The 113,891-nt window shown below is 65.9% G+C and carries 104 protein-coding genes, 2 tRNA genes and 1 riboswitch (1 of these 107 running past the window's edge); of the genes, 42 read left to right on the top strand and 64 right to left on the bottom strand.

The annotated features are described in order from the left end of the window. The 15 genes from FFS08_RS15060 to FFS08_RS14990 form a co-directional block, all read right to left on the bottom strand. On the bottom strand, positions 1 to 261 hold the start of the coding sequence (locus FFS08_RS15060; protein WP_137862432.1) for an NUDIX hydrolase. Its footprint begins 483 nt before the window's first position; the window shows 261 of its 744 coding nt (coding positions 1-261); the start codon lies at positions 259 to 261; the stop codon falls past the left edge of the window. 349 nt (positions 262 to 610) lie between these two features. Then, the gene (locus tag FFS08_RS15055; RefSeq protein ID WP_137862431.1) at positions 611 to 1,627 is read right to left on the bottom strand and encodes an SMP-30/gluconolactonase/LRE family protein; all 1,017 of its coding nucleotides are present in this window, start codon (positions 1,625 to 1,627) and stop codon (positions 611 to 613) included. An 11-nt stretch (positions 1,628 to 1,638) separates the two neighbouring features. Further along, positions 1,639 to 2,742, bottom strand: a complete 1,104-nt coding sequence (locus FFS08_RS15050; RefSeq protein ID WP_137862430.1) for a Gfo/Idh/MocA family protein — start codon at positions 2,740 to 2,742, stop codon at positions 1,639 to 1,641. A gap of 377 nt (positions 2,743 to 3,119) precedes the next feature. Further along, on the bottom strand, positions 3,120 to 4,145 hold the full coding sequence (locus FFS08_RS15045) for a sulfotransferase (RefSeq protein ID WP_137862429.1): 1,026 nt from the start codon (positions 4,143 to 4,145) through the stop codon (positions 3,120 to 3,122). After that, positions 4,129 to 4,503, bottom strand: a complete 375-nt coding sequence (locus tag FFS08_RS15040) for a hypothetical protein (RefSeq protein WP_137862428.1) — start codon at positions 4,501 to 4,503, stop codon at positions 4,129 to 4,131. The genes FFS08_RS15045 and FFS08_RS15040 overlap by 17 nt, the downstream gene beginning before the upstream one ends. Then, positions 4,500 to 4,682, bottom strand: a complete 183-nt coding sequence (locus tag FFS08_RS15035; protein WP_212742023.1) for a hypothetical protein — start codon at positions 4,680 to 4,682, stop codon at positions 4,500 to 4,502. Before FFS08_RS15035 ends, FFS08_RS15040 begins: the two co-directional genes overlap by 4 nt. 14 nt (positions 4,683 to 4,696) lie before the next feature. Then, positions 4,697 to 6,061 (bottom strand): arylsulfotransferase family protein, encoded by a 1,365-nt coding sequence (locus tag FFS08_RS15030; protein WP_137862426.1) that lies wholly within the window; start codon positions 6,059 to 6,061, stop codon positions 4,697 to 4,699. A 90-nt stretch (positions 6,062 to 6,151) separates the two neighbouring features. Further along, positions 6,152 to 7,453 carry a sensor histidine kinase gene (locus FFS08_RS15025; RefSeq protein WP_249341062.1) on the bottom strand — a complete coding sequence of 434 codons (1,302 nt, stop codon included), beginning with the start codon at positions 7,451 to 7,453 and terminating at the stop codon, positions 6,152 to 6,154. Positions 7,454 to 7,482: 29 nt separating this feature from the next. Beyond that, the gene (locus FFS08_RS15020) at positions 7,483 to 8,208 is read right to left on the bottom strand and encodes a response regulator (RefSeq protein WP_137862425.1); all 726 of its coding nucleotides are present in this window, start codon (positions 8,206 to 8,208) and stop codon (positions 7,483 to 7,485) included. Between the two features lie 57 nt (positions 8,209 to 8,265). Beyond that, positions 8,266 to 8,652 carry an OsmC family protein gene (locus tag FFS08_RS15015; RefSeq protein ID WP_137862424.1) on the bottom strand — a complete coding sequence of 129 codons (387 nt, stop codon included), beginning with the start codon at positions 8,650 to 8,652 and terminating at the stop codon, positions 8,266 to 8,268. Positions 8,653 to 8,783: 131 nt separating this feature from the next. Next, entirely contained in the window at positions 8,784 to 10,190 is a 1,407-nt protein-coding gene (locus tag FFS08_RS15010) for a TolC family protein (RefSeq protein WP_137862423.1), read from the bottom strand. Between the two features lie 99 nt (positions 10,191 to 10,289). After that, entirely contained in the window at positions 10,290 to 13,481 is a 3,192-nt protein-coding gene (locus tag FFS08_RS15005; protein ID WP_137862422.1) for an efflux RND transporter permease subunit, read from the bottom strand. Between the two features lie 79 nt (positions 13,482 to 13,560). Further along, the gene (locus FFS08_RS15000) at positions 13,561 to 14,835 is read right to left on the bottom strand and encodes an efflux RND transporter periplasmic adaptor subunit (protein WP_137862421.1); all 1,275 of its coding nucleotides are present in this window, start codon (positions 14,833 to 14,835) and stop codon (positions 13,561 to 13,563) included. Beyond that, the gene (locus FFS08_RS14995; RefSeq protein ID WP_137862420.1) at positions 14,832 to 15,221 is read right to left on the bottom strand and encodes a hypothetical protein; all 390 of its coding nucleotides are present in this window, start codon (positions 15,219 to 15,221) and stop codon (positions 14,832 to 14,834) included. The genes FFS08_RS15000 and FFS08_RS14995 overlap by 4 nt, the downstream gene beginning before the upstream one ends. A gap of 375 nt (positions 15,222 to 15,596) precedes the next feature. Next, entirely contained in the window at positions 15,597 to 16,208 is a 612-nt protein-coding gene (locus tag FFS08_RS14990) for a TetR/AcrR family transcriptional regulator (RefSeq protein WP_137862419.1), read from the bottom strand. Positions 16,209 to 16,576: 368 nt separating this feature from the next. Here FFS08_RS14990 and FFS08_RS14985 point away from each other — a divergent pair, with 368 nt between their 5' ends. Beyond that, positions 16,577 to 17,191, top strand: a complete 615-nt coding sequence (locus FFS08_RS14985) for a response regulator transcription factor (protein ID WP_137862418.1) — start codon at positions 16,577 to 16,579, stop codon at positions 17,189 to 17,191. A gap of 4 nt (positions 17,192 to 17,195) precedes the next feature. Here the strand turns inward: FFS08_RS14985 and FFS08_RS14980 are convergent, their stop codons facing one another. After that, positions 17,196 to 17,765 (bottom strand): TMEM165/GDT1 family protein, encoded by a 570-nt coding sequence (locus tag FFS08_RS14980; protein ID WP_137862417.1) that lies wholly within the window; start codon positions 17,763 to 17,765, stop codon positions 17,196 to 17,198. 12 nt (positions 17,766 to 17,777) lie between these two features. After that, positions 17,778 to 17,960, bottom strand: a riboswitch (yybP-ykoY riboswitch). A 63-nt stretch (positions 17,961 to 18,023) separates the two neighbouring features. Then, a complete protein-coding gene (locus FFS08_RS14975; protein WP_137862416.1) occupies positions 18,024 to 18,548 on the bottom strand; it encodes an alpha/beta hydrolase in 525 nt (174 codons plus the stop codon). Between the two features lie 230 nt (positions 18,549 to 18,778). Here FFS08_RS14975 and FFS08_RS14970 point away from each other — a divergent pair, with 230 nt between their 5' ends. The 5 genes from FFS08_RS14970 to FFS08_RS14950 all read left to right on the top strand — a co-directional run bounded on the left by FFS08_RS14970 (position 18,779) and on the right by FFS08_RS14950 (position 24,768). Continuing rightward, positions 18,779 to 19,054 (top strand): hypothetical protein, encoded by a 276-nt coding sequence (locus FFS08_RS14970; protein WP_137862415.1) that lies wholly within the window; start codon positions 18,779 to 18,781, stop codon positions 19,052 to 19,054. Positions 19,055 to 19,437: 383 nt separating this feature from the next. Next, positions 19,438 to 22,461, top strand: coding sequence for a TonB-dependent receptor plug domain-containing protein (locus FFS08_RS14965; protein WP_171012625.1), 3,024 nt, complete (start codon positions 19,438 to 19,440; stop codon positions 22,459 to 22,461). Positions 22,462 to 22,679: 218 nt separating this feature from the next. Then, on the top strand, positions 22,680 to 22,982 hold the full coding sequence (locus tag FFS08_RS14960) for a DUF3649 domain-containing protein (RefSeq protein ID WP_249341060.1): 303 nt from the start codon (positions 22,680 to 22,682) through the stop codon (positions 22,980 to 22,982). Beyond that, positions 22,979 to 24,448 carry a PepSY-associated TM helix domain-containing protein gene (locus tag FFS08_RS14955; RefSeq protein WP_137862413.1) on the top strand — a complete coding sequence of 490 codons (1,470 nt, stop codon included), beginning with the start codon at positions 22,979 to 22,981 and terminating at the stop codon, positions 24,446 to 24,448. Before FFS08_RS14960 ends, FFS08_RS14955 begins: the two co-directional genes overlap by 4 nt. Further along, positions 24,445 to 24,768, top strand: coding sequence for a DUF3325 family protein (locus FFS08_RS14950; protein WP_137862412.1), 324 nt, complete (start codon positions 24,445 to 24,447; stop codon positions 24,766 to 24,768). Before FFS08_RS14955 ends, FFS08_RS14950 begins: the two co-directional genes overlap by 4 nt. On the opposite strand, the gene FFS08_RS14945 is transcribed toward FFS08_RS14950, so the two are convergent. The 4 genes from FFS08_RS14945 to FFS08_RS14930 all read right to left on the bottom strand — a co-directional run bounded on the left by FFS08_RS14945 (position 24,765) and on the right by FFS08_RS14930 (position 32,261). Beyond that, positions 24,765 to 26,585, bottom strand: a complete 1,821-nt coding sequence (locus tag FFS08_RS14945) for a response regulator (protein ID WP_137862411.1) — start codon at positions 26,583 to 26,585, stop codon at positions 24,765 to 24,767. The genes FFS08_RS14950 and FFS08_RS14945 overlap by 4 nt on opposite strands. Further along, positions 26,572 to 27,438, bottom strand: a complete 867-nt coding sequence (locus tag FFS08_RS14940; protein WP_171012624.1) for a CheR family methyltransferase — start codon at positions 27,436 to 27,438, stop codon at positions 26,572 to 26,574. Before FFS08_RS14940 ends, FFS08_RS14945 begins: the two co-directional genes overlap by 14 nt. Further along, positions 27,435 to 30,533, bottom strand: coding sequence for a response regulator (locus tag FFS08_RS14935; RefSeq protein ID WP_502702040.1), 3,099 nt, complete (start codon positions 30,531 to 30,533; stop codon positions 27,435 to 27,437). Before FFS08_RS14935 ends, FFS08_RS14940 begins: the two co-directional genes overlap by 4 nt. A 201-nt stretch (positions 30,534 to 30,734) precedes the next feature. Continuing rightward, positions 30,735 to 32,261 (bottom strand): ArnT family glycosyltransferase, encoded by a 1,527-nt coding sequence (locus FFS08_RS14930; protein ID WP_171012623.1) that lies wholly within the window; start codon positions 32,259 to 32,261, stop codon positions 30,735 to 30,737. A gap of 467 nt (positions 32,262 to 32,728) precedes the next feature. Between FFS08_RS14930 and FFS08_RS24325 the strand changes: the two genes are divergently transcribed. Next, positions 32,729 to 33,091, top strand: a complete 363-nt coding sequence (locus FFS08_RS24325; RefSeq protein ID WP_502702039.1) for an integrase core domain-containing protein — start codon at positions 32,729 to 32,731, stop codon at positions 33,089 to 33,091. Here FFS08_RS24325 and FFS08_RS23545 read toward each other — a convergent pair. From FFS08_RS23545 to FFS08_RS14845, 17 genes are all read right to left on the bottom strand, one after another. Next, positions 33,039 to 33,482, bottom strand: coding sequence for a hypothetical protein (locus FFS08_RS23545; RefSeq protein WP_171015316.1), 444 nt, complete (start codon positions 33,480 to 33,482; stop codon positions 33,039 to 33,041). The two genes, FFS08_RS24325 and FFS08_RS23545, sit on opposite strands and share 53 nt — an antisense overlap. A 56-nt stretch (positions 33,483 to 33,538) precedes the next feature. Then, positions 33,539 to 34,816 (bottom strand): hypothetical protein, encoded by a 1,278-nt coding sequence (locus FFS08_RS14920; protein WP_137862408.1) that lies wholly within the window; start codon positions 34,814 to 34,816, stop codon positions 33,539 to 33,541. 8 nt (positions 34,817 to 34,824) lie between these two features. Further along, positions 34,825 to 37,026: a GumC family protein gene (locus tag FFS08_RS14915; RefSeq protein WP_249341059.1), complete on the bottom strand. Its 2,202-nt coding sequence runs from the start codon at positions 37,024 to 37,026 to the stop codon at positions 34,825 to 34,827. Between the two features lie 11 nt (positions 37,027 to 37,037). Continuing rightward, complete coding sequence (locus FFS08_RS14910; RefSeq protein WP_249341058.1) at positions 37,038 to 37,613, bottom strand: polysaccharide biosynthesis/export family protein; 576 nt, start codon at positions 37,611 to 37,613, stop codon at positions 37,038 to 37,040. Positions 37,614 to 37,786: 173 nt separating this feature from the next. Further along, the gene (locus FFS08_RS14905; RefSeq protein ID WP_137862406.1) at positions 37,787 to 39,157 is read right to left on the bottom strand and encodes an O-antigen ligase family protein; all 1,371 of its coding nucleotides are present in this window, start codon (positions 39,155 to 39,157) and stop codon (positions 37,787 to 37,789) included. A 38-nt stretch (positions 39,158 to 39,195) separates the two neighbouring features. Further along, complete coding sequence (locus tag FFS08_RS14900) at positions 39,196 to 40,395, bottom strand: hypothetical protein (protein WP_137862405.1); 1,200 nt, start codon at positions 40,393 to 40,395, stop codon at positions 39,196 to 39,198. Positions 40,396 to 40,444: 49 nt separating this feature from the next. Then, on the bottom strand, positions 40,445 to 41,755 hold the full coding sequence (locus FFS08_RS14895; RefSeq protein WP_171015317.1) for an MATE family efflux transporter: 1,311 nt from the start codon (positions 41,753 to 41,755) through the stop codon (positions 40,445 to 40,447). Positions 41,756 to 41,882: 127 nt separating this feature from the next. Continuing rightward, positions 41,883 to 43,181, bottom strand: a complete 1,299-nt coding sequence (locus tag FFS08_RS14890; protein WP_212742022.1) for an exopolysaccharide biosynthesis polyprenyl glycosylphosphotransferase — start codon at positions 43,179 to 43,181, stop codon at positions 41,883 to 41,885. A 180-nt stretch (positions 43,182 to 43,361) separates the two neighbouring features. Further along, entirely contained in the window at positions 43,362 to 44,840 is a 1,479-nt protein-coding gene (locus FFS08_RS14885; protein WP_249341329.1) for a glycosyl hydrolase family 28-related protein, read from the bottom strand. A gap of 204 nt (positions 44,841 to 45,044) precedes the next feature. Next, a complete protein-coding gene (locus FFS08_RS14880; protein WP_137862402.1) occupies positions 45,045 to 46,037 on the bottom strand; it encodes a glycosyltransferase in 993 nt (330 codons plus the stop codon). 3 nt (positions 46,038 to 46,040) lie between these two features. After that, complete coding sequence (locus FFS08_RS14875; RefSeq protein ID WP_137862401.1) at positions 46,041 to 46,982, bottom strand: transketolase family protein; 942 nt, start codon at positions 46,980 to 46,982, stop codon at positions 46,041 to 46,043. Beyond that, complete coding sequence (locus FFS08_RS14870) at positions 46,979 to 47,788, bottom strand: transketolase (protein ID WP_137862400.1); 810 nt, start codon at positions 47,786 to 47,788, stop codon at positions 46,979 to 46,981. The genes FFS08_RS14875 and FFS08_RS14870 overlap by 4 nt, the downstream gene beginning before the upstream one ends. A 4-nt stretch (positions 47,789 to 47,792) precedes the next feature. Further along, the gene (locus FFS08_RS14865) at positions 47,793 to 48,893 is read right to left on the bottom strand and encodes a methyltransferase domain-containing protein (protein WP_249341056.1); all 1,101 of its coding nucleotides are present in this window, start codon (positions 48,891 to 48,893) and stop codon (positions 47,793 to 47,795) included. Between the two features lie 60 nt (positions 48,894 to 48,953). After that, the gene (locus FFS08_RS14860; RefSeq protein WP_137862398.1) at positions 48,954 to 49,880 is read right to left on the bottom strand and encodes an NAD-dependent epimerase/dehydratase family protein; all 927 of its coding nucleotides are present in this window, start codon (positions 49,878 to 49,880) and stop codon (positions 48,954 to 48,956) included. Beyond that, on the bottom strand, positions 49,877 to 50,953 hold the full coding sequence (gene rfbG, locus FFS08_RS14855) for a CDP-glucose 4,6-dehydratase (RefSeq protein WP_171012622.1): 1,077 nt from the start codon (positions 50,951 to 50,953) through the stop codon (positions 49,877 to 49,879). Before rfbG ends, FFS08_RS14860 begins: the two co-directional genes overlap by 4 nt. Further along, positions 50,950 to 51,720, bottom strand: a complete 771-nt coding sequence (rfbF, locus tag FFS08_RS14850) for a glucose-1-phosphate cytidylyltransferase (protein WP_137862397.1) — start codon at positions 51,718 to 51,720, stop codon at positions 50,950 to 50,952. The genes rfbG and rfbF overlap by 4 nt, the downstream gene beginning before the upstream one ends. An 80-nt stretch (positions 51,721 to 51,800) precedes the next feature. After that, a complete protein-coding gene (locus tag FFS08_RS14845) occupies positions 51,801 to 53,093 on the bottom strand; it encodes an alkaline phosphatase family protein (RefSeq protein WP_171012621.1) in 1,293 nt (430 codons plus the stop codon). 214 nt (positions 53,094 to 53,307) lie between these two features. On the opposite strand from FFS08_RS14845, the gene FFS08_RS14840 reads away from it, so the two are divergent. Next, positions 53,308 to 54,141, top strand: a complete 834-nt coding sequence (locus tag FFS08_RS14840; RefSeq protein ID WP_137862395.1) for a glycosyltransferase — start codon at positions 53,308 to 53,310, stop codon at positions 54,139 to 54,141. A gap of 166 nt (positions 54,142 to 54,307) precedes the next feature. On the opposite strand, the gene FFS08_RS14835 is transcribed toward FFS08_RS14840, so the two are convergent. Continuing rightward, positions 54,308 to 54,383: transfer RNA gene (locus FFS08_RS14835), tRNA-Ala, on the bottom strand. A gap of 206 nt (positions 54,384 to 54,589) precedes the next feature. Between FFS08_RS14835 and FFS08_RS14830 the strand changes: the two genes are divergently transcribed. Continuing rightward, positions 54,590 to 55,447 (top strand): DUF2171 domain-containing protein, encoded by an 858-nt coding sequence (locus FFS08_RS14830; protein WP_212742021.1) that lies wholly within the window; start codon positions 54,590 to 54,592, stop codon positions 55,445 to 55,447. A 72-nt stretch (positions 55,448 to 55,519) separates the two neighbouring features. On the opposite strand, the gene FFS08_RS14825 is transcribed toward FFS08_RS14830, so the two are convergent. The 4 genes from FFS08_RS14825 to FFS08_RS14810 form a co-directional block, all read right to left on the bottom strand. Beyond that, the gene (locus FFS08_RS14825) at positions 55,520 to 56,431 is read right to left on the bottom strand and encodes an alpha/beta fold hydrolase (RefSeq protein WP_249341055.1); all 912 of its coding nucleotides are present in this window, start codon (positions 56,429 to 56,431) and stop codon (positions 55,520 to 55,522) included. A 5-nt stretch (positions 56,432 to 56,436) separates the two neighbouring features. Then, a complete protein-coding gene (locus FFS08_RS14820; protein ID WP_137862394.1) occupies positions 56,437 to 56,640 on the bottom strand; it encodes a helix-turn-helix transcriptional regulator in 204 nt (67 codons plus the stop codon). Then, positions 56,637 to 57,047, bottom strand: a complete 411-nt coding sequence (locus FFS08_RS14815) for a hypothetical protein (RefSeq protein ID WP_137862393.1) — start codon at positions 57,045 to 57,047, stop codon at positions 56,637 to 56,639. Before FFS08_RS14815 ends, FFS08_RS14820 begins: the two co-directional genes overlap by 4 nt. Before the next feature lie 364 nt (positions 57,048 to 57,411). Then, complete coding sequence (locus tag FFS08_RS14810; RefSeq protein WP_137862392.1) at positions 57,412 to 58,809, bottom strand: glutamate ligase domain-containing protein; 1,398 nt, start codon at positions 58,807 to 58,809, stop codon at positions 57,412 to 57,414. A gap of 40 nt (positions 58,810 to 58,849) precedes the next feature. On the opposite strand from FFS08_RS14810, the gene FFS08_RS14805 reads away from it, so the two are divergent. After that, the gene (locus FFS08_RS14805; protein WP_137862391.1) at positions 58,850 to 59,683 is read left to right on the top strand and encodes an LD-carboxypeptidase; all 834 of its coding nucleotides are present in this window, start codon (positions 58,850 to 58,852) and stop codon (positions 59,681 to 59,683) included. A gap of 192 nt (positions 59,684 to 59,875) precedes the next feature. Here FFS08_RS14805 and FFS08_RS14800 read toward each other — a convergent pair whose 3' ends face one another. Together FFS08_RS14800 and FFS08_RS14795 are read right to left on the bottom strand one after the other, a co-directional pair. After that, entirely contained in the window at positions 59,876 to 61,270 is a 1,395-nt protein-coding gene (locus FFS08_RS14800) for a class I SAM-dependent methyltransferase (protein ID WP_137862390.1), read from the bottom strand. Continuing rightward, positions 61,260 to 61,613, bottom strand: a complete 354-nt coding sequence (locus FFS08_RS14795; protein ID WP_137862389.1) for a VOC family protein — start codon at positions 61,611 to 61,613, stop codon at positions 61,260 to 61,262. Before FFS08_RS14795 ends, FFS08_RS14800 begins: the two co-directional genes overlap by 11 nt. Positions 61,614 to 61,892: 279 nt before the next feature. On the opposite strand from FFS08_RS14795, the gene thrS reads away from it, so the two are divergent. From thrS to FFS08_RS14765, 6 genes are all read left to right on the top strand, one after another. Next, positions 61,893 to 63,884: a threonine--tRNA ligase gene (gene thrS, locus FFS08_RS14790; RefSeq protein ID WP_171012628.1), complete on the top strand. Its 1,992-nt coding sequence runs from the start codon at positions 61,893 to 61,895 to the stop codon at positions 63,882 to 63,884. Positions 63,885 to 63,916: 32 nt separating this feature from the next. Next, entirely contained in the window at positions 63,917 to 64,201 is a 285-nt protein-coding gene (locus FFS08_RS14785) for a hypothetical protein (RefSeq protein ID WP_137862387.1), read from the top strand. Further along, complete coding sequence (locus tag FFS08_RS14780) at positions 64,198 to 64,524, top strand: YnfA family protein (protein WP_137862386.1); 327 nt, start codon at positions 64,198 to 64,200, stop codon at positions 64,522 to 64,524. The genes FFS08_RS14785 and FFS08_RS14780 overlap by 4 nt, the downstream gene beginning before the upstream one ends. Beyond that, positions 64,524 to 64,964 (top strand): acetyltransferase, encoded by a 441-nt coding sequence (locus FFS08_RS14775; protein WP_137862385.1) that lies wholly within the window; start codon positions 64,524 to 64,526, stop codon positions 64,962 to 64,964. Before FFS08_RS14780 ends, FFS08_RS14775 begins: the two co-directional genes overlap by 1 nt. A gap of 149 nt (positions 64,965 to 65,113) precedes the next feature. Further along, the gene (gene infC / locus FFS08_RS14770) at positions 65,114 to 65,647 is read left to right on the top strand and encodes a translation initiation factor IF-3 (RefSeq protein ID WP_137862384.1); all 534 of its coding nucleotides are present in this window, start codon (positions 65,114 to 65,116) and stop codon (positions 65,645 to 65,647) included. Beyond that, positions 65,644 to 66,507, top strand: coding sequence for a glycoside hydrolase family 16 protein (locus FFS08_RS14765; protein ID WP_249341054.1), 864 nt, complete (start codon positions 65,644 to 65,646; stop codon positions 66,505 to 66,507). Before infC ends, FFS08_RS14765 begins: the two co-directional genes overlap by 4 nt. Before the next feature lie 143 nt (positions 66,508 to 66,650). Here the strand turns inward: FFS08_RS14765 and FFS08_RS14760 are convergent, their stop codons facing one another. From FFS08_RS14760 to FFS08_RS14745, 4 genes are all read right to left on the bottom strand, one after another. Beyond that, positions 66,651 to 67,034, bottom strand: coding sequence for a VOC family protein (locus tag FFS08_RS14760; protein WP_137862383.1), 384 nt, complete (start codon positions 67,032 to 67,034; stop codon positions 66,651 to 66,653). 16 nt (positions 67,035 to 67,050) lie between these two features. Continuing rightward, a complete protein-coding gene (locus FFS08_RS14755; protein ID WP_137862382.1) occupies positions 67,051 to 69,801 on the bottom strand; it encodes a [protein-PII] uridylyltransferase in 2,751 nt (916 codons plus the stop codon). 63 nt (positions 69,802 to 69,864) lie between these two features. Further along, positions 69,865 to 70,674, bottom strand: coding sequence for a ferredoxin--NADP reductase (locus tag FFS08_RS14750; RefSeq protein WP_137862474.1), 810 nt, complete (start codon positions 70,672 to 70,674; stop codon positions 69,865 to 69,867). Between the two features lie 53 nt (positions 70,675 to 70,727). Further along, positions 70,728 to 71,162, bottom strand: coding sequence for a hypothetical protein (locus FFS08_RS14745; protein WP_137862381.1), 435 nt, complete (start codon positions 71,160 to 71,162; stop codon positions 70,728 to 70,730). A gap of 318 nt (positions 71,163 to 71,480) precedes the next feature. Between FFS08_RS14745 and FFS08_RS14740 the strand changes: the two genes are divergently transcribed. The 4 genes from FFS08_RS14740 to FFS08_RS14730 all read left to right on the top strand — a co-directional run bounded on the left by FFS08_RS14740 (position 71,481) and on the right by FFS08_RS14730 (position 73,471). Then, positions 71,481 to 71,996, top strand: a complete 516-nt coding sequence (locus FFS08_RS14740; RefSeq protein WP_137862380.1) for a helix-turn-helix domain-containing protein — start codon at positions 71,481 to 71,483, stop codon at positions 71,994 to 71,996. Positions 71,997 to 72,060: 64 nt separating this feature from the next. Then, complete coding sequence (locus tag FFS08_RS14735; RefSeq protein WP_137862379.1) at positions 72,061 to 72,417, top strand: hypothetical protein; 357 nt, start codon at positions 72,061 to 72,063, stop codon at positions 72,415 to 72,417. A 17-nt stretch (positions 72,418 to 72,434) separates the two neighbouring features. Continuing rightward, the gene (locus FFS08_RS23540; RefSeq protein WP_171012620.1) at positions 72,435 to 72,947 is read left to right on the top strand and encodes a hypothetical protein; all 513 of its coding nucleotides are present in this window, start codon (positions 72,435 to 72,437) and stop codon (positions 72,945 to 72,947) included. Further along, positions 72,887 to 73,471, top strand: a complete 585-nt coding sequence (locus FFS08_RS14730) for a JAB domain-containing protein (RefSeq protein ID WP_171012619.1) — start codon at positions 72,887 to 72,889, stop codon at positions 73,469 to 73,471. The genes FFS08_RS23540 and FFS08_RS14730 overlap by 61 nt, the downstream gene beginning before the upstream one ends. Here FFS08_RS14730 and FFS08_RS14725 read toward each other — a convergent pair. The 4 genes from FFS08_RS14725 to FFS08_RS14710 all read right to left on the bottom strand — a co-directional run bounded on the left by FFS08_RS14725 (position 73,418) and on the right by FFS08_RS14710 (position 75,904). After that, positions 73,418 to 73,636, bottom strand: a complete 219-nt coding sequence (locus FFS08_RS14725; protein ID WP_137862377.1) for a hypothetical protein — start codon at positions 73,634 to 73,636, stop codon at positions 73,418 to 73,420. The two genes, FFS08_RS14730 and FFS08_RS14725, sit on opposite strands and share 54 nt — an antisense overlap. Positions 73,637 to 73,713: 77 nt before the next feature. After that, entirely contained in the window at positions 73,714 to 74,268 is a 555-nt protein-coding gene (grpE, locus tag FFS08_RS14720; protein WP_137862376.1) for a nucleotide exchange factor GrpE, read from the bottom strand. 10 nt (positions 74,269 to 74,278) lie between these two features. Beyond that, the gene (gene hrcA / locus FFS08_RS14715; RefSeq protein WP_137862375.1) at positions 74,279 to 75,319 is read right to left on the bottom strand and encodes a heat-inducible transcriptional repressor HrcA; all 1,041 of its coding nucleotides are present in this window, start codon (positions 75,317 to 75,319) and stop codon (positions 74,279 to 74,281) included. An 81-nt stretch (positions 75,320 to 75,400) separates the two neighbouring features. Further along, entirely contained in the window at positions 75,401 to 75,904 is a 504-nt protein-coding gene (locus FFS08_RS14710; RefSeq protein WP_137862374.1) for a DUF6438 domain-containing protein, read from the bottom strand. A 93-nt stretch (positions 75,905 to 75,997) separates the two neighbouring features. Between FFS08_RS14710 and rph the strand changes: the two genes are divergently transcribed. From rph to FFS08_RS23535, 3 genes are all read left to right on the top strand, one after another. Beyond that, positions 75,998 to 76,711: a ribonuclease PH gene (gene rph / locus FFS08_RS14705; protein ID WP_137862373.1), complete on the top strand. Its 714-nt coding sequence runs from the start codon at positions 75,998 to 76,000 to the stop codon at positions 76,709 to 76,711. After that, positions 76,708 to 77,364 (top strand): RdgB/HAM1 family non-canonical purine NTP pyrophosphatase, encoded by a 657-nt coding sequence (gene rdgB, locus FFS08_RS14700; protein ID WP_137862372.1) that lies wholly within the window; start codon positions 76,708 to 76,710, stop codon positions 77,362 to 77,364. The genes rph and rdgB overlap by 4 nt, the downstream gene beginning before the upstream one ends. A gap of 91 nt (positions 77,365 to 77,455) precedes the next feature. Next, on the top strand, positions 77,456 to 77,614 hold the full coding sequence (locus FFS08_RS23535) for a hypothetical protein (protein WP_171012618.1): 159 nt from the start codon (positions 77,456 to 77,458) through the stop codon (positions 77,612 to 77,614). A 79-nt stretch (positions 77,615 to 77,693) separates the two neighbouring features. Here the strand turns inward: FFS08_RS23535 and FFS08_RS14695 are convergent. Further along, positions 77,694 to 77,779, bottom strand: a tRNA-Tyr gene (locus FFS08_RS14695). 123 nt (positions 77,780 to 77,902) lie between these two features. Between FFS08_RS14695 and FFS08_RS14690 the strand changes: the two genes are divergently transcribed. The 3 genes from FFS08_RS14690 to FFS08_RS14680 are packed head-to-tail and all read left to right on the top strand — an operon-like array spanning position 77,903 to position 81,049. After that, the gene (locus FFS08_RS14690; protein ID WP_137862371.1) at positions 77,903 to 79,528 is read left to right on the top strand and encodes a M20/M25/M40 family metallo-hydrolase; all 1,626 of its coding nucleotides are present in this window, start codon (positions 77,903 to 77,905) and stop codon (positions 79,526 to 79,528) included. After that, on the top strand, positions 79,528 to 80,277 hold the full coding sequence (gene rlmB, locus FFS08_RS14685) for a 23S rRNA (guanosine(2251)-2'-O)-methyltransferase RlmB (protein WP_137862370.1): 750 nt from the start codon (positions 79,528 to 79,530) through the stop codon (positions 80,275 to 80,277). Before FFS08_RS14690 ends, rlmB begins: the two co-directional genes overlap by 1 nt. Before the next feature lie 16 nt (positions 80,278 to 80,293). Next, entirely contained in the window at positions 80,294 to 81,049 is a 756-nt protein-coding gene (locus FFS08_RS14680; RefSeq protein WP_137862369.1) for a hypothetical protein, read from the top strand. A gap of 34 nt (positions 81,050 to 81,083) precedes the next feature. On the opposite strand, the gene FFS08_RS14675 is transcribed toward FFS08_RS14680, so the two are convergent. Beyond that, the gene (locus FFS08_RS14675; RefSeq protein WP_137862368.1) at positions 81,084 to 81,401 is read right to left on the bottom strand and encodes a 2Fe-2S iron-sulfur cluster-binding protein; all 318 of its coding nucleotides are present in this window, start codon (positions 81,399 to 81,401) and stop codon (positions 81,084 to 81,086) included. 63 nt (positions 81,402 to 81,464) lie between these two features. On the opposite strand from FFS08_RS14675, the gene FFS08_RS14670 reads away from it, so the two are divergent. After that, positions 81,465 to 82,088, top strand: coding sequence for a DNA-3-methyladenine glycosylase family protein (locus FFS08_RS14670; protein WP_137862367.1), 624 nt, complete (start codon positions 81,465 to 81,467; stop codon positions 82,086 to 82,088). A gap of 34 nt (positions 82,089 to 82,122) precedes the next feature. On the opposite strand, the gene FFS08_RS14665 is transcribed toward FFS08_RS14670, so the two are convergent. Together FFS08_RS14665 and FFS08_RS14660 are read right to left on the bottom strand one after the other, a co-directional pair. Further along, positions 82,123 to 83,010 carry an ROK family protein gene (locus tag FFS08_RS14665; RefSeq protein ID WP_137862366.1) on the bottom strand — a complete coding sequence of 296 codons (888 nt, stop codon included), beginning with the start codon at positions 83,008 to 83,010 and terminating at the stop codon, positions 82,123 to 82,125. Positions 83,011 to 83,140: 130 nt separating this feature from the next. Next, a complete protein-coding gene (locus tag FFS08_RS14660) occupies positions 83,141 to 86,287 on the bottom strand; it encodes a TonB-dependent receptor (protein ID WP_137862365.1) in 3,147 nt (1,048 codons plus the stop codon). A 313-nt stretch (positions 86,288 to 86,600) separates the two neighbouring features. Between FFS08_RS14660 and FFS08_RS14655 the strand changes: the two genes are divergently transcribed. Continuing rightward, on the top strand, positions 86,601 to 87,632 hold the full coding sequence (locus FFS08_RS14655; protein WP_137862364.1) for an aldo/keto reductase: 1,032 nt from the start codon (positions 86,601 to 86,603) through the stop codon (positions 87,630 to 87,632). Between the two features lie 45 nt (positions 87,633 to 87,677). On the opposite strand, the gene FFS08_RS14650 is transcribed toward FFS08_RS14655, so the two are convergent. Genes FFS08_RS14650 through FFS08_RS14640 form a run of 3 tightly spaced genes read right to left on the bottom strand, consistent with a single transcriptional unit; the run spans position 87,678 to position 92,112 of the window. Next, entirely contained in the window at positions 87,678 to 88,913 is a 1,236-nt protein-coding gene (locus FFS08_RS14650; RefSeq protein ID WP_137862363.1) for a cytochrome P450, read from the bottom strand. After that, a complete protein-coding gene (locus FFS08_RS14645; RefSeq protein ID WP_137862362.1) occupies positions 88,910 to 90,496 on the bottom strand; it encodes a Dyp-type peroxidase in 1,587 nt (528 codons plus the stop codon). Before FFS08_RS14645 ends, FFS08_RS14650 begins: the two co-directional genes overlap by 4 nt. Further along, complete coding sequence (locus tag FFS08_RS14640) at positions 90,478 to 92,112, bottom strand: hypothetical protein (protein ID WP_137862361.1); 1,635 nt, start codon at positions 92,110 to 92,112, stop codon at positions 90,478 to 90,480. The genes FFS08_RS14645 and FFS08_RS14640 overlap by 19 nt, the downstream gene beginning before the upstream one ends. 184 nt (positions 92,113 to 92,296) lie before the next feature. Between FFS08_RS14640 and FFS08_RS14635 the strand changes: the two genes are divergently transcribed. Beyond that, on the top strand, positions 92,297 to 93,916 hold the full coding sequence (locus FFS08_RS14635; protein ID WP_137862360.1) for a family 43 glycosylhydrolase: 1,620 nt from the start codon (positions 92,297 to 92,299) through the stop codon (positions 93,914 to 93,916). 87 nt (positions 93,917 to 94,003) lie between these two features. Next, positions 94,004 to 95,527 carry a tryptophan halogenase family protein gene (locus tag FFS08_RS14630; RefSeq protein ID WP_137862359.1) on the top strand — a complete coding sequence of 508 codons (1,524 nt, stop codon included), beginning with the start codon at positions 94,004 to 94,006 and terminating at the stop codon, positions 95,525 to 95,527. 623 nt (positions 95,528 to 96,150) lie between these two features. Here the strand turns inward: FFS08_RS14630 and FFS08_RS14625 are convergent. Both FFS08_RS14625 and FFS08_RS14620 read right to left on the bottom strand, forming a co-directional pair. After that, entirely contained in the window at positions 96,151 to 97,359 is a 1,209-nt protein-coding gene (locus tag FFS08_RS14625; RefSeq protein ID WP_137862358.1) for an alginate export family protein, read from the bottom strand. Positions 97,360 to 97,415: 56 nt separating this feature from the next. Beyond that, the gene (locus FFS08_RS14620; RefSeq protein WP_137862357.1) at positions 97,416 to 98,780 is read right to left on the bottom strand and encodes a cation:proton antiporter; all 1,365 of its coding nucleotides are present in this window, start codon (positions 98,778 to 98,780) and stop codon (positions 97,416 to 97,418) included. Between the two features lie 307 nt (positions 98,781 to 99,087). Between FFS08_RS14620 and FFS08_RS14615 the strand changes: the two genes are divergently transcribed. Further along, positions 99,088 to 99,312 (top strand): type II toxin-antitoxin system Phd/YefM family antitoxin, encoded by a 225-nt coding sequence (locus FFS08_RS14615; protein ID WP_137862356.1) that lies wholly within the window; start codon positions 99,088 to 99,090, stop codon positions 99,310 to 99,312. Further along, the gene (locus FFS08_RS14610; RefSeq protein WP_137862355.1) at positions 99,312 to 99,809 is read left to right on the top strand and encodes a PIN domain-containing protein; all 498 of its coding nucleotides are present in this window, start codon (positions 99,312 to 99,314) and stop codon (positions 99,807 to 99,809) included. Before FFS08_RS14615 ends, FFS08_RS14610 begins: the two co-directional genes overlap by 1 nt. Positions 99,810 to 100,045: 236 nt before the next feature. Here the strand turns inward: FFS08_RS14610 and FFS08_RS14605 are convergent, their stop codons facing one another. Continuing rightward, the gene (locus FFS08_RS14605; RefSeq protein WP_171012617.1) at positions 100,046 to 100,417 is read right to left on the bottom strand and encodes a response regulator transcription factor; all 372 of its coding nucleotides are present in this window, start codon (positions 100,415 to 100,417) and stop codon (positions 100,046 to 100,048) included. 303 nt (positions 100,418 to 100,720) lie between these two features. Between FFS08_RS14605 and FFS08_RS14600 the strand changes: the two genes are divergently transcribed. The 3 genes from FFS08_RS14600 to FFS08_RS14590 all read left to right on the top strand — a co-directional run bounded on the left by FFS08_RS14600 (position 100,721) and on the right by FFS08_RS14590 (position 103,968). Continuing rightward, complete coding sequence (locus FFS08_RS14600; protein WP_137862353.1) at positions 100,721 to 101,896, top strand: acetyl-CoA C-acetyltransferase; 1,176 nt, start codon at positions 100,721 to 100,723, stop codon at positions 101,894 to 101,896. 18 nt (positions 101,897 to 101,914) lie between these two features. After that, positions 101,915 to 102,697, top strand: coding sequence for an SDR family NAD(P)-dependent oxidoreductase (locus FFS08_RS14595; protein ID WP_137862352.1), 783 nt, complete (start codon positions 101,915 to 101,917; stop codon positions 102,695 to 102,697). A 227-nt stretch (positions 102,698 to 102,924) separates the two neighbouring features. Beyond that, positions 102,925 to 103,968, top strand: coding sequence for a CaiB/BaiF CoA transferase family protein (locus tag FFS08_RS14590; RefSeq protein WP_137862351.1), 1,044 nt, complete (start codon positions 102,925 to 102,927; stop codon positions 103,966 to 103,968). On the opposite strand, the gene FFS08_RS14585 is transcribed toward FFS08_RS14590, so the two are convergent. Next, positions 103,932 to 104,186: a hypothetical protein gene (locus FFS08_RS14585; RefSeq protein ID WP_137862350.1), complete on the bottom strand. Its 255-nt coding sequence runs from the start codon at positions 104,184 to 104,186 to the stop codon at positions 103,932 to 103,934. The two genes, FFS08_RS14590 and FFS08_RS14585, sit on opposite strands and share 37 nt — an antisense overlap. 36 nt (positions 104,187 to 104,222) lie before the next feature. Between FFS08_RS14585 and msrB the strand changes: the two genes are divergently transcribed. From msrB to FFS08_RS14550, 7 genes are all read left to right on the top strand, one after another. Next, positions 104,223 to 104,666 (top strand): peptide-methionine (R)-S-oxide reductase MsrB, encoded by a 444-nt coding sequence (msrB, locus tag FFS08_RS14580; RefSeq protein ID WP_137862349.1) that lies wholly within the window; start codon positions 104,223 to 104,225, stop codon positions 104,664 to 104,666. Between the two features lie 363 nt (positions 104,667 to 105,029). Further along, on the top strand, positions 105,030 to 108,176 hold the full coding sequence (locus FFS08_RS14575; RefSeq protein ID WP_137862348.1) for a TonB-dependent receptor: 3,147 nt from the start codon (positions 105,030 to 105,032) through the stop codon (positions 108,174 to 108,176). Positions 108,177 to 108,324: 148 nt separating this feature from the next. Next, positions 108,325 to 109,032, top strand: coding sequence for a SapC family protein (locus tag FFS08_RS14570; protein ID WP_137862347.1), 708 nt, complete (start codon positions 108,325 to 108,327; stop codon positions 109,030 to 109,032). Next, positions 109,029 to 110,066, top strand: coding sequence for a cupin-like domain-containing protein (locus tag FFS08_RS14565; RefSeq protein WP_137862346.1), 1,038 nt, complete (start codon positions 109,029 to 109,031; stop codon positions 110,064 to 110,066). The genes FFS08_RS14570 and FFS08_RS14565 overlap by 4 nt, the downstream gene beginning before the upstream one ends. A 10-nt stretch (positions 110,067 to 110,076) precedes the next feature. Beyond that, positions 110,077 to 111,561 carry a tryptophan halogenase family protein gene (locus FFS08_RS14560; protein ID WP_137862345.1) on the top strand — a complete coding sequence of 495 codons (1,485 nt, stop codon included), beginning with the start codon at positions 110,077 to 110,079 and terminating at the stop codon, positions 111,559 to 111,561. Between the two features lie 428 nt (positions 111,562 to 111,989). Next, on the top strand, positions 111,990 to 113,027 hold the full coding sequence (locus FFS08_RS14555; RefSeq protein WP_137862344.1) for a hypothetical protein: 1,038 nt from the start codon (positions 111,990 to 111,992) through the stop codon (positions 113,025 to 113,027). A gap of 85 nt (positions 113,028 to 113,112) precedes the next feature. After that, entirely contained in the window at positions 113,113 to 113,589 is a 477-nt protein-coding gene (locus tag FFS08_RS14550; protein ID WP_137862343.1) for a hypothetical protein, read from the top strand. The last annotated feature ends 302 nt before the right edge of the window (positions 113,590 to 113,891 follow it).

Here is a 113,891-nt window from a genome sequence, read left to right as displayed (position 1 = left end):
ATAGAGGCCCACCGCGACGCCGGCTTCCTCCAGCGTCTCGCGGATCGCGGCGATGCGCGCGGCATTCTCCTCGACGTCGCCCGCATGGCGCCCGGCCAGGACAAAGTCGCCCGGATCGACGCGGCCGCCGGGAAAGACCAGCGCGCCGCCCGCGAACGACATCGCGGCCGCGCGCTCGACCATCAGCAGCTCGGGCGGCCCGTCGGGCACGTCGCGCATCACGATCACGGTCGCGGCGGGAATCGCCTGTTCGTCTGCCATGGAGGGGGGTTTAGGTCGTGCAGGAGGGGATGGACACCCAATTCCTCCCCGCGCTCGCCGGAACCTGCCTCGCCAGGGACAGGGCTCGATGAACCGCCCCCATCATCCCCGCTATCCCTCCGTCATCCCCGCGCAGGCGGGGATCCAGGGCCAAGGGTGGGGTGCGTGCGGCAGGTCCAGCCCTCTCCGGAGAGCGTTCGCGTGATGGCATCCATATCCCGCATTACCCTGGATCCCCGCCTGCGCGGGGATGACGGTGGAGGGCGGGGGCGAGGAGAACCGTGGAGAACCGTGGAGAACCGGAGATAACGGCGGAGAGCCGGGATGACGGAACCGGATCGGGCCCGCCTCACCAGCCCGCCATCTTCAGCCGCACTTTCGCGACCATGTCGGACGAGGTGACGAACAGCGTCCGCCCGTCCTCGCCGAAGCAGCAATTCGCCGCCGCCTTGCCGGTCGCGATCAGCCCCAGCTTCCTGCCGTCGGGCGCGATGACGTGGATCCCGCCTGGCCCGCTGGCGAACAGATGGCCGCTTCTCGCCACCTTCATCCCGTCGGGCAGGCCCGGCAGCTTGCGCGCCACCTCCGCCGCAAAGTCGACGAACGGCGCCAGCACGCCCTTCGCCGAACCATCCGCCGCCAGCGCGCAGCTGAAGATCCGCGCCTCTTCCGGATCGGACTGGCTGACATAGAGCCGGTCGAGCCCCGGCGAGACGGCGATGCCGTTGGGGCGCTTCAGCCGCCGCTCGATCACGTGCAGGCCGGTGCCGTCGGGATTGACGCGATAGACGCCGTTGAAATCGAGCTGCTTGAGCGGCGAGGCATCGCCTTCGGCCAGGCCATAGGGCGGATCGGTGAAATAGATGATTCCGCCGCGTCCGATCGCCAGGTCGTTGCAGCTGTTGAACTTCCGGCCCTCGAACGCGCCGGAGACGATCGTCTTCCGCCGGGTCGCCAGGTTCACCCGGGCGATCGCGCGCGTGCCCGAATCGGCCATCAGCAGGTCGCCGCGCGCATCGATCGCCATTCCGTTCGATCCCGCCTCGCGCACCCCCGCCGGGATCGGCCCGGCCAGGCCGGAGGGGTCGAGGAACGGCCGGGCACCCTCGCCCGCCTTCCAGCGATAGGCGATGTTGGCGGGCACGTCGGAGAAGAGCAGATATCCGCCCTGTCGCACCCATACCGGCCCCTCGGCCCATTGGTAGCCGGTGGCGATCACTTCGATCGGGCTGGCCGGATCGATCATCGCGTCGAGCGCCGGATCGAGGCGCGTGATGCCCCCCACCGTCTCGCCCAGCGCCACGCCGGGCACCAGGGGCAGCGCCACCATGCCGGCCAGCACCGCGCGGCGCGTCGTCTCGATCATGTTCGTCTCCGTCATGCCAGCCGGATCGCCCGGCCCTCGCGCGCCGATCGGTATATCGCCTCGATCAGCCGCATGTCGCGCAATCCCTCCTCGCCCGGCGCGCGCAGCGGAATGCCGGTGAGCACCGCTTCCGCCAGATGATCGAGCTGGGCGACGAACTGGTTCCCGGGCGCAGGCGGCAGCGTGACTGCCTCGGTTCGGCCATCCTGCCGCACCCACATCCGATGCCCCGCATAGGGCGTGGCCGGCTCCATCCCCACCCAGCCGCGGGTGCCCGTCACGCGATAGGCATTGTGCCCGGAGGAATAGCTCGACACGCAATTGGCGATCAGCCCGGAGGGGAAGCGCATCTGCCAGTCGATCCGGTCCTCGACATTACGGAACCTGGGATCGCCGCGATCGGTCGATTCCATCGCGCTGATCGCGATCGGCTCCTCCCCCGCCAGATAGCGTGCGGCGTTGAGGCTGTAGATGCCGATGTCCATCAGCGAGCCGCCGCCCGACAAGGGCCGGTCGAGCCGCCACTGGCCGGGCTGGGCATGGAAACCGTGCTCGGCGGTGATCAGCGTCGGGCGGCCGACGAAACCGGACTTCACCAGCGCCACGGCATGCAGGTTGTACGGCTCGAAATGGCAGCGATAGCCGATCATCAGCTTGCGCTTCGCCTTGGCGGCCGCCGCGATCATCGCCTCCGCTTCGGCCGAGGATACCGCCATCGGCTTCTCGCACAGCACATGCTTGCCCGCCTGGAGCGCGCGGATCGCATATTCGGCATGCATGCTGTTGGGCAGCACGACATAGACCAGGTCGATGTCGGGATTGTCCGCGATCCGGTCATAGTTGCGATAGTCGTAGCGGTGCGTCCCGGGGATGCCATATTGCGCGCCGAACTTCTCGAGCTTGGCCGGCGTGCCGCTCACCAGCCCACGCAGCTCGGCAAAGGCGCAGTCCTGCATGCGCGGCATGATCTGGTTGGTCGCGTAATTGCCCAGCCCCACGATCGCATAGCCGAGCTTGCGCCGGCCCTGCGCCCAGGCCGGCATGCCCAGCGCGTTCGTGGCGAACCCGGCGCCGATGCCGCCCAGCACCGCGCGGCGCGTTCCGATGATCGTCATTGGCCCCTCTCCGCATGGCGAAAGCCCGAACCCGGCGCCGGCGCGTGATCCGCCGGTCGATTTACGTTAGCGCTATCATGAATGCGCGCGGCGAGCCACAGGGATCGTCGTTCGCGGCGGGAGGCGGGGGGCTTACGCGGATTCACCCCGACATCGAGCCGGAGTCCTTCTCTTTCTCGGGCGATTACCCCCGAGGCGAATACCCCTCCTTCGTCATCCCCGCGCAGGCGGGGATCCAGAGTAATGCGGGATATGGAGCCATCACGCGAGCGCTCTCCGGAGAGGGCTGGACCTGCCGCACGCACCCGCCCTTGGCCCTGGATCCCCGCCTGCGCGGGGATGACGAACAAAATCAAGGCCTTGATCGGGCCCTGACCCTAGTCGAACCGGCTCCGGAACCGCGCCTGGAGCCGGGCATGGGTTTCCGCCGCCCGCGCCAGCAGCCCCGGATCGACCTCGCCATGGCGCGGGGCGCTGGTCCGCAGCGCGGCGGAATCGATCGGTGCCTCGATCGTCGCGGCCAGGCGAGAACCATAGGTGCGCGGAGCGGTGCAGAGCGCGTCATAGTCGAGGAAGAACTGGCGTTCCCGCACGCGCGGCGGCGCCGAGAGCAGTGCACGGTGCACGCTGTCCCACAGCCTCAGCCAATAGTCGACGCGGGTCGCGTCCTCGTCGCGGCCGGGTGCGCCGTCGAACAGGAAGGGCCGCTGGTCGGCCCCGAACTCGTGATGGCCGAGCCAGGTCATGAAGCGGCGGCGGAACGGATCCTCCTCCGCCAGCGCGATCGCCCGCCGGTGCTGGGAAAGGAGCGACAGCGCCTGCTGCAACGGGTCGCGGAATGGATGGATCAGGAACGCGTCGGGGAAGCTGATGGCCAGCCCTTCCAGGCGCAGGATATTGTTATTGTTCTTAGATAGATAGCGAGCACCGCCATTGCGGAGCAACACCAGCCGCACATAGTCGCGGAAATTGGCGAGCGTCTCCGCCCGCGGCTCCATCGGGGCCAGCCCGTCGCGGCGCAGATAGCGATTTCCTTCCAGCGCGCGCCAGAAAACCTCCTCGATCGCCTCCGGGCTGTCGAGATCATGGGTCAATCCGTCGCCATGGCCGCGTTCGCTGGCCTCGACATGCCGCTTGCCGCCCAGCTTCGCCCAGCCGTTCGGAGCAAGTGGAAACGGAAGATCGCGATAGGACGGCGCGGCGAAACCGCCGCCCTGGTGCAACAGCCGGGTCAGGATCGAAGTGCCGGCGCGCGCCAGTCCGGCGATGAACACCGGCTGCCGGATCGACGTCTCCGCGATCCGCCTGCGGTGCGTGGCGCGCTCGATGTCGAACGTCGCTTCGAGCAGCGCGGGCGAGCCCAGGGCGATGCGGTGGAGGAGCTTGTCAGCTCCGCTGTACACGCGGGATCACCTGCCAGCGCAGCACGGCATAGCCGAGCGTGAAGGGCATCAGCGCCAACTTCGCCGTCCAGTCCGTCTGAAGGACGCCGATTTCCGCCCAGTTGGCGTCTATTGCCATCAGCCCCAGCAGAGGGGCGGCGGCGGCGAGCAGCAGTCCGCCGGCCCGCAGCGATCGCACGAACATCCTGGCCGAAAGGATACGGAGCGCCCGCTCCTTGCCCCAGTCGGAAACGCCCTTGCGGGCCATCAGCCGCATCGCCTGCCGGCTGCACGCGGCAAGCTCCTGAAATGCCGGGACGAGCGGCAGCGCGCGGGCCAGTTCGAGCACCGCGACGATGGCGAGGAAGCAGAGGATCACCGCGCCCGCCCGCGGATGCGGCGGACCAGCCGCTTGACCGGATACCAGACGACCGAGACGATCGCGAGCAGGATCGAGCCGACCAGCCCGAAGGCGACGCCGATCGCACCAAGCCCCAGCCCGGGCCCGGTATAGGCCTGGGCGGCAATCGGCGCCGACAGCGCAAGGGCAATCGACAAGCCTCTGAGAAGTTTCACGAACATTTGGCGTTCACCGTAGCTTTGATGGCCGGGCCATCGGTGGCGGGATCGAGATAGCGCGCCCAGGAAAGGGCCATGCGCCGCTCGGCGGAATCGGCGGAGATGTAGCGCCAGCGCACCGCGCCCTCGGGCGACATGCGGACGAGGCGGCCCTGCTCGGTCTCCTCGATCATCGCGTCGCCATTGGCGAGCGGCGTGCCGCGGCCCTGGGCGCGGGTCGCGATGTTGTTGGCGGAAAACCCCCTGTCCCAGGGCGAACTGGTCTCACCGCTGGACAGGTCATGGACGAGCAGGCGGTTATGCCCGTTCACCCGCTCGTCCGGATAACCCATCAAGGTATTGTTATCGAACACCGAAATGCGGTGATCATCGAGGATGCTGACATCGTGCTGGAAGCGCCACGGGCCGATCTTCCACCACAGGATCCTCCCCGTGGCCGGCCGGTAGAGAGCAATCAGCGAGAGGTTGCGGATGCTGAGGAACAGGTCGCCCTTCCGCCAGAAGCGGCCATCGGCCATCGCCGGCTGGATGTCGTTGAGATGGAAGGGATCCTGGACATAGGGCCGGCCGCGCCACAGCTTGGCCAGCCCGTTGCGCTCGAGGATGTCGGCAATGCGATCGACCTCCAGCAGCGTCCCCTCGGGCGAGACCCGCGCCACCGCGTCGTCCCAGAAATCGGGCTTCACGCCCGGTTCGAGCGGCACTGGATAGCGATAGGGCACCCACAGATCGCCGTCCGGGCCCAGCTCGGTCGAGTGGCTGAAGATGCCGTCCAGCGACCAGAGCAGCTTGCCGCAGGCGTCGTAGCGGGCAAGCGGCGAACTGTCGTGCAGCACGATGCTGCCATCGGCCAGGAGCAGCGGATGCATCAGCCGGTTGCGCGCGGCGTTCTTGTCGCGATGCACGTCGGTGAGCGCGGAGCTGAACCGCGAGCGGGCATTGGCCGCGTCGACATCAGGCACGAACTCGCGCACCACTGCGCCGTCGGAGAGGCGGATCAGCTCCACCACCGAGCGCTTGCGCCGGGGCTCGAAGGGAGAGATCAGCGCATAGCCGGGGTCGACGAACGCCGGATCGCGGGAAAAACCGCCGGGCAGCTTCTCATAGGCGCCGTGGAAATAAGGCGCATTGCTGCGGAACAGATGCTGGATGGTGTCCGGCACGCGAGCCAGCGCGATCGCGACGCGCCCGACCGAGCCCGACTTCTCCCAGCCATCGACGATCGCACCGGTAGCCATCGCGGCAATCGGGACGAGCAACAGCGCCAGGACGAGACTCCACAAGGGCACGGGGCGGGCAAGCAGGCGCTCCAAGGCGCTGCTTTCCCCCTCGACCTGCACTTGCGGATCCCGACCCATTCGCCCTCACTGCTCGGACAAGTGGTTCGGCGGTGCGGGTGTCGGCGGGATTTCGGTACGTCGCCGGCAGGTTTCTGATTTGTGGCCGTATTAGACGGGCAAGGTCACCAGCGCGGAGAGGCCGCCTTCCGCGCGATTGCGGATCGTGAGGTCGCCGCCATGCGCGCGCGCCACGGCGCGGGCGCTGGCCAGGCCGAGGCCGATCCCACCCGTATCGCGATTGCGCGAGCGCTCGCCGCGGAAGAAGGGCTCGAACACGCGGTCCAGGTCTTCCGGCGGCACGCCGGGGCCGTCGTCGCACACCTCGATCAGCGCCTGGCCATCGGCCTCGGCCAGCGAAACCTCGGCACTGCCGGCATATTTGAGCGCATTGGTGACGAGGTTGTTGAGCATCGCCTTGAGCGCCGGCGAATTGCCTTCGATCACCACCGGCTCACCCGGCATGAGCGTAACCGCCTGGCCACGATCGCTCATGTCGTCGGTCACTGTCTCCGCGAGCGAGCGCAGGTCGAGCGGCTTGCGCACGCCCTGCTTGGTCGTGTCGCGCAGATAGCTCAGCGTCGCGGAGATCATTGCTTCCATGTCGCGGATATCGCCTTCACAGGCTTGGCGCAGCGCGTCGGGCGCCGCCTCGAGCCGCAGGCCGAGGCGCATCAGCGGCGTGCGCAGATCGTGTGCCACTGCGCCGACCACGGTCGCGCGGTCGTCGACATAGCGATTGAGCCGCGCCTGCATCCGATTGAACGCCGCTGCGGCGTCGGCGATTTCCGTCGGCCCCACGATCGCGATCGGCGCGGCCCGGGGATCGCGGCCGAGCCGTTCGGCGGCCTCGGCAAAGGCCCCGATCGGCTTGGCGATGCGATGCGCGAGCGCCCAGGCAAAGGGAGCGACCGCCGCCGCAGACAGGATCAGCCACCACAGCACGAACAGCCGCCAGGGCTCGAAGCTGTGATTCGAGTCGATCTGAGTCCATCGTCCGTCGTTCATGCGGAACGCCGCGGAGAAGTCGCCGATCACCACCACGCCGCGCGCGGCCTGGTCGCTGGCCGGCGGAATGGCGGGCGGCACGCTGGCGCGATCATAGATCTTCTCGCGCTGCATGAACGGCGTGGGAAAGCTGATCCGCACGCGCTCCACCGGTACCTGGAGCGCCTTGGCCAGGGCAAGCTCGATGCGCTCGCTGCGCGGATTCCAGGGCGTCGGTGCGACGTCGGCCGGGTGGGACATCAGGAAATCGCCATCGGCATCGCGCGGCGCGCGCAACGCGGTGACGATCTGCCCGACGCTGTAGACCTTGGTGGATGGCGTCTGCACCGCGATCAGCAGGCCGAGGTTCATCAGCTGCGTTATCGCCACGCAGACCACCATCAGGACGAAGACACGCAGGAACAAGGGAGAACCCGCTCCCCCGCGCCGCGATTTCACGCGCGCGCGACCTTGGGCACGAAAAGATAGCCTTCGTTGCGCACGGTGCGGATGATCTCGTCGCCGCCCGAGCGCAGCTTGCGGCGCAGCCGGCTCACCTGCACGTCGATCGCGCGGTCATAGGCATCCGAATCCGGGCCGCGGGCGGCGGCGAGCAGCGCCTCGCGGCTCAGCACGCGGCGCGGGCGCTCGATGAACACGCGCAGCACCGCGAACTCGCCGTCGGTGAGGCCGACCAGCACGCCGTTGGGATCGAACAGCTCGTGGCTGCCGAGATCGATGCGCCAGCCCTCGAAGACATAGACGTCGCCGCTCTCGTTCGTGGCGATCGCGCCGCGCTTGCGCAGCGCCGCGCGCACCGTGGCGAGGATCTCGCGCGGGCTGCACGGCTTGGGAAGATAATGGCCGGCACCGACTTCGAGCCCCAGGATCCGGTCCTGCTCCTCGCCAAGGGCGCTCAGGAAGATGATCTCCGGCCCATCGGCGCGCGCGATGCGGCGGCAGGCGGAAAGCCCGTCCTCGCCCGGCATCATGATGTCCAGGATCACAAGATCGACCGGGGTGCGCGCGAGGATCTGGTCCATGTCGCGCGTGCTGGACGCGGTCTCGACCTTGTAGCCCCGCGAACCGAGGCTGTTCGCCAGCAGCATGCGGATGTCGCGGTCGTCGTCGACGACGAGCAGGGTCGCCGAATCGTCCTGGGAAGTCGCGGTAGCAAGCATAATTTCAGCTTCTACGACAAAATGCGTCTAGGGTGTTGCGCGAATTTGTAACAAGATTCACCCGAGCCTGGTCGCGATCGGGACACCCCGCTTCAAAGTGAGCGTCACCGGCGTCTTCTCGGCGATTTCGGCAAGTCGGGCATTCTGCTCGGCATCGGTGCCGGTGATCGTCAGGATTCGCTCGATGCTGAGCGTCTCGCCCTGACCATGGAGGAACAGGGCCACCTCGATATTCTCCACCGCCCACCCCTTGCGCTCGGCGTACATGCGCAGCGTGATCGCGGTGCAGGCGCCCAGGCTGCCGAGCAGCAGCTCATAGGGCGCCGGCCCGGCATCGCCGCCGCCGCGCGCCTCGGGCTCGTCGGCGACGAGGCCGCGCTTGCCGAAGCTGATATCCGTTGCATAGGGCGCGTCGCGCCCGATCCTGGCGATGGCATGGGTCATGCCGGCAAGACTAGGACAGGATAGTCATTCCGTCATCCCCGCACAGGCCGGGATCCAGAGTCGCAGGCGCTGTCCTTCCTGGCTCCGGACCCCGCCTGTGCGGGGATGACGAAAAGGAGAAGAGGGCCGCCTCAGCTCTTCTGCCAGCCGCCGCCGAGCGCGCGGAACAGGTCCACCTGGGTATCGGCGATGAAGGCATCGGCCTGCGCCAGATCCGCTTCCGCATCGGCGAAGGTGCGTTCGGCATCGAGCAGGGCCAGCGAGTCGATGTCGCCCTCGCGCTGGCGGGCGCGGGCGATGTTCACTGCCGCCTCGGCCTCGTTGCGTGCCGCCTGGAGCGCAGTGCGCCGACCCAGCGCATGGCCATAGGCGGAGAGCGCCGTCTCGGTCTCCTGCAGCGCGGTCAGCACCGTGCCGTCGAAGGTGGCGAGCGCGGCCTTGCTGTCCGCTTCCGCCCCGGCGACACGCGCGCGGGCCGGACCGGGATTGATCGCCCAGTTAATCAGCCCGCCAACCAGCCAGCGCAGCGGGCCGGCGCCGAACACGTCGCCGAAATCGGTGCCGGTCGATCCGCCCGAGACGCCGAGCGTGATGCGCGGATAGAGGTCCGCGGTCGCCACGCCGATCCTCGCAGTGGCGGCGGCCAGGCGGCGCTCGGCGGCGCGGATGTCCGGCCGGCGTGCCAGCAGCGCCGCGCCGTCGCCGACCGGGATCGGCTGGCTGAGGCGCAAGGTGGTGCTGCGTTCACCCGCCACCGGCGGAAGCTCGGCGGGAGTGCGGCCGGTGAGCGTGGCGAGGCGGAAGAGCGCGGCATCGCGCGCCGCCTGGAGCGTCGGCACCTCGGCCTGGCGCTGGTTGCGCAGCGCGCCGATCCGGGCAGTGTCGAGCCGCGTGGCCAGGCCGACGCCGCGGCGACGCTCGGTCAGTTCGATCGACTGGTCGAGCAGCTTGACGATGTGCTCGGCCACGCCCAGCCGCTCGGCGGACGAAGCCGCATCGGCATAGGCGCGCGCCGTTTCGGCGGCGACGATCACGCGAACCGCATCGGCATCCGCCTCGGCCGCGCCGACATCGCCGCGCGCGGCCTCGGTCCCGCGGCTCAGGCGGCCGAACAGATCGGCTTCGTAGCTGACGCTCAGCCCGGCATCGACCTGCCAGTCCTCGCGCGGCGCGCCGGGCAGGCGCTGGGCCGCGGGCAGGCGGCCGTAATTGGCGCCGGCGCCCAGGCTGGCCTGGGGCAGCTGGTTGGCCTTGGCGCCGCGCAGCACCGCGCGGGCCTTCTCGATCCGCGCCACGGCGACGCGGATATCGGTGTTGGCCGCCAGCGCGTCGCTCACCAGCTGGTCGAGCACCGGATCATTGTAAAGCCGCCACCAGTCGCCCTGGACGGGGGCTGCGGTAACCGCCGGGTTGGCGGCGACGAAACTGCCCCCCGCCGTCTGGGGCGGGGTGGGCGCAACATAGTTCGGACCGGCGGCGCAGGCGGCGAGCGCCAGCGCCGAGGCAGTTGCGAGGATAATTCTATAGATCATTCCCATTCCTCCTCCCCGTCATCCCCGCGAAGGCGGGGATCCAGGGTTACAGGCGGTGCCGTTCTTGGCTCTGGATCCCTGCTTGCGCGGGGATGACGGTCAAAGTTACTCAGCCGGCTGCAACTCGGGCGCATGGCCTTCGTCGGCTGCCTTGCGGTTGCCGCGCATCCTGGCGATGCGATCGCCCAGCGCGCGGCAGACGACGTAGAAGGTCGGCGTGAACAGCAGGCCGAACGCCGTCACGCCCATCATCCCGAAGAACACCGCGGTGCCCAGCGCCTGGCGGAGCTCGGCACCCGCCCCGCTCGCGATCAGCAACGGCACGGCGCCGAGGATGAAGGCGAACGACGTCATCAGGATCGGCCGCAGGCGGTCACGCGCGGCACGCACCGCGGCCTCCACCGGCGACAGCCCGTCCTGCACTTCCGCCTGATGGGCGAACTCGACCACGAGGATCGCATTCTTGGCGGCGAGCGCGATCAGCACGACCAGGCCGATCTGCGTGAGCACATTGTTGTCCATGCCCCGCAAATTCACTCCGGCCATGGCCGCGAGCAGACACATCGGCACGATCAGGATGATCGCCAGCGGCATGGTCAGGCTCTCATATTGCGCCGCCAGCACCAGGAAGACGAACACCACCGCGAGCGCGAAGACGAGCCCGGCCGTGCTGCCGGCCGCCTTTTGCTGGAAGGCGATGCCGGTCCATTCGGCGCCATAGCCGGCGGGCAGTTCGCTCGCGAGCTTCTCCATCGTGTCGAGCGAGGCGCCCGAGCTGTAGCCCGGTGCGGTATCGCCATCCACTTCCACCGCCGGGAACAGGTTGTAGCGCGTCACGCGGTACGGGCCGGTCTTGTTCTCGAAGGTCGAGACCGAACCGATCGGCACCATCGCGCCCGAGTTCGAGCGGGTCTTGAGGTTGGCGATGTCCGCCTCGGTCGCCCGGAACGGCGCATCGGCCTGCGCGGTCACCCGATAGGTGCGGCCGAGCATGTTGAAGTCGTTCACGAAGGCCGAGCCGAGATAGACGTTCAGCGCCTCGAACACCCGCTCCGGCGGCACCCCGAGCATGTCCGCCTTGCGCCGATCGATATCGGCGAAGACGCGCGGCGTCGCGGTGTTGAAGAAGGTGTAGATCTGCTTGAGGCCCGGGGTCTGGTTCGCCTGGCCGATCAGCCCGAACGCAGTCTTGCCCAGTTCGTCATAGCCATGCTCGGCGCGGTCCTCGATCATCATCCGATAGCCGCCGGCGGAGCCGATGCCCTGGATGACGGGCGGGGGCACGACCAGCAGCATCGCCTCGTTGATGTCGGCGGTGCGCTTGCGCGCCTCGTTCATGATGTCGTCGAAGCTGACGCCCAGCTTCTTGCGCTCATCGAAGGAGAGCAAGGGCACATAGGCAGCGGCCGAGTTCGGGGCGAGCGTCTGCGACGGACCGTCGAAACCGGCGAGCATCACCGATCCCTTCACGCCCGGAATCGGCAGGATGCGGGCGACGACCTTGCGCATCACTTCGTCCGTCCGCTCGAGCGACGAGCCCGGCGGCAGCTGGATGACGGTGAGGAAATAGCCCTGGTCCTGCTGCGGGATGAAGCCGACGGGCGTCACCCAGAACATGCCCACGGTGGCGGCGATCAGGCCAACATAGGTGAGCATCATCCGCTTCGGACGAGTCACCAGCGCGCGGGTGAGCTTGGCATAGCCGACGCTCATCTTCTCGAAGCCGGTGTTGAACGCATCGGCGCCGCGGCGCACCAGGCGGCCGACCGGCCCCCTGGGCTCGCCCTCATGGTGCTGCAACAGCAGCGCGGCCATGGCAGGCGACAGAGTCAGCGAGACGAGCAGCGAGATCGCGGTCGCGGCCGAGATCGTCACGGCGAACTGCTTGTAGAATGCGCCCGACAGGCCGTTGAGGAACAGCGTCGGCAGGAACACCGCGAGCAGCACCAGCACGATCGCGACGAGCGCGCCGGACACTTCGTCCATCGAGGTGCGCGCCGCCTGGAGCGGCGTCATGCCCCGCGCCAGGTTGCGCTCGACATTCTCCACCACGACGATCGCGTCGTCGACGACGATGCCGATGGCGAGGACGAGGCCGAACAGCGAGAGGTTGTTGAGCGAATAGCCGAGCGGCAGCAGTACCGCCATCGTGCCGATCAGCGAGACCGGGATGGCAAGCACCGGGATGATCGCCGCACGCCATTTCTGGAGGAAGACGATGACCACCAGCACGACGAGCAGGATCGCCTCGCCCAGCGTGTGATAGACGGCGTCGATCGACTGGGCGATGAACTCGGTCGGGTTGTAGATGACGCGATATTCCAGGCCCTTGGGGAAGTTCTTGGACATCGCCTTGAGCTGGTCCTGCACCGCATTGGCGGCAGCGAGCGCGTTCGAGCCCGGACGCTGGAACACGGCAAGGATCACGGTCGGCTTGTTCGACAGATAGGTGTTGGACGAATAGTCCGCCGCGCCCAGCTCGACGCGCGCCACGTCGCTCACGCGCACCTGGTGCCCATCGGCATCGGTGCGGATCACCACCTGGCCGAACTGCGCGGGATCCTTCAGGCGGCCCTGTGTCTCGATATTGAGCTGGAAGGCGTTGCCCGTCGGCGTCGAGCCCGGCTGGCCGAGCGTGCCGGCCGCGACCTGGACGTTCTGCGCGCGCAGCGCCTGGACGATGTCGCCCGCCGTCAGGTTGAGCGCGGCGGCACGGCCCGGATCGATCCACACGCGCATCGCATAGTCGCGCGCGCCGAACATGCGCACGTCGCCCACGCCGTCGACACGGGCGAGGCGGTCCTTCACCTGGGTCAGCGCATAGTTGGAGATATATTCCCGATCGACCGAATTGTCCGGCGAGATCAGGTTGACGACCAGCAGGAAGTCCGGCGTGGTCTTGCGCGTCACGACGCCCAGGCGCTGCACTTCCTCGGGCAGGCGCGGAATCGCGACCGCGACCCGGTTCTGCACCAGCACCTGCGCGGAATCGAGATTGGTCCCCGATTTGAACGTGACGGTGATGGTGACGTTGCCGTCGCCGGTCGATTGCGACGACTGGTAGAGCATGTCGTCGACGCCGTTGATCTCCTGCTCGATCGGCGCGGCGACCGTCTCGGCGACGGTCTCGGCCGAAGCGCCGGGATAGGAGGCGGTGACCGTCACCGTCGGGGGGACGATGTCGGGATATTGGGAAATCGGCAGCGCCAGATAGGCGATCGCACCGATGATCGTGATCACGACCGCGATGACGGCCGCGAAGATCGGGCGCGTGATGAAGAACCGCGAGAGGCGCATGGGGCCACTCCTCGAAAAAAGAGGTCTGAAACGGAAAAGTGTCAGCCGCCGGACCCTGGGGAGATCCGGCGGCTGACGGTCAACGAGCGAAGGTTGCTTCGCCCGTCACCGGCGCCGTGAGGGCCGGCGCCTGACTGGTTGCGGTCGGCGCGATCTTGCCGGGCTTCGGATTCACCTTGCCGCCCGGAGCGGCGAACTGGGTGCCCGAGATCACCACCTTGTCCTGGGCGCTCAGGCCCGAGCGGACGATGCGCAGGCCGTCGACCACGGGCCCGAGCGTCACCGGCTTGGGCGCGACGGTGCCGTCCTTGCCCACGGTGAGCACGAGCTTGCGTGCCTGGTCGGTCTGGATCGCAGTGTCCGGCACCATCAGCGCCTGGGTGGTGCCGCCGGCCGAGAGGCGCATGTTGCCGAACATGCCGGGCGTCAGGAACATGCCCGGATTGCTCAGCACCGCACGACCGCGGATCGTGCCCGACTTGGGATCGAGCCCGTTGTCGGTGAAGTCGAGCTTGCCCTTCCACTTATAGTCGGTCTCGTCCTGCAGGCGGATCTCCACCGGCGAGGCCTGGCCGCCCGCTTCCTTCGCGCGCTTGGTCTTGAGGAACAGGGCCTCCGAGCCGTCGAAAGTGAAGTAGATCGGATCGAGCGCGTTGATCGTGGTCAGCAGCGAACCGCCCTGCCCCTCGCCCGCGGCCACCAGGTTGCCCGGATCGACGCGGCGATCCGAGATGCGGCCGGCGATCGGCGCGCGGACCTGGGTGAACTCCATGTCGAGCGCGCGGCTGCGCACCCGGGCCTGGGCCGCGGACACTGCCGCACCGGCGGCGCGGACGCGGGCCTGCAGCCGCTCGACATCGCTCTTCGACACCGCTTCGACCGAGACGAGACGCTCGGCGCGGCCCAGGTCCGAACGGGCGAGCGCGAGATCGCTCTCGGCGCTGGCCAGCCCGGCGCGCGCCTCGGCCAGGGCCGCCGCGAAGGGACGCTGGTCGATGGTGAAGAGCAACTGGCCCTTCTGGACGATCGCACCGTCGGTGAAGTGCACGCCGGTGATCGCCCCCGAGACGCGCGGACGCACCTCGACCGCGCGGCTCGGCTCGAACCGGCCGACATAATCGTCCCATTCGTTCACGTCGCGGACCAGCGGCGTGGAGACCGTCACCACCGGCGGCGGCGGTGCGGCCATTGCGGCGGGCGCGTCCTTGCTGGCGATGCTCAGGCCGGCGGCGACCAGCACCACCGGCAGCGCGACAAGGCTGCCGCGCTGCCACAACGGCATGCGGCGAAGGCGATCCGAGACGCCCGGCTTGTTGTCGCCCGTCTCGGATTCGATGCGCGTGATCATGTTCATTGGAATCGCTTCCCCTGATTCAGGGCTGCCCGGCCGCGGCTGATGGAGGCGAGCAGCGTTTCATATTGGTCGGGCGTGAAGCCCGCTTCGTGGAAGGCGCGGATCTCGTGGCGCGGCACGGCATAGCCCTTGTGCCAGGCAAGCACCGCCATGCGGCGCAGCGCCTCCAGCTTCTGATCCGCCAGCTTGGGATTGGCCGCTTCGCCCCCGAAGATCACGCCCAGCGCAACCGAAAGGCGGCCGGGTTTCTCCAGCGAGGCGAGCCGGTCGTGCTGCGCGATCGCCACGACCTGCCATTCGAGCGCGGAAAAGCCGCTGACCGGGAGGACATCGGCGGGCACCGCGACCGGGCTGCCCTGAAGCGCGGCGAAGTTGAGATAGGCCATGATCGTCTCCTCCTGCTTGTTGCCCGGCGGAAGGCAAAAGCCTCCCCGTGCCGCGCAAAGGGTTTCGCGCGGCATCTCCGGTCATCCTCAACCGGCACGAGACGAGGCTTTCGCGCAGACGCTATCGTCTGCGGCGCACCGGCTCGGTCCTGTCCAAATTCAGCGCTGCTGGAGTTTCGGATCGGGGCGATGGCCCCTCATCCTCGCTTCGGCAACTTCCCTCATTTCTATACTGACTGGTATAGAAATCGTGCTGCGTTGCGTCAAGGGCTTTTTATACTGGTCGGTATTTTTTGTCGAGGCGGGGCTAAACAAAAACTTTCGAGAGGCGCCGCGCCCGTCATCCCGGCGCAAGCCGGATGGTGGGAATCTCGCTTACTTGCTCGGCCAGCAAGCCAGGCTGGTGTCGATCAGCGCCTGAAGATCGGCGCACGACGTGCCGCCGCCGGCCTGGAGCGCAATGCCCTGGAGCAGGGCGGTCAGATAGGCGGTAAGCCCGATCACGTCGGTATCGGCGGGTAGATCGCCCTCGTCCTTGGCGCGCTCGAATCGATCGATCAGGCCCTGCTTCACGGTTGCGCCGCGCTTGAGCACCTCGGCGCGGATCGACTCCGCTTCGGCCCCGCAAGCCACCGAGTTGATCACGCCCATGCAGCCCTTGGGGTCGCACGAGCTCATCTGCATCTCGAGCGCGCCGATCAGCAGCCGCTCGGCGACGCCGCGCGCGGTCGGCGCTTCGAGCGCCCTGCCCATATAGTCGAGTTTCTCGCGCTGATAGAGGTCGAGCGTCTTCTTGAAGAGCGCTTCCTTGTTGCCGAACGCCGCATAGAGGCTCGGCCGGGTAATGCCCATCGCCTCGGTGAGGTCGCTCAGCGAGGCCCCTTCATAGCCCTTGCTCCAAAAGACGCGCAGCGCCGCGGTCAACGCCGAGTCGGTGTCGAATTCGCGGGGGCGCCCCTTGGCGACGGAACAGGCGGTGATTTCCATAATGACCGGTACATAATGTTGATGGACCCAAAAGTCCAATGCCTTGCGGCGCTTCCGCGTTCCACCACCGTTAACCACTGTATTTTCACGGGTGTGAACTTGCCGATCAGTGGGATTACCCGCCTTACATGGTTAAGCTCCCTCGACTCGCCAGTTGGCGCGCAATTCCGGTCTCGGCAACGCAAGTTCCCGAAGCTTGCCTCCGTCATTCCAGCAGTTCCGTGGAATTCGCGTGCGAGATCATCTGGAAGCGGTTCGACGATATTTGGACAGCTTCGCTTGCACCATTCTCCCCTAATTCCTCACCAATGTGCCGCACGCTCAATTTGCACCTGCCACGTAGTTTGCACCAAAATGGAGTAATTTAAATGCACGGTCGGCGCCTGGTGCACATCATCGACGACGAGGACAGCGTCCGGAACTCGATCGGGTTCATGCTGCAGACGACGGGCTATGCCGTGCGCCTCTGGCCGTCGGGCGCAGCGTTCCTCCGTGAGCTGCGGAACGTCGAGCCCGGCTGCATCCTGCTCGACATCCGCATGCCGGAAATCGACGGGCTGCAAGTGCAGCAGCATCTCAACGAACGCGGCGCCGCCCTGCCGGTGATCGTCCTCACCGGGCATGGCGACGTGACCATTGCGGTGAGGGCGATGCGCGGCGGTGCGATCGACTTTCTCGAAAAGCCGTTCGAGGCAGACCAGCTGCTGGGTGCGATCGACAAGGCTTTCGAGCGCATGCTCGAGTCGAACGGCGCCTCGCGTACCGACGCTGCCCGCACCCAGCTCGCCAGCCTCTCCGCGCGCGAGCGCGAGGTGCTCGACGGGCTGGCGGCGGGCTTCCCCAACAAGACCATCGCCTATGATCTCGGCATCTCGCCGCGCACGGTGGAGGTGCACCGCGCCAATCTGATGCAGAAGCTCGGCGCGCGCAGCCTCTCCGAAGCGCTGCGCGTCACCTTCATCGCCGAGATGGGCGAGATCTAGCGCATCAGAACCAGCCGGCGGCTTCACCCAGCATCAGGATACCCGCTGCGATGAACAGCGCCGCGGCGATGCCGTGCACCAGCCTGAGCGGCACCCGCCTGAGCAGGGCATTGCCAAGGAACACCGCCGGCACGTTGGCGAGCATCATGCCCAGCGTGGTGCCCGCGGTGACGGCCCAGACATTATGGAACTTGGCGCCCAGCGCCACCGTGGCGAGCTGGGTCTTATCGCCCATCTCGACCAGGAAGAAAGCGATGGCAGTGGTGACGAAGGCGCCGAAGCGCGCCGGCTTGTCTTCCAGCTCGTCGATCTTGTCGGGGATCAGCGTCCACAGCCCCATCGCAATGAACGAAGCGGCGATCAGGTAGCGGAACCAGGCTCCTTGCAGCAGCGCGGCCGCTTCCGAGCCGACCAGGGCCGCAAGGAAGTGATTGGCCAGGGTGGCAACCAGGATGCCGAGAATGATCGGCACCGGCTTCTTGAAACGGGTCGCGAGCAGGATGGCAAGCAGCTGGGTCTTGTCGCCGATCTCGGCGAGTGCGACGAGCGCAGTTGAACTGAGCAGGGCTTCCACGGGAAATACTCCGGGCCGGACGGAGACGAAATCCAACGACATCGCATCTCCCCGCCCGGCTGGAGCGGAGATGCGACGCCATTGGTCTCGCCCGAACGGTGCCCCGTCCCTCCCGCGCCATGGCCTCTCGGCCAAGTATGTTGACGCGGGAGCCCGCGCAAAGGCGCGGCTGGCTACTCCCCAAATAGCGAGTTGCCGCCGAAGCGGCACGGGCGCACCCCTAGGGCAGGCGCCTGTCAAAATCCAGCGATTTGTAGTTCAGCGCGCCAGGCTGAGCAGCGGATTCTCCACCACGGGCGCCAGGTCCGGCTCGCCACGCAGCGAGGCAAGCAGGTCGCCGATCGAGCGCACCGGCGTAGAATCGAGGAAGCGGCTGCCCCAGTCGCGCGCCAGTGCCGCGGCATCGGCTCCGGTGTCCGCCAGGATCGAGGGGAAGGCGATGCGCAGCCTGGGTCCGGCGAAGAGCTGCTCGGGCGAAGCCGCCACTGCGGATCCCAGCGGCCGGACGAACACCGCCCCGGCCACTTTCTCGACATAGGAAGCTGGCGACAGCCGCGCCCACCAGGTCACCGCGAAGCAGCCGATGCCGTGCGCGACCAGAATCACCGGGCGCTCCGTGAGTCGGACTGCCTCGTCGAGCCGTGCGGCCCACAGGTTGCGCCCACCTCCGCCGAGTTCGATGATCTGCCCGGCATGCGCCAGCAGGCTGCGCGCGGGACGGTCGGCACGATCATAGATGGTCAGTGTCGGAAGCGACGGATCGAAGAGGCCATTCTCGGGCATTCGCTTATCTCCCTGCGAGGCGGGAAAAACACGCTCAACGAGTCGCCAGCCTATTCCTACCTCGCCACTATGCAATCGTCCCTGCGCCAGAATGTTTTCCCGGCGCGCCGAAATAATCGGCCCGTCCACGGCCTCCCGGCGCCCGAATATTGCAGAAAGTTCATCTTGCGGAGAACTCTCAGCCACCCGGGCAGGCGCAGTCTCGCCTCTCCACAAGCAGGAGAGTGCCAATGTTCAGGAAGTTGATGATCGCCGGAGCCTCGCTCGCCATGCTCGCCGCGGCGACACCTTCGATCGCATCGGCGCCGTGTCGCGATGCGCATGGCAGGTTCATGAAATGCCCCACCAAGCCCGCCGCCAAGCCCGTGGCGACCACCCCCGTTGCGGCCAAGCCGATGGCGGCAAAGCCGATGGCGGCGAAGCCCGCTCCCGCCAAGGCAACGCATTGCAAGGACGCCAAGGGCAAGTTCGTGAAGTGCGGCACGACGGGCGCCAAGCCGGCCTGACCGGATCATTCCCCACCAGCTACCCTGAAGCCGGCGGCAACCCCGCCGGCTTTTCGTTCGTCGGTCCCGCACCTGATCGTTCCGGCTTCGTCGCACCGCGCACCGCCTCGGTCGCTTATCGGAGGAAGCCGCCCCCCACTCCCCGCAGCGTGTCGCATGCGCTCGTGATTCAATCGTGAAGACGGCGCAGCGAGCGGGCGGGCTGCCGGGCACATCCTGGACGATCGGGTCGACGGAATTTCCCAAGTGAAATGGCCAGAGCGCGATGCAGCCCCGCCGCGCGAGCGAAAGAGGGAGTGGTCCGCCACGCGAGCAGCCCGGACACGGGTTCCCGCCGCGGCCCACGAGCAAAAGGGCTGACAATGATAAATCAAACCAGGACCATGACCCGTCTGTTGCGGGGCTCGACGGCGCTTTGCGGCGCCATGCTGATCGCCACGCCGGCGTTGGCGCAGGAGGCCGCACCGGCACAGGACGCCGCCGCCGCCGCTGCGCCAGGCGCGCAGGAAGCGACCGGCGACGCGATTGTCGTCACCGGCTCGCTGATCCGCCGGACCGACACGGAAACGCCGTCGCCGGTCACCGTGCTTTCGGCCGAGACGCTCGAGCAGCGCGGCCTGAACACCGTGACCGAAGCGGTGCAGCGCCTGTCGGCCGGCAATGCCGGCACGATCACCCAGGGCTGGAATGCGGGCGGCAATTTCGCGGCGGGCGCCAGCGCGATCTCGTTGCGCGGCCTCACCGTGCAGGCGACGCTGACGCTGTTCGACGGCCTGCGCATGGCGCCCTATCCGCTCGCGGACGACGGCCAGCGCAACTTCGTCGACATGAACACCATCCCGAACGCGATCATCGAGCGCATCGACGTGCTGAAGGACGGCGCTTCGTCGACCTATGGCGCCGACGCGGTCGCCGGCGTGATCAACGTGATCACCAAGAAGGAGATCAAGGGGCTCCATGCCAATGTCTCGGCCGGCATCTCGCAGCGTGGCGACGCGGGCGAGCGGCGCGCCGACCTGACCTGGGGCTATGGCGACCTGAACGAGCAGGGCTTCAACTTCTACGTCAACGGTGAATATATGAAGCAGGACCCGCTCTGGGCGCGGGACCGCGACTATCCGTTCAATTCCTATGACTGGAGCCGGATCTGCAACGCCGGCGGCTCCTGCCTGCCGAACAGCAACCCGAACGGCATCAATGCGAACGGTTCGGTGCACGGCACGTACGCCGTTCCGGGCGTTGCACTGGTCCGTCCGGTAACGACTCCCGGCGGGGCTGTTGGCGCAGGGCGCTTCTCCTATCTCAACAATTCAGTCGATTGCGGGCGCGCCGTGCGGCGCCAGCTTACCGCCGCCCAGATCGCGAGCTTGGCTAGCGCCCCCGCGAACGGCATCCTCTGCGAAGACAATCCGTTGAACTATACGATGCTGCTGCCGGAATTGGAGCGCTTCGGCGTGTCCAGCCGCTTCACCGCCAATATCGGTGATTCGCACCAGTTCTACGCACAGGCCAATTACTACAAGACGTCGATGCACGTGACTGCAACGCCGAAGCAGTTCAACTACAACCCGCCGAACCCGACGACCGTGGGCACATATTATGTGATCATGCCGGTCTATGTCTGCGCATCCGGCGTCGGCACGCCCAACGGGCTGAACACCGGCTGCACCGCCGCCAACGGCGTGCTCAATCCGCAGAACCCCTATGCCGCCGCCGGCCAGACCGCGCAGGTTCTATTCGCGTCGAATCGTCCGCGCGAAGACGACACGGTTTCGCGCACGCTGCGCGGCACGATCGGCCTGTCGGGCAAGGTCGCCGGCTTCGACTATTCGGCGAGCTTCGTCGCCGCCAATTCGAAGCTCACCTGGACCCGGTCCAACTATCTCATCCCGCAGCGCATCATGGACGTGCTCGCGCGCGGCACCTTCAACTTCACCAACCCGTCCGCAAACCCGCAGAGCGTCTGGGACTATATCGGCCCCAAGAGCATCAACGTCTCGAACTCGGACCTGTGGCAGGCGACGGCGAACCTGTCGCGGCACATCTTCGACCTGCCGGGCGGTGGCGTCGATGCGGCGGGCGGCCTTTCCTATCGCTATGAATCGATCATCGCGCCCAGCGCCAATCCGGGCAACGATGCCCATCCGTGGGAGCGCTATTACGACATCAACGCAGTCGGCACCTCGGGCAGCCGCAAGGTCTTCTCGGCCTTTGGCGAAGTCCAGGCCGCCGCGCTGGACAAGATCGAGCTGAACCTGTCGGGCCGCTACGATTCCTATTCGACCGGGCAGAGCAATTTCTCGCCCAAGGTCGGCGGGAAGTTCACGCCGATCCGCGCCCTTGCGGTGCGCGGCACCTGGTCGCGGGGCTTCCGTATCCCGAGCTTCAACGAAGCATTCGGCTTGCCGACCACCGGCTTCGTCTCGCGCGGCGGCGGCACCTTCTGCACCACCTATGCGGCATTCTGCGCCGCGCATGGCAACAATAACTATGCCACTCAGTCCTTCAGCCTGGGCTTGACCAATATCGGCAATCCCGCGCTGCGGCCGGAGAAGTCGGAGAGCATCACCGCCGGCCTGATCTTCGAGCCGATCCGCGGCCTGAGCTTCACGCTCGATTTCTGGCGGATCAAGGTCAAGGATCTGATCGTTGGCGTGAACAACACGGCGCCGGTGCTCGACGCCTATTATCGCAACAACGGCGTGGTCAACATTCCGGGCTTCGTCGTCCGGCCCGGCCCGGTGGACTCTGCCAATCCGAACGCGCTGCCGCATATCGGCTCGATCGAATCCTCCTATACCAATGCCAACAACCAGGTCGTCCAGGGCATCGATTTCAGCGCGAATGCGAACCTGAAGCTGACCGACGGTCTGCGCTGGATCAGTTCGCTCGATGTCTCGTACCTCGACAAGAATCATCTGACGCCGGTCGACCCGGCGACTGGCGAGGTACAGGCCGTGCAGCGATATGAGGACACGCTGAGCCCGTGCAACAACACGTCCTGCTCGGGTTCGCCGCGCTGGCGCGCGAGCTGGCAGAACACGCTCCAGTTCGGCGGCACCAGCGTAACCGCCACTGCCTATTACACGGCGGGCTACCATGTCTCGCAGGTAGATTACGGCGCCACGCCGTTCGACTGCGCAAGCGCGGTGGAGCATGGCGCAGCGGCCTATGCCGACGGCACCCCGGCGCAATGCCGCTCGAAGGACATCTGGAATGTCGACCTGACCATCCAGCACCGGATCAACGACAATTTCTCATTGTCGCTGAACGTGCTCAACCTGCTCGACACCAAGCCGCCCTTCGATCCGAACGCCGCCTATGGCGGCTTCGGCTACAACCCGGCCTGGGCCGGCCCGAACATCATGGGCCGCTATTTCCGCGTCGGCGCGAAGATCGACTTCTAGACCGGCCGTAAGAGGGCGACTTCGGGGAGCGGCCCTGCCGCTCCCCTTTTTTCGCCTCGCACAAAGCCTCGCCGCTTTCCGCTAATGAGATTGACTCGCAATATACCATTCCCTAACGAGCGCGCCATACGGGTGTTTCAAAGGGGATCCGCGATGCAATCCTTCCTCCGCGGCGCGACCTTCACGCCCCGCTTCGCATATTGATCCGGGAGGCGCGCGTGGCGGGGGCAGGACGACAACGCGCCGGCTGGCGCTATCGCGCCAATGTCGCGGCACGCGTGGCGGCGGGAACGGTCGGCGCCTATATGGTCGCCGCCCTGTTCGCTGCCGCGACGGCGCGCATGCTGCCCATGCCGAAGGTCGAGGCGATCATGCCGGCGACCTTGCTCGCCTTCCTGGTCGGCCCGGCGGTCACCCTCTGGGCGTTCCTCGCCCGCGGCCCGTGGCGTGCCTGGGCGGGCGTGATCCTGCTCGCCGCCCTCTTCGCCGCGATCGGCCGGTTGGCGGGCGGCCCGGCATGAGCGCGATCCGCGAGGGCACCCGCCAGGTCATGGCCTGGCTGCACGGCTGGACCGGGCTGCTGCTCGGCTGGGTGCTGTTCGTAATGTGCCTCGCCGGCACGCTCAGCGTGTTCAAGCCCGAGATCGGCCAGTGGATGCGCCCCGAGACCCGCGCCACCGCCGATCCCGCCGATGCCGTGCAGGCCGCGGCCGACTGGCTGGCAAGGAACACCCGGGGCTCGACCGGCTGGTACCTCACCGCGCCGAGCGCCCGGACGAACACGGTCGAAGCCGCCTATGACAGCGACGGGACCTTCGTCTATCGCGCGCTCGATCCGGTGCGCGGCGCCCCCGCCCCGCGCGAGACGCTGGGCGGCGAATTCTTCTACCGCCTCCATTTCGAGCTGGAGCTGCCCTATCCCTGGGGCCGGCTGCTCGCTTCGATCGCGGCGATGGCGATGCTGGTGGCGCTGATCACCGGGATCATCGCGCATCGCCGCATCTTCAAGGACTATTTCACCTTCCGCCCGGCCAAGGGGCAGCGCTCCTGGCTCGACGGGCACAATGCGCTGGGCGTGCTGGCCACGCCCTTCCATCTGATGATCACGTTCACCGGGCTGGTCACGCTCGCCTCGCTCAACATGCCCTGGGCCATCTCCGCCACCTATGGCAAGGATCTGGCGGCGGTCTATCACGATCTCGCGCCGGGCGTGGCCGAGCGCCCCAGGGCGAACCTGGCCGCGCCGCTGGCCCCGATCGCCCCGATGCTGCGCGAGGCGCAGCGCCGGCTCGGCGGCACGATCGGCCGCGTCTATGTGATCAACCCGGGCGACAAGGCCGCGGTCGTCACCATATTCCGCTCGGATGCCGACCAGCTCGGCTTCACGCCGGCCGAGATCAGCTTCGACGGCGCCACCGGCAGGCCGCTCCGCGCCTGGCGGGAGAATCGCGGCGCCATCCAGACCTATAATGTCGTCTACGGCCTCCACATGGCGCGTTTCGCGTCGATCGCGACGCGCTGGCTCTATTTCCTGGGCGGCGCGATGCTGACGCTGGCGATCGCGACGGGCCTGGTGCTCTGGATCGTCAAGCGCCGCGAACGCGCGCCGCTCTCGCTCGGCAATCGCGTGCTCGAGCGGCTGAACGCCGGCGTGCTGGCCGGCGTGCCGCTGGGTTGCGCCGCCTATCTCCTCGCCAACCGCCTGTTGCCGCTCGGCCTGACCGGCCGCGCCGAGCTGGAGATCGCGACGGCATTGTGGACCGCCGCCGCGGCGCTGGCGATCGGCGCCATGCTGCCGCCGCGCCGGTCCTGGCCGCTGCTCACCGGCGCAACTGCGCTCGCCTGCGCGCTCGCTGCGCTCATCGGCCCGTCGATCAGCACCATGACAGGGGTGCTGCTGGCAGTCGCAGCGGCGCTCGCCCTGCTTGCCGCGAAGCAGCTGCGCGGCCCGGGGAAGCGCCCCGAGCGCAGGCGGCGCACGGCATGACGATGGCGATCACCGGCCTGCTCTATCTCGGCATGTTCGCGCTCGCCGCCGGCATGTCGCGCCACGCCGCCTCCCTGCTCGGGCCGCAGGCGAAGCACATCGCGCTCCGGCACCCGGCCCGCTTTGGCTGGACACTGGTGGCGCTCTCTTTCCTCATCGCCTGCTTCGCGCGCGACGGCGGGCGGGCGCTCGTGCTGTGGTTCGGGCTGATCCCCTTCGTCGGCGCGATCGTCCTGCTGGGGCTCAGCTATCGCCCGGCCGTGCCGCGCGCCATGGTGCCGGTCGCCATGCTGATGGTGCTGCTCGCGCCCTTCCTCTAGGCGAGAACGGGCTTGCCGCGCAGCAGGGCCCCGGCCACCTCGACGATCTCGGCGGGGTCGAACGGCTTGCCGATCGCCGGCACCTCCGCAAAGCCCTCGGGCAGATGATCGCGGCCATAGCCGCTGACGAAGGCAAACGGCACGCCGCGCGCGTACAGCGCAGTCGCGATCGCCTCGACGCTGGCGCCCTGGAGGTTGCCGTCGAGCAATGCCCCGTCGATCCGTCCGTCCTCGACGATCGCCTTGGCGTGCTCGGCCGTGGCGGCCGGGCCGATCACCTCGGCGCCGGCATCGGCGAGGATCGTGGCGAGCTCGAGCGCGACGAGCGGCTCGTCCTCGATGATCGCGAAGCGCCGGCCCGCGATCGACGCCCCCGCGACCGCGTCGCCTCTGGGCCAGGTGCCTCTCGCGCCCACCACGCGATCCGCGGGCACCTCGGCGGCGGCGGCGGCATAGGGGATGGTCAGGATCCAGCGCAGCCCTTCGGATGCGAAGGTCGCGACCGCCGATCCGCCCTCGGCCTTGAGGCTGCGCTCGATCAATACCGTACCGAAACCGCGCCGGCTCGGCACCACGACCACCGGGCCACCGGTCTCCGCCCATTCGAGCTCGAGCAACGCGCCCCGCAGCCGCCATTCCAGCCGCACTTGTCCGGTCTCGTTCGAGAGCGCGCCATATTTGTTGGCATTGGTGCCGAGCTCGTGGAGCACGAGGGCGAGGTGCAGCGCCGGCTCGGGCGACAGCTCGATCTCCGGTCCGGCAAAGCTGAGGCGTTGCGAGTCGATCGCGCCGAGCTGGAGCTGCCCCTCGATCAGCTCGCGCAGCCTGGCGCCCTGCCAGGTGGTGGCGCTGAGCAGCGAATGGGCACGGGCCAGCGCGTGGATACGGCCGATGAAGGTCGGCGCGAAATCGGAAGGGCCGGCCGAATGGCGCAGCGTCTGCGTCGCGATCGCCTGGACCGAGGCGAGCGTGTTCTTCACGCGGTGGTTGAGCTCGCCGATCAGCAGCCGCTGCGTTGCCTCGGCGCGCTTGCGCTCGGTCACGTCGAGAATCTGCACGCTGACCGAAACCAGCCGGTCGCCTTCGAACAGCGCCGAGCAATAGCATTCGCAGTCGAGCAGTGCCCCGCCCTTGTCGTTGGCGCGCAGCGTCTCGACGCGGCGCAACTCGTGCCCCGCCACCATCTGCCCGAGCACCGCTTCCACCGCTTCGCCATTGGCCGGATCGAGCCAGTCGAGCTTCGCGGCGCGCCGGCCCAGCACTTCCGCCGCGCTCCAGCCGAACAGCCGCTCGGCACCGTTCGACCAACCGATCACGCGGAGTTCGGCATCGAATTCGACGATGGCGAGCGGGCTGTTGTCGCTATGCGCCTGGATCCGGCCGAGCGCGGCGGCCAGCTGGTCGCGCTGGCGGGCGATCTCCAGCCGCTGGCGCGCGAGCTCGACGAAGATGTCGACCTTGTTGCGCACGATCTGCGGGTCGACCGGTTTGAACAGATAGTCGACTGCGCCCGCCTCATAGCCGCGGAACCGCCGCCGCTCGTCAGTCGCAACCGCCGTCACGAAGATGATCGGAACACGCCGCGTGCGCTCCGTCCCGCGCATCAGCTCCGCCAGCTCATACCCGTCCATCCCGGGCATCTGCACGTCGAGCAGGGCAAGCGCGACGTCGTGCCGGAGCAGCAGCTCGAGCGCCGCCGGGCCCGACGGGGCCTTGAGGATCTCCACTCCGTCGCGGCGGAGCAGCGCGTCCATCGCGATCAGGTTCTTCTCGACATCGTCGACGACGAGGATCTTCACGGTTTCAGGCTGCGGCATGATCGACCCCCGCAGCTATCGGCAGGATGTTGCGCCGGTATATCTTCTCTTCCGACACGAAGTCGGCGAACGCGCCGGCATGCGAGGAGAAGCGCAGATTCTCCTTCGCGCCAAGCCCCAGGAAACCGCCGCGCACCAGGCTCTGCCCGAACAGGCCGAGCGCACGGTCCTGCAGCGCCCGATCGAAATAGATCAGCACGTTGCGGCTGGAGACGAGATGCGCCTCGGCGAACACCTGGTCGCTCGCGAGATTGTGCTCGGCGAACACCGCCCGGGCGCGCAGGCTCTTGTCGAACACGGCGCGGCCATAGCCCGCCGTATAATGGTCCGACAGCGATCCCCTGCCGCCCGCGGCGCGGTGGTTCTCGGTGAACTGCGCGATACGGTCCAGCGCATAGACGCCGGCTTCCGCCCGCTCCAGCGCGGCGGGGCTGATGTCGGTGCAGTAGAAGATCGTCCGTTCCTCCAGCCCCTCCTCGCGGAACAGGATGGCGAGCGAATAGAATTCCTCGCCGTTCGCGCAGCCCGCGATCCACACTTTGAGCGACGGGAAGGTGCGCAGATGCGGCACCACCTGTTCGCGGATCGCGCGGAAATAGGCGGGGTCGCGGAACATCTCGCTCACCTGGATGGTGAGGAAGCCCATCAGTTCGGCGAACAGCGCCGGTTCGCGCAACACCCGCCCCTGCAGCTGCGACAGGGTATCACAGCCGAAGCGCGCCTGCGCTCGCTCCAGCCGCCGGCGCAGCGAGCCGCGGGAATAGCCGCGAAAGTCATGGTGATAGCGCCGCCAGATCGCGTCGAGCAGCAGCTCGAGCTCCAGCGCGTCCACCGGATCCGCGGCATCACTCATCGCGGCATCCACACCCGGACGAGGCTGAGCAGCTTGTCGACGTCGAGCGGCTTGGCGAGATAGTCGTTCGCCCCCGCCGCGATACAGTCCTGCTGGTCGCGCGCCATCGCCTTGGCAGTGAGCGCGATCACCGGCAGCCCGCGCCATTCCGGCCGGCCGCGAATCTCGCGGGTCGCGGCGATCCCGTCCATCTCGGGCATCATCACGTCCATCAGCACCAGCTCGACCGGGGCGCCCCCGCCCTGCGCCGCGTCGAGCGCGGCCAGCGCCTCGATCCCGTTACGGGCGATCTGCACCTTCGCGCCGTGCGGCTCGAAGATCGAGGTGAGCGCATAGACGTTGCGGATATCGTCCTCGACGACGAGGATGTGCCGCCCGTCGAGCGCCGCGTCGCGCTGCAGCGCCTGGCTGAGGATCGCCTGCTGCTGCTCGGGCAGGTCGGACACCACCTGGTGGAGGAACAGCGTGACTTCGTCGAGCAGCCGCTCGGGCGACTTCGCGCCCTTGACGATGATCGACTTGGAATAGCGCCGCAACCGCAGTTCCTCGTCGGCCGAGAGGTCGCGCCCGGTATAGACGATCACCGGCGGGAAGCCGACGCTCTCGTCCATGCTGAGCCGCTCCAGCAGGTCGAGCCCCGGCATGTCGGGCAGGTTCAGATCGAGCACCATGCAGTCGAACGTCTCGCTGCCGAGTTGCTCCAGCGCCGCCGCGGCGCTGTGCGCGTCGACGGTCTCGACGTCACGCGAGGCGAGCAGCAGCCGCACGCTCTCCGCCTGTTGCGCGTCGTCCTCCACCACCAGCACCCGACGCAGGCGGCGCGTCATGTGCGCTTCCAGCCCTTCGAGCACGCCGACCAGCTGGTCGCGCCGCACGGGCTTGAGCATATAGCCGATCGCCCCGCCGGCGAGCGCTACCTGGCTGTTGTCGTCGGCCGAGACGACGTGCACCGGGATGTGCCGGGTGCGCGGGTCGCGCTTGATCCGGTCGAGCACCGACAGGCCGGTGTGATCGGGCAGCCCGATGTCGAGGATCACGGCATTGGGCAGATATTGCCGCGCCATCAGCGCGCCTTCGTCGGCGGTGCCCGCGATCAGGCAGTCGAACCCCAGCTCGTGCGCAAGGTCGTAGAGGATCCGCGCGAAGGCGGGATCATCCTCGACGACGAGCAGCACCCGGCTGTCCCCGCTGAGCCGCTCGCGATCGTCGGCGACTTCGGCCCGCAGCGGCGCGCGCCGGGGTGCGGGCGGCACGGGTTCGGCGGCGAGCAGCGGGGCCTCGCGCGGAGGCGCGGCCTCGACCAGCCCCGGATCATAGGCCTCGGGCAGCAGCAGCGTGAAGATGCTGCCCTTGCCGGCGCTGCTCTCCAGGCGGATCTCGCCGCCCAGCAGGCGCGCCAGCTCGCGCGAGATCGACAGGCCCAGGCCCGTGCCGCCATATTTGCGGCTGATCGTGCCGTCGGCCTGGCGGAACGCCTCGAAGATGATCTTCTGCTGCTCGGGCGCGATCCCCACGCCGGTGTCGCGCACCGCGAAGCTCAGCCGCCCGTCGGCGGCCCGCCCGGCGCTCAGCGTCACTTCGCCCTTGCCGGTGAACTTCACTGCATTGGACAGGAAATTGCGCAGCACCTGCTCCAGCCGCTGCGGATCGGTCTCGATGTCGCCGGGCGCGCCGGGCAGCACTTCGCAGCGCAGCTCCAGCCCCTTGGCCTCGGCCGCCGCCGCGAACCCCTGGCGGAGCTTCTCCAGCATCGGCGAGATCCGGATACGGCGCGGCTGCAGCTCGAGCTTGCCCGCCTCGATCTTCGAGATGTCGAGCACGTCGTTGATCAGCGCGAGCAGGTCGTTGCCCGAAGTCTCGATCGTCTCCGCATGCCGCACCTGCTCGGTGCTCATGTTGCCCGCGCGGTTCTCGGCGAGCAGCCGCGCCATGATCAGCAGCGAATTGAGCGGCGTGCGCAACTCATGGCTCATGTTCGCGAGGAATTCGGACTTGTAGCGGCTCGCCTGTTCCAGCTCGCGCGCCTGGCCGGCAAGCGAAGCCTGCGCACGCGCCAGGTCGTCGCGCTGCGCTTCCAGCGTCTGCGCCTGCTCCTCGAGCTGGGCGTTGCTTTCCTCCAGCTCGGCCTGCTGCACTTCCAGCCGCGCCTGCGATTCCTGCAGTGCGCGGGCCTGGGCCTCCAGTTCCTCGTTGCTCGATCGCAGTTCCTCGCCCTGCGCCTGCAGCTCCTCGGCCTGCGCCTGGGTTTCCTCGAGCAGTTCCTGGAGCTGGGCGCGATATTTGGCCGAGCGCACCGCGACGCCGAGCTGCTCGGCGATCCGTGCGAGCAGTTCCTCCGCTTCCGCCGGCTTCACGCCGCCGCCGGCGAAGCCAAGCTCCACCACCGTGTTGACCTGGCCGTCGATCCGGGCGGGCGCGATCAGCAGCCGCCCCGGCTTGGCCCGGCCCAGCGCCGAGCCGAAATAGAGATAGCCGTCCGGCACCGGCGACAGCGTGAAGCTGCGCCCGTCGGCGATCGCCTGGCCGATCAGCCCGTCGCCCGGCGTCACGCGCTCGGGCACCGCGGCGCCGGCCGGCACGCCATAGCCGGCCCGCCGCAGAAAACCGTCGCCGTTGCGGATGAAGATCGCGCCCGCGGTCGCGCCCAGATATTCGGCGAGAAAACGCAGCGCGTTCGCGCCGAGCCTCTCGATCGTCAGGTCCCCGGCGACTGCCTGTCCCAGCCCGACCTGCCCCGCCTGCAGCCATTCCTCGCGACGAACGGCCAGCCGGTTGCGGACGAACAGCACGCCGACGCCGCCCAGCGTCCAGGCGGTGAACACGCCCAGGGTGCGGTTGACGCGCGCGATGCTGGGGTCGACGCCGCTGCGCGCCAGCATGAAGCCGGTGATCGTCAGCACCGTCGCGACGAGCGCGACCGCAGCCGGCACCACCGGGCGCGGCGCCAGATAGGCAAAGACGATCGGCAGCAGGTAGATCACCCATACCGAGGTGCCGAGCGGCAGCTGGAGATCGGCGACGAACGGCGCCGCGAGCAGAGCCGCGAGCGCGCCATAGAGCGACATTTCGTATTTCGCGCCGGACCGGTGGACCATCAAACCCCGTTCTCTAAGGCAAACCCGTGCATTTGCCGCCTTATTCCAACAGCATCCGGGGATCGCAACCAGGATCGGCGCCGAACTGCGTCACCCGGCGCAACGTTCTGCACCCGGATTTGGTTCCGGGAAATGCGCAAATTACGGACAGCGATCCGAATCGGGACGGCCATGCCCCTTCCATGCCCCTTCGCCGCGGCCCTACATGTAGCTCTTGAGCCGGGGCCACAGCCTGGAGAGCTCCGGCTTCAGCCCGCGGCACAGCGCGATGACCTTGCCGTTCTCATAGGACATCGCATAGCGCGACCAGGTCGTCCCCAGGAGTACAACCTCGTCGCAATAGGGGTACATGTCGGCGAGCTTCTCCTGGACGGACAACAGGTTGATCGGCCGCTGCCCGCGCAGCCCCCATAGGAAATATTGGTTATGGCCGCTGAGCGCGGCGGGCAGCCCCTTGCCGTACAGGTCGAGGGCGGCGGCCTCGCCATAATTGTCGACCTTGATGGCGGTGATCGGGCGTTCGGAGACGGGAATGCGGTTCCATGCCGCTTCGACCTGTCCCGCGAAATCGTGCCAGCCCAGTTGATCGGCCACGAGTTGGGGCAGCGCCGTGCCCTTGAAGCTGCGCTCCTGCTGCTGGGGGGCGATGCCCAGCCGCTGGATATAGGCCTCGAGAGCGGGCGGAGAGAGGATCGGCAAGGCCATCGGCGCCGCCAGCGCCGAGAATGCCACCGCCGCCGCCGCGCCGATTCCAGTCGCCACCTTGCCCGCGGTGCTGCGCGCAAGCGGCGCCAGGGCGGTCGCGCCGATCACGAACAGCATGGGATAGAGGGGGGCGAGATAATAGTCCTTGCCGTGCCCGAGGCGGACGATGACGAAGACTACGGCCGCGGCGATCACCAGGAAGCGCAGGTCCCTGAGCGGCCGCGCGACAAAGGGGGCGACCAGGCCGGCGATCCAGAGCGGCGCGAAGGCCGGATTCATCACGAACAGCTGATTGCCGACGAACGGCAGGAGCGCGATGTCGGCATTCTTCGCCTTGGCGGCCGCGCCCAGCTCCAGGAACGGGAAGCCATGGGCATATTGCCACAGGAAGGACGGAAGGGCGATTGCCGTCGCCAGCGCCACGCCGATCCAGAATGCGGGCCGCAGCAACAGGCGGCGCTCGGGCGTCAGCACCAGGCCGATGGTCAGGCCGAGCATCCAGAACAGCATCGAATATTTGATCTCGAGCGACAGGCCCGCCACCAGGCCGGCCAGAACCAGCGCGCGCCCGTCATCCTCGCGGCCTGCCTTGACCAGCAGATAGGCGAGCGCGGTCCAGGCCAGCGGATCGAAGGCCGATGTGTTCAGCGTGGCGACCAGCCCCATCAGCATCGGCGCGATCGCGCATGCGAGCCCGGCCAGCCCCGATGCGAGCCGGTCGCCGCCGAGCAGGCGAGCGAAGCGCATCCCCAGCCACACCAGCGCGCCCGCCGCCAGCGCGGTCGGGAGCCGTACCCCCCAGGCGCCGAGGCCAAGCTGGTAGAGGGACACCGCAATCAGCGGCACGCCGGGCGGCTGATCGACATATCCGAAAGCGGGATGCTGCCCGCAGACGATGAAGTAGAGCTCGTCGCGGAACAAATCGTAGCGGCCGCCCAATGCGAGATGGAAGGCAATGACGATCAGCCCCGCCGCCAGCGGGGGCCAGTCGATCCGAAGCGGTTCCCGAATGGCTGCCTGCACCGCGATTCCCCCGCACATGACGATCCGCGCCGACTGTCCTGTACATGCAACACACATGTCAATGGCGTCGGCGCTCCCGGACCGCGCCGAAGGCTCTTGCGCAGCCTGCTGAGCATGGGCTCGCCATCATGGAGAAACGAAGCGGCGCTGGCGGAGTCTAGGGAAATGCCCCGGCCATCGCTGAAGCATTGGAAACAAAGTTGTTTCATGAGCACCGCACTATTGGTACAGCCAGACGTAACCGTTCCGACACGCTGACATGCGGCCGGTGCTTCCCCATCCTATGCGCGGTCGATGACCAGACGAGCGCATGCTGGCGCCGGTGGCCGGCGCGTCCCTATCTGGCGTGCGGCTAGCCCGTGAGTTGACGCGGCTTACGGGCAAGCGCGGCCGGCCGCATAGATGGTCAGCGGCAACGGCAGCGGCAACGGGATGGCACCATCGCCGCTCCTGCGCTGGTCGCAGGAATGGTGCGTCGAATGGTATACATCACGCCGGGCAAGCCGATGCAGAACGGCTTCACCGAGAGCTTCAACGGTCGACTGCGAGACGAATGCCTCAATGAGACGCTGTTCACGTGGAGGCCCATGCCCGCTTCGTGCTCGACGCCTGGCAGCACGATTACAATCACGACAGGCCGCACGCAAAACGGCGCGGGCGCACGTCACAAGCAAATGGCACACGCTGCGATTCTGCCTTGGCGTCCGCGGTGCGGCGAATGCCTATATCATAGATGGCGAGGGCGGACTCTTCATCGCAGAATCGGTACCCCGGACATCACTGCCGCGATCGGGGATCCGCGACCTTTACCTGATTTGCAGCAGCGGTGAACGACGAAGTCGTACTGCCGTTCGGATTATAATAGCGATCGATTCTATTACTAATCCTGTTCTGCACACGATTTGCGAAACGATTGTCGACGCGTGCCATGGGCTTAATCCCTTGGAACTGACCGCGCACCTGGCGCTGCCCGACGCGCCCGAACGCAGAATTCGCAACAAAGCCCGCCGAGTTCTCCGCCTTTGTTGCCCGCGGCGGCGCAGCTACAGGTGGCAGACCATCGTCGCCCCGCTCCTGACCCATGGCAGGCGTTGCCACACTCAAAGCAGCCACCGTGCACAGACATGCCCAGCCGCGACCGGATAATCTGTGGGTGAAATCCAGGATGGGCATCAATATTCCTCCCGCCAACCGTACGGCGATCGCCCCTAAGTCGATCATCCTGCGCTCCCTCACTCTAGCCCACTTCCCGCTTGACGGAAATATGCCAGCCGCAATTACCGCTGAGGAGCCGGCCGAAGCTGCACACGCAAAATCTGGCCCGTCAGCCCCTCCTGGGCGCTGGACGCGCGCGCGATCAAGCCGAGATATTGTGTGGCACAGTCTGCCGGGACCACCAGAGATCCGGCAAAGGCACCGCCCGCCTGATCAGAATTGGGAACTGCAACCCGCCCGAGCTCACGGCCATTGTCGGTGCAGGTCAATATCCAATAGGGTTGGGATTCAACAGGCTGATTTATCCCGCTGCTGCGCCCACTGAGCATGTAATGCCCCGGTGGCAGGAACTGAATCTGCTGCAGCAGGGCACCTCCGAGACTGGCCGGAGCGAAGAAATCGAACACGGCACCCTGCCCGTCCCGCTGAATGGATGCGGAGAGCCCGGTCTCGCTCGACGCAGCGACCCAGTCGAGTTGCGATGCCTGCTCCAGCAATGCCTTGAAATCGGGATCACGCGACCAGCGTCGATCCGCGCCGGCCCGTACCGACGCATAATACTCCCACGCAGCCGCCGGCTGCTTGGCGAGAAGTGCGTTAATCACGAGCGCCTGATCTTGGCCCGAGACGGGAACGCCGGCCCGGCGCAGACCGTCAAAGAGTCGCGCCGTAGCGACCGGATCCGAACTGTTGGTCGCCAAGTACGACACGAAGGAATCAGCCCAAGTTGGCCGACTGGCCAGCAGCTTGACGAGATCCTTCCCGATGGCCGGATCGTTGCTCGCGCCGGCCAGTACGGGGAAAAGCAGATCCCATGCCCCCCAACGGGTCCGCAGGGCAGTGTCGTAGTGCCGCAGGGCGGCGGGAATATCGTCGCTACCGACGGCATCCTCGATCATCCAAAGCTGGGTGACCAGGTCGCGCCGCGACAATGCCTCGGAATAATCGAACATGCGCCGCGCTGTCCGGATATCCCCCCTCAACTGCGCTATCAGGCCAAGCGTGGTAATAGCGGGAACTGCGGTCGGATCCCGAAGGAGCGCCTGTTGCGCCAACCGCTCAGTCTTGGACAAGCGAGCCGCGAGCGTTGGGCCATCCACTCCCTGCGCTACCGGCTCTGCCGACTGAACGGTGAATTGCCGACGCGCGAGCTCCGCTGCAATCCTGCCGTCACCAGGCGCCAACTCATGCGCTCGTTCGAGCGACCTTTCCGGCAACGCCATGGCAACGGAATGCCGCACCGTCGTGTAACCGATCGCCACCGCTACCAACGCCAATATCACCCGAATGCCCCAGTCCAGTGGCTTTCGATTGCGCAATTCAGGGGCGAGCGGTGCCATCGCGACTATCAGTTGCCCTTGGCACGGGCAGTATCATCGTGCCCATAGCCGTAGCCATACTCATAGCCGGAATGCGACTTCTTCGCTTCGAACTTGGTAAGCACGCCACCAAATACGCGGGCGTTGGCAGCATGGAGTCGACCGAGAGCCATCTTGACCATGCTGGAGCGGATACCGTGCGACTCAACCGTGTAAATTACACCTTCGACACGGCTGGCAATCAACGGCGCGTCGGCCAAGCCCATTACGGGCGGGGAGTCTATGACGACATGGTCATAGGCTTCAAGCAGCCGCTCGATCAGGATCGACAGGCGATTGCCGGTCAGCAATTCCGCTGCGTTGGGCGGCAGGGGACCGGCCGACATCGCGGTGAACCCGAAATCATTCATCGCGAAGATAAGCGATTCGATGTTGTCGTCGCCCGACAGGAAATTGCTCAGGCCCCGATCATGGCTCACGCCTCCGAGATGATGCACTGACGGCGAGCGCATATCGCCGTCGATCAATATCACCTTGCGATGTGCGCGGGCCAACATCGTGGCGAGTGCCAATGCTGTCGTCGACTTGCCCTCCGCAGGCCGGGTCGATGTGATCGCCAGCGACCGCGGCACGCCATGTTCGGTCGCGAATGCGAGTCCGGTCTGAACGGCCAGGTAAGCCTCAACCACCTCCGACTTGCGGTCGAGGAGCGCGTCTCTGGGTTCGATATCCTCAACCTTCGGCACCGTGCCGAGCAGCGGCAAGCCCAAGCGACGTTCGACTTCGGCCGGATCGTCGATCGACTCGTTCATCTGCTCGAGAGCAAGAGCCAACAGCGCCCCGATGACAAGACCCGCGATCAGCGAAAGCGCTATGTTGAGAGCAAGCCGCGGGCTGGACGGCCGCTGCGGGACGTCGGCCAGGTCGACTACCGCGATGTTATTTACACCTACGCCACCCGCAACGCCGATCTCCTTGAAACGCTGCAACAACGAATCATACAGCGCGCGATTGGTGTCCACTTCCTGCGCATAGATATTGTATTGAATGCTGCGGTTGCGGAGGTCGAGATAATCCGATTTCAGCTTCTCAACTCGATTCTTTAGCTCAGCCTCGCGCTGCAGGGCCTGCTGATACTCAGCCTGGAGCGACTCTGATACGCGCCCCTCCTCGCGCGAAATGCTCTGATCGATCTGAGCAATCTGGGACTGCAATGCGCGCGCAGGCGGGTAGCCCGGCTCAAACTGCGCCAGCAGCCGCTGATAGTCGGCAGCCAGTTCAGCCCTGCGCTGTCGCATCTGGTTGATCGCCTGATTGCGCAGCGCCTCGCTCGATGCACCAGACCGGCCGCGCTGGCGATAATGCGCTTCAGCCTGGATCCGATCCGCGGTCGCCTGGGCGAGAACGCCATTCAGCGCGGCGAGATCGTCGGCAACGATCGAACGCTCCGAAGTCGCTCCCTGCCCATTGCTCTGCGCCGGCAAGTTGATGATCCGCTGCGCCGACGCATAGCCGACCAACTGCCTCTGGGATTCATCCAGCCGCTCCTTAGCCTGCGCAAGCTGCCGCTGAAGCAGATTACGTCCATAGGATGTCGCCTGGACCTTCCGCTCAAGGTTGGTCTGGATAAAATTGTCGGCCCATGAATTGGCGACCCGAGCCGAAAAATTCGCATCGGGGCTGGCAAAACGGATGTCGACGAGCCTCGAAAGCCGGGTAGGCGAAATTCGAAGATGGTCCCGCAGGATCTCGCCCGCCACTCGCGTGCGCTCACCACGTCCCTGCGCCGAATAGCGCCCATTGGTGCGTTCAAATGCCGGCTTATCGACATTGGTCCCAAACATCTCGAAGAAGTTGGGGTCGTCTACCAAGCGCAGCTGAACTGCCACGCGCTCCGATAGCGAGCGCGATTGCAGCAGACCGTATTGCGTCTGATAAAATTCCTGGTCCGCAATGCTGGTGTCACGCTCGACACCCTGGAAATTGGTGACCTGATTCGACTCTCGCGCGATCTCGATCGTTGCGATCGCCGTATATTGCGGCGTCATCAGCAGAGTTACGATGATCCCGAGCAAGAGGCACGTGACGACCGCACCCAAGATCATATAGCGCCATCGCAAGGCTATCCGAAGATATTCGCGGATCTTCGGATTGCTCTCGGGGTCGGACGTGGCCCTATCGGCCAGTTCTGTAGACGCGACTTGAGCGCGCATGACGGGAACTTGTTTCACTCAGCAAAACCCTATTGCAGAACCGCGATCAGCGGCGCAGCGAGGACCGGTGAAAGTGACACTAGGTCACGAAACAAGCGGCGCTGCGGCGAATCCCCGACGGCTATTACATCGTTGGCATAAATCGGAGGATCCGGATAAACTCCTCGACGGATCGCATCGATATTATAGAGGCCGGCCATGCGTTGGCCATTGACCGTCCTCAGGATGACGACATCCTCCTGCCGGGCAAATTCGGTCAGCCCTTTGGCGGAAGCGATGACACGCATCAGCGTCATCTGGTTGGTGACAGGATAGAGCCCAGGCTCGACCACTTGGCCATCGACAGTGGCCACCTGGCTCACCGAACTCTTGATGTTGACGACAACCTGAGGAGAGCGGACGTAATTTCCCCGTAATGCCGCCTCGATCGTGCGCGCGAGTTCTTCGGAAGTCTTGCCGCGGGCGTCAATAGTGCCCGCCAGAGGCATTGCGATGCGCCCACTGGCGTCGACCTGAATTTCACGATTGAAATCCGGCAGCCCAAACACTTCCACCTCGATGGTGTCCAGCGGGCCGATCAGTGCCGGACGGTCGGCAGCAACCAAATCCGTACGCTCCGGCGCTGGGAGCGCAGAACTGTCACGCACCACCGTCAGGCTTGGAGTCGATACGATCGGTTGGCGGTGGGCGCACCCGGCCAACGTGGCCGCGAGACAAAGAGCGACAAAGTTTCTGCGCATGATCATCCCGGATGGAGAATTTGGGTGGGCTATAGATGCTAGTTATCCGTCGGTAAAGTGGCCCGCTTCGGCACTTCAGCCCATCCAAGCCACAGCGATGCCAATACGATCATAGCCATCATCATCGGCGTCCGCGCCGGATAATCGACGGCACTCGCTATAAGGATCAACAGCAGTGCGGCCGATCCGGCCCGCCCGAGCAACATGTTCGAATCCGCAGAAGCCCGCCAGACCCGGATGCTGGCCCTAAGCCACCAGCCCAGCGCGACGACCAGCAGCAGCGCGGCCGGAAGCCCTCCATCCAGCAAGATTTCAAGCCAGTCATTATGGGCATGGTTGAAATAGGTCGGCTTCAGCAGCGCGTAAGGCTCGTGCACGCGGAAAATGGTGTCAAAGCCACCAAAACCCGATCCGGCGGGGAAATATATACGGATCATCGCAAGGACGGATGGCAGCGCATGAACGCGGACATCGGCGCCGGCATCGAGCTTCATTACGCGGCTGATGGATTCAGCGCGATTCGCGGAGACACTTATGACTACGAAAATAACCAGAATCGCGACGACCGCAGCGATGAAAGCGGGAAAGGCCCAACGCGGAGCCCGGCGCAATGCCCGCTGGATACCATGCCTCGAAAGCAGAAGGCCAATGATCAAGGCCAGCCCGCCCACCAGCATTCCGGCCCGCGAACCGCTCGCCAGAATTCCAAGAAGGAAGATGAGGACAAGCGCGAACGCCACTGGGCCGCGCCATGGCGCCCTATGCTCGTGCAGGAACGGCCACAGCGGAGCCAGCAGGCACCCCAGAGCCAGATAGAGCGCGAAATGATTGCGATTGGCAAACGAGCCGCTGACACTTCCTGACACATCATTGATCAACGGATTGTCGATCCGCCATCCCGAGAATTGCACGACGGCCAAGAGCATCGACGTGAAGATCAGTATCAGAACCAGCGCCGGCAGATAGGCGCGCTCGGCGCGCCGCAGGCCCACGGCCAGCAACAGGACCGCCAGCGGCACGACCAGCGACGCAGCGGCGTTGAGCGTGAGATCAGGCACCACCGACAATGGGCGCCAGGGCTGCCCGCCCTCGATCGCCCGCGCGAAGATCGCGCGACCGGGAAGCGCCTGCCAGAGGCTCGGCGGCAGCGGCATCAGTTGGATCAGCACGACCAGGATCGTAGCGATCAACAGATACAGGACTGGCTTGGCGGATCCAAAATGCGGCGGCCGTGCGAGCAAGGCAATACCGACGAGCGACAAGACCGCGGCGCCCCGCGCCACCGACTGGCCCATCACGTCAGGCCGGGCGGCACCGCCAGCCACCAGCAATATCGCCATGAAAACCAGCAGCATGAGGAAAGACGGGCCAGGCAAAGTGCCCCGAACCAGGCGCGAATGATTGGTCATTGCCTTCCTTTACGCGATTTATTCCGGCGGTCGAGACGTCAAGGCACCTCAGCGACAGCCGGCCCGATATCAACCGGCCGACGATCATCCGGCTGTGCCACCGGCACGAGCCGATACAGGACCACCTCGCGATACACGGCCAGAACCACCGTATAAATCACGCTGGTGACGAGCGTCGTGGTCAGCGACGCCGCAAATGCAATCGCAGGAAGGAATAACCAATCAATGGTCATGCCGGGGCGGCGCGGCGTTAGGGCTATCATCGCGAGCGCCAGGGTCCCCGGGATACCGAACTGCAATGTCCTGAGCATGACCTCGGAGTCAAAGACACCACCATAATAGGCCAACTCATCCGACGAAAAGCCGCCAAGCAAACCGTACTTCGGAAAGACGCTGACGAAGAAGTCATACGTATTCAAGCGCCCGGTAACGGAACCACTCTGACTCAGCCCACCCCCGAGGACCTCATCAAAGATAAACTGCACCACATAGAGATTAACTCTAAATTCTATCAATATAAACAGACTGATAGCCGCAGAAAATCCAACAAGCGCCACAACGGCCGCAAATCGAGTAAATCCCCTTTCCGATATCAGTCGATACGACTCAAATAGCACAAAGAATATAGCAAGGGTTCTATTGGCCGTAAGAAATATAGCAATCGATATAGGGATGAATACTATGTACTTCTTATAGAGCGCATAATGCGCCCTAAGGCTTATGTAGATGATCGTGCTGGAGAAAATACCCGTCGGGAAAAAACCGGGTGGGCGAATTGACAGCGTATCCCACAAGATCTGCGCCTGATACTCATCATAGGACACAAAATTAATGGCGTTCTCCCAAACCGGCGCCAACAGCGTCACGATCGAGAACAGATTTACCGCCTGCGCGATCATTACAGCGAGGTTGATCAGGCTGCCCCACACAGCGATCCGAACGACCCGTTCCAGCCCCAGTCCGTCGACCACCTGCGCAACCATCGCTGTCGCCAGAATCGCCCCGAACGGGAGCGTAACATAGACCCAGTCCCGGAATCCGAAGGCGCCAATCATGGTATTATACGATATCAATGCGACAAATATCGCGAACGACGCCGCAACGATATACAGTTTCCCCGCAGAATAGCTACGGATTACGTATGGGACAAAGAACAAGGAAAATAAAAGCGGCACGTATATTGGAATATTAGAAAGCCTATACCCCGGATATACGTAGGACAAGGCGATACCGATCACTCCGATCGCCGTTATGAACGACATCTTATGCGGAGTAACGACAATAGAATTAGGCATTCGCTTTCCAATAGCGCAGGAATATCCGGGTGCCGACCGGGAGCGTGAACAACAAAGCGACGCCGCTATAGGCAAATACCGCCCCGGGCAGGCCAAAGAAGGCGATCAGCCCGGCAGCCCCCCCAAGGGTAAGGATCCCACCAACGGCAGACAGCACCATGAAGGGCTCCTCCCTATGGGCACGCAGCAGCACCGCCTCCGCCGACACAATATGGTTTGCCATACATGCAAGCCCCAGGGGAATCAGATACTGCCAGGGCAGAAGCCGCCCCGACAATTGCGGCAAGAGCCGATATCCGATGAGCAGCGCGAGTGGCAACATCATGATCGCAATCAGCAACAGCACTACCGATTGGAGAAATGCCTCCTTGAAACGTCGCCGCAATTCATCGCGCCGCCCCAACGCCACGAGGCGGGTGAAAACCGGTGTCCGCGCAGTGAGCAACACGATGAACAGGCCATTCAGGGCAGTGAAGATCTGGAGGCTCATCCCCATGCTCCCCGCCGCCTTCGCGCCAACCTGCGCAAACAGCAACGGCGAAAAAATCTGCAAGGTGAAGAACCCACTTAGCCAACTGATCGCAATCCGGGATTGGAATGGCCAGATATCCCTGCGCCAGTCCAATCCCGGCAAGTCGGATCGGTACGACCATAGATCCACCAGCATCGACCGATGACCGTAAAGGATGGCAATCGCCCCCACGACCGGCATGAGAACGGTTTGACAAGCGATAGCAAACAACCCGCCGCCACAAGCGAGCGTTATCGCCGCTGCCGAAGTGCTGATCACTCCCTGCAGCAGGCGTATCCGCGCCGCCGTCGCAATACGGCCGCTACCCTCCACGATGAACAACGCGGCATTGACCACGAGACTGGACGACACGCCGAACGCGACGAGCACCCACGCGGTTATCACCGCGGAGAATTCGCCCGGCGCCACCTGATGCTTGCCGAAATAGGAGAAGAACAAAATCCCAAGCACGCAGAGCAGCGCGAACAGCACCACGCTTCCGCAGGCGAACCAAGCCCCGGCAAATCGCACTAGCGAGTGCAGCCGCTTCTTCGCGCCGTCATTGCCAACGATCCTGCCATGCTCGCCGTGCGACAGAAGAGCCATCTCGTGCCCGATCAGCTGCACCAAAGCTATACCGAGGCCCATTTCGATAAAAACCTGCATATAGATCAGGCTGTTGAACGTATAATAGAATCCCTGAGTGGACGGATTGGTGAACAGACCGACGAGCACAAGCAGGATCAAGCCGCTACAGGCAGTCCACAGCCGGTTGACGATGCTGAATGACACGGCAGCATCCAATCCGGCACGAGACATCATGCCAGGAATGAACCGTGCCAGTTTGCTGGACGCGGACAACAACTTCTATCCAGTCCTCATATGGTTTTGGTCAAAAGCTCATCAAACGGGTCGATATTCAGCGGGCGCCTGACCCGGTAATGATCGTCTGAATAGTTCTGATCGTTATCAATATATCGAGCCAGAAAGAGAAATTCTTTACGTAGTAAAAATCCAGATTGAGCTTCTCGCGTATATCGTCAACCTCGGTGACGTGCCCCTGATTTACCTGGGCCCAGCCCGTAAGTCCCGGTTTGATGATATGGCGATAATGATAGAAAGGTATCTCTTTCTCGTACCACTTTGTCAGAACCATCGCCTCGGGCCGCGGCCCGATCATGCTCATTTCCCCCTTGAGCATGTTGAACAGCTGCGGCAGCTCGTCAATGCGAGTCCGGCGCAAAAAGGCCCCCACTCTCGTGATACGAGAATCCCTATCGCTCGTCATCGCACTCTTCCGCGCCTCGGCGTCGCTGAGATTCTCCTGCGACGCCGCAACGCGCATGGTCCGGAACTTATATGCAGTGAACGGCTGTGCCCGAAACCCGGTCCGCTGCTGCCGATACAAGGAAGGCCCCGGCGAATCCAGGCGCACCACCACCGCCACGATCAGAAGGGCAGGCGCCAGCACAATCAGCGCGATCGCCGCAATGACGACGTCGATCACGCCCTTGATCTCGAGGTACAGGTCGCTGGGATTCAAAGATCCGAGCGTATTCTCCGAGAGATGCTCGATTTCGACGCGCCCGGTGATCTGTTCGATCACCTCCTTGTAGTGGTAGACCGGCGTTCCACTCAGCGCAAAATCCGCGATGCGCGCATTCCATTCCGCCGAGTGATCCGCGTTCAAATCGACGACAACGCCATGCAGCGCCGGAGGCGACGCTTCAGGGTCGGAAATATAATGCCAGACCACCCGCCCGGCGTTCGGCAGCGAGGACACCCCATCACTGGGGATAACACCAAGCAGAAGCGGCCGATGAGCAGAGTACCGCAAATGCATGTATGTAAAAGTAACCAACGTCAGCAGGTAACTACTCAACAGCTGCATGCGCGTATAATCGATACGCAGCATAATAAATGTAACGGCAAGAATGCTAAACGTTATCGTAAAGGCGGTAATTATGTAGCCGCCGGAAACGATTCCTGGAAAAACGTGAATTCTCCTATAGGATATATACCCTATAATGAGAGCCATCGTCCCACCGATAACGGTGTTAACCTGAACGAATCTGTTGAGAGAGATATCCGTAAACATGCCCTGCACAAAGGCAGGAATGATTATGGCAACAAGAATACCAATAGATATCTGGTACCTCGCCCTCAGGAGGAAATCCAACCGAGATTTGCGGAAGCTCTGCATCAAGATCTGTGTCATTGTTGAGTGAATCCCAGGTCAAATATTTCCCGGAGGCAAATTCTGACTTCTGTGGCCCCATATGGCATCATAGCCGCAAGGGCCTAGGCCCCTTTCCGTTCGCTGCAAAGCCCATATACCGTCCACAAGGACTGGTACAGAGGCAGCGCCGACGCGCGAAAAACCGAGATGGATTGTCCACTACTTCATTTTTTCGATTGACATACGATTGGAAGCGGCCCGGCCTGAGGTCGCGCGGCCGCGCCCTTCGCCATCGGAATAGGTAAGCCTCAGCTGATATTTTCGCCGGAGCGACAACCTCTCGCGGAAGGAGAAGTCGATGCTCGGCGAGCCCGCCCCAAGACAGCGGTCAAGCCTGGCTACCGGCATGTTCGCCGTCGCATCATACAGGATGATCGCTGCATTCGAACCACCCGCTACGTCAAGGAGTTGGATGAACCCGCTCCAGCCATAATAGCCATCCTCTCTCGGAGTGAAGCTATCCCGCCCATTCCATTCGTCGCGCCTGTCCTCGATTTCGGCGGAGAAAGCCAGAATCGAAGTCGTGCCGTGTCGGATTTTCTGCGGTTCGCCCTGCGCCGCGAGGATTGGACCATCGCCACCTGCGCTGAAGCGCACGACGTTGCGCTGCGGGGCAGCGTTGGCAAAGGAGGCCCCGAACGGAATCGTCACTTCGCACGCTTCGGCAGTGGCGGCGATGTCGACATGCCGTTGCGTCGGCGCAATGCTGGCGAATCCATAGCCGGAGCAAATCAACCGTGACGTCTGGCCCCGCGCCCTTATGTAGGTCCCGGTGCCATCGGTACCCATCGCCCCGCCTCCGGGATGGCTCTTCGCATCCCCTTGCGTTGCATCGAAGAACCCGCCCTGGATCACGACCGTGTCGACGTCCTCCACCGTGATGCCGGCATAGTCGCTTGCAGAGGGCTGAATACCTTCGATGTACAGCCCCGAAATGAGCACGCCCCGACAAGCCTGCCCAATACGCAGCTGGTCGCGCTGATTGTATTCGAGCTTGCCGCCCAGGATAATCGGCCCGCTGCACCCGGTGATCGCAATGCCGGCACCAGCCTTCGCGACTTGAGAAGCCACCTGGAGCAACATCACATTGTGGCTCACGGCGTTGACTGAAATATTGTCGCCGGTCTCGGCAGCACGGACCTGGACATTCTCCATCAGGAGCGAATAGCAGCCGTCGAGAAAGAGGGGACTGTTCCCACCTTCGACGTACAGATCGCGCAGCGCAAAGGCCGTCGCCGCCTTGCGTCCCCAGAACAGATGCCCGCTACGGGGCTCGCCGATGATCGCAAATTTCTCGAGCGAGACCCGCTCGACATCGGAATCATCAAGGCCCGTGCCCGTGCCATAGACGAGGCAGTCCCCCTTCCCCACCTTCAACAATCTGGATGCGAGCGATCCTTGCCCGACAATCGAGACGCCAGGCTTGCCGCGCAAGCTTCCCTCGATCCGGAAGTTGCCGCGCGGCAACCAAACCACGCCGCCGCCGCGCGCATAGGCCCGATCAATCGACGCCTGGATACTGGCGGTGTCGTCAGCCACTCCGTCGCCGACTGCGCCATGGTCGACGACACTCTCCTGCGGGCCTGAAGCCGTCCGCTCGCTGGCGACGGCGGAGGTAGCAGTCAGCCCCGCCGCCACGCCCAACGCGCTGCGTCGGGTGATTCCGGAATGCCCGACATCCGCGGAAGCCCGGCCCCTCCTCATCGCTTTCGCCCCGTCGCTCGGCGCGACGATCGTCCAGGGGTAATCACCTCAAGCTTCCTTCCGGTGCAGGAATATTCGCGCATCCATAGTATCGTCGGGCCCCTCCGGAAGCCCGCTGCGAGATGAGGGAGGCGAGACTTACAGGCGATCGTGGCGGCTGGTGAAAACATGCTGATATGCCTGCCCCTTTGCGCGTACATATAGCACCTTGAAGCCACCCAAAAGGCGCGGCCCGGTAATGCGCCCAAGCAGCAACAGCAATCGAGCCACCCAGCGCTTAAAACCATGGCCGTGGACACGATGCACATTCATTGCCTTCTGCCGGATATAGGCAGCCTCGGCAGGCTGAGACGCATGCACCGACGCAATGTCCAGAAACTCCCGGAATATATTGTGCGCCGCATAGATCTTGGCGCGCAACAATCGCCGATGCTGCGGCGTCAGGGGCAGATCCGTCAGATGATAGAAGTTCAGTCGCACATCGGCCGGCGACCAGGCCGCTTCAGCTCGCCTTGCTCGCGTGATGAGCAGCGGCGAGAGAACGATCTGCTTGCCCTCCAGAGATGCCATGATCGCGATGGCCAGCTGCGTTGCCGCCGCGAGCGCCATCAGATAGCCGTAACGCAGATACGGGCGACATTCCCGAACGTTGTAGAGATAGGTCGACATAAAGAGCAGGTGATTGAAATCGCCACCCTTCTCCATCAGCTCGACGAAATTCCGCGCCACCGTTTCGGCTTCATACTGCCCATAGGGCGAGCTGAACTTGAATATTGCGCTTTCAGGATGACGCGCAACGCATTCGGCAATCGAATCCAGTTGCTCGGGGAGCAACGGATCGTCGTCGCCAAGCAGTAATAGCCATTCCGTCTCCACGAGCTCGAAGAGACGCAGGATGTTGGCAGGCGCCCCGACATTGGCCGGATTGCGATGGACCCGCATCCGGACGCCCTTCGCTTCGGCGGTCGCCCAGATCTCCGGGTCGAATTCGACCGCGGGCTCCGAAGCGTTGTCGCAGATCAGGATCTCGACCCAGGAAGGCAAACCGCCAATGATCGACGCAATATTTGCTTGGATCGTCTCCACCCGATTGAAGGTCGGTATGGCGATCGTGATCCTTGCCCGGTTCATGACTCAAGAGCGCTTAGCGGCGGTGCCAAGGTGCGAGCGGACCAGAGTGATCAAGCTCTCCCGGTCGAACCCGTGATGTTTGCGCATGGCGTTCTGATCAAGCGCCACCTTGGGCGGGGGATGCGCGATGCCGCGGCGCAGCACGGGCGGATGCGACGGCATGGATGCCGCGAATTCGGCGACAACGCCCCCGAGCCCGCCAGTCGCGAGATGCTCTTCGACGGTGACCATGAGCCGCGTTCCCGCGAGCAGGTTCGCCACGATATCCTCATCCAGCGCGGTTACGAAAGGCACGCTGACAACACCGACATCGAAGCCTTCCGCCCCGAGGCTTTCCGCCGCTGCCACCACCTCGGGGAGAATTGCACCGGTGGAAAGGAAACGAACATCGGCACCACCAAGGTTGATCGCCAACGCACCCGCCAGAGTCGCTTCGGCAATCGGGCCTTGATGAACCAGCGGCTCCCCGCCACGCCCGAGGCGAAGCGCCCCCGGCCGCCGCCGTTCGACGAGATGCCGCAGCGCCCAGCGCACTTCATGCGCATCCCCGGGAGAGGCAACCTCGATATTCGGCAGCATTTTGAGGAAACCGAGATCTTCAATCCCGTGATGCGTGTATCCCTGAGAGCCATAGGCGGCTCCGGTACCTACCGAGACGCAGATAACGCTGCGATCATGATAGCAAACATCGTTGCGCAGTTGCTCCAGCGATCGAACCGTGCCGAAATTCGCGATCGAGTAGGTGATAACAGTCCATCCCGTCATCGCCAGCCCTGCGGCAAGACCAAGCATGTTCTGCTCGGCAATACCGACATTGTAATATCGATCAGGGAAGCGTTCACTGAAGCGCTCAAGCACGGAGAAACCAAGATCTCCACACAGAAGCACAATGCTCTCGTCCTCTTCGGCGAGCAGGCAAAGTTCATCGATAAATGCGTTTCTCACTGCACAGACCCAATTTCTGCAATTGCTTGCGCAAGCTGTTCGTCATTCGGCGATTTATAGTGCCATTCCAGGCGATCTTCCATGAAGCTGACCCCCCTTCCCTTCACGGTGTGACAGAGGAGCAGGTTCGGCTTGTCGCCCCCCTTGTCGGCCAGCGCCTCGGCAAGAGCGGTATGATCATGGCCATCGACTTCCGTTACCTGCCAGCCGAAGCTGGTCCACTTGTCGGCGAACGGCTCGAGCCGAAGCACTTCGTCGACCCGGCCGAAGCTCTGGATCTTGTTGTAGTCGACCAGCGCAACGAGGTTGGTCAGCTGATGATGACCCGCGAACATCGCGGCCTCCCAGATGGATCCTTCGTCGCATTCTCCGTCGCTCAGAATAACGAACGACCGCCATGCCGCGCCCTGAAGTCGAGCGCCGAGAGCAAGGCCCGCCCCCACGGAAAGACCATGGCCGAGCGAACCCGTGGACAATTCCACTCCCGGCACCGCGTGCGACACATGCCCCGTCAGCAGCGATCCATTGACCGAATACTCGTCAAGCCATTCGCGCGGGAAAAAGCCGCGATTCGCTAGCACTGCGTAGACAGCGGCGGCGGCATGCCCCTTGCTGACGATCAGCCGATCGCGATCCGGCCGATCCGCATGGACCGGATCGACGCTCATGACATGGCCATAGAGTACCGCCAGCATGTCCGCGATGGAGAAACAGCTGCCGACATGCGAAGCCTTGGCGCGATGCACCATCTTCAGCACCTCCCGCCGAGTATCAGCGGCGAGTTCCCGCACAGCCTCGAGATCCATTCGATCACCCATTGTGCGCATCGCTCTTTCTAACAATCTCCAGTCGCTCCGCCAGCACTGCCAGTTCTCCCCGGAAGCCATAGTCCTCCAGCAGCGTCCGTTCGATTTCCTGGCGATACGCCATTGCTGTGATCAACACCGCCGCATCGGGGTAAGCACGCAGTTCGTCCGGGGCGCTTACCTTCAGATGCGAGACCGGAGTGATCATCCCCCTCTTGTGCGGATCACCGTCCACCAGAATGTCAGCGTCCGTCACACCGGCCGCAGCAAGCACGCTGAGCCCCTTGCCCCCGGCACCCCAGATCGCCACCCGCCTACCGGCAGCGCGATTCCGGGCGACGAAATCGCGAATGTCAGATGAAAGGTTTTCAACGCATTGCTGGACCGGCGCAAAGTCGTCTTCCTCGCGGTTGACAACCAATGCGATATTATACTCGCCGTGCATTCCGAAGAATGTGTCGATAACGTCAAACCCATTGAGCTTGCACGCCAGGGCGAGCGTTTCGAGCGAGAAATAGTTCAGGTGATCGGGGAAGAAATCATAGAATCGCCGATCCTCCAACGCCTTTTCCAGGCTGGGAACCTCAATCAGGCCATAAGCCCCAGGCTTGAGATTGCGGCGAATCCCGATGAGAAAATCATTGATGTCGGGAACGTGCTCGAGCACCTGGCGCGTTACGAAGCCGTCAAATGGGCCGTCGGCGAGGCGACGGTCAGCCGTCACATAGCCAGCCTCGACCGCATAGCCCTTCTCCACAGCCAATGCTCGGAAGCGTTTTGACGGCTCGATGCCGGAAACTACCGCACCGGCCTCTCGCAGATGGTCCAGGTAATTCCCATCGCCACAGCCCATTTCGCGAACATGCTTACCCTTCAAGTCGAAGCGTATGACAAAATCCTGGGCTTGGTCACGCTGATAGCTCTGCATCTGATTCGAATGCGACGTCGTCATCAGATAATCATCATAGTAATCATCGTCGAGGGTATCGCTTAGCTGCACGAACCTGCAAGACATGCAGCGATAGATACTGAGCGAAATCACTCTGTCTTCATGCAGCGTTTCTTCGGTGAAGAGTCGCTGAATATTTCGCGGAAGACGCGCCATCGAGAGAACCAGAGCCAGGTCAGCTCGGCCACAAAGCCTACAATTCGACATTCTTCAGCCCTATACAGTACGAAGCCAAGAGATTGTCTTGGCCAATCCTTCTTCAATGGGAACCCTCGGCTCCCAGCCCGTCGCCGCCTTCAGTGCGTCGATATTCGCTTCAAGGTGCATGACCTGGTCGGGCCGATAGGGAACTTCGCCGAAGCCCAGCGCCAGGTTGGGATCAATTTGATCTCTCACCTTTTCAATGATCGATCGAAGCGGTCGCCCTTCGCCCGATCCGAGGTTGAAGCACCCGGTCGCGGCACTGTCGAGAGCCGCGGCGACCGCTGCAGCGGCATCCTCGACATAGATATAGTCCCAAATCTGCTCGCCCGGCGTTAGCGCCGGCCGCTCGCCTGCCAGCAGACGCCGCGCCATGTAAGGGATCAGCCAGCTCAAATCGTCCTTGGGTCCGTACGAGGAGAAAAGGCGGAGCCACGCGAACGACAAACCGTCCGCTTCCGCCAGACGCTCCAGCATGAGTGCCGTGGAGAGTTTCGCCGCACCATAGACCGTTGTCGGCCGGGTCGGCACCGTCTCGTCCAGCCGTGCCGATACCGGGCCGTATTCCGCCTGCGAGCCCATGCCGACGAACCGCTCGCAACCACTCGCGCGCGCACTGGAATAGAGTGCGATACTCTCCGCGACGTTCAAGGTCTGGCTAACGTCGTTGCGGAACTGGTTGGTCACACCGCGCCATGCCAGATGGGCCACGGCATCCGGTCGGAAATCTGCAAGCCTGGGGGCAAAGCCCGCCACGTCCTCCATCGTGCCATCAATGACATGAACACGGTCGATAACGTCCGCGATCCGCCAGCTGTCGCTGGTCGGCCGCAGCAGGATAGCCACATCGCGCCCCGCCTCGACCAACTGTCGTGTCAAGAAGGAACCGACAAAGCCTGTGGCACCCGTGACGAATACCCGCTGGCGCGAGGTCGCGCTCATGCCCTGCTCTCCTGAAACGCCGCGATCTGCCCCAACGTCACGGCGCGCATATCGGCACCGGCCAGATATTGGCGATGCCATTCAACGATACGGTCCAGCGCGACGTCCAGCGACCAGCTCGGCCGCCAACCCAGTTCAATCCGGGCCTTGGAAATGTCGAGCCGCAGAAGATGCGCCTCATGCGGGTTGGCACCAGGATCCTGCTCCCAGCCCGCACCATTGCCCCAACGGCGCGCCATTTCATCAACGATCCAGGAGACTGGACGGATATCCTGATCCTCCGGACCAAAGTTCCAGCCCGAGGCATAGGCAGGCCCTTCCGCGAGAAGCCGCTCCACCAACAGCAGATAGCCCCCGATAGACTCGAGCACATGCTGCCACGGCCGCACTGCAAGAGGATTGCGGATGATCACCTTGCGGTCCTGCGCAAAAGCCTCGAGAATGTCCGGTACAAGCCTGTCGGCTGCCCAGTCTCCACCCCCGATCACATTTCCCGCACGCGCAGTCGCCATCGCCACGCCATGATCGGCGTGCCGGGCGGGGCTGAAATAGGAAGAGCGGAAGGCCGACGAAACGAGTTCAGCGCAGCCCTTGCTGCTGCTGTACGGATCATATCCTCCCATCGGGTCGTTTTCGCGATAGCCATAGACCCATTCCCGGTTCTCATAGCATTTGTCACTCGTGACCGAGAGGATCGCGCGCAGCCCGGGCGCCTCACGCGCGACATCGAGGACCGTCGCCGTCCCAACCACATTGACCGAATAGGTCTCGATCGGATCGCGGAACGACTCCCGCACCAGCGGCTGGGCAGCGAGATGCAGCAACACCTCCGGTCGCGCCTCGCGAACGACTTGCGCCAGGCGCTCCCGATCGCGGATGTCCCCAATCTCCGATCGCATTCCCTGCTCGATCCGAGCGATGCGGAACAGACTTGGCTCAGTCGGAACCTCCAGCGCATAGCCAGTGACTTCCGCGCCCATGGCCTGCAGCCACAGGCTCAACCAGCTGCCCTTGAAACCGGTGTGACCGGTGACGAGTACACGCCGCCCTCGCCAAAAGTCGGATCGACTCACCAGTTCCTCCACGGCGGCGTACCCGATTGCCACAGTTCCTCGAGCAGGATCTTGTCCCGCAGCGTATCCATTGGCTGCCAGAAGCCCGTGTGCGGAAAGGCAGCCAGCGAACCTTCCTGCGCAAGCCGTTCAAGCGGCCCGGCCTCCCAGACGCTATGGTCGCCCTCGATATAATCGAGCACCTCCGGAGACAGCACGAAGAAGCCTCCGTTGATCATGTTCCCGTCGCCGCGCGGCTTTTCCTTGAAGGTCCGCACCTTGCCTTCATGCAAATCCAGGCCGCCAAACCGCCCCGGCGGATAGACCGCCGTAAGCGTGGCCTTAGTCCCGGCAGCGCGATGGAAAGCGATCGAAGCCGTGACATCGATATCGGCCACGCCGTCACCATAGGTCAGGCAGAACAGCTCCTCTCCGGCAAGGTGCTGCGCGACGCGCTTCAGCCTGCCGCCGGTCATCGTATTCTCGCCAGTGTCGACCAGCGTTACACGCCAAGGTTCGGCATAGCTCTGATGAAATTCGATATGATTATTCCTGATGTCTACTGTCACATCAGATGAATGCACCATGTAGTTGGCAAAATATTCCTTGATCAGCCAACCCTTGTATCCGCAGCAGACTATGAAGTCATTTATGCCATGGCTGGCATAGATCTTCATGATATGCCAGATGATCGGACGGCCGCCGACTTCCACCATGGGCTTGGGACGAACCGAGGTTTCTTCGGCCAAGCGCGTCCCCAGGCCCCCAGCCAGTATCACCGCTTTCATGGAATCCCCTAGTCTCAAAGTACCAACAGGTTTGATCATATCTGCGAGGACAGGCCCGAAGGCCCGCATCGCAAACTGCGTCAGAGCACAACGGCCCTTATCTTCTCAGGCAATTCCTTCAAGGGGAAGGATACGTCCGGAGAAGGGCGCTCACCGCCGGTATCGAGGAAGTAACCGATCCCATCGTGATGCCCATTCTTTATCGCGACAAAGGCTACAGCGTCACCAATTCCGGTGCGCTCCTCGTTGCCGACCAGATAGCGCATGTCCTTCTTGATCTCGTGCCGGTAGGACAAGGTGACAAACAGGCTGGAACCGCGGTTGTCGACCTCGAACATCGACTGCCTGTCCAGATCGCATACCATGCCCAGGCGCTGAGCCGCCGACAAAGCCTGCTCCGCGTCGCGACATTCGACCAGGAAATCGCGCGACATGCGCGGCTCGATGCTGGTGAAGGGCACGCCGACTTCCCGGAGGAACGCCTCATGGTCCTTGAGGCGCCAATAGAAGCTGGTCTCGGGATAGGGCACTTGGTGCAAGCCGGTCGCTATCATAATGCGATACCCGGGGAATTCGCGACATATCGAGGCCAGTATGTGATCATACAGTTCATAAACGTCGTAAACGGGATCCTCCCCAGGCCGGACATACCAGTCGGGGTTCCTGAGATTCCCCTGATATGCGGACGACGAGAACATGTAGTGATGCTGGATATGCGCCGCACTGTTGAGGAACAGCGATGCGAAGTCGGGACGCCGCCGCTTGACAAGCTTGACGAACAAATCGGCAAGTACGAGGTCAAGGACCAGCGCACGGTTCCACGTCTTCGCCCGCGATCCGGCGGCATATTTCAAATATCGCCCATAGTTCTGCAGCCGCGCGCAATAGGCGAGACCCAACCCCAAATCACCCAGCGACTTGCCGACACCACCCCCCTCGGCGTTCTGGTTCACCATCCGCGCCGCCACCCGATAGAAGCGCTGAACGATCCCCGGCGCCACCATGGGCGCCTTGGTCCAAGGATCCGGGAGGAAAAAAGCGGGCGCGCGCATCCGTTGCCGGGCGTTCATGGGACTGATCGCGCCCACGTTCAGCCCTTTCTGCTCGAGATCGTCCCAGATCTGAGGCAAATCATGCTCGACGATGTCGCCGAGCCGGAAGATGCCGTGTTCGCCATAATCTAATCCGGTGTGCGCCGTGACCCACTGGATCCACGGTTCAAGATTATCATAATCCTGCTCAGACGTGGTCCGCTGAAATCCATGCTCACCCAAGAGCCGTTCAAAAGTCGGCAGGCGCCCCTGCGCTATATATTTTTCAATATACTCGAAATTCAGCTCATTTAATTCCAGAAGAAGGAGCTTTGACTTCATTTCACAATCCGCCACCTGGAATGTCATCAAAATCACACATTTCATGCGTGATTGCGCCCCACCCCCCCTAGACGGGTTGATCTGGTCAGGCAAGGATGCTGGCCGCAAAGTGCGGTGGCACTGCGTGGCCGGCACTGCTACACGCCGCCGCCGGGAAGAGTGGCACCTGGTCGCGATTCCTCATGTCGGATGCGCCTAGAATCGAGATAGATCCATGTCTGCAGTGGCAGTGCTCATGTCCCTATATGAACGCGACGATCCCCACCTGCTCGATACCGCCTTGCGCTCCATTTTTGATCAGGAACTTCCCGAAGAGACGGAGGTTCGCCTGTACCTGGGAATTGACGGCCCGGTCGGCCCTGCCTTGCTGGAAGTAGTGGAACGACATCGCGAGCGGATCCATTTTCTACATCACAAGAAGGAGAATGCCGGCCTCGCTCCGATGTTGAATGACCTGATCGGTCTCACCGCGGACGAGGAATATCTGTTTCGCATGGATGCGGACGATCGCTCGCTTCCGCAACGGTTCATCCGCCAGATCGAGCATCTCGACTTGAACCCGGACATAGGGATCCTCGGGACCGCCATCATTGAGCATGATCTGGCCGCGGGCAGCAAACGCGTCATACGGTTCGCCCAGAACCCTGCCTCAGCCAGGCGCGACGTGGCAAGGCGATCGCCCCTGGCACATCCCACCGCTTGCTTCCGACGCAGCGTGTTTGAAACCGTCGGCCGCTATCCGGTGGTGCCGTTCAGCGAGGACATCGCGCTTTGGTTCAAATGCCTGGAAGCAGGCGTCAAATTCGATAACCTGCCGGAGCCGCTGTACGAATTCACCATCAACGCGAATTTCTGGAAGCGGCGCGGCTTCAAGAAGGCCTGGAACGAGTATCTCACTTGGAGCCGAGGCGTACACCGCCTCGAAGGCCCTACTTGGCGACAAATCTATCCTCTTGCCCGGCTGCTAATGCGCATCGGCCCCAATAGGATACAGAAGGTGCTCTACGGGAACGTCCTCCGCCGGCAAGCGGAGTTCAGCGCCCCATAGGGGTCACACGCCCGCCCTCGCCGGGAGTATCTGCGCGAATTCACAGCCTCCCGGGTCGCGGTCGGGGGAACATACCGATGCCCATTTGCGATACCGGACTAGTGGGGTTTGCGGCCGCCCGGGTCCGCCGATGATATTGAAATCGCAGAATTCTGCGGCTTGGCGGTGGTGGAGCTGAGGGGAATCGAACCCCTGACCTCTGCAGTGCGATTGCAGCGCTCTCCCATCTGAGCTACAGCCCCGCCGCCTGTCCCCGGCAGCCCCGGGGAGGCGCTCCATTAGCGGCGCTTCTTCCCCAATGCAACCGGCTTGAAACAAGCGCGGCAAGACGCTTCGCCCGTGCGGCGAACGGCACTGAAAAACCGGGCTTTTTCCGGAACCATTGCCCGCGCTCGTCCGCTGAATCCGCACCAGCCCAGCCCCCAAAATCGGCAGTGGAGAGGATTCCATGAACGACCGTTACAACGATCCCCGCTACTTCGGCCCGGAAGACCAGTATCAGGTGAGCGGCGCCCGCCGCGCCGGCGGAGAACATTATTCGAGCGCCCGCGAATATGCGGCCGCCGGCGAGCTGGGCGGAGGGCGCGGCTATCGCGGCAGCTACGGTTATGGCGGCCAGGGCGGCGATTGGGATCGCGGCAGCCGCGACCATCGCGCCGATCGCGGCACCTGGGAAAGCCCGCGCCCGGCAAATCGCGGCTATCGCGGCGGCCATGACGCGGACCGCGGCTTCCTCGATCGCGCCGGCGACGAGGTCCGCTCCTGGTTCGGCGATCCGGAAGCGGAGCGCCGCCGCGAGGCAGATCTGCGCTACGACACCCGGCAGGCACGCGACGAACGCTGGCCGCATGGCCCCGACGACCACTATACCGGCTGGCGCCGTCAGCGCATCGCCGAACTCGACAACGACTATGACGAGTATCGCCGCGAGAACGCCCAGCGCTTCGAGAGCGAGTTCAACAACTGGCGGACCGATCGCCAGGGCCAGCGCGACGGCCTGCGCCGCGTGGCCGAGCATATGGAAGTGGTCGGCACGGACGGCAGCCATGTCGGCACGGTCGACAAGGTGCGCGGCGATCGCATCCTCCTCACCAGGAGCGACAGCGATGCGGGCGGCCACCATCATTCGATCCCGTCGCGCTGGATCCAGTCGGTCGACGACAAGGTGACGCTGCGCAAGACCGCGGACGAGGCGCACGCGGCATGGAGGGACGAGGAGCGCTCGGGGGCGCTGTTCGGCGGCCGCGACGACCAGGGCTGGAATCGCGACCGGAATCTCAACCGGAGCTTTTCCGGGACCTATTGATCCCCGGATAACAGATGTGAGCAGAACTGGGCCCGGGAACCCGTCCCGGGCCCTTCCTTGTGAGCCGCCGGCTCAGCCTGCCAGGAACGCGGCCAGCGCCGCGCCGAACGCCGCCGGCTGATCAAGCATGATGAAATGCCCGCTATCGGCGACGCCCTTCAGGCTCAGCTTGGCGGCGCCGGCATATTCGCGCCTGTAGAGATCGAGCATCGGCGCCTCGCCGCCTCGCGCCGCCAGCCAGGGCACCAGCACCGTGATCGGCGTGGCGATGCCCTTCATGTCCGGGCGGAGATCGGTCTGGAGATCCTCGAACATGGTCTGGGCGGAAACGCGCATGTCGGCCTTGGCCACCCAGGCCGCGACCTGCGCCTGCGATTCGGGCCTGGCCGCATTCTGCCGCGCGATCGCCTGGCCCACCGCCTCGGGGAGCGGCTTGCCGTAGAGGCCGGCCATCTGCGCGCGCATCGCCTCGGCCTGGGGCTTGACCGAATCGACCGTCGATCCCGGGAAGAAGGCCGAGCCGACGAACGGCATCGCGTCGACGATCAGCGCCTTGCCGACGTCGCCGGGATGCGCCTTGGCCAGCATCAGCGTCAGCAGCCCGCCCATGGAATGGCCGACCACCGCCGCGCCCGCGATCTTGCGCTCGGCGATCAGCTTGTGCAGCTCGGCGACCATGGCAGGCAGCAGCCCCTCGCCCAGATTGGCGCCCGGCGCGTCCCCGCCAAAGCCGTTGACCTGGACGAGGTACACGGTGTGCGTCCTCGCCAGTTCGGGCGCCACGCCGTCCCACACCGCGCGCGGGCTGGAAAGGCCGGGGATCAGGATCACCGGGCTGCCCTTGCCGATCACCTGCACCGAAAGATGGTCCATCTGGATCAGCTCGGCGGGCGCCGGCGCGGTCGCGGCATGCGCCGCAGGGATATGAAGGATGGCCGGAATGCTGGCGGTGGCGAACAGGGCGAAGGCGATGCGCTTGATCATGACGGTCAGTCCTTGCGATTGGGGTTGGTGAAGATTTCTTCGATGGTCAGGCCGAACAGGTCGGCGATCTTGAAGGCGAGCGGGAGCGAGGGATCGTAGCGGCCGGTCTCGATCGCATTCACGCTCTGGCGCGAAACATCGAGCCGCTCGGCCAGGTCCTGCTGGCTCCAGGCACGCTCGGCGCGCAGCACGCGAAGACGATTGATCATTCGCCACCTCCGCGCATCGCCGCGAGCTTGTTGAAGCAACGGCCCACGCCCAGCCCGGCGAACCAGAGGATCGCGGCGTAATAGGCGTAGACGTGCGGCACGAGGCCGAAATTCTCGAGGAAGCCCCATGCCGTTGCGATGCTCAACGCGAAGCCGGTGGCGACCAGTGCCTGGCGCGTGACCTGGACGCGCAGATACTCGTCCTGCTCCTCCACGAGATAGCGGCCCAGGACGAAGAACACGCCGATCACCGGCAATGCCGGCAGCACGCCCGCGATATAGCCCAGCGGCCCATGCAGCGGGCTGTGCCGCGCATATGCAACCACCCCGATCAGGATCAGCACATAGCCCGCCATCAGCAGGATCACCGATTTCGTATAGCGTTTCTGCGCCCGATTGCCGGCCATGAGTAGCTTCCTTTGCAGTTTGTAAAGTGAGCTTTACTGCACCAGGCGCAATATGTCAACTTCGCTTTCCATATCGGAAAGCTAGCCAGACTAGATGCTAATGCCGCTTTCCAAGCGAAGCCTCGGTATCGAGGCGCCAGCCCTGAAAGGTGCGGATCATGGGCTTGCCACAGCCCTCGCACCATGATCGGAAATATGTTCCATCATCCCAAGCGCGCCCATGGCTGCGATGGTGTTTGCCGAATAGGCAATAGACTGGCTGCAGCAAGCGCATGCGCCACCTCCCGGAATCTCCCCGGAATGGTGGCATTTCCGCCTGGAAAGTCCATGTTTTTTGCGCGGAAATGCCGAATATTACCCGCTTTTAATCTTCGAGCCGCGCCAGCATCTCCGCGGCGAGCTGACTGAGCGTGTCGTCGCGCGCGCCCATCACTGCGATGCGGTCGCCCGCGCGCGCCGTCGCGACGAGATGCGCCGCGGCCGCCGCGCGATCGGGAATGTAGACCGCGTTGCGTCCTGTCGCCGCGATGTCGGCGACGATGTCGGCGCTGGTCACTTCGCGGCTCGTCGTACCCCCCTGGTAGACCGGATCGGACAGCACCAGCACGTCCCCGGCGCCCAGCTTCTCGGCGAACATCGCGACGAGCTCGGCGCGCATCACCTTGAGCGGACCATAGCCGTGCGGCTGGAACAGCAGCAGCAGCCTGCCGTCAAAGGCGTGCAGCGTGTCCAGCGTCGCTGCGATCTTGTCCGGATTGTGCCCGAAATCGTCGATCACGGCGATCCCGCCCGCCTCGCCGGCCAGCTCGAAGCGACGCTTGAGGCCCTGGAACCCCTGGATCGCCTGGGCGGCCTCCTCCACTGCGAGCCCCGCCGCCGCCGCCGCGCCGATCGCCGCCAGCGCGTTGGAGACATTGTGCCGGCCCGGTACCTGCAACGTCACCGGGATCGACGCCGCGCCCTCGCGCGCCAGCTCGAAGGCGATGCCATAGCGCTGCTCGCGCAGGTTGATCGCGGTCAGGTCGGCCGTCGCGCCGATCGCAAAGGTGAGCAGCCGCTCGCGCGGCATCGTCGCCGCGAGCAGCGCGCCCTCGCCATTGTCGAGGTTGATCACCGCCTTGCCCGCCCGCGCGATGAAAGCACCGAACAGCGCGATCAGCGTCTCCATCGGCAGGTGATCGAGGCTGACATTGTTGAGCACCGCCACGTGCGGGCGATAGAGCGCGATCGAGCCGTCACTTTCGTCGACTTCGCTCACATACGCCCCGCCTCCGCCGACGAGCGCGCTGGCGAAGGGTGCGTCGGAGGTGACGAAGTTCTTCATCACCGCGCCGTTCATCACGGTCGGGTCGCGACCCAGCGCGTGCAGGATCCAGCCGATCATGCCGGTGACGGTGGACTTGCCGCTGGTTCCCGCCACGCCGATCGAGAGCGGCGCGGCGTTGAACAGCCGGGCGTTGAGCTCCGCCCGCGTCATCCGCGCATTGCCCAGTTCGGCGGCGCGGCGCGCATCGGGCACGGTTTCCTCGATCGCGGCCGAAGCGACGACGATCTGCTCGGCCGAAATGATCCCGCTGCCGTCCTGCGGGAACAGCGCGATGCCGCTGCGCGCCAGGAAATCGAATTTCGCGGGAAGCCGCGCCTGGTCGAGGCTGCGGTCCGATCCCGCCACCTGGGCGCCCTGCCCGGCCAGGATCATCGCCAGGGGCATCATGCCCGACCCGCCGATGCCCACGAAGAAGTAAGGTTTGCGATGCTCCATGGCCTCGCGCTATCGGCAATTCGAAGCGAAGGGGCAAGGCATGCGCATCGGAGTCGTCGCACCAGCAAGACCGGTCAGCCGCGAAGGATCGCTGCGCATGGCCGCCTTCATGGCGCTGACCTATCCCCAACACGAGATCGTCTTCCATCCGCAATGCTATCTGGAGGCCGGCCACTTCGCCGGTACCGACGAACAGCGCGCCGCCGCATTCCTCGAATTCGCCAATGATCCGGCGTTCGACGCAATCTGGTTCGCCCGCGGCGGCTATGGCTCGAACCGTATCCTGGAAGCCGTGATGCCCAGGCTCGGGCCGGCGGCGAACCACAAGACCTATATCGGCTTCTCCGACATGGGCTTCCTGCTCGGCGCACTCTATGCCCGGCGGATCGGCCGGGTGGCGCACGGCGCGATGGCGTCGAGCATCGGCAAGAACGACGACGGCACCGCCGCCGGCTGGGTGCTGGGCTGGCTGATCGACGGCGACAAGCGCGGGCTGGAGCCGGGCCTGGCCGACGGGCGCCCCGCCGCGGCGTTCAACCTTGCGATCCTGGCAGCGCTGATCGGCACCAAATATCTGCCGGACCTGACCGACCATGTGCTCTACATCGAGGAAGTGGACGAGCCGCTCTACCGGATCGACCGGATGCTGTTCCAGATGGCCCATGCGACGCAACTGAAGGGCATCGCTGGCGTGCGGCTGGGCGCGGTCACCGCGGTCAAGGACAATGGCGAGGCGGAAGGCAATTACAGCTTCGGCGAGACCATCGACCAGATGATCGTGCGCTGGTGCGGAGAGATGGGTGCCCCCTATCTCGGCCGCGCCGAGATCGGCCATGTCGAGTTGAACCGCGTGGTGCCGTTCGGGCTGGTATAGGGTTAAACCTCGATCAAGACCTTGATTTCTTTCGTCATCCCCGCGCAGGCGGGGATCCAGGGCCAAGCGCGGAGCCCGTGTGGCGGGCCCCGTCCTCTCCGGACGGCGTTCGCGCGGTGGCGCCGATATCCCGTGCTACGCTGGATCCCCGCCTGCGCGGGGATGACGGGGTTCGCTGAATGCGGCTTGAGCCTAGCCCCGCTTGCGGCACCAGAGGTGGAACATGCCCGCGAACAGCTGCGGATGCTCGGCCTCGACCCGGTCCCATGGCGCAAGGTCGCGCCGGCCGGCCGCGGCGCCGTAGATCTGCGCGAAGCGGGCCTGCGCCTCGGGCGGCGCGTCGAGCATCAGCAGTTCGAGCCCGGCCGTCGCCAGCATCTCGCCGATCGCGGGCAGGCGGTACCAATGCTCGCGGGCGTGGAAGCACAAGTCGCGACAGCCGCTCAGCGTGTAGAAATCGTCGCTTTCCCGGAGCCGTGCGAGCGGCTGGCTCGCCGGCAGCGCGAGGATATGGGTACGGAATGCGCGGATGCCCGCCGGGCTCGCGTCCCAGCCATGTTCGGCGATCACGCGGTGCGCCTCGGCGACCCAGGCCCGGGCCCGCTCGCTGTAGAGCGCGATGCGCAGCACACCGCCAGGCGCAAGCACGCCGGCCAGCGCCGCGAGCCCGTCCGCGGGCCGCTCCATATGGTGGAGCACCCCGGTGCTGCTCACCAGCCCGAAGCGCCGGCCGAGCTTCGCGACGTCGAGGATGTCGCCCTGGACGAAGCGGACGCCCCCTATGCCAAGCGCGCCGGCCATGCGCGCGCCATAGGCCAGGCTGGCGGCGCTGAGATCGAGCGCGGTTATGGCCAGCGACGAGTCCATCCGCGCCAGGTCGATCGGTTCGAACCCGGTGCCGCATCCGGCAACCAGCACTTCCAGCGGCCCGGCCTGCGGCGTGCCCAGCGCGGCGAGATGCCCCGCAACCGAGACATGCGGGCGGGCCGCCGACGCGCACCAGCGGGGATAGGGATTCGCTTCATATTGGGCGCGCACCGCCCGGGAAGTGTGGTCGGAGGAATCGCCGAGCGAAGGCATTGCCGCTGCCAGCCGCCGTTCTTCCGCGATCTCGGCAGCGGCGACCGGCGGAACCCCCAGCCCTTCCCCGCCCCAGACATATTCGCTCGCGAACGCCTGCGTCGCCAGCGCCTCGCGCAGGCCGGCCGGCAGCGCCTGCCCGGCCAGCCATGCCAGCCGCGCCTCCATCGCCGGATCGACATTGATGCAGCGCGTGAGGAACGCCGTCCACAACGGATCCTCCACCACCACCGGCTCGGGATATTTCGCCAGCAGCATGCGTGCCGCCGCCCGCGCCAGCGATTGGGGATCGACCGATCCGGCGTACAGGCAGGTGGCCAGATCCGCTTCGAGCTGCTGCGGCCAGCCGGTGAGCCGCGGCCCCGCCAGCAGCTGGGCATAGGCGGGCGCCGTCCCTTCGAGGTCGAGCGCCAGCGCGTGGCTCAGCATCGGCAGCGCCTGGCCGAACCGGCCCTGGCGCGCCGCCTCGCCCGCCTGGCCCAGCAGTTGCGCGGCTTCAGGATGCAACGCGGCCGATCCGCACCAGCGTCCCGTCCGGATCGCTCACCGCGAATTCGTAGCAGCCCCAGGGCTTCAGGCTGGGCCCTTCCTTCTCGAGGATCAGCTCCCGCACCCGATCCGCCACGCCATCGACATCGTCGGTGTAGAGATAGATGCCGAACGGATTGTGCCCCGGCACCAGCCAGCCGAGCACTGCCTTGTTGAGGTGGAGATGCCAGCCCTTGCCGTCGTCCAGGATCTTGTAGTCACCATAGTCGCTGACCAGCCGGAAGCCCAGCCGCGCATAGAATGCGAGGCTGGCGGCCAGGTCGTTGCAGGGCAGGATTGTCGTCGCGCGATGCTCTTCCATCTGGGCCTCTCCGTCTGTCCGTCCGCTCTATGTCATCTCGAAACGGGCTTCCAATGCAGGATTTTGCCCGTCACCACGGCCCCATGCGCAACCGGGCTGCAGGATCGATCGCCAGAAGCGCGATCGGGCGGCGGGCCAAAGTGAAATAACAGGACGCAACTCCCTTCATTTTGCCGGCCTTCCGGCGCGCAATTTCACCAGCGCTTGCTTATATCGCACCCGCGAAGGCATAAGCCGCGCTCCGATCAACCCTTCACGAAAGTCATCCCCGTGTCCGAGATGTTCCGCATAACGCTGCCCGACGGTTCCGTCCGCGAGGTAGCCCCGGGGACTACCCCGGCGGACATCGCCGCCGCGATCGGTCCGGGCCTGGCCAAGGCGGCGCTCGCCGCGCGCGTCGATGGCGAGCTGCGCGATATCGGCCGCCCGTTCGAAGGCGACGCCGATCTCGCGCTCGTCACGGCGAAGGACGAGAAGGACGCGCTAGAGCTCGCCCGCCACGATTATGCGCACATCCTGGCGGAAGCGGTGCAGAACCTCTTCCCCGGCACGCAGATCACGTTCGGTCCGGCGACCGACGACGGCTTCTATTACGACTTCGCACCGAAGGACCGCCCCTTCACCGAGGAGGATCTGCCGGCGATCGAGGCCGAGATGCGCAAGATCATCGCCGCCGACGCGCCGCTGATCCGCGAAGTCTGGTCGCGCGCCGACCTGATCGAGCGCTGGACCCGGCAGGGCGAGAGCTTCAAGGCCGAATGGGCGCAGGAGCTGCCCGAGGGCGAGGAACTGACGGTGTACCGCGCCGGCAAGGGCGAGGACGCCTGGCTCGACATGTGCCGCGGCCCGCACCTCGCCTCCACCGGCAAGGTCGATCCCAATGCCTTCAAGCTGACTCGCGTCTCGGGCGCCTATTGGCGCGGCGACCAGAAGAACGCGATGCTGTCACGCATCTACGGCACGGGCTGGCTCAACAGGAAGCAGCTCGACGAGCATCTGATGCGCCTCGAGGAAGCCGCCAAGCGCGACCACCGCAAGCTCGGCCAGGAGATGGACCTGTTCCACCTCCAGCAGGAAGCGCATGGCAGCGTGTTCTGGCACCCGCACGGCTTCACGATCTGGCGCCAGCTCGAAGCCTATATGCGCCGGGCGATCGACGCCGCCGGCTACAACGAAGTGAAGACGCCGCAGGTGATGGACGCCCGCCAATGGGAGCAGTCCGGCCATTGGGGCAAATATCGCGAGAACATGTTCGTCATCCCCGACGAGGTGCCGAACGTCGACGACGAGGGCCCGATCGTTTCGGACGCCGCCGACTGGATGGCGCTCAAGCCGATGAACTGCCCGGCGCACGTGCTGATCTTCCGCCAGGGGATCAAATCGTACCGCGAGCTGCCGATCCGGCTCTACGAGAATGGCTGCTGCCACCGCAACGAGCCGCATGGCGCGCTGCATGGGCTGATGCGCGTCCGCCAGTTCACCCAGGACGATGCGCACATCTTTTGCCGCGAGGACCAGATCGTCGAGGAAGTGCAGGCCTTTTGCCGCCTGGCCGACCGCATCTATCGCGACTTCGGGTTCAAATATTCGATCAAGCTGGCGCTGCGCCCCGACAAGCGCTTCGGCACCGAGGAGATGTGGGACAAGGCCGAAGCGGAGCTGCGCGACGCCGTGGTCCGCGCCGGCCTGGCGACCGAGGAATATGGCTGGGAAGAGCTGCCCGGCGAAGGCGCCTTCTATGCGCCCAAGCTCGAATGGCACCTGACCGATGCGATCGGCCGCACCTGGCAGGTGGGCACGATCCAGTCGGACCGCGTGCTGCCCGAGCGCCTCGATGCCAGCTATGTCGGCGAGGATGGCGAACGCCACCGCCCGGTGATGCTCCACCGCGCGATCTTCGGCTCGTACGAACGCTTCATCGGCATCCTGATCGAGCATTTCGCCGGCAAGCTGCCGGTATGGCTGGCGCCCACCCAGGCAGTGGTCGCGACGATTGTCTCGGACGCCGACGACTATGCGAAGGAAGTCGCGAAGCGGCTTCAGGCCGCCGGCATCCGCGTCGACACCGATCTTCGCAACGAGAAGATCAACTACAAGGTGCGCGAGCATTCGGTGGCCAAGGTCCCCAACCTGCTGGTGGTCGGCAAGCGCGAAGCCGAGGAAGGCACCGTGGCGCTGCGCGTGCTCGGCGATCAGGGCCAGAAGATGCTGACCCTTGACGAAGTCGTCGCGCGGCTGGTGGCCGAGGCGACTCCGCCCGACCTGAAGTGAAACCGGCCGGCACCCGGCGGGCCAGTTGGGGCATGTTCGCGACGGCAGTCCTGGGCGCCCTGGGTGCCGGTTTCGTGTTGTTCGGCTTGCTGGCGCTCGGCGAATGCCTGCCGCGCGACGGCAGTGCCGCGATGCAGGCGTGCGACGCGGAGAAGCAGCGAGAGTTCTGGCTCTATCCCGCGCTCATGATCCTGTCGCTCGGCGCCGGGGCGAGGCTTCATGCCGCCCGGCCCATCCAGGGTTTGGCGCTGGCCGTCGCCAGTCCGCTCCTGAGCCTGGTCCTGCTTTTGACGATAGAGAGGCTCGTCGGCCGATGAACCCCGCCACGCTCACGATCTACGCGGCCGCCGCGCTGGCGGAGATCGCGGGCTGCTTCGCCTTCTGGGGCGTGTTGCGGCTGGGCAAGCCGGCCTGGTGGCTGCTGCCCGGCGGGGCCTCGCTCGCCCTGTTCGCCTGGCTGCTCACGCTCAGCAGCGCCGATGCCGCCGGGCGCGCCTATGCCGCCTATGGCGGGATCTACATCCTCGCCTCGCTCGGCTGGCTGGTGCTGGTCGAGCGCGTGCCTGCCACACGCTGGGACCTGGCCGGTGCGGCACTGGCAGTGCTCGGCTGCATCGTCATTCTCTGGGGGCGTCGCTGATGGCACATATCCGCCCGGCCACCGAAGCGGACGTGCCGCGCGCGCTGGCGATCTGGCGCGCCGCGGTCGATGCGACGCACGGCTTCCTCTCGCCCGAGCATCGCGCCGAGATCGACGCGATCGTCGCCGAACAGTTCCTGCCCCAGGCACCGCTCTGGCTGGTCGAGGACGATGCCGGCCTGGTGCAGGGCTTCCTCGCCATGGACGGCGCGATGATCGACGCGCTGTTCGTCGATCCCGCCGCCCATGGCCGCGGCTTCGGCACCGCGCTGATCGATCACGCGCTGGCGCTGTCGCCGGACGCGCTGGTCGATGCGAACGAGCAGGCGGACAACGCCCTGCCCTTCTATCTCGCCCGCGGCTTCGAGATCATCGGCCGTTCCGAAAGCGATCCGCACGGCCGGCCTTATCCGATCATCCACTTGCGCTATGCGGGCTGAAATCCGATATCCGCGTTACGTCCGTGCCACAGTGCGCGGAATTTCGGCGGAAATGCAGGCATCGGACTACCGAAGTCCCGCATCCTGCGTTATTGAGCCGCCCAAACCCTGAGTCTGCAACAACAGGAGCAAGTCGTATACGTCCGCCCATGAATCGCCGCTCGATGGTGGCGCCGCCGATGAACGGTCCGCGGTTTAACGAATTTATTCAGTCCCCCAAGGTCCGCGTGATCGACCATGAGGGTGAAAATCTCGGCGTGATGTACACGCGCGAGGCGATGGAACAGGCGCAGGAGCTCGGGCTCGACCTGGTCGAGGTGTCCCCCAATGCGGATCCGCCCGTCGCCAAGTTCCTCGATGTCGGCAAGTTCAAGTACGAGGCGCAGAAAAAGGCGAACCTCGCCCGAAAGAGCCAGAAGACGCAGGAGATCAAGGAGATCAAGATGCGTCCGAACATCGACGATCATGACTATGATACGAAGATGAAGGCCGTTCACAAGTTTATCGGCGAGGGCGACAAGGTGAAAATCACCCTGCGCTTTCGTGGCCGCGAGCTTTCGCATGGCCAGTTGGGCATGATTCTTCTCAAGCGCGTGCAGGACGACACCGCGGAAATCGCTAAAGTCGAATCCTATCCGCGCATGGAAGGTCGCCAGATGCTGATGGTGCTGTCGCCCAAGTGACGCGATACGGCGCTCTGGCGGCGGCACTCCTGCTGCCGGGCGCCGCTTCCGCCCAGACGATCCAGGCCCCGCTCTCCACTGCCCATGCCGACGAGCCGATGGCGGTGCCGGCGGGCTATGCGCTGGCCTGGTCCGACGAGTTCGACGGCAAGCGCCTCGACACCCGCAAATGGGCCTATGACACCAGCCGCAACAAGGAAGGCTGGTGGAACAACGAGCTGCAATATTATGCGCCCACGCGCCGCGAGAATGTCCGCGTCGAGCGCGGCAAGCTCGTCATCGAGGCGCGCAGGGAGCGGCTGAGCGGCCGCGCCGATTATGGCGGCCAGGACTACAGCTCGGGCAAGATCCAGACCCGCGGCCTCGCCGACTGGACCTATGGCTTCATCGAGGTCCGGGCGAAGCTCGCCTGCGGCAAGGGGCTGTGGCCGGCGATCTGGATGCTCGGCAGCGACGAGCGCGCCGGCTGGCCGGGCCTGGGCGAGATCGACATCATGGAGCATGTCGGCTGGGATCCCGGCCGGGTCCATGGCTCGATACACACCAAGGCATATAACCACGTCGCAAAGACGCAGAAGACTGCCCAGGCAATGGTGCCCGACGCCTGCACCGCCTTTCACGACTATCAGCTCGACTGGAACCAGGACCGCATGCTGATCGGCGTGGACGGCCGCGCCTTTCTGCGCTTCGACAACGACCACAAGCGAAATCCCGACACTTGGCCCTTTGCCGGTCCGCAATATCTGATCCTCAACGTCGCGGTCGGCGGCTGGGGCGGCGACAAGGGTATCGACGCCGGCGCGTTCCCCTCGCGGATGGAAGTCGAGCATGTGCGGGTGTGGCAGAAGAAGCCGGGCTAGCCGGCGGCCCCTTTGCGGTGGCGCCCTGCCCTTCTCCGCCTCTCCGCGAAGCCAGGATCGCAGGCGAAGGCGCATACCTCGCCACCGTCATGCTGAACTTGCTTGGCGATTATCCCCTTGAGACAAGGATCGTCCAATAACCGTCAGGCCGCCGGCGGTTCCCACAGCTCGATCGGATTGCCTTCCGGATCGTGGATACGGGCGAAACGGCCGGTCTCCGGCGTATCCCACTCGTCCTTGGTGATGATCTCGATCCCGCGCGCGTTGAGCTGTTCGAGCAGGCTGTCGAGATCGCGCACGCGGAAATTCAGCATGCAGCTCTTGTCCGTCGCGAAATAGTCGGTCGTCGCCTTGAATGGCTCGAACACCACCGGGCCGGGCTCGGGGTGCCAGAACCACGGGCTGGTCTGGCCGCTTTCGTCGGTGCCGAAGCCGCCGCCCACACCGAGTATCTCGCCATACCAGCTCTTGAGCGCCTCGGGGTCCTGCGCGCGGAAGAAGAAGCCACCCAGTCCGATCACCGGCATTCTCGATTTCCTTCCATCAGGCGGCCTCCGCCACCGTTCCGTCGCCCGTGGCGGCCTCGAGCAGGCGACGCTCGATCGTCCTCAACCGGCTGCCGCTCTCGATCTTATCGCCGATCAGGTCGGTCAGATAGAAGGTATCGACCGCGCGCTCGCCATAGGTGGCGACATGCGCCGAATGGATCGTCACCTTCGACTGGAACAGCGCATAGGCGAGGTGACAGAGCAGGGCCGGCCGGTCTCGCGCGTTGATCTCGATCACGGTGAAGCGGTTCGAGGCATTGTTGTCGATCAGCACGTTCGGCTCGATCGCAAAGGCTTCGGCGCGAGCGCGGACCAGCGGCTTGGCCTTGAGCCGGTCCTGGAGCTTGGCGCGATTGGCCAGCGCATCGGCGATCGTCGCCTTGATCCGGTTGAGCCGCGCCTCCTCGTCGAACGGCCGCCCCAGCGGATCCTGGATCAGGAAATTGTCGAGCGCCATGCCGTCGCGGGTGGTGTGGATGCGCGCGTCGATGATGTTGCCGCCGGCGACATGGATCGCGCCTGCGATGCGATAGAACAGGCCGGGATGATCGGCGGCATAGACCGTCACCAGCGTCGCCCCGCGCTCCGGATAGACCTGCGCCTCGACCGAGAGCTGGGCGTCGCCCGCCGCGTCGATCTGGCGGGCATTGCGCTCGAGCACGTCCGCCGGCTCGGCGATCCAGTAGCTCTCGGTCATCCGCTTCCTGAACGCCGCCATCCGCGGCTCGTCCCAGCGGAGCAGCTGCGCGAGCTCCTCCTGCTTGGCGGCGATCCGCTCGGTCCGCCCGCGCTGCTTGTGGCCGAGGCGGAGCACTTCCTCGGTAGCGTCGTACAGGTCGGCGAGCAGCTGGCGCTTCCAGCCGTTCCACACGCCGGGCCCGACCGCGCGGATGTCGACGATGGTGAGCAGCAGCAGCATGCGCAGTCGCTCGGGGCTCTGCACCTGGCCGGCAAAGTCGAGGATCGTCTTGAAGTCGCTGAGGTCGCGCTTGAAGGCCGTGGCCGACATGATCAGGTGCCAGCGCACCAGCCAGGCCACCGTCTCGGTCTCGGCCGGGCTCATTCCCAGCCGCGGGCACAGCCGCCCGGCCACTTCGGCACCCAGGATCGAATGATCGCCGCCCCGGCCCTTGGCAATGTCGTGGAGCAGCACCGCGACATAGAGCGCCCGGCGCTGGGCAATCTGCTTGAAGATGCTGGTGCCGAGCGGATGGTCGTCCTTGAGCTCGCCCTTCTCGATCTGGTTGAGCAGCCCGATCGCCCGGATCGAATGCTCGTCCACCGTATAATGATGGTACATGTCGAACTGCATCTGCGCGACGACCCGGCCGAAATCCGGCACGAAGCGGCCGAACACGCCCGCCTCGTTCATCCAGCGCAGCACGGTCTCGGGGTTGCGCGGCGAAGTCAGCACGTCGAGGAACAGGGCGTTGGCGCGGGGATCGTCGCGCACCTCGTCCACCAGCTTCGCGTCGCGCGCAGCCGCACGCATGGCCAGCGGATGGACCTCTAGATTATGCAGGTCGGCGAGCTGGAACAGCTCGATCAGCCGCACCGGATCGCCTTGGAAGAAATCGTCGCGCGGCAGCGCCAGCCGGCCGCGATCGAGTGTGAAGCCCTTGAGCTTGCGCGGGCGGCGCCACAATGTCGGGAAGCCGAAGCGGCTGCCGCGCGCCGCGAACTTCTCGTCCAGGTGGGCGAGGAACACGCCAGTCAGGTCGCCGACCACCTTCGCCTGCAGAAAGTAGAAGCGCATGAACCGCTCGACCTTCGACATGCCCGGCCGGTCGGCATAACGCATCCGCTCGGCAATCTCGCGCTGGACGTCGAAGGTCAGCCGGTCCTCGGCGCGACCCGTGATCAGGTGGAGGTGGCAGCGCACGGCCCAGAGGAAATTCTCGGCCCGGCGGAACTGGCGGAATTCCAGCTTGGTGAGCAGCCCCTTCTCGACCAGCTCGGCCGGCTCGCGGACATTATAGGCGTATTTCCCGATCCAGAAGAGCGTGTGCAGGTCGCGCAGGCCGCCCTTGCCCTCCTTGACGTTGGGCTCCACCACATAGCGGCTGTCGCCCATCCGCTTGTGGCGAGCCTCGCGCTCGGCGAGCTTCTCGGCGATGAAGGTGCGCGCGGTATCGGCCTGGACCTCCGCCTTGAAGCGCGCTGCAGCCTCGTCGTAGAGCGCGGTGTCACCCCAGACATAGCGGGCCTCGAGCAGGGCGGTGCGCACCGTCACATCGGCCTTGGACTGGCGCACCATCTCGTCGAGCGAGCGCGACGAATGGCCGACCTTCAGCTGCATGTCCCACAGCGAATAGAGCATCGATTCGATCACCTGCTCGCACCAGCCGGTGACCTTCCACGGGGCGATGAAGCCGATGTCGATGTCCGAATGCGGCGCCATCTCGCCGCGGCCGTAACCGCCGACCGCGATCAGCACCATGCGCTCGGCGGCGCTGGGATTGGGATTGGGATGGAGCCGCTCGGTGGTGAAGTCCCAGAGCAGGCGGAGCAGCTGGTCGATCAGGAACGCGCCCGACGCGGCGATCTCGTGCCCGCGCGAAGGATGCTCGGCCAGCCGCCGGGCAATCTCGGCACGGCCGGCATCGAGCGCGGCCTTGAGCTCCTTCGTCCCCGCCGCACGCAGCTTGGCGCCATCCCGGGCCTGGAGCGCCTGGAGTCGCTCGGCGACGCCGCGCCGATCGATCAGCGCGCGGCGGTTGGGAACGTGATCGAAGCGAGCGGACATGGAATGGAAATAGGGGCTCGGGCCGCGCACGTCACGTGCAAAGCCCGGAAGCCCCCGTTTCCGTCACCCGACGAACGCGCGCTCCAGCACGAAGCTGCCCGGATTGGCGTTCGAGCCCTCGGTGAAGCCATGGCCTTCGAGCATGTGCGCGAAATCCTTGATCATCGCGTTCGAGCCGCAGAGCATGATCCGGTCGGTCTCGGGGTTGAGCGCGCGGTCGCCCACCACCGGCGGCTGGAACAGCCAGCCATTCTCGATCAGCTGGCCGATCCGCCCCGTGGTACGGAACGGCTCGCGCGTGACCGTGGCGATATAATGGAACTGGAGCAGCGCCTGGTCCGCCACCAGCGGATCGCTCGCCAGCTGCGCGGTCAGCTCGTCATGATAGGCCAGGTCGCTCACCCGGCGAGTCGAATGGACGATCACCACCTGGCTGAACCGGTCATAGATGTCGGGATCGCGCGCCAGGCTCAGGAACGGCGCGAGGCCGGTACCGGTGGCGAGCATGAAGAGGCGCTTGCCGGGCAGCAGCGCGTCGGCGACGAGCGTGCCGGTCGGCTTCTTGCCGAGATACACCTGATCGCCCGGACGGACGAGCTGCAGGCGCGAGGTCAGCGGACCGTCCTCGACCTTGATCGACAGGAACTCGATCTCGTCCGACCAGGTCGGGCTGGCGATCGAATAGGCGCGCATCAGCGGCTTGCCGTCGACTTCGAGCCCGATCATCACGAACTCGCCCGCGCGGAAACGGAAGCTCGCGGGACGCTCGATCGCGAAGCTGAACAAATGCTCGTTCCAGTGCTTCACCCAGCGGACGGCGCACGTCTGGAACGCGGCGTGGTCGGGGAGGACGATCGGGGGGCGGGCATGCATATTCACGAGGCGGCTCTTTCCAAATCCGGGATTCACTTCAACGTAATTTTACTTCAACGCGCCAAAGCGACAGCTATCCGCGCAACCGCCACGGAAAGGGGAAGGCGCGCTTCGGGTTTCACGATCTGCTCGATGACCGCGTCGACGCGCGGCTGCGCGCCGGCGCGTGCTAGCGCATGCAGCGAAAGGAGCAAGGCCTCGTCATCGCCTATTTCCGCGGCAAAGGGCGGTTTGAAGCGAAGTCGGGACAGTGATTCGCGCTCGAGCAGCAGCATCGCCATGTTGAGATCGGGAAGCATTCCGGCCAGCCCCTGCCCCCGCAGCACCGGCCCCAGCGCCGAGCAGGGGCAGCGCCCGGCACGCATGCACGCCACCCATTGCCGCATCGAGGAGAGCAGCAACCGGTCGATCGGCGTCACTTCGGCGGCGTAGCGATCCAGGAACTGGTACAAAGGCATCCCCATGCCCCGGGGGAAGAATCCGGGCATGCGGATCGCCTTAGCGTTTGATGCGAATGATTAGCAATAGCGTATTTCGCTCGGCACGCGAGAAGCGCACCCTCTCCGCGGTCGGCGCGCCGTCATGCGCCGCACGGCACGCGGCAGGTGCTTCCGCTTCCCGCGCCGCCCGAATGCTTAAGCAGTTGATGGAAACCCCGTCCGGGTGCGATGACGGACATGTCTGACAACAGGGGATCGGATAGAGGCGATGCTTCGGGAGTGGGGCGATCTTGTGCCGCCGGATGGAGGGCCCCGGGCCTTCGGGCCGGATTGCCGGCGCGCGATCGCGCGCATCGCGGGCGCTGCATGAACGAGCTGCCGGCCGGACTCACCGCCGAGCAGGCCGAGGTATTGCGCCTCGTCCAGCAGAACCTCTCTTCCAAGGAGATCGCCCGCCTGCTCGGAATCTCGAAATCGGCGATCGACCAGCGGCTGGACCGTGCGCGCCAGGTGCTCGGTGCTTCCTCTCGGCGCGAGGCCGCGCGCATCTTCGCCGGGCTGGAAGCGGGATATGATCGAATCACACGTGACCCGGCGGCGCTTGTCTATCCGGCCACGGCCACGGCATTTCCCTCGGCGGCGGACAGAAACGACATGCCCGTCCAGCGGGTCCAGGCGACGCGGAGCGCGTTCGACATGGAGCCGGGGGTCGGACATGTCAGCCTGCGCCAGCTGTTGAAGGGGGTACGGCCAAATGATCTCACTACCGCACAGCGGTTCATCCTCACGCTGCTGCTCGCCATCGGCGTGCCGATGCTGCTCGGCGGATTGAGCATGCTGCTCTACGGCGTCGTCGCCATAGGCCGCCTCTTCCTCCGCTAGCCCTCGCCAAACCCAATGTCGCAACAACCTGCGCGGGCCCTGCCGCGCCGGGAAAGGAAAACGCATGTCCAATCTCCCGCATATCGACGCCATCACCATCGTGGCCAAGGCCACCATTGCCGGCGAGCAGGCTTCGGACGCCGCATTGCGCAACCTCGCGGACCTGGTGAGCGCGACCACGACCCAGGCCGAGGCGATCCAGCTCCCGCCCCACGCCACCCAGCCCACGCTCGACCATCTGCGCACCGCAATGATCGCCGCGTTCGACAGCCGCCGCGCGGTGGTCATGGCCCATCAGGAGCTCGGCGCGCTCGCGCAGCGGCTCGGCGCATCGCCGGAATCCTTCGGCGATCTCTGGCCGTGCCCGCGCTTTCCCACCGGCGCCACCGAACAGGCTCCGCGCCTGCGTGCCGCCGCGTAACGCCTTGACCCCGCCACATGGGACGGGCAGCCGTCCATCCCATGTGGCACGTCACAGTCTTTCTGATCCTGCTTGTCGCGAGCGTCGGCTATGCCTTCTGGCGTGGCGGCATCCCCGAGAGGATCGGAGCGGCGGTTGTGCTGGGAGGCACGCTCGCGTCGGTTTTCGCCGTGTCCGGCGCGCATGCGCGCTGGCTCAATCTGGAAACCGGCCTGCTGATCGTCGACGCGACGATGCTGGCCGTGATTCTGATCCTCGTCGTCCGGGCTAACCGTTTATGGCCGATTCCCATGGCCGCGTTGCTGATCGTTCAGGTCGCGGGACATTTTCTCAAGACCCTCGATCCGCAAATCTATCCGTTCCTCTATTGGCTGACCAGCAGCCTGTGGAGCTATCTGGTCGTCGGCATCCTGATCGTGGCGACCTACAATCATCGCCGACGCCTGAAGAAGCACGGGCAGGACGCCTCGTGGAATGCCTCATCGCCCCGCTCCTCGGCGAACGATCGGGCGATCTCGCGCGAGCCCTGATCGCGTCGCACGGTTCGCTCGCCGCGGTGCTGAACGCGGACGAGACGCTGCTGGGCGAGGAGCTGGACGGCGACGCGCGTGCCGCGGCGCTGCTCGCCGCCGTGCGGGAAGTCCATCTGTCCCTGCTGCGCGAACCCATCCGGGACCGCGAGATCGTTGGCAACTATGCCGATCTCATCGCCTATCTGCACGCGGACCTGGCGCACAAGCGCACCGAGCAGGTTCGCATCCTCTTCCTCAGTTCGGCCAACCGCCTGCTGCGCGACGAGATCGTCAGCGAAGGCTGCCTCGATGAAGCGCCGCTCTATGTGCGGGACATCCTCCGCCGCGCCCTGCAGGTGGGCGCGGGCGCGATCATCGTCGTGCACAACCACCCTTCAGGCGATGCGACGCCCAGCAAGGCCGATATCGACATTACCCGACAGTTGATCGAGGCGGGCAGGACGCTCGGCGTCCTCGTGCACGATCATCTAGTCGTTGGCGGCAGCGGGGTCGTCAGCATGCGGAATCTCGGGCTCATCTGAACGCCAGACCCAACGGCCCTGACGGACACGCTGCGGTGGCTGCGCGATCAGATCATGCCCGTGCTGAAGATAGGTCGCGGCGATGTCGAACCCCGCTTTGTCACAGATCTCGATGGCCTCGGCGGCCAGGCGCCGGGCGCGGGCGCGCGCATCTTCGTTGGACATGGGCGGAAAATATCTTCGCACCGGCGCAGGGTAAAGGACGTACCCCCACAATCGCTACCGTTACGGATGATTCCCGCTCAGTCCGCCTTCTTCGCAACCCCCACCAGCGCGGGACGGAGCAGCCGGTCGCGGATCATGTAGCCCGCCTGGATCTCCTGAACGATCGTGCCCGGCTCGGCATCGGCGCTCGGCATTTCCATCATCGCCTGGTGGCGATTGGGGTCGAGCACCTCGCCCAGTGCGACGATCTTCGAGATGCCGTGGCGCGCAAAGACCGAATCGAGCTCGCGGCCAGTCGCCTCGAGCCCGGTCACCAGGCCCTTGAGCTTGTCGTCATCCTTCAGCTCGGCCGGGATCGCGGCCAGTGCGCGCGAGAGATTGTCGGCCACCGAGAGCACGTCGCGCGCGAAACCAGTCGCGGCATAGGTCTTGGCGTCCTGCGCTTCCTTCTCGGCGCGGCGGCGGACATTCTGCGTCTCGGCCTGAGCATACATCACTGCCGACTTCGCCTCGGCGAGCTGCGCCTCGAGTTCCGCGACGCGGTCCTGCTCCGCCACTTCGGGCGCGCCCTCGGCGGTTTCCGCACGCAGCGTCGTGTCTTCCGTGTCCGTCACCTTCGATTCTTCCGTCATATTTCCCTGTTCAGGTCAGCAATCGGGCCAAAGTGGCCGCCGTGAAATCCACCATGGGGACGACTCGCGCATAGTTCAACCGCGTCGGGCCGATCACCCCCACCACGCCGACCACCCGTCCGTCCAGCGCCCGCACCGGCTTGGCGATCACCGACGAGCCGGACAAGGCGAACAGCTTGTTCTCCGATCCGATGAAGATGCGCGTCGCTTCGCCCTCGCGCGCCGAATCGAGCAGCCGGGCGATCTCCTCCTGCCCTTCGAGCTCATCGAGCAGCCGGCTGACCTTGTCGAGATCCTCCGTCGCCGCGGTGTCGATCAGCCGCGCCTGTCCCCGCACGATCAGCACCGGGCGGCGCCCGCCATCCTCGCTCCACACCGCCAGCCCGCGTGCGACCAGCGCCGCCGCCGCGCTGTCGAGCGCCGCGCGCTGCTGGCCGAGCTCGCGCTCCACCCTGGCGCGCGCCTGGCTGAGGGTGAGGCCGCCAAAGGTGCCGGTAAGATAATTCGCCGCGCGCTGCAGCGCCGCGGGGTCCATGCCGGGCAGCTCGACGACGCGGTTCTCGACCGAGCCGTCCTCGCCCACCAGGACCGCCAGCGCCCGATCGCGACTCAGCGGCACGAAGCCGAACTGGCGGAGCACGGGCTCGGCCTTGGGCACCAGCACCAGCCCCGCACAGGCCGACAGGCCGGAAAGCGCCGCGGTGGTGGCGGCCAGCGCCTCTTCCACCGGCCCGCGCTCGGCGGCGTTGCGCTCGATCGCCGCACGCTCCTCGAACGAGGGCTCGTTCGCCTGCATCATGCCATCGACGAACAGGCGCAGGCCCGTCTCGGTCGGCATCCGGCCGGCGCTGGTGTGCGGCGCGGCCAGCAGGCCCAGCTCCTCCAGATCCTGCATCACGTTGCGGATCGACGCGGGCGAGAGGTTGAGCCCCGAGATCTGCGCGATCGTCCGCGACCCCACCGGCGCGCCGGTATCGATATACGATTCGACCACCATGCGGAACACGTCGCGCGCACGGTCGGTCAGCTCGTGAATCGGCGGGGTGGTCATGGAGCCTATGTAGCGCGGACAACCGGCGCGCCAACCTCTGCCGTCACCCCGGCCCTGCGCCGGGGCGACGAAGGATGGCTCTCAAGGCCGCTCGCCGATCAGGGCCTGGATCGGCAGCGCCTCCACAGCGTCGCCAAGCGCCTGGCCGAGCGCGCGGTTCTTCTCCGCCCGGCAGCCATAATAGTAATGGAGCCCCTGGCTGTCGCCGATCGCGCGCGTCCAGGTGACATCGACGCTGGGCATGTCGGTCGCCGCCGGCTCGCAATTCTTCTCGCCCGGCGCATAGCGGACCTGCCCGCTCTCCGGCCGATAGGGCGCCAGCTTTGCGGCGAAGGCGTCATATTGCGCGCGGCTGAGCTTGAACGCCCGCTCGCCAGTCACTGCGGTGAAGCGCTTGCCCTCGAACACGCCGCTGCCGTCGGGGCGGACGGTGACGGCGTAGATCGGGCAGCGGCCGAAACAGGCGCCGGTCTCGTAACGGATCGAATCGCTTTCGATCGGCACCGGCCTGCCCGGTCCGCCGCTCGGCTTGACGCAGCCCGCCAGCGCCAGCGTGCCGAGCCCGATGATCAAGAGCCTGCGCATTTCCCTGTTCCTCCACGGATCGCCCGCCGAGACTGGCGCGTTCCGACCGTTACGTCTACGTGCCGGGACAAACCTTGCAGGAGACTGAAGCAGATGCGCCCTTCCGGCCGCGCCCCCGACGAGATGCGTGCGATCACGATCGAGCCCCATTTCACCCGCCACGCCGAGGGTTCGGTGCTGATCAGCTTCGGCGACACCCGCGTGCTCGTCACCGCCAGCGTCGAGGAGCGGCTGCCGCCCTGGCTCAAGGGCAAGGGCGAGGGCTGGGTCACCGCCGAGTACGGCATGCTCCCCCGCGCCACGCACACTCGCGGCCAGCGCGAGGCGGCCAAGGGCAAGCAATCCGGCCGCACCCAGGAAATCCAGCGCCTGATCGGCCGCAGCCTGCGCGCCGTCACCGACCTGAAGCTGCTCGGCGAGCGCCAGATCACGCTCGATTGCGACGTGATCCAGGCGGATGGCGGCACCCGCACCGCGGCGATCTCGGGCGCGTTCGTCGCGCTGCGCATCGCCGTGAACAAGCTGATGGCGGCGGGGCTGATCAAGGAAGACCCGATCACCGCCCAGGTCGCCGCCGTCTCCTGCGGCATCTACAAGGGTATTCCCGTGCTCGACCTCGACTATGACGAGGACAGCGCGGCCGATGCCGACGCGAATTTCGTCCTGCTTTCCAACGGCAACATCGCCGAAGCACAGGCGACTGCCGAAGGCGCGACCTATGACGAGGAGGGGCTGCTCCGCCTGCTCCGCCTCGCGCGGATCGGCTGCAACCAGATCTTCGAAGCACAGCAGAAGGCAATCGGATGACCGGCGAAGGCGAGATCTCCAAGGACGTCGGCCCCCAGGCAATCCGCAAGCTGAAGCCGGGCAGGCTGGTGATCGCCAGCCACAATGCCGGCAAGGTGCGCGAGATCCGCGAGCTGCTCGGTCCCTATGGGATCGAGCCGGTCTCGGCGGCCGAGCTGGACCTGCCCGAGCCTGAGGAGACGGGCACCACCTTCGTCGCCAATGCCGAGCTGAAGGCGCTGCAGGCGGCGGACCTTTCCGGCCTGCCCGCGCTCGCCGACGATTCGGGGCTCTGCGTCGAAGCGCTGAACAACGAACCCGGCATCTTCTCCGCGCGCTGGGCGGGGGAGAGCAAGGATTTCGGCTTCGCCATGCGGCGCGTCGAGGACCGGCTCGCGGCGCTGCCGCCCGAGACCGGCCGCGACGCGCATTTCGTCTGCGCCCTCGCCCTTGCCTGGCCCGACGGGCATGTCGAATGGTTCGAAGGCCGAGTCGACGGCACGCTCGTCTGGCCGCCGCGCGGCGATCGCGGCTTCGGCTATGATCCGATGTTCGTGCCCGTCGGCCATGCGCAGAGCTTCGGCGAGATGGAGCCATCGGCGAAGCATGCGATGAGCCACCGCGCCGATGCCTTCCGCCAGCTCGTTGCCGCGGTGCTCGACCAGGAAAGGTGATTCGCGCCGCGTTAAGGATTTATTTCCCGCAACCTCGAACCCAAAGTTAAGTTATGATCCTTGCAATTAGAGCCAAGCGAGGGGTCGCAGAATGGGTTCGTTCCGCCAGCTGGCGACGATGATACGGCACGTCCACGAGACACATGTCCACGGCATCGCCGAAGAGGATGCGGAGGCGTTCCTGCCCGCGCAGGACGAAGCCGGCACCGATGAAGAACGGCTGGCCGAGACCGAGGACCTGCAAGCCTGATTGCCGGGGAAGGCTGAACCTCCGCGCCGTCTCCCCGTCCTGTCGAAGGCCCCCGGGGCAGAGCCTCTCCGGGGGAAGGTGGTGGACAGGGCTGGATTCGAACCAGCGTACGCTTGCACGGGCAGATTTACAGTCTGCTGCCTTTAACCACTCGGCCACCTGTCCATGGCGCCGTTCGGCGAGAGGGGGCCCATTGCCGAAGCCCCGCGTCCCTGTCAACGCCTTGCGCACAGTCTTTGTGCGGCATAGCGTCCGCCGTTTCCATGCAGATACTCCCCGGGGGCCCCCATGCGCCGATTTTCCTTCGCCATCGCCACGCTGCTCGCCGCTGCCGCCACGGCGCCGCTCGCCATTGCCAAGGGGCCTGACGGCCCCGGCGTGCCGGTCGACCGGATCGTCGACCAGGGCACGAACCACAGCGAGGTGATGCGCATCGCCCAGTATCTCACCGACGTGATCGGCGCGCGCCTCACCAACTCCCCTCCCATGCGCCAGGCGGAGGACTGGACTCAGGCCAAGTTCCGCGAATGGGGCCTCACCAACGTCCACAAGGAAGGTTTCGAGTTCGGCCGCGGCTGGTCGGCGAAGAACGCCAGCGTGAAGATGATCGCCCCGCGCCCGCTCACGCTGGTCGCCGCGCCACTCGCCTGGACACCCGGCACGGGCGGCCCGATCACCGGCCAGGTCGTGCTCGCGCCGATGGCCGACGAAGCGGCACTCGCCCAGTACAAGGGCAAGCTCCAGGGCAAGATCGCACTGATCAGCGAGCCCGCGGACATCACCGACGCCACCGATCCCGATTTCAGGCGCTATGGCGACGCCGATCTCGACAGGGCCGACACCTTCCAGCTGCCCAACGGCCCCGCCACCGCCAACCGCCGGCCGAACAGCGCCAGCCGCCTGGCCTTCGCCGCCAAGCGCGACGCATTCCTGAAGACGGAGGGCGCGATCGGCTATGCAACCATGTCGACTCGCAACGGCAAGCTGGTGCACGGCCAGAACAGCCAGTTCCAGGTCGGCGCCACACCCCCGCTGCCGGGCTTCGAGATCGCCGCGGAGGATTATCGCCGTCTCGCCCGGCTCGCCAAGATGGGCATCGCCCCCAGCGTCGAGCTCAACAGCGACGTCATCTATGACGACAGCGACACCAAGGCCTACAACATCGTCGCCGACATCCCCGGCACCGATGCCAAGGCCGGCTATGTGATGGCCGGCGCCCATATGGACAGCTGGGCGATGGGCGACGGCGCGGCGGACAACGCCGCAGGCGTCTCGATGGTGATGGAGGCCGCGCGCATCATCAAGGCATCGGGCATCAAGACCCGGCGCGCGATCCGCTTCGCGCTATGGTCGGGCGAGGAGCAGGGCCTGCTCGGCTCGATGGCCTATGTCGAGAACCACATCGCCAGCCGGCCGGTCGATCCGTCGCTGTCCGGCGTCGGCCGCTACATGGGCTGGAGCAAGGCCTTCCCGATCAAGCCCGGTGCCGACCACGCCAAGCTCGCCGCCTATTTCAACCTCGACAACGGCTCGGGCAGGATTCGCGGCATCTATACCCAGGGCAACACCGCGGTGGTGCCGATCTTCCGCGAATGGCTGGCCCCGTTCAACTCGTTCGGCGCGACCAAGGTGGCGACCGGGCGCACCGGCAGCACCGATCACGTGTTCTTCGACGCAGTCGGCATCCCGGCCTTCCAGTTCATCCAGGATCCGCTCGACTATGGCTCGAACGTCCACCACACCGATGTCGACACCTTCGACCATCTGAAGTCCGAGGACATGCGCCAGGGCGCGATCATCCTCGCAGCCTTCCTCGTCAACGCGGCCAACGCGCCTGAGCCGCTGCCGCGCGTGCCGATGGCGACCGAACCAAAGCCGTCGGACGAATTCTACGCGGCGCCGGGAGCGCATTGATGGCCAAGCGCGGACACCGGCCCAGCCAGGCATCGTCGAACCGCCCCCGTTTCTATGGGCGGCACGCGGTGCTGGCGGCGCTCGACAATCCCGAGCGCAACGTGCGCAAGATCTGGGGCACGCACGAGGCGCTCGCCGGGCTCGACATTCCGTCGACGATCCCGGTCACCTTCGCCAACGCTGCCGACCTCGGCCGGCTGGTGCCCGGCGACGCGCCGCATCAAGGCCTGGTCGCCGAAGTCGATCCGCTCGAGGAGATGTGGCTGGCCGACCTGCTCGCCCAGGGCGCGGACGACAATCGCCCGCTGCTCGTGCTCGACCAGGTGACCGATCCGCACAATGTCGGCGCGATCCTGCGCTCGGCAGCGGCGTTCGACGCGCTCGGCATCGTCACTCAGGACCGGCATGCCCCGTCCGAGACGGGCACGCTCGCCCGCTCGGCAGCCGGCACGCTGGAAGTCGTGCCCTGGTGCCGCGTGGTGAATCTCGCCCGCGCGCTCGAGGAGATCGCCGAGGCGGGCTTCTGGCGCATCGGCCTGACCGGCCATGCCCAGGGCACGCTTGCCCAGGTGATGGGCGGTCAGCGCAAGATCGCCCTGGTGCTCGGCGCCGAGGGCGAAGGCATGCGCCAGAACACCGAGGCGCATTGCGACGAGCTTGCGAAGCTGCCCATCTCGGATAAGGTCGAGAGCCTCAATGTTTCCAATGCCGCGGCGATCGCCCTCTATGCGGTGACCACCCGCGACTGAACGCAGAGGGGGCCTCATGCTGCATCGACTGAAGGCCGTGGCATTCGCGCTGGCGGCGCCGCTGATGCTCGCCAGCTGCCTGTTCGTGCCGGGCAAGTTCGAATCCGCGCTCACCATCCATGCCGATCGCAGCTTCACCTTCGCCTATGTCGGCGAAGTGATGGCTGTCGATCTGCAGGGCTTCATGGGCAAGGCGATGCAGATGGGCATGGCGGAGGCCGCCAAGGAGAAATCGGGCAAGAAGGGCAAGACGCCGGAGAAGGAACCGGACTTCACGCTCACGCCCGAGGAAAAGGCGAGGCAGGACGAGAATTTCCGCAAGCTCGCGACCGAGATTGCCAGGGAAACCGGCTATCGCAGCGTCGAATATCGCGGCAACGGCATGTTCTGGATCGATTACCGGATCTCCGGCACGCTCGATCACAGCTTCGTGTTTCCCTACAATCCCGACAATCAGATGATCATGCCGTGGATCGCAGTGGAGTTGCGCGGCAAGGACCTGATCCGCGTCAAGGCGCCGGGCTATGTCCGGATGAGCAGTGGCAGCGGCATGAGCGACATGAGCGCGCTGACGACGACGCCGGGCGGCATGGGCGAGGCCTTTTCGCGCCTCCAGGGCCTCTTCACGCTCACCACCGATGCCGAACTGGTCAGCCAGAACAACGAGGAAGGCGCGGTGACCATCGGCAAGGACAAGACAATCACCTGGAAGACCGACCCCAGGACCGGCGACGCCCCGATGGCGTCGATCCGGGTGCGGGCGATGAACTAAGCTCCCTCTCTCCGGAGAGAGGGAGGGGAAATGCTCAATCCTCTTCGGCGATCCGCACGCGGAGCCCGTCGAGATCCGGCCCGAACGGAATCTGGCACGACAGCCGCGAAGTCTCGTCGCGGTCGCCCGCGCTGTCGAGCAGGTCATCCTCATCCATGCTCATCTTCGGCAGTTTGGCCGCAAATTCCGGATCGACATGGACATGGCAGGTCGCGCAGGAGCAGCAACCGCCGCACAGCGCGAGCAACTCGTCAAAGCCGTTCTCGCGGATCACTTCCATCACGCTCAGGCCCGCTTCGCCCATGACCTCGCGCTCTTCACCACTCCTGGTCACGACGATAAGCTTGGGCATGAGATTCTCCTGTTCCGGCTCCGTCCATGCCGCCGAAAACGGCGCTTCGCAAGGCGGGCGCGCATGGGCCTGACCGCCGATCAGCTCAAGGCGTCGCTCGATGCGCTGGCGGACCGCGAGCCGCTGATCGCCGCGGCGATCGGGCGCGTGGGCTACCCCCCGCCCCGCATCCGCGACCGCGGCCATGAGACGCTGCTGCGCACGATCGTCGGCCAGCAGGTGAGCGTCGCCGCCGCCCAATCGATCTGGAACAGGATGGCCGCGCAATTGGGCGCGCTGACCGATCCCGCCACCATCTTCCGCGCCAGCGACGAAGACCTGCGCGCCGCCGGCCTCTCGCGCCAGAAAGTGGCCTATGCGCGCAGCCTGGCCGAGGAAGTGATCAGCGGGCGGCTCGATTTCGCGCATCTGGCCGAGGATGACGAGGAAGCGATCGCCGAGCTCGTCCGGATCAAGGGCATCGGCCGCTGGTCCGCCGAGATCTATCTGCTCTTCGCCGAGGGGCGCCCCGATATCTGGCCCGCAGGCGACCTGGCGGTGCAGATCGAAGTCGGCCGGATCATGGGCCATGCCGAGCGGCCGAGCGAGAAGCTGACCCGCGCGATCGCCGAGGCCTGGCGCCCGCACCGCGGCGCCGCGGCGGTGCTGGCCTGGCACCATTATAATTCGGACATGGAAGTGATCTGAGGCGCGATCACGCCGCTTGGCCCCGCGGGCGCGGCTATGCCGTCGCCCCCAGCCCCACCGCGATCGCGCCGAGCGGCCCCGCCATCGTCCCCAGCCCGGGCGGGCCGAGCCGGTCGTCGATCGCCTCCGCCCATTCGGCAAGCGCGCCATAGCCGCCCAGGCTCTCGACCAGCCGCGCGCGCAGCCTGGGGAACAGATAGGGCCGCGCAGCCGTCACGCCGCCCCCGATCGCGATCCGCTCGGGCGCGGCAGTGACGACCAGATTGTGGAGCATGCCGGCCAGGTCGTGGACGAACAGATCCCATGCGGGCGCATCGTCGGGCAGCCGGTCGCCCGGCATGCCGAAGCGTTCGGCGAGCGCCGGGCCGGCGATCAGGCCCTCCAGGCAATCGCCATGGAAGCGGCACCAGCCCGGATAGCTGTCGCCCGGCGCGCGCGGCAGGCGCATGTGCCCCGCCTCGCCATGCGCCCATCCCATCACCGGCCTGCCGCCGGTCACCAGGCCCACGCCCACGCCGGTGCCGATGGTGATATAGGCATGGGCAGCCATGCCCTGGGCGGCGCCCCAGCGTCCCTCCGCCAGTGCGGCGCCTTCCACATCGGTCTGGAAGCCGATCGGCTTGCCATAGCGCGCCTTGAGCCGGCCGATCAGATCGGTGCCGCTCCATCCGGGCTTGGTCGTCGCGGTGATCGTGCCGAAATCGGCGCGCGCCGGATCGAGGCCCACCGGCCCGAAGCTCGCCACGCCGATCGCGTCGACGGTCCAGCGATCGAGCACCGCTTCGAGCGCCGCCAGGGTCGCCTGCGGATCGGTGGTGGGCACGGTCACCCGGTCGCGCACGTCGTCCGGCCCGGTCGCCAGCAGCGCCACGCACTTGGTGCCGCCCAGCTCGATGCCCGCGATCAGCTTGGTCTCAGTCATGCCGCCCGTTAACTCGGTTCCGCGAGAGAAAAAAGAGGCCGCCCGAAGGCGGCCGCGGTCCCCTGGAAAATGGTTCGGCAGTGACGGCCGGTGAAAGGCCGGCCGCCACTCCCCCTTTGCCGAGAGGCCCCTAGAACCGGCCCCGCAGCCCGACCATGACCTGCCGGCCCGGATCGTAGAGCGTGAAGGCGGCATTGCTGAACTGGAAGTAGCTGCGCTGCTTCTCCCGAGTGAGGTTGATCACGTCGAGCGTCAGCTCCGGCCCCCATTTCAGATCGAACACCTTGGCGAAGTCGAGGCTCGCCGACATGTCGAACTGCTGATAGTCGTTCGAATAGAGCCGGGCGAGCGCGATGCCGTTCTGGTTCGCGTCCGACGACACCGAGCCGCGCTGGAAGGTGGTCGACAGCCGGATGTTGATGCCGCCCTGCTCGTAATAGCCGGTGATGTTGTAGGTCACCGGCGACACGCCCACCGCGACCGCCGGGGCGGCGCCCGAGCCGGTCTGGTCGATCAGCGTCAGGTTCGCGTTGAAGCCGAACCCGTTCAGTCCGATCTTGCCGAGCAGGAAATCGAGCGGCTGCACCCAGTTCACTTCGAGGCCATTGACCTTTAGCGTGCCGGTCGCGTTGACTTGCTGGTTCAGCACCACGGTGGCGCTGTTCGGGCCGCCGCGCGAGTTGATCGCGATCTGCTGGGTCGGCGTCAGCGTGTCATAGGTCACGCCATAAGTGGCCAGCGCCGTGAAGGGCACCGTCACCGTGCCGGTGGTGGTGAAACCGGTCACTGCCTTGCGGAAGGCAGTGAAGCCGACATAGCCTTCCTTGCCGGTATAATATTCGAAGCCCAGGTCGATATTGGTCGAGAGATAGGGCTGGAGCGACGGATTGCCGACCGAGCCGACATCGGCCGAGGGCGTCGAGAAGTTGAGGCCCGGCAGCATCGTGTTGGGATTGGGCCGAGTCATCGTCCGCGACACCGCGGCGCGAACCACGGCGGCATCGCCGATGTGGAAGGCACCGCTCACCGCGGGGAGCCAATTGTCATATTTGGCGTCGGTATAGACGAAGTTGGTGATGTTCGGATAGCAGCTGCCGTCGCGCGGATTGCCGGGGCCGGGGCAAGCCGCGGGCAGCGGGCCGGGGCCGTCCGGATCCTGCGAGTTGCGCGGATCCGAGATCGAGACGCGGCCGCCGATCCGCTGGTCGGTGCGCACATAGCGAACGCCGGCATTGTAGTTGAGGTGGTTGTTGTCGCCGATCTGCAGATCGCCATTCACTTCGGCATAGGCGCCGAGCACCTTCTCGCGGACATAGCCGCCGCTGGCGCCGGTGTTCGACGAGCCTGCCTCGGGCGCGGCGTTGTGGAACGCATCATAGTTGGACGCCGCCTTGAACGCGTTCCAGTCCACCGTGACGAAGCCGGACGAGGTCGGGCGCAGCAGCCCGGGGAGCTGCGCGTTCGAGATCAGCGAGCCGCCATAGGTCACCCCGCCGCTCGCGCCGGAGGTGTAGCCGGTGCCATAGGCGGGATAGGTCGGATAGCCGGCCGGCGCCGCGCCCGGCTGGACCAGGCCGTTGCACGGCGGCTGGGTGTTGGGCGAAGGCAGGAACACGCTCGGGCGGTTGCCGCACACCGCGTTCTGCCAGGCCTGGCTGTTGTCGAAGGCGCTGATGCGCCGCGACGTGTCGTCATAGGCGGCGCCGACCTTGAGGTTGAAGGCGTTGTCGCCCCAGGTCAGATTGCCGCGAATGCCCTTGGTCTCGGTCTGGCGCTTCTCGTCCTGGATGTTCACCCGCCCGCCCGGCCAGGCGAAGTTGGCGGGATTGTTCAGGTCGATGTTCGTCGTGATCGACGGCACGTCGCCACCGGTGTTGTCGTAATTCACCACCACGCCCGAATTGGGCGCGGTGAGCACCACCACGCTCGGCGATTCGCGATGGAAGCTCGACCAGGTGTAGTTGGCAGCGACATCGACCTTCAGCTTGTCGGCGATCTCCCAGTCGAAACCGGGATTGACGCCCCAGAATTTGGTCTTCTCGAGGAAGGGGCGATATTCGAGGAACCACTGGGCATTGGCATAGGTGCCCTTGGTGACCACGCAGCCGGTGGTGCAATCGCTGCGGTCGTACGTCGTGTTGAGCGGGATCGCGGCGCCGTTGCGGCCGACCCAGTTCATGTCGACGCGCTGGAGCTGGTTGTCCTTCCAGCCATACATGCCGTCGACATAGGCGTGGAACCGGTCGCCCTTATATTCCAGGCTGGCGATCGCGTTGATCCGGTCCTTGGTGCCTTCCTCGAACATCCTGCGGCCCAGGCGCGGGATGATCCCGTTGTCGATCTGCGAGATCGTCGCGCCCGGATTGCGCGCAAGCAGGAAAGCCTGGTCGATCGTGGTGCCGGTGACCAGGCCCGCGCCCGAATTGGCAGGCACCGTTCCCGGGATCGTCCAGTTGCCGCCGCCCGTGGGATTGCAGCCGCTGGTCGCGCCGCACTGGGCGGCGGACAGGTTCGGATTGGTCCAGCCGATTGTCTCGAAGCCGGTGGTGCGGACCTTGTTGTGCACGCCGGCGACGCCGAGCAGCACGCCGAAATCGCCCATCGTGGTGCTGGCGAGCAGCGAGCCGCGATAGCCCCAGTCCTTGGCATTGGTGTTCTTGGTCAGCTGCGCGCCATAGGTGACGCGCGTGCCCGCGCGGTCGAACGGCCGGGCGCTGCGCATGTTGACCGTGCCGGCGGCGCCGCCCTCCAACTGGTCGGCGATGCCGCTCTTGTTCACCGTCAGCGACGTGAACAGTTCGGTCGGGAACATGTCGAGATCGACTTCGCGGTTGGTGTTCTGCGAATCGGTGCGCCCGGTCGAGGCGACCGCCACCGGCGCGCCGTTCAGCAGCACGCGCGTGAAGTTGGTGCCCAGGCCGCGGATCGTGACGTTGAGGCCCTCGCCCGTCACTTCGCGGGCGATGGTCACGCCCGGAATGCGATTGAAGCTCTCGGCGATGTTGGTGTCCGGGAACTTGCCGATATCCTCGGCGAAGATCGAATCGGTGAAGCCCACCGAATTCTTCTTGGCGTTGGTCGAGCTCTGCAGCGACGCGCGATACCCGGTGACGACGATCGACTGCTCCGCTTCCGGGACGCTCTGGTCCTGGGCGGCGGCCGGCGTATCGCTGGCCTGGGTCTGGGCGAGCGAGGGCCAGGCCGTGCCGGCGAGCAACGCGGCGCCGATCACTCCCAGGCGACGCGCGGTGAAACGGGACGCAACTCGAGCGTGCATATTCCCCTCCTGTGAAGGCCTCTTCCCGGGCCATTGAGCCAATCGCGCGGATCGCGATGTTAGCGGTCACATTTGGCTATGCCGCGTCTGCGATACTGTCAACTCATACATTTGCATCAGGTTAGTTTGACGCGAGAACAAACACTTACCCAGGCACGGCAAGGGAATTGCCGCGCCGCACCATATTGTATGAGTTTATTGACACCGTTGCCAGCGCCCGACTCAGGCCGATTTTCCTGGCATCGGGGCATTGCGGCGATGCCCTCCGGACCACATCTGCGGGGCCTGCCCCCCTCGCTCCCAAGGGTATCCCATGCGCTACAACCAGCTCGGCCGCTCGGGCCTGATCGTCTCGGAACTCTGCCTTGGCACCATGACCTTTGGCGGCGATGGCGGCTTGTGGGGCCGGATCGGCCAGCTGCAGCAGGACGAAGCCGACGGTCTGGTCAAGGCCGCGCTCGATGCCGGCATCAATTTCTTCGACACCGCGAACATCTATGCCGAGGGCCGCTCGGAACGGATCCTCGGCCAGGCGCTCGGCAACCTGGGCGTGGCGCGCGACGAAGTGGTGGTCGCCACCAAGGTGCTCGGCCGCATGCATGACGGGCCCAACGGCGCCGGCGCGTCGCGCGGCCACATCCTGGCCCAGGTCGAGAAGAGCCTGGAGCGGCTCGGCACCGGCCATATCGACCTCTACCAGATCCATGGCTTCGATACCGTGACGCCGATCGAGGAAACGCTCTATGCGCTCGACAGCCTGGTGCGGCGCGGGACGGTGCGGTACATCGGCCTCTCCAACTGGGCAGCGTGGCAAGTGATGAAGGCAGTCGGCATCGCCGCGGCCAGGGACTATGCCGCGATCGCCTCGCTCCAGGCCTATTACACGATCGCCGGGCGCGACCTGGAGCGCGAGGTGATTCCGATGCTCGAATCCGAAGGCCTGGGCCTGATGGTTTGGAGCCCGCTGGCCGGCGGCTTCCTTTCGGGCAAATATACGCGCGAAGGCGATGGCGAAGGGCGCCGCGCCGGATTCGACTTTCCGCCGGTGGACAAGGCGCGCGGCCATGACGTGGTCGACGTGCTGCGCGAACTGGCCGAGGCCAGGGGGCGCTCGGTCGCCCAGCTGGCGCTGGCCTGGCTGCTCCATCAACGCGCAGTCTCCAGCGTCATCATCGGCGCCAAGCGGCCCGAGCAGTTGGCCGACAATCTCGGCGCGGTGGACATCGAATTCAGCCCTGAGGAACTCGCCCGGCTCGATGCGGTGAGCAAGCTGCCGGCGGAATATCCCGGCTGGATGCTCGAGCGCCAGGGCGGCTATCGCGGCGGCCCATCGTCGCGGCGGTGACTTCCCTGCTCCCTCTCCCGCAAGCGGGAGGGAGAGAGGGGGACGCTAGTCGAATGCCAGGGTCAGCGACTCCGCGAAGGGACCGTTTTTGAGCAGCCGCCCGGCGCTGCCCGGCGCCCGCCGCAGATTCGCGCGCTTCAACAAGGGCTTGAGCATCATGTGCAACGTCGCCCGGTTGATGTGGCGGCCGAAGCATTGGTGCAGGTCATAGCCGAAATGGATATAGTCGCTCGCCGGACGATGCGGGTCGAAGCGAGCCGGATCGGTCAGCCGGCGCGGGTCCATCATCGCCGAGGCGAAAGCCGCGAGCACCGTGTCGCCCGCCCTCACTCCGGTCTCATGCGCCGTGCCGCGCGCGATCACGCCATCGACCAGCACGTTGCGCGGCAGCCCCGGCGCCAGCGGATCGAAGCGCATCGCTTCCTGGACATAGCCCCAGAGCAAGTCGTCGTCCCCAGACCGCGCCGCCGCCTGCGCTCCGGCCAGCGCAGCGGGCCGGCGCAGCAACTGCTCCATCGCCTGGGGCACGACCATCGGCGGCTGGGGGGGCCCGCCGACGATGAAGCCCATCAGGTTGGTGCGGATCTCCACATCGGAGAAGCCCGGTACACCCTTCTTCTGCTGGGCGAGGCAACGCGACAGCACATCGTCCTTGCCCGGCACTGCCTTCCGCTTCGCGATCTCGCTGTCGATATGCGCGCGCAGCGCCGGGGCGATCTGGTCGACTTCCGCACGCAGCGCCGAATCGCCCTTGGGATCGGCGAACTGGAACTCGAACAGCCGCGTGCCCCACACCCGCAGATCGCCCCCCGCCGGATCGGGCACGCCGAAATAATCGCCGAGCACGCTGAAGGTCACGCGCCGGACCAGCGTATCGACCATTTCGATCCGCCCCGGCGCCGCCGCGACGATCGCCTCGGCCATCGCCTCCGCCTTCTGCGCCAGCCCGGGCAAGTCGCCCGGGCGCACCACCGTGCGCATCGCATCGGTGTCGCGGTGATAGAGCGGCGTGTCGGCCATGCCGAGGAAGAAGGGCTCGCCGCCCATGATCACGTCGAGCTTGGGCGCATAGGGCACACCGAACACCGGATCGGTGGCGAACACCTCGCGCACATCGTCATGGCGCGAAGTCAGCACCATGCCGCCGAACTTCGCCACCGGCTTCCAGCGCCGCAGGAAAGCAAAGGCATAGGGCATCAGCGCGAACACCCGCTCCTCGATCCAGCGCGCGATCCCCCTCTTGCCGGGGCGCAGCACCGCGCGCGAGGCGAGCGCGTTCACAGCGAGCCCAGATAGTCGAGCGCCGGCATGCTCGGCAGGAAGAAATATTCGCCGCCCGCCATCTGCACGAAGGTCTCGACTTCGATGATCCGCCGCAGCGGATCCTCGGGGATCGTCATCGTGCCCTTGGGCCCGATCAGCGGATCGGTCTCGTCATAGAGCGTGGCGAAATTCGGGTTGAGCACCCAGGTCTGCTGGACGAACTCGAACTGGCGCGTGATATCGGTGTTGAGGCAGATGAACAGCAGCCCGCGATCGACATCGTCGGGCGTCGGCGGCACGCTGATCGTCTTGCCATATTTGCGGCCGCGGCGAAGGATACGGTGGTTGTTCGCCGCGTCGAGCAGCGTCTGCCTGTCCGCCTCGACCGGGGCCAGCCCGTCACGCGGATTGGCGCGGCGGACATGGCTGCCCAGCGGACAGCCCATGCCGTGGCGATCCCGGTCCCAGAAGCCGAAATCATTGTCCGCCACCGGGATCGTCCCGCCCATCGGGCACAGGAGATTGCCATGGGTGTCGCGCCCCACCACGCGCTCGGCGAGCCAGGTGGTGGTGACATGCGCCGAGCCCTCGGGATCGCGCTCGCGAATGTGCCGGGCGGCGGCGCGCATCGATTCCCAGAACGCATAGACGTCCTGCTTGAGCTCGCGCACCACCATGTAGCTGCCGTTCCGCCCCAGATCGCGGAAGCCCACGCCCTTGGGATGCGGGGGCAGCCCGGCAGTGTCGCCGGCCCCGTCCGCAACCACCGGCCCCTGTGCGATCTCGTTATGCCCGTTGAGATGCCCCATCAGCACCTCGCCCAGCGGCACGCCGTTCCAGTAATCCTTGGGCACGTCGCCGCCGTCGCGATAGACGACGCTGCCAGGCTCGAACGGGATCGGCTGCGAGATGCCGTCGGCGAAGCCGAAATGCTCGCGGGCGATGCCCTGCGGATCGAGCCGCAGGTCGAGCGGCAGGCGATGGGCAACCTTCACTTCAAAGGGTTCGAGCGCCCTGCTCACCTCTTCGCACCAGGCCTCGGCCGCCTCGTCATGCTCGCAATAGAGCAGCAGCAGCGCATGGACGGTCAGCGGCGTCTTCACTCGCTGCTCGGGATTCTCCGGCCGATCGTCGAAGGCGCGCGCCTCGTCGTCCGCCGCGGCGGCGTCGAGCGGGGTGTTGCCGCTCCATTTCGGCCCGCCGGGGATCACCGTCCCCTGCCAATCGTCGCCGCGCCGATCACCCAGCCGGCGCAGCCGATCCTCCTGGAACATGCCTTCCTTGAACGGGCGATCGAACGAGGCGAGCGCATTGGCGCCCAGCCCCATCTTCCGCAGCCCCGACCAGGTGAAGCCCATCGCCGCCGCCCGCGGATCGGGCTTCTCGGCGTCGGTCACCCGCGCCACCTTGCGCAACGCCTCCAGCCAGGCGCCGCCGCCCTGCTTCTTCACGCCTTTCCAGCCCAGTTCGAGGAACAGCGCGCGGCCGGTGGGCAGCGCCGCGAAGCCGCTCACCACCAGTCCTTGGGTCTGCGCATTGTCCGGCGCGGCGAGGTGCCAGCTCCGCGTGCCGCCGCCCTCGCTCACAGGTCGTTGATCCACGCCGCGGCCTCCTTCTCGCTGAGCTGCTTCTTCCTCAGGCCACAGGCGATGCGGTAGTTCCGCTCCACCTGCTCCGCGGTGAGGTCCTTGTAGGCCGAATACCAGAAGCGGCTGACCGCCATCGAATGGCGCGCCCATTCCTTGAACTGGCGGCCATGGCTGGCGCCGTCCTTCACCAGGAAGCGCGTCGGCGGGAAGCCCACCCCGCAGCTCCAGGCCAAAGTGAGGCCGGCATGCGCCTTCTCGATGAAATCGTCGAGATAGCTTTCCCAGGTCTGGTCGAAGTTCGAGAAGAACATCAGCCGGCTGTTGTTGTTCACCCGCGCCCAGTGCGCGAAATGGATCGTCCGCATCGAGCCCAGATAGCCCTGGCGCGTCTTGGGCAGCACGCGCAGCAGCAAATGAAGGCCGCGATGCCCCATGCGGATGATCACGGTGCGCAGCACGCCCGGCTTGATCAGCACCACCGAGCCCATGTGGTTCTGCGGAATCCAGTCCTCACGCCGCGCCATCTCGCGCAGCATCCAGGGATCGACCGGCGGCGCGTCCTGCGAGGCGTCGCGCCGCTCGAGCCAGCGCAGCCAGACCAGCACGCCCGCCACCACCACCGCGACGCTGCCCGCGCTCCACCCGGCCCAGATCGCCATATCCTTCCACGCCGCCCAGAACGGCTTGTGCGCGAGCGCCGACCAGAAGGGCGCGGCGAGCAGGGCCGCGACCGCGACATAGGCCGCCGCCGCAACCGCCACCGGCACCAGCAGCTTCTTGAGGAAGAAGCCGAGAAAGCTGAACCGGGTCGGCGTCGCCGTGCCGGGCAGCGCCTTGCCCATCCGGTAGAGCAGGCCGGTGAACAGCGCGAACAGCGCCAGGCAGAGCAGCACATAATGCTGCCAGGCGAGCTGGCTCTTCAGGATCAGCCCGGGGATGGACAGCGCGAACACCAGCGCCAGCGCGAACAGGGCGAGCCGGGCATAGTCGCCGATGCTCTGCGCCAGCGGAATGCGCGCGGGCGCCTTCTGGCCGAGCCAGCCGAATTGCGGGAGCAGCGCGGCGCGCAGCCGGGCATGAATCTCCACGGGCGTGAGCTTGCGATAGGGGCTCGGCCCGCCATCGTTGCTGTATGCCAGCTCGGCGCGGGTGGCGAGGAACAGCTTGCCCTCTGCCAGAATGCGGTCGCGCGTCATGCCGCGATTGCCGTGATGGAACACGGTGGGCGTGAGCGTCCGCGCCTCCAGATAGGGGGCGATCGGGGCGCGGCCATCCGGCGCCGTCACTGCGTCGAACAGCGGGCCGGTATGATCGAGCGGGCGCTTGCAGCAGCGCAGGAAGCTCCGCAGGTCCGGCCCGATCGCGGCTTCCAGCTGCGCCCAGAAGGGCCCGGGCGCACCGTCGAAATTCGCCTCGATCACGAAGAGCGGATCATAGTCGAAGCCCGGGAACACGCTGAGCGACAGGAAGTGCACGGCCGGCACCGTCGTCAGGAAATCGGCATAGGGGCCCGTGCCCCCCGACGGGTTCTGGCTGCGGCGGTCGCGCAGCGCGTCGAGCAGGCCCGACAGATGGTCGAAGCTCTCCGGCTTCACTTCCAATGCCACCGATAGCGTGGTTTGCCGCATCCGCGTCCGCCCCCTCAAACGTGCATCGTTTGTAGGCACGGCATTTCCAACAATAATAGGAAATATTCGACTTCCCGCCGAAGTGGACACAACAGTCACCATCCCGCGCAAAGGTTGCGCGATCGAAGACCCTTCCTTCCGGATGACATCGGTGTCATAAGTTCCAACAGAGGAGAGGAACTGCATGGACATCAGCCGGCGCGGGGCATTTGGCGTGGCATTGGCCGGAGGCGCGGCGGCGCTGCTGCGGCCGGGCGAGGCGCGGGCGGCCCCGGCGCATCCCGATGCGACGCTTCCGGACGCTTCGATCCCCGATTGGAAGCCCGGCTTCGACAACCAGCGCATCTGCGACCTGGGCGACGGGCGCTTCCTGAACCCGCTGCTCGCCGGCGACCATCCCGATCCCGCCATCCTGAAGGACGGCGCGGACTATTACATGACTTTCTCAAGCTTCGATTCCTATCCCGGCCTCACCATCTGGCACAGCCGCGACCTGGTGAACTGGCAGCCGCGCAAGGCCGCGCTCGCCCGGAACATCGGCGCGGTCTGGGCCGTGAGCCTGGAGAAGCACCAGGGGCGCTACTTCCTCTACATCCCGGTGAAGGCCAGCCCCAATTCGATCTTCGTGATCTGGGCCGATCATATCGACGGGCCGTGGAGCGACCCGATCGACCTGGGCCTGCACAACCATATCGACCCCTGCCACGCCGTGGGCGAGGACGGCTCGCGCTGGCTGTTCCTCTCCGGCGGCGACCGGGTGCGACTTTCGGAGGACGGACTGTCCACGATCGGCAAGGTCGAGCATGTCTACGACCCCTGGCACTATCCCGAGGAATGGGACGTGGAGAGCTTCTCGCCCGAGGGGCCGAAGATCCACCGCCACAAGGGCTGGTTCTACATGATCACCGCGGTTGGCGGCACGGCGGGCCCGCCGACCGGGCACATGGTGATCGCGGCCCGCGCGCGCTCGATCCACGGACCCTGGGAGCAATGCCCCGCAAACCCGCTCGTCCGGACCACAAGGAACGACGAGGCCTGGTGGTCGCGCGGGCATGCCAGCCTGGTCGAGGCGCCGGACGGGAGCTGGTGGTCGGTCTATCATGGCTTCGAGAACGGCTATTGGACGCTGGGGCGCCAGGCGCTGCTCGATCCGATCGAGTGGACGGCGGACGGCTGGTTCCGGATGACCGGCGGCGACCTGTCCCAGCCGATCCGCAAGCCCGGGGGCGGCGCACGGGTGCCGCACGGCCAGGCCCTGTCGGACGACTTCAAGGGGCCGCTGGCGCTGGGGCGGAAGTGGAACTTCTTCAAGCCGTCGCCGACGGAAGCGGAACGCGCGCATGCGGAAGCTGGCACGCTGGTGCTCCAGGCCTCGGGCAAGGCGCCGGTGGACTCGTCGCCGCTGCTGCTGATCGCCGGCGACACGAGCTATGAATTCGAATGCGACATCGAGATCGCGCCGGGCGGGACGGCGGGGCTGGTGCTCTTCTATGACGAGAAGCTCTATTGCGGGCTGGGCTTCGACGAGAAGCGTTTCGTCACCCACCAGTACGGCATGGAGCGCGGGCGGCCGGCCAACCCCTATGGCCGGCGGCTGCGCATGCGGGTGTCCAACCGGCAGCACATCGTCGCCTTCCACCTCTCCGGCGATGGCGGGAAGACCTGGAAGCGCTTCGATCGGGGGATGGAAGTGTCCGGTTACCATCACAATGTGCGCGGCGGCTTCCTGATGCTGCGGCCGGGGCTGTACTCGGCCGGCGCGGGAGAAGCGAAGTTCCGGGATTTCCGGTTCCGGGCGTTATAGCAGCCCGCCCTTGCTCCCCTCCCTCCCCCGGGAAGGGGACGGTTTTCGTTCGCCCGTGGCGAAGCCCCGCGCTAAGCTCCTTCCCGCATGGGCAAGAGGCGTATCCTGATCGTCGGCGGGGGCACCGCGGGGTGGCTTACGGCCGCCTATCTCGCGCGCTTCCTCGACCTGGCGGATCACGCCCAGATCGAGATCACCCTGCTCGAATCCCCCGAGCTCGGCATCATCGGCGTGGGCGAAGGCACCTTCCCCACCATCCGCTCGACGCTGAAATTCCTCGGCATCGACGAGACCCAGTTCATCCGCGCCACTTCGGCCACATTCAAGCAGGGCATCCGCTTCAACGACTGGCTGCACGCGCCGTTGCCCGACGGCACGCGCCACCATTATCTCCATCCGTTCGAGGCGCCCTTCTATACCGAGGGCACCAGCCTGGTGCCCTATTGGCTGCTCCAGGACGCAGCGACCCGCCCGCCCTTTGCCGAAGCGGTGACGATCCAGAATCGAGTCGCCGAAAGCCGCCGCGCGCCCAAGAAACAGGGCGAGGGCGAATTCTCCGGCCCGCTCAACTATGCCTATCATTTCGACGCCGCCCGGCTCGCGCGCATCCTGCGCGAACGCGCCGAGGAGCTGGGAGTGCGCCACCTAACCGGGCTGCTGACCGACGTCGAACTGGGCGGGGACGGCGCGATCGCCCGCATCGTCACCCGCGAGCAGGGCGCGCTGGAGGCCGACCTCTATATCGACTGTTCCGGCTTCCGCGCCGAGCTGATCGGCAACGCGCTGGGCACCCGCTTCAAATCGGTGCGCGACATCCTGTTCACCGACCGGGCGCTTGCCTGCAAGATCCCCTATGCCGATCCCGACGCGCCGATCGAGAGCTTCACCATCGCTGCCGCGCACCAGGCGGGCTGGACCTGGGACATCGGGCTGGAAGGCGCGCGCGGCATCGGCACCGTCTATTCCTCCACCCACATGTCCGACGACGAAGCGGCGCAGGTGCTGCGCGCCTATGTGGGGCATGACGACTATCAGGCGCGCATCATCCCGTTCGAGCCCGGCTATCGCGAGGCGCAATGGGTGAGGAACTGCGTCGCCGTCGGGCTGTCGGGCGGCTTTCTCGAGCCGCTGGAATCGACCGGGGTGGTGCTGATCGAAGCGGCGGTGGGCATGATCGCCGAGCTGTTCCCGCACAACGGGCCGATCGATGCCCCGGCTCGGCGCTTCAATGCGCTGATCGTCGGGCGCTACGAGCGGATCATCAACTTCCTGAAGCTGCATTATTGCCTGAGCCGGCGCGGCGAGCCCTTCTGGCGCGACAATGCCGATCCCGCTTCGATCCCGGCGGAGCTGCGGGAGCTGCTGCACCAATGGCGCCACCGGCCGCCGGGCCGGTTCGACTTCCTGCTCGACCTGGAGAGCTTCGCCTTCTTCAACTATCAGTACATTCTCTACGGGATGGACTTTCGCACCGACCTGTCGGGCGGCCGCGGCGACTTCCCCAATGTCGAGGCGGCGGAGAAGCTCTTCGCGCGCATCCGCACCTTCTCCGAACGCGCGACCGAGGACCTGCCGACCCACCGCGCGCTGATCCGGGCGATCAATGGGTGATCCTTTCCGGTTGCGGGCGGGGGAATGAAGAGAAGAAGTTGGTTCACGCGGAGGCGCGGAGGCGCGGAGATTCTGGTGCGCGGGCAGCCTGTCGCACGGCCTTGGCGCCAGGAAAGCGGAACCGTCGCGATGGAGGCTGCCGCTCGCGCAAGGCGAGACATCCTCCGCGTCTCCGCGCCTCCGCGTGAACCCCGTTTGCTCTTATCCCTGGCCGCTTCCAAGCCGCAACGCGCGCATCCCCCTAGGTTGAGAACTCAAACAAATATCCGATTCTCTTTCGTCATCCCCGCGCAGGCGGGGATCCAGGGTAATGCGGGATATCGATGTTATCATGCGAATGCTCTCCGGAGAGGACAGGGCCTTCCACACCGGCTCCGCGCTTGGTCCTGGATCCCCGCCTGCGCGGGGATGACGGGGGGTCGCTGAATGAGTCTCCAACCTAGGTTGAGGACTCATATTCTTCCCTCTTCCCCCGGCCTTGAGCCGGGGCCCCGCTGGCTTGCCGACGGAAGAAGAAGCGGGATCCCGGCACGAGGCGGGGATGACGGAGGAAAATCAGATACTTGCTTGAGTTCTCAACCTAACCACTCCCTTCCAGGGAGGGGAATTGCATGGAATGAACGCTACAAGCTCCAGTCCAGCTGCAGCCAGAACTTGTCGGTATCCGTGGCGAACCGGTCCGCGCGATAGTGCGCATAACGGGCCGAAAGCGCGTAATGGCCACGCTTCACGCCGACGACCAGGTCGAGTTCGTCGCCATAATGCTGGCCCAGCCGATCGCTCCCGAAACGGTGCCAGGTGGCGCCCAGGTTGATCGCGTCGAGCGGGCCCACCTGCTTCCAGCCATAGCCCAGCGTCGCATAGAGATCGCGCAGTCCACCCGGCGGCGTGGTGCCGAACTTGCCGGCCCAGCCGTTGAACTTGAAATAGGACGCCAGCGGCGTCTGCACGCTGGTCAGCGCCACGCCCGTGCCGGCGCCCAGCACTTCATAGCCCGTGGTCAGGCTCAGAGCCTTGGCGCTCAGGTTCAGCTCGCCCAGCCAATAATCGGCGGCATAGCGATTGGGGTTGCGGCGCCAATCGCTCTGCCGCGCCCAGCTGGCGACATAGCCGAGCGACACATGCTTCGCGAGCGCCTGCCGGCCGGCGAAGCGCAGGCCCCAGGTCTGGCTCGACAGGCGGAAGCCCTGCAGCGCCGCATCGTCCTGGTCGACCAGATAGGCGAAGCCGCTGAGCGTGCCCGCCCTGGTGCCATAGCCGAGGACCGCGAAGACATTGTCGCCGCCGATCGATGCCGGCCGGGCGCCGGTGCCGTTGCGACCGTTGACGGTGCGTACGTCCCAGCCATAGGCGAGGTCGAGGCTCGGCCCGAGCGCCTTGCCATATTGGAGGCGCACTGCATCGAAGGTCTGCTCGCTCTGGCGCCAGGGCGCGTTGCCGACGAAGCGATCGTCCGCGAAATTGAGCCGCTGCCGCCCGGCGGTGACGGCCAGCCCGTCCTTGCCGGCATAGCGCAGCTGCGCGCGGTTGAGCTCGATATTCTCGGGATCGACGACCAGCGGATAGCGCGTCCTGCCGTTGGTGCCGTCATTATAGCCGTCCGCCAGCGCGACCACGCCCTCCGCCTCCACCAGCGCCGACCAGCCCTTCCAGCTGGCGGCCAGGCCGGGGCGGACGCGCAGCGTCACTGCATTGGCATCGCGGGGCAGCCCGTCCTGGTCGACATGCTCGTAGCGCAGCCGCATTTCGGCGCTGGGCGTGAGCTTCACTTCCTGGGCCTGCGCCGCGCCGGCGGCGAGCAGCCCCGTGGCGCACAAAAGCGCTCGTCGCATCATGCTTCTCCGGAAAGGCCCGTCCCGCGCAGTGCACGCGGGACGGAAGGAGGACCTCAGGCGGCGGCCAGCGTCGAGTCGAGCGCTTCCAGCTCGCCGCTCTCGCGGGCCTTGCGGCCATAGACCAGCTCGAACAGGGGCGTGGCCATCACGGTGGTGACGATCGCCATCAGGACCAGCATCGAGAACAGCGTGGGGCCGATGATGCCCTTCTGCAGGCCGATGTTGATGATGATCAGCTCCATCAGTCCGCGCGAGTTCATCAGCGCGCCGATGCCGAGCGCGGTGCGGTTGTCCTCGCCGGCGATGCGGGCGGCGGCCCAGCAGGCACCGAACTTGGCGAGGATCGACACCGCCAGCACGCCCAGCGCGATCGCCAGCAGCTCGACCGAGTTGACCATGTCCATCCGCGTGTTGAGGCCCGAATAGGTGAAGAACATCGGCAGCAGCAGCACGACGGCGAGCGGCTCGACCTTCTTCTTCAGCTCCTCGACGAACAGGCCGCGCGGCATGCACACGCCCATCAGGAAGCCGCCGAAGATCGCATGGATGCCGATCGCATCCATGACGAAGGCGGAGGCGCAGAACAGCATCATCGTGACGGCGAGCATCGCGGTGCTCATCTCGCCCCTCGCCTCGACGATGCGGCCGAGCGGGGCGAGCAGCTTGCGCCCGAAGAGGAGCATGAAGCCAGTGTAGAGCACGGCGCCGCCGATCGCGAGCACCGCCACGCCCGCCCCCGCGCCGAAGGTGGCGAGCACCACGGCAAGCACGCACCAGGACGCCGCATCGTCGAACGCGCCCGCGGTGAGCGACAGCGTGCCCAGCGAGGAATTGGCCAGCCCACGCTCGTTGATGATGCGCGCGAGCATCGGGAAGGCCGTGAGCGCGATGCAGGCGCCCATGAACAGGGTGGCGTTGGCCTGGCTGATGCCGGGCGTGAACAGCCCGGGCACGGTGAGCAGGAACGGCGTGATCAGCGCGGCGAGCAGGAACGGCGCGACGATGCCGGCGGCCGAGACGCCCGCGGCGCTCTTCGCCTTCGACTGGAAGTGATCGAGCCGGAGCGTGAGGCCGACCATGAACATGTAGAGGCCGACGCCCAGCTGCGCGCCCGTGTAGAGCACGTTGCGCGTCTCCTTGGGGAAGATCGCGAGCTGGAGATCGGGGAAGAACAGGCCGAACAGCGAGGGGCCGAGCACCACGCCGGCGATCATCTCGCCCACCACCTGGGGCTGTTTGAGCAGCTTCTGGCCGAGCCAGCCGACCACCCGGCAGGCGAGGATGATGATCGCCAGCTGCAGGAAGAAATGGATGCTGTAGTCGCCGGGCGCATAGCTTTTCGCGGCGTTCACCGCAGGCCCGTGCGGGTTGAGCACATCGGTCAATGCGTGCCAGGCACCGTTCAGCAGATCGAGCATGTTACCTCCCCCAATTCCTCGCCCCCGAAGTCCTCGCGCCCGAAGTCCTCGCGCCCGAAGTCCTCGCGCCCGAAGTCCTCGCGCCCGAAGTCCTCGCGCCCGAAGTCCTCGCGCCCGAAGTCCTCGCGCAGTGCGTTTCCCGCCCGTCGCGAACCGTCAGGGAGCGCGCGGCAATGGCTGCACGCAACTGCAAATCGCTGCACCCCCCGCATTTTTCCGGCCCGGCCGCGCTTTGTGTTGCAAGGAGCGCACAGAGTAGTAACGTACCTACATGACAACGCAGACAATCTAGGTACATAGGTACGAAATGAAGGTGATCACCAGCCGCGAATTCAATCAGGACGTCAGCGCCGCGAAGCGATTCGCGCGCGCGGAGCCGGTGTTCGTCACCGATCGCGGGCGCCCCACCCATGTGCTGATGAGCATCGACATGTTCCGCCGGCTGAACGGCGAGCGCGAGAGCATCGTCGACTTGCTCGCCCTGCCCGCCGGCGCGCCCGACACGGCGCTGGCGCCACCGGAGCGCTGGTGATGTTCCTGCTCGACACACCGATCGTCTTCGAGCTGCGCAAGGCGCGGGCGGGCGGCGCCGAGGCGGGGCTCACCGCCTGGGCATCGGGCGTGGCTCGCGAGCGGCTGTTCCTCTCGGCGATCTCGCTGGTGGAACTGGAGGCTGCCGCTGCCGAAGCGGCGCGGCGCGACAAGGCGGCGGGCGCGATGCTGCGGAGCTGGATCGACGAGCGGCTCGTCCCCGCCTTCGAAGGCCATGTCCTGCCGCTGGACGCCGCCGTCGCGCGCCGCCGCGGCCAGCTCGCGCTCGCCGAGACGCGCGACGCGCTGTTCGCCGCCACGGCGCTGGAACATGGCCTGACGCTGGTGACGCGCAACGCCGCCGCCTATCGCGGCGCGCGGCTGAAGCTGTTCGATCCGCGGGGCTATACCGCCGATGCGGCCGAGGACGAAGGCGACTGGCGCGACGCCGCCCGCACCGGGCCGCTCTGGCTCAAGAACCTGTTCGTCCGCGCCTGAAACCCATCTTCTCGGTCATCCCGAGAATTGGAGTCCCAACCTAGGGTCACGACTCATGCAACGAACCCCGCCATCCCCGCGCAGGCGGGGATCCAGGGTAATGCGCGATATCGGCGCCACCGCGCGCACGCCGTCCGGAGAGGACGGGACCTGCCACAGCGGCTCCGCGCCTGGCCCTGGATCCCCGCCTCCGCGGGGATGACGAAAGAAATCAAGGTCTTGATCGAGATCTAACCCTAGGCGCGCACGTCGCCGTGCAGCATGTCCCGCACGCGCTGCGCCAGCGCGTCGGGCGTGAACGGCTTCACCAGATAGCCGCTGGCGCCTGTGTCCATCGCCTCGGCCGCCGCGCCGCCCCTTGCCGACAGCATCAGGATCGGCGTGCGGCCCAGCGCCGGCAACCGCCGCAGCGCCCGCAATATGTCGAGCCCCTGCGCGCCCCGCGGCGCCTGGTCGAGGATCACCAGGTCCGGCTTCCTGAAGGCGATCGTGTCGAAGGCGAGCATGCCGTGATCGATCACTTCCACCATGTGCCCCGCTTCGCCCAGCACCCGCCGCACCATGGCTCCGACCCGCTCGTCGGCCTCGACATGGATGATCCGGGCCATTGCACCTCGCATTGCTGGGCGGATCGGCCCGCCCGAGTTGGATTATCACGCGCGGATGACAATTGGTTGCGCATCCGTGTCGCTCCTTGTGGCGGTTGCGTCTTTCCATCATTTTGCAGAAATCCGCCCAACCGGGCGTTAAGGCTCTTTCCGCGAAATCTCCGCGGAATCACGGCGATGGCCGGGATATTTGCGAGCCCGGCCCGCGGGCCGGCCAATCGCACTGCGCGCCGGCCGCATATCGCGCTACGCTCCGGCGATACCGCCGATTCGAAAAACACGAACGGAAGCAGGAGCAGGAGCATGGGAGCAGCCACCGCCTATATCGTCGATGCCGTGCGGACCGCCGGAGGACGGCGCGGCGGCAGGCTCGCCGGGTGGCACCCGGTGGACATGGCGGCCGCCACTCTCGACGCGATCGTCGAGCGCAGCGGCGTCGATCCGACCGCGATCGACGACGTGATCATGGGCTGTGTCGGCCAGGGCGGCGAGCAGGGCTTCCAGGTGGGCCGGGGCGCCGTGCTCGCCTCGCGCCTGCCCGAAAGCGTGCCGGCAGTGACGATCGACCGCCAGTGCGGCAGCTCGCAACAGGCGATCCAGTTCGCGGCCCAGGCCGTGCTCTCCGGCACCCAGGACGTGGTGATCGCGGCCGGCGTGGAGAGCATGACGCGCGTGCCGATGGGATCGACCGTCGCGCTCTTCGCCCAGGCCGGGCTCGGCGGGCCCAAGTCGCCGCGCCAGGAGGCCCGCTATCCGGGCGTGCAGTTCAGCCAGTTCCTCGGCGCCGAGATGATGGCCCGCAAGCACGGCCTCGGCCGCGCCGCGCTCGACGCCTATGCGCTGGAGAGCCATCGCCGCGCCGCCGCCGCGACCGAGCGCGGCGATTTCGACGCCGAGATCGTGCCGCTGACGATCGACACGCCGGACGGCCCGGCGATCCACGCGCGCGACGAGGGCATCCGCTTCGACGCGACTGCCGAGAGCATCGGATCGGTCAAGCTGCTCGCCGAGGGCGGCGTGATCAGCGCGGCCAATGCCAGCCAGATCTGCGACGGCGCCAGCGCGGTGCTGATCGTCTCGGAAGCCGCGCTGAAGGCGCACGGCCTGACTCCGCTCGCGCGCATCCACCACCTCACCGTAACTGCGGGCGATCCGGTGATCATGCTCGAGGAACCGCTGTTCGCCACCGACAAGGCGCTGCGCCGCGCGGGCATGACGATCGACGAGATTGACCTGTTCGAAGTCAACGAGGCCTTCGCCTCGGTGCCGCTCGCCTGGCTCGCGCATACCGGCGCCGATCCCGCGCGGCTCAACGTCAATGGCGGCGCGATCGCGCTCGGCCATCCGCTCGGCGCCTCGGGTACCAAGCTGATGGCGACGCTCGTCCATGCGCTCCGCAGACGGGGCAAGCGCTATGGCCTGCAGACGATGTGCGAGGGCGGCGGCATCGCCAACGTCACCATCGTCGAGCGGCTCTGAAAGAGAAGGGAGAGAATCATGAGGCTCGACAACGGCATCGCCGCAGTGGTGACCGGCGGCGCATCGGGGCTCGGCGCGGCCACCGCGCGGGCGCTCGCGGCGAAGGGCGTGAAGGTGGCGATCTTCGACCTGCAGAAGGAAAAGGGCGAGGCTCTCGCGGCCGAGATCGGCGGCCTGTTCTGCGAAGTGAACGTGACGTCGGACGAGAGCGTCGACGCCGGCTTCGCCAGCGCGCGCACGGCGCATGGCCAGGAGCGGATCCTGGTCAATTGCGCCGGCACCGGCAACGCCGTGAAGACCGCCAGCCGCTCCAAGGAGGACGGCACGATCCGCCACTTCCCGCTCGAGGCATTCAACTGGGTGGTCCAGATCAACCTGGTCGGCACCTTCCGCTGCATCGCCAAGTCGGCGGCGGGGATGCTGGCGCTCGATCCGCTGGAAGACGGCGAGCGCGGCGCGATCGTCAACACCGCCAGCGTCGCGGCCGAGGACGGGCAGATCGGCCAGGCGGCCTATTCGGCGTCGAAGGGCGGCGTGGTCGGCATGACGCTGCCGATCGCGCGCGACCTGATGGGCGAGGGCATCCGGGTGAACACGATCCTGCCCGGCATCTTCGACACCCCGCTGCTCGCCGCCGCCCCGCCGAACGTGAAGGAAGCGCTCGCCGCCTCGGTCCCCTTCCCCAAGCGGCTCGGCCGGCCGGAGGAATATGCCCGGCTCGCGCTCTGCATGATCGAGAACGGCTATTTCAATGGCGAGGACGTCCGCCTCGACGGCGGCATCCGCATGGCGCCGCGCTGAGCGGGGCTCGCTCGGCCTGTGGATGATCTCCAAACCATATCCGTCATCCCCGCGCAGGCGGGGATCCAGAGCCACGCGCAAGATGCGCGCGGCAAGCATTGGCGCCCGAGGCAAGGCAAAGCCCGGTTGCATCGGGCCTCCTGCGCCACCCTGGATCCCCGCCTGCGCGGGGATGACGATAGAAGAGTGGGTCCGCCCGGCAAACCGGGGGGAGACTTGGAGGAACGATGCACCCCTTGACCGGCATCCGGATCGTCGAGCTCGCCGCGATCGGCCCCACGCCCTTTTGCGGGATGATGCTGGCCGATCACGGCGCGGAGGTGCTGTACGTCCACCGCCTCGGCGCCGCGCCCGATCCGCGCGACCCGCTGCTGCGCGGGCGCGTGCCGGTGGAAGCCGATCTCAAATCGCCCGAGGGCATCGCCCGGGTCCGCGCGCTGGCGGCGGAAGCGGACGGGCTGATCGAAGGCTTCCGGCCCGGCGTGATGGAGCGACTCGGCCTCGGCCCCGCCGAGCTCCACGCCCGCAATCCGCGCCTCGTCTATGGCCGGATGACCGGCTGGGGGCAGACCGGCCCACTCGCCCAGGCCGCCGGCCACGACATCAACTTCATCGCGCTGGCGGGCGCGCTTCACGCCTTCGGCCGCGCGGGCGAGAAGCCGATTCCGCCGGTCAACGCAGTCGGCGATTTCGGCGGCGGCGGCATGCTGCTCGCCTTCGCCATGGCGGCGGGGCTGCTCCAGGCCAGGACCAGCGGACAGGGCACGGTGATCGACTGCGCGATGAGCGAAGGCGCGGCGCTGCTGATGTCGATGATCTGGGGCTTTCGCGAAACGCTCGGCTGGCGCGACGCGCGCGGCGTCAACATCCTCGATGGCGGCGCGCATTTCTACGACAGCTACGAGACCGCCGACGGCAAGCATGTCGCGATCGGGGCGATCGAGCCGCAATTCTATGCCCGGCTGCGCGCCGCGACGGGCCTGGCCGACGATCCCGACTTCGACGCGCAGATGGACCCCGCCGCCTGGCCCGCGCTCAAGGACAGGCTCGCCGCGATCTTCCGCACCCGGACTCGCGACCAATGGTGTGCGCTGATGGAAGGCACCGACGCCTGTTTCGCCCCGGTGCTCTCGATGGCCGAAGCGCCCGGCCATCCGCACAATGCCGCGCGCGGCGCCTTTATCGAGCGCGCCGGCGTGGTCCAGCCGGCCCCCGCCCCGCGCTTCGCCGCGGCTCAGGATTCGACCAGCGCGACCACTTCGAAGTCATAGCCTTCCCAGCCGCGCTGCTTCGCCGCCTCGGCGAGCGCCGCCTTCTTGCCCGTCGCCTCCTTGAGCGACTTGGCGTGCCCCCAGAACACTTCGGTCCGACCGCCGCCAAGATGCGCGACGATGCGCCAATAATGCGTGAAGGGCGCGGCGGTGGGCCCGATCGTCTTCACATAGCCATCGGCCATCGTCGCGGTGAGGAAGCGCTTCTTCTTTGCCATGCCGATCCCCACATATCGCGGCGAATGGAGATTTGCATGACCGACTATCGCAAGACCGACGAAGCCGTCGCCGCACTCTCGCCCGAGCAATATCGCGTGACTCAGGAGAACGGCACCGAACGGCCGGGCACCGGCGCCCTGCTCCACAACAAGGCGCCCGGCATCTATGTCGATATCGTGTCGGGCGAGCCGCTGTTCGCCTCGACCGACAAATATGAGTCCGGCTGCGGCTGGCCGAGCTTCACTCGGCCGATCGCCAATGTCGCCGAGTTGCGCGACACCAGCCACGGCATGATTCGCACCGAAGTGCGCTCGGCGCACGGCGACAGCCATCTCGGCCATGTGTTCGACGACGGCCCGCGCGAGCGGGGCGGCCTGCGCTATTGCATCAACTCCGCCTCGCTGCGCTTCGTGCCGCGCGCCGAGATGGAAGCCCAGGGCTATGGCGCCTGGCTCGACGAGGTGCGGTCCCCCGACTGATCCCGGCGGCGCAGAGCGCCCCGCGCTCTTTCCGTCGCCCGCCCCGTCACCCCGGCACAAGGCCGGGATGACGGCGGGAGAATCGAGTCCCCAATGACTCGAATCGCGTGGCGCATTTGCACCGATCCGGATCGAAAACCCCAAGTAACCCGCAACGTAGTGCCCGCCGCGAGCCAGTGCAGCGCCACATTCTGTCGCAGTAATGCAACAGTTTACATCAATCAGAAATTGGAAGCGGTTCCAATCATTTTCACCCGATTGACAGACTGTTCGTTGATGGTAGCGATAACATCAGGGAGGAATCTCGCTCGCCCGAAATAAATAGAAAGTCGCGTCCAGCATTGGTCGCGCTGAGGAGGGGTTATGACCAGTTACAGGCGCACGCCTATACTTGCGTATTCCGTATCCGTCTTCGCCATCGCCGCCGGGATCGCCATGCCCGGCCTCGCCCATGCGCAAGCCGACAACGCTGTCAGAACACAAGCCGCGGAGGGCGGCCAGGAGGACGCCCAGGAAATCGTTGTTACCGGTATCCGCGCCAGCCTGGAGCGCGCGATCGCGATCAAGCGCGAGGCGCCGGGCATCGTCGACGCGATCTCGGCCGAGGACATCGGCAAGTTCCCCGACACCAACCTGGCGGAATCGCTGCAGCGCATCCCGGGCGTGTCGATCAACCGCACCAATGGCGAAGGCTCGCAGGTCACCGTGCGCGGCTTCGGCCCGACCTACAACATGGTCACGCTGAACGGCCGCCAGCTCGCCACCGCCGCCGTATCGGTGGTCGGCGGCGACCAGAATGCCGACGGCGCCCAGGGCACCAGCCGCTCGTTCGACTTCTCCAACCTCGCCACCGAAGGCGTGCGCACGCTCGAAGTCTACAAGACCGGTCGCGCGGCCGTCCCCTCGGGCGGCATCGGCGCGACGATCAACATCGTCTCGCGCAGGCCGCTCGACGACCGCAAGAGCGGCCTGGACGGCAGCATCGGCGCCAAGGCGGTGTACGATACCAGCGTCAACGACTGTATCGACTGCGGATCGAAGGTGACGCCCGAATTCTCCGGCGTGCTGAGCTGGAGCGATCCGGACCAGCGCTTCGGCGTGATGCTGTTCGGCAGCTATCAGAAGCGCAACTACACGTCGATCGCCGCCACGTCGAACGACTGGAACATCGTCACCTACGACACTTTCCTGACCGGCGGCTTCGCCCGTTCGGGCGGCGCCTGTCCCACTTCGACGCCGGGGCCGACCTGCACCGTGGTCAACAACGCGCCGTCGAACCCGAACCAGCTGGTCGCGATCCCGAACGACAGCCGCTATCACTATGCCGAGGGCACGCGCGAGCGCATCAACGGCCAGGCAGTGGTGCAGTTCAGGCCCACCGACGCGCTGACCATCACCGCCGACGCCCTCTATGCGCAGAACCGGCAGCGCGAGACGCGTTCGGACCTGTCCAACTGGTTCAGCCGCCCGTTCGACGTGGTCACCTTCGACGGCAATCCCACCGTCGCCACCGCCACCTATCTGCACGAGACGATCAACGGCCAGAAGGACGAAGGCTTCGAGGCCCAGTCGCGCGCGCAGAAGGGCAAGCTCGAGGATTACGGCCTCAACCTCGACTGGCAGCTGGCCGACAACTTCACGCTGAAGATCGACGGCCATATCTCCACTTCGTCGAGCACGCCGGACAATGCGAACGGCAACAGCTCGACGCTGGTCGGCATGGGCGCCAATGTCGTCGCGGCACACTCGGTCACTTATCTGGGCGGCATCCCGCAGCAGGACATCACGCTGGGCGCCAGCGGGCCGCTCGACATCAACGATGTGGGCTCGCAGGTGGGCCGCACCTTCCGCTCGACACAACGCCAAAGGGTGAAGGAGCTGCGCGCCGATTTCGGCTGGGACCTGGGCGGCGAGAGCCGCTTCGACTTTGGCGGCAACTACCGCACCACCGACATGCACCAGACCTTCGTCTCCACCCAGCAGACGCTGGGCGACTGGGGCATCACCAATCCGGGCGACGTGAACGCGCTGGCGCCGGGGGCGCTCACTGCCTTCTGCCTCGAGTGCAAGTTCCACAAGTTCAATCCGGGCGGCGATCCCGAATCGCAGCTCGCCTTTCGCGGCGTCGCCTCGGATCTCTATGCGATCCTGTCGCCCTATTATGCGAACCGCGGCAATGCGGTGGGCGTCACCGGCAGGCAGGACAACAAGATCAAGGAAGACATCTGGGCCGTCTATGGCCAGCTGACCTGGAAGGGCGAGCTGGGCGGCGCGCCGGCGCGGCTGGTCGCCGGCATCCGCTACGAGCACACCAAGTCGCACACCACGTCGCTCGAAGCGATCCCGGCCGGGATCGCCTGGGTGTCGGACAATGACTTCACCGTGTCGATCTCGAACCAGACGCAGTTCGTCAGCGACGGCGGAAGCTACAGCAACCTGCTGCCCCAGGTCGATTTCCAGGTGGAGTTCGCCAAGAACCTGATCGGCCGCCTGTCGTACAGCAAGACGATCGCCCGGCCGAACTACAACAACCTCTACACCTCCACCACCGTCGGCGGCCCGCCGCGGCCGACCTTCAACGGCGGCATCCCCGGCGCGACCACCGGCAACGCCCGGCTGCGCGCGCTCGAATCGGACAATTTCGACGCCTCGCTGGAATGGTATTTCAAGCCGGACAGCTATGTGTCGGTCGCGTTCTTCGACAAGCGCGTGCGCAACTTCATCGGCAACGGCCAGTTCAACTCGACGCTGTTCGGCCTGCGCGATCCGAGCTCGGGCGCGGCGGGCAGCCGTTCGGGCGCGGCGCGGACGGCGCTGGGCGGCCTGGGCGCCGATACCAGCGACGGCAACCTGTTCGTGATGTCGGCGCTGATCCAGGCCACCGGCTCGGTCGCCGCCGCCACCGCGCAGTTCGCCGCGCATTACAACGCCGCGACGCGCCAGCTCGACGACGACTATCTCAAGCTGATCAACAACACCTATGATCTGAACGGCATCGCCAGCGATCCACTCTACCAGTTCCAGGTGACCCAGCCGATCAACAACAAGGACGCCGAGATCTACGGCGTCGAGCTTGCCGGCCAGTATTTCTTCGGCCGAACCGGGATCGGCATCGCGGCGGCCTATACGCTGGTGCGCGGCGATGTCGGGTTCAACCTGGGGGCCAGCCCCGCGGAAGACCAGTTCGCGCTGCTCGGCCTTTCGGACACGGTGAGCGGCACGCTGATCTACGAGAAGCACGGCATCTCGGCCCGCCTGGCCTATAACTGGCGTGACCGGTTCCTCTCGGGGATCAACCGCCAGGGCTCGCGCAACCCCGAGTTCACCGCGCCCTTCGGCCAGCTCGATGCATCGATCAGCTACGAGATCACGCCGCAGATCGCGATCACGCTGGAGGGCATCAACCTCACCGAGACGGCGGTGCGGACCTATGCCCGCGACAAGAAGGAACTCTGGTACGCGCAGGAGCTCGACCGGCGCTTCCTGCTCGGCGCGCGCTTCAAGTTCTGACCCGGCTTCTCTCCCTCTCCTCTTCGGAGGAGAGGGTCAGGGAGAGGGGCATGGCGGAAGCGTGCCGCCCATGCCCCTCTCCCGCCCCGATTGAGGCCCGGCGGGCTTTGCGCCATGTTCGGCCTTCCACAGACTGGATCCCGCTCGAATGACCCGACCGGTCGCGCTCGACAATGTCGCCCATGCCGATCTCCGCGTCGCGTTCCGCCACGGCGCCGCCCATGGCCACGCAGTCAACCGGGCGCTCCTATTCCCCACCGAATTCGCCGACGCGCAGCGCGACTTCCCCATCCTCTTCCGCCGCGACCCCGATGCGGGCCTCCAGGCAGTCGCCCTGCTCGGGCTCGACCGCGACGAGAATCTGTTCCTCGAAGGCGATCGCTGGATCAGCGGCCATATTCCGCTGAGCCTCCAGCGCGGCCCCTTCCTGATCGGGCTGACCGCGGACGGCGCCGCGCCGGTGATCCAGATCGATCTCGACGATCCGCGCGTCGGCGCCGCGGACGGCGAGCCGCTCTTCCTGCCCCATGGCGGCCAGGCGCCGATGCTCGACCATGTCGGCCGCGTGCTCGCGGCGATCCATGTCGGCATGGCCGATGCCGCGCCGATATATGCGGCGTTCGACGCGCTCGGACTGATCCAGCCGGCCACGCTCGAACTGATGCTCGACGACGAGCGCCGCTATGCGATCGGCGATCACGAAGTGCTGGCCGCCGAACGCCTCGACGCGCTCGGCCCGGCCGAGCTCGGCGAACTCCACCAGGCGGGCCATCTCGCCGCCGCCTTCCTGCTCGCCGCCTCGCTCGGCAACATGCCGCGGCTGATCGCGCGCAAGAATGCACGGGATGCCGCATGAACGTCGCGGCGGCCGGCGCCCCGCCTGTCCGCGCGCTGGACGGCGTGGCGCCGGGCGCCATTCCCCATGCCGAGCTGCTGGCAGGCCAGGCCCCGGTGATCCTGCGCGGAGTTGCGCGCGATTGGCCGCTGATCGCCGCCGCCCGCGAGTCCGACCGGGCAGCGATCGCCTATCTGGCAAGCTTCGATTCCGGCCAGCCGGTGGTGGGCTTTACCGGCCCGCCCGATATCCAGGGCCGCTTCCATTATGACCCCGGGCTGACCGGCTTCAATTTCGAGGGCGCCCGCGTCGGCCTGAGCGATTTCCTCGCGCGGATCCGGGCGAGCCTCGATGCTCCCGCCGCCGAGAGCCTCTATATCGGCTCGGCCGATCTCGACCGCCATCTCCCCGGCTTCCGCGCCGCGAACGACTTGGCGCTGGACGATCCGATGTTCGCGCACGGCGTGCTCGCCAGCATCTGGATCGGCAACCGCACCACGGCGCATGCGCATCACGACATGTCGCACAACCTGGCCGTCTGCGCGGCCGGGCGCCGGCGCTTCACCCTGTTCCCGCCCGACCAGATCGCCAATCTCTATCCCGGCCCGCTGGAGCCGACGCCCGGCGGCCAGGTGATTTCGATGGTCGACTTCGCCGATCCGGATTTCGCGCGCCATCCCCGCTTCCGCGAAGCCATGGCCGCCGCGCAGGTGGCGGAACTGGAGCCCGGCGACCTGCTCTTCTATCCCGCGCTCTGGTGGCACCATGTCGAGGCGCTGGCGCGCTTCAACATCCTCGTGAACTATTGGTGGAACGACGCGCCCGCCTTTCTCGACACGCCGCAGACCACGCTGCTCCACGCCATGCTGAGCCTGCGCGACCGCCCGGACGCCGAGAAGGCCGGCTGGAAGGCGATGTTCGACTATTATGTCTTCGGACCCGCCGGCCGGGCCGCGGCCCACCTGCCGCCCCACGCCCTGGGCCCGCTCGCGCCGATCGACGCGACGCTGGCGCGGCGGCTGCGCGCGCAGCTGATCAACCGGCTCAATCGCTAGGGGGAATGGGATGGACGACCAGGCACCGATCCGGCGCGTCGTGATCGCGGGCGGCGGCACCGCGGGCTGGATCGCAGCGGCGGCGCTCGCCAAGCTGCTCGGCCCGCTGATCGAGATCACTCTGGTCGAGAGCGACGAGATCGGCACGATCGGCGTGGGCGAGAGCACCATCCCCACTGCCCGCACATTCCACCAGCTGCTCGGGATCGATGAGCGCGCGTTCCTGCGCGAGACAGGTTCCACCTTCAAGCTCGGCATCGCGTTCGAGGATTGGGCGCGCGCAGGCGATCGCTATTTCCACAGCTTCGGCCAGATCGGCAAATCGACCTGGATGGGCGATTTCCACCATTTCTGGCTCGAGGCGCGCGCGGAAGGCTGGGGCGGCGCGCTGGGCGACTATTGCTTCGAGCTGCAGGCGGCGCAGGCCGGGCGCTTCACCATTCCCGAACAGGGGCACATCAACTATGCCTATCACCTCGATGCCGGGCTCTACGCACGCTTCCTGCGCCAATTCGCCGAACCGCTGGGCGTCAACCGTATCGAGGGCAGGATCGAGCGCGTCGAACAGCATCCCGAGACCGGTTTCGTCACTGCCCTTCACCTCACCTCCGGACGACGGATCGAAGGCGACCTGTTCCTCGACTGCACCGGCTTTCGCGGCCTGCTGATCGAGCAGACGCTGCACGCAGGCTATGAGGAATGGGGCCATTGGCTCCCCACCGACAGCGCGATCGCAGTGCAGACGAAATCCGTCGGCCCGGCAATGCCCTATACCCGCGCCGCCGCCCACCGGGCCGGCTGGCAATGGCGCATCCCGCTCCGGCACCGGGTGGGCAACGGGCTGGTCTATGCCCGCGATTTTCTCGACGACGACAGCGCCCGCGCGCTGCTCGACGCCCGCATCGAAGGCGAGGCGCTGATCGAACCGCGCATCATCCGCTTCCAGGCCGGGCGCCGGCGCAAGCTGTGGGACCGGAACGTGATCGCGCTCGGCCTGGCGAGCGGCTTCGTCGAGCCGCTCGAATCAACGAGCATCCATCTGATCATGATCGCGGTCACCCGGCTCGTGCAGCTCTTCCCCTTTGGCGGGATCGGCGAGGGCGTGACGGCCCGTTTCAATGCGCTGGGCCGCACCGAGATCGAGCGGATCCGCGATTTCATCATCCTCCATTATCACCTGAACCAGCGCGCGGACAACGGCTTCTGGGACCGGTGCCGGACGATGGCGATCCCCGACAGCCTGGCCGAGCGGATCGCGGCATTCCGCGACGGCGCGATCGCCTGGCAGGCTTCGGACGATCTGTTCCGCGTCGACAGCTGGGTGCAGGTGATGCTCGGCCAGCGGCTGGAGCCGCGGAGCCATCACCATATGGGCCGGATGATCGTCGACGGCGAGTTGCGGAGCGCGCTGGGCGAGCTCAGGTCCGGCATCGCCCGCGCGGTGGCGCGGATGCCCGCGCACCAGCAGTTCCTGGAGCGCTACATCGCGGCCTGACGCCGCCGGCCGGGCGCGGCGCGGTACCCAGCGGATTGCGGCGAAGAGGCCGCCATCCCCGGCCGGCGGCGCCAGCCCGCTTTCGGCAGTGCCATCGTATCGGGTGCCGCTCAACCAAGCACGCCATACCGCACATCACCTCCAAATCGGAGATAGATCATGAAACTATCGACACGGTTGCAGCTTGAATTGGCAGAAAATGGATAGTTTCCCGGGAAGAACCTTTCTCATTTCCCGCCGCCAATTCGGACACATCTGCGATGTCATAAGATGATTGATCTCTTCTGCATGAAGTTAATCAGCACTATCCTGCAACAGTAATAAAATATATCATTTGGCGGTCGCAATTCTCTATCCGGGAGGACTTGGAAATGCGATCAATATTACGAGCGCTGCTATTGCTCTCAGCGACCCTATCGGGAACGGCATTGGCGCAGACAGCGTCGCGTGACATATCCGGCGCGACGATCCAGGCGGCTGCAGCGCGGCCGGCGGAACGATTGCAGGTCGAGCATGGGACAGCCAATGCAAGGCTGGCGCGGCTTGATGCCGACATGTTGCGCGACGCGGAGGTTGGCGCGCCGGCAACACCGAAGCCCGCCGATATCCGGCGTGGGCGGACGGCACCGGCCGCCAGTTTCCCCGCACCATCGACCGGACCGACCTATTCCGGTCGGCTCTATCAACTGCATCAGAACGGAAGAATCTGGCGCGCGACCGGCATTGCCTGCGGCAACGGCTGCCCCGGTTGGCGAATGCTCGACAACAATCCGGCGACCAAGGCGATCTCCGCCGCCGGCGACGCGCTCTACCAGTTGCACAATACGGGCAAGATCTGGCGCTATACGGGGGCGCCGTGCAGCGGTGGCAGCTGTCCCGGCTGGCAGATGCTCGACAACAATCCGGCGACCATGACGGTCACGGCGGCCGGCAACGCGCTCTATCAGTTGCACAACACGGGCAAGATCTGGCGCTATACGAGCACGCCGTGCAGCGGCGACAACTGCCCCGGCTGGCAGATGCTCGACAACAATCCGGCGACCACGGCAATTGCGGCCGCCGGCAACGCGCTCTACCAGTTGCACAACACGGGCAAGATCTGGCGCCATACGGGCACGCCGTGCAGCGGTAGCAGTTGCCCCGGCTGGCGAATGCTCGACAACAATCCGGCCACGATCGCGATCTTTGCGAATGGCACGGATCTCTATCAGCTGCACAATACGGGCAAGATCTGGCGCTATACGGGTGCGCCGTGCAGCGGTGACAGCTGTCCCGGCTGGCAGATGCTCGACAACAACCCTGCGAGCAGGGCGCTGGCGGGCGACGGGAATCGCCTGTTCCAGCTGCACAGCACCGGCAAGATCTGGATTTCCACGGGCAAGCCGTGCAGCGGCAACAGCTGCCCTGGCTGGACAATGATCGATGACAACCCCGCCACGCAGGCGATCACTGGTCCGAAACCATGATCGCCTGACTGGATGCAAAGGCCGTCCTGGGCGCAAATCGTCTGGGGCGGCGTTGGCCGTAGCCGCTTCCGCAAGCGGTTCGGCCGTGCCCGGCGACATCTTGCCGCTCCTTCCGGCCGCCGAATGGAGGATGCCCCGCAGCGCGCTGCGCATGCAGCCTGAGGTTCCGGCGCTAAGCGCATTCGACGGCGACTGCACCGAGGTGCAAATCAACGGCTGGCTTCGCGAGGAGCGCGCGGAGAGAGAGTTGAATCCGGATTGGCTAGTTCTTCCCGCTGATGGGCTAACTCCTGAGAAGTGGATCGTTAGAGAGCTGGCAGGAGAGGCGTATCGCAACGCTCTAAGCCGAGAGCTGAATTGCACGCCGGCCATTGCTGCCAGCCATGTAGAGGCGATGCGTGTGCAGCTTGACCATCACGACTGCGGGTACATCCTGGGGGAACGCACTGGCATCCCCCACGATACCGCTCGCCGCATGATCGCCAGATCGGTCGCGCGCTCGCACCCGGGTCTAGATCCCTTGCGCACACGAATTGCTCAGATCCTCGACGGGGCGCCTTAGTCCCAGATCGCTTGATGCGCGCAGGTGCAGAAGACGACAGCAGGGCCAATGCCGAATTGTTGAGGGCGGCGATAGATGATTGAGATATCAACAAACCGCTCAGTGCGGCGGCAGCAATTTCGCACAGTCGCTCGGGATATTCTCCAGAGCGCCCGGAGCCCTTGGGGAACAGCAGATCCCGTCGGGAAACTAGGGTCAGGACCCATTGATGTGAGAGGTGCGATCTGATTCAGGCTCCGCAAGGAGACTGACTGTGAGCAACCTGTACTGGCTGACGGACGAGCAAATGGCGCGGCTCGCGC

Source organism: Sphingomonas sp. 1F27F7B (assembly GCF_005503355.1).
Taxonomy (GTDB): domain Bacteria; phylum Pseudomonadota; class Alphaproteobacteria; order Sphingomonadales; family Sphingomonadaceae; genus Sphingomonas.
Note: the sequence above shows the minus strand (reverse complement) of the source record. Positions and strands in the feature narration are given on the sequence as shown.

Excerpts from the sequence above, each read along its gene's own strand:
- FFS08_RS14810 (WP_137862392.1), bottom strand. The coding sequence starts at position 58,809 with ATGGAGCATCGCAAACCTTACTTCTTCGTGGGCATCGGCGGGTCGGGC.
- FFS08_RS14940 (WP_171012624.1), bottom strand. The coding sequence starts at position 27,438 with ATGAGTGATGCCGCGGATCCGGTGGACGCGCTGGAGCTCGAGCTGCTG.
- FFS08_RS23540 (WP_171012620.1), top strand. The coding sequence starts at position 72,435 with ATGGGACGGGCAGCCGTCCATCCCATGTGGCACGTCACAGTCTTTCTG.
- FFS08_RS15020 (WP_137862425.1), bottom strand. The coding sequence starts at position 8,208 with ATGCTTGCTACCGCGACTTCCCAGGACGATTCGGCGACCCTGCTCGTC.
- rdgB (WP_137862372.1), top strand. The coding sequence starts at position 76,708 with ATGACCGGCGAAGGCGAGATCTCCAAGGACGTCGGCCCCCAGGCAATC.
- FFS08_RS14745 (WP_137862381.1), bottom strand. The coding sequence starts at position 71,162 with ATGCCCGGATTCTTCCCCCGGGGCATGGGGATGCCTTTGTACCAGTTC.
- FFS08_RS14635 (WP_137862360.1), top strand. The coding sequence starts at position 92,297 with ATGGACATCAGCCGGCGCGGGGCATTTGGCGTGGCATTGGCCGGAGGC.
- FFS08_RS14630 (WP_137862359.1), top strand. The coding sequence starts at position 94,004 with ATGGGCAAGAGGCGTATCCTGATCGTCGGCGGGGGCACCGCGGGGTGG.
- FFS08_RS14945 (WP_137862411.1), bottom strand. The coding sequence starts at position 26,585 with ATGCCGCAGCCTGAAACCGTGAAGATCCTCGTCGTCGACGATGTCGAG.
- FFS08_RS14870 (WP_137862400.1), bottom strand. The coding sequence starts at position 47,788 with ATGGATCTCGAGGCTGTGCGGGAACTCGCCGCTGATACTCGGCGGGAG.
- FFS08_RS15010 (WP_137862423.1), bottom strand. The coding sequence starts at position 10,190 with ATGGGAATGATCTATAGAATTATCCTCGCAACTGCCTCGGCGCTGGCG.
- infC (WP_137862384.1), top strand. The coding sequence starts at position 65,114 with ATGAATCGCCGCTCGATGGTGGCGCCGCCGATGAACGGTCCGCGGTTT.
- FFS08_RS15000 (WP_137862421.1), bottom strand. The coding sequence starts at position 14,835 with ATGAACATGATCACGCGCATCGAATCCGAGACGGGCGACAACAAGCCG.
- FFS08_RS14860 (WP_137862398.1), bottom strand. The coding sequence starts at position 49,880 with ATGAGCGCGACCTCGCGCCAGCGGGTATTCGTCACGGGTGCCACAGGC.
- FFS08_RS14755 (WP_137862382.1), bottom strand. The coding sequence starts at position 69,801 with ATGTCCGCTCGCTTCGATCACGTTCCCAACCGCCGCGCGCTGATCGAT.
- FFS08_RS14950 (WP_137862412.1), top strand. The coding sequence starts at position 24,445 with ATGACGATGGCGATCACCGGCCTGCTCTATCTCGGCATGTTCGCGCTC.
- FFS08_RS14575 (WP_137862348.1), top strand. The coding sequence starts at position 105,030 with ATGACCAGTTACAGGCGCACGCCTATACTTGCGTATTCCGTATCCGTC.
- FFS08_RS14820 (WP_137862394.1), bottom strand. The coding sequence starts at position 56,640 with ATGATCAATCGTCTTCGCGTGCTGCGCGCCGAGCGTGCCTGGAGCCAG.
- hrcA (WP_137862375.1), bottom strand. The coding sequence starts at position 75,319 with ATGACCACCCCGCCGATTCACGAGCTGACCGACCGTGCGCGCGACGTG.
- FFS08_RS14780 (WP_137862386.1), top strand. The coding sequence starts at position 64,198 with ATGAACCCCGCCACGCTCACGATCTACGCGGCCGCCGCGCTGGCGGAG.
- FFS08_RS14995 (WP_137862420.1), bottom strand. The coding sequence starts at position 15,221 with ATGGCCTATCTCAACTTCGCCGCGCTTCAGGGCAGCCCGGTCGCGGTG.
- FFS08_RS14975 (WP_137862416.1), bottom strand. The coding sequence starts at position 18,548 with ATGCCCGAGAATGGCCTCTTCGATCCGTCGCTTCCGACACTGACCATC.
- FFS08_RS14585 (WP_137862350.1), bottom strand. The coding sequence starts at position 104,186 with ATGGCAAAGAAGAAGCGCTTCCTCACCGCGACGATGGCCGATGGCTAT.
- FFS08_RS14655 (WP_137862364.1), top strand. The coding sequence starts at position 86,601 with ATGCGCTACAACCAGCTCGGCCGCTCGGGCCTGATCGTCTCGGAACTC.
- FFS08_RS15015 (WP_137862424.1), bottom strand. The coding sequence starts at position 8,652 with ATGACCCATGCCATCGCCAGGATCGGGCGCGACGCGCCCTATGCAACG.
- FFS08_RS14665 (WP_137862366.1), bottom strand. The coding sequence starts at position 83,010 with ATGACTGAGACCAAGCTGATCGCGGGCATCGAGCTGGGCGGCACCAAG.
- FFS08_RS14890 (WP_212742022.1), bottom strand. The coding sequence starts at position 43,181 with ATGACACAGATCTTGATGCAGAGCTTCCGCAAATCTCGGTTGGATTTC.
- FFS08_RS14935 (WP_502702040.1), bottom strand. The coding sequence starts at position 30,533 with ATGGTCCACCGGTCCGGCGCGAAATACGAAATGTCGCTCTATGGCGCG.
- msrB (WP_137862349.1), top strand. The coding sequence starts at position 104,223 with ATGACCGACTATCGCAAGACCGACGAAGCCGTCGCCGCACTCTCGCCC.
- FFS08_RS14570 (WP_137862347.1), top strand. The coding sequence starts at position 108,325 with ATGACCCGACCGGTCGCGCTCGACAATGTCGCCCATGCCGATCTCCGC.
- FFS08_RS14845 (WP_171012621.1), bottom strand. The coding sequence starts at position 53,093 with ATGAAGTCAAAGCTCCTTCTTCTGGAATTAAATGAGCTGAATTTCGAG.
- FFS08_RS23535 (WP_171012618.1), top strand. The coding sequence starts at position 77,456 with ATGGGTTCGTTCCGCCAGCTGGCGACGATGATACGGCACGTCCACGAG.
- FFS08_RS14830 (WP_212742021.1), top strand. The coding sequence starts at position 54,590 with ATGAACGACCGTTACAACGATCCCCGCTACTTCGGCCCGGAAGACCAG.
- FFS08_RS14625 (WP_137862358.1), bottom strand. The coding sequence starts at position 97,359 with ATGCGACGAGCGCTTTTGTGCGCCACGGGGCTGCTCGCCGCCGGCGCG.
- FFS08_RS15030 (WP_137862426.1), bottom strand. The coding sequence starts at position 6,061 with ATGGGTCGGGATCCGCAAGTGCAGGTCGAGGGGGAAAGCAGCGCCTTG.
- FFS08_RS14905 (WP_137862406.1), bottom strand. The coding sequence starts at position 39,157 with ATGACCAATCATTCGCGCCTGGTTCGGGGCACTTTGCCTGGCCCGTCT.
- FFS08_RS14600 (WP_137862353.1), top strand. The coding sequence starts at position 100,721 with ATGGGAGCAGCCACCGCCTATATCGTCGATGCCGTGCGGACCGCCGGA.
- FFS08_RS14965 (WP_171012625.1), top strand. The coding sequence starts at position 19,438 with ATGACCCGTCTGTTGCGGGGCTCGACGGCGCTTTGCGGCGCCATGCTG.
- FFS08_RS14690 (WP_137862371.1), top strand. The coding sequence starts at position 77,903 with ATGCGCCGATTTTCCTTCGCCATCGCCACGCTGCTCGCCGCTGCCGCC.
- FFS08_RS14825 (WP_249341055.1), bottom strand. The coding sequence starts at position 56,431 with ATGATCAAGCGCATCGCCTTCGCCCTGTTCGCCACCGCCAGCATTCCG.
- FFS08_RS14725 (WP_137862377.1), bottom strand. The coding sequence starts at position 73,636 with ATGTCCAACGAAGATGCGCGCGCCCGCGCCCGGCGCCTGGCCGCCGAG.
- FFS08_RS14775 (WP_137862385.1), top strand. The coding sequence starts at position 64,524 with ATGGCACATATCCGCCCGGCCACCGAAGCGGACGTGCCGCGCGCGCTG.
- FFS08_RS14815 (WP_137862393.1), bottom strand. The coding sequence starts at position 57,047 with ATGGCCGGCAATCGGGCGCAGAAACGCTATACGAAATCGGTGATCCTG.
- FFS08_RS14970 (WP_137862415.1), top strand. The coding sequence starts at position 18,779 with ATGTTCAGGAAGTTGATGATCGCCGGAGCCTCGCTCGCCATGCTCGCC.
- FFS08_RS15005 (WP_137862422.1), bottom strand. The coding sequence starts at position 13,481 with ATGCGCCTCTCGCGGTTCTTCATCACGCGCCCGATCTTCGCGGCCGTC.
- FFS08_RS14660 (WP_137862365.1), bottom strand. The coding sequence starts at position 86,287 with ATGCACGCTCGAGTTGCGTCCCGTTTCACCGCGCGTCGCCTGGGAGTG.
- FFS08_RS14740 (WP_137862380.1), top strand. The coding sequence starts at position 71,481 with ATGAACGAGCTGCCGGCCGGACTCACCGCCGAGCAGGCCGAGGTATTG.
- FFS08_RS14840 (WP_137862395.1), top strand. The coding sequence starts at position 53,308 with ATGTCTGCAGTGGCAGTGCTCATGTCCCTATATGAACGCGACGATCCC.
- FFS08_RS14750 (WP_137862474.1), bottom strand. The coding sequence starts at position 70,674 with ATGCATGCCCGCCCCCCGATCGTCCTCCCCGACCACGCCGCGTTCCAG.
- FFS08_RS14985 (WP_137862418.1), top strand. The coding sequence starts at position 16,577 with ATGCACGGTCGGCGCCTGGTGCACATCATCGACGACGAGGACAGCGTC.
- FFS08_RS14865 (WP_249341056.1), bottom strand. The coding sequence starts at position 48,893 with ATGGCGCGTCTTCCGCGAAATATTCAGCGACTCTTCACCGAAGAAACG.
- grpE (WP_137862376.1), bottom strand. The coding sequence starts at position 74,268 with ATGACGGAAGAATCGAAGGTGACGGACACGGAAGACACGACGCTGCGT.
- FFS08_RS14795 (WP_137862389.1), bottom strand. The coding sequence starts at position 61,613 with ATGGAAGAGCATCGCGCGACGACAATCCTGCCCTGCAACGACCTGGCC.
- FFS08_RS14590 (WP_137862351.1), top strand. The coding sequence starts at position 102,925 with ATGCACCCCTTGACCGGCATCCGGATCGTCGAGCTCGCCGCGATCGGC.
- FFS08_RS14565 (WP_137862346.1), top strand. The coding sequence starts at position 109,029 with ATGAACGTCGCGGCGGCCGGCGCCCCGCCTGTCCGCGCGCTGGACGGC.
- FFS08_RS14735 (WP_137862379.1), top strand. The coding sequence starts at position 72,061 with ATGTCCAATCTCCCGCATATCGACGCCATCACCATCGTGGCCAAGGCC.
- FFS08_RS14680 (WP_137862369.1), top strand. The coding sequence starts at position 80,294 with ATGCTGCATCGACTGAAGGCCGTGGCATTCGCGCTGGCGGCGCCGCTG.
- FFS08_RS14710 (WP_137862374.1), bottom strand. The coding sequence starts at position 75,904 with ATGCGCAGGCTCTTGATCATCGGGCTCGGCACGCTGGCGCTGGCGGGC.
- rph (WP_137862373.1), top strand. The coding sequence starts at position 75,998 with ATGCGCCCTTCCGGCCGCGCCCCCGACGAGATGCGTGCGATCACGATC.
- FFS08_RS14990 (WP_137862419.1), bottom strand. The coding sequence starts at position 16,208 with ATGGAAATCACCGCCTGTTCCGTCGCCAAGGGGCGCCCCCGCGAATTC.
- FFS08_RS24325 (WP_502702039.1), top strand. The coding sequence starts at position 32,729 with ATGGTGCGTCGAATGGTATACATCACGCCGGGCAAGCCGATGCAGAAC.
- FFS08_RS14640 (WP_137862361.1), bottom strand. The coding sequence starts at position 92,112 with ATGCGGCAAACCACGCTATCGGTGGCATTGGAAGTGAAGCCGGAGAGC.
- FFS08_RS14920 (WP_137862408.1), bottom strand. The coding sequence starts at position 34,816 with ATGGCACCGCTCGCCCCTGAATTGCGCAATCGAAAGCCACTGGACTGG.
- rlmB (WP_137862370.1), top strand. The coding sequence starts at position 79,528 with ATGGCCAAGCGCGGACACCGGCCCAGCCAGGCATCGTCGAACCGCCCC.
- FFS08_RS14760 (WP_137862383.1), bottom strand. The coding sequence starts at position 67,034 with ATGCCGGTGATCGGACTGGGTGGCTTCTTCTTCCGCGCGCAGGACCCC.
- FFS08_RS14670 (WP_137862367.1), top strand. The coding sequence starts at position 81,465 with ATGGGCCTGACCGCCGATCAGCTCAAGGCGTCGCTCGATGCGCTGGCG.
- thrS (WP_171012628.1), top strand. The coding sequence starts at position 61,893 with ATGTTCCGCATAACGCTGCCCGACGGTTCCGTCCGCGAGGTAGCCCCG.
- FFS08_RS14605 (WP_171012617.1), bottom strand. The coding sequence starts at position 100,417 with ATGGCCCGGATCATCCATGTCGAGGCCGACGAGCGGGTCGGAGCCATG.
- FFS08_RS14610 (WP_137862355.1), top strand. The coding sequence starts at position 99,312 with ATGTTCCTGCTCGACACACCGATCGTCTTCGAGCTGCGCAAGGCGCGG.
- FFS08_RS23545 (WP_171015316.1), bottom strand. The coding sequence starts at position 33,482 with ATGATCGACTTAGGGGCGATCGCCGTACGGTTGGCGGGAGGAATATTG.
- FFS08_RS15055 (WP_137862431.1), bottom strand. The coding sequence starts at position 1,627 with ATGATCGAGACGACGCGCCGCGCGGTGCTGGCCGGCATGGTGGCGCTG.
- FFS08_RS14560 (WP_137862345.1), top strand. The coding sequence starts at position 110,077 with ATGGACGACCAGGCACCGATCCGGCGCGTCGTGATCGCGGGCGGCGGC.
- FFS08_RS14595 (WP_137862352.1), top strand. The coding sequence starts at position 101,915 with ATGAGGCTCGACAACGGCATCGCCGCAGTGGTGACCGGCGGCGCATCG.
- FFS08_RS14620 (WP_137862357.1), bottom strand. The coding sequence starts at position 98,780 with ATGCTCGATCTGCTGAACGGTGCCTGGCACGCATTGACCGATGTGCTC.
- rfbF (WP_137862397.1), bottom strand. The coding sequence starts at position 51,720 with ATGAAAGCGGTGATACTGGCTGGGGGCCTGGGGACGCGCTTGGCCGAA.
- FFS08_RS14615 (WP_137862356.1), top strand. The coding sequence starts at position 99,088 with ATGAAGGTGATCACCAGCCGCGAATTCAATCAGGACGTCAGCGCCGCG.
- FFS08_RS14785 (WP_137862387.1), top strand. The coding sequence starts at position 63,917 with ATGTTCGCGACGGCAGTCCTGGGCGCCCTGGGTGCCGGTTTCGTGTTG.
- FFS08_RS14955 (WP_137862413.1), top strand. The coding sequence starts at position 22,979 with ATGAGCGCGATCCGCGAGGGCACCCGCCAGGTCATGGCCTGGCTGCAC.
- FFS08_RS14805 (WP_137862391.1), top strand. The coding sequence starts at position 58,850 with ATGCGCATCGGAGTCGTCGCACCAGCAAGACCGGTCAGCCGCGAAGGA.
- FFS08_RS15050 (WP_137862430.1), bottom strand. The coding sequence starts at position 2,742 with ATGACGATCATCGGAACGCGCCGCGCGGTGCTGGGCGGCATCGGCGCC.
- FFS08_RS14880 (WP_137862402.1), bottom strand. The coding sequence starts at position 46,037 with ATGAACCGGGCAAGGATCACGATCGCCATACCGACCTTCAATCGGGTG.
- FFS08_RS14675 (WP_137862368.1), bottom strand. The coding sequence starts at position 81,401 with ATGCCCAAGCTTATCGTCGTGACCAGGAGTGGTGAAGAGCGCGAGGTC.